A 111,434-nucleotide genomic window follows, 5' to 3' on the forward strand; every position below is an offset into this window, starting at 1 on the left:
CAAACTGGGGGAGAATCCGACCCATTTCCTCTCTGCCGTCCAGATCGGCATCACCAGCATAGGCCTGCTCAACGGTATCTACGGCGAATCCCTGCTGGCCCAGCCATTCGCGCTCTGGCTGCAGGAGTGGGGGTTCTCCCCCAAGAGCAGCAGCCTGATCTCCACCGTCGTCGTCGTGGTACTGGTGACCTATCTCTCCATCGTGGTGGGGGAACTGGTGCCCAAGCGTCTCGGTCAGCTCAGCGCCGAGCGCATCGCCTGCCTGGTGGCCCGCCCCATGCTGTGGCTGGCGACCCTGACCCGCCCCTTCGTCTGGCTGCTCTCCGCCTCCACCCATGCCAGCCTGCGCATACTGCGGGTCGATCAGAGCAACAGCAACAACGTCACCCAGGAGGAGATCCACGCCATGCTGGTGGAGGGCTCCGAGGCCGGCATCATCGAAGACCACGAACACACCATGCTGCGCAACGTGTTCCGCCTCGACGAACGCAGCCTGGCCTCTCTGATGGTCCCCCGCAGCGACATCCGCTACATCGACCTCTCCCTGCCGCTGGAGGTCAACCTGCAGCGTCTGGTGGAGTATCGCCACGGCTTCTTCCCGGTCTGTGACGGCAGCCTGTCGGATCTGGTGGGCATCCTCAACGTCAGCCGGGTGCTGCACGCCTACATCAAGGGGGACCCCATCGATCTGGCGGCCCTGACCCAGGACGGCAGCCTGCTGCCGGAGACCCTCAACGGCCTGGAACTGCTCAACCATTTCAGAACCCACTCGGAGCACATGGTGCTGGTGGTGGACGAATACGGGGAGCTGCAGGGGCTGGTGACCCAGCAGGATCTGCTGGAAACCCTGGCCGGTGACTTCCAGCAGGAGGGGGCCGAAGACAACTGGGCCTTCCAGCGCGCGGACGGCAGCTGGCTGCTGGATGGCCTCATCCCTCTGCCCGAATTGAAGGACTGTCTGGAGCTGGTTCGCCTGCCGGAAGAAGAAAAACATCACTATCACACCCTTGGAGGGCTTATCATGCTGCTCCTTGGCCGCCTGCCCCAGACCGGAGACATCGTCACCCTGGAGCAGTGGCAACTGGAAATCGTGGATATGGACGGCCTGCGCATCGACAAGGTGCTCGCCATGCCGCTGACCGACCAACCCAGCTAACCTGCGGAGTTTGCTTGTATGGAGCAGTTTTACCACCTGGCTCACGCCTTCATTAATCAGGATCTGGCGGCTCTGTCCGATCCCAAGATGGTCTTCATGGTCTATGTCGTCCTGCTGACCTTCCTGGTGCTGGAGAATGGCTTCATCCCGACCGCCTTCCTGCCAGGGGATACCCTGCTGATCCTGACCGGCGTGCTGATCTATCAGGGGGTACTGCCGCTCGCGGTGATCCCGCTGCTGATCCTGGCCACCTTCGTCGGTACCTGGCTCGGCTACATGCAGGGGCGCTTCCTCGGCCATACCCAGATGTACCACAGGCTGATGTCTCACCTGGAAGAGCGGCACAAGGAGAAGGTCTACTACCTGCTGAACAAGTACGGCATCATCACCCTGATCACCGCCCGCTACATCGCCTTCGTGCGCACCGCCTACCCCTACATCGTCGGGGCCAACGAGATCCCCCAGGGCCGCTTCCTGGTGGTGAACCTCATCAGCTCCATCATGTGGATCTGCCCTTTGGTGGGCCTGGGCTACTACCTGAGCCACACCAAGCTGGCCGCGCAGTACGAGTCCCAGTTCCTCAGCATCATCCTCTGCCTGCCGCTGGTGCTGCTGGTCGGCGGCCTGATTGCCCTGGTCTGGCGCTGGTGGAGCAAACGCAAGGCCACCGTCTCCAAGCCGTGAGGCACAGAAAAGGGGTCGCCAGAGGGCGGCCCTTTTTTATGGAAATAAATAACGAATTCCCCCCTCACGCTCTTGTAAAGCAGGGGCAAAAATGAGTGAATCTAGCGCCTTTTTTTCGCCGTGGATGGAGTCGTTGTATGGGGTGTCGGATTCGCGCAATCGCGCTGGTGTGTGGCCTGATGGGCATGCTGGGGCTGCCCGCAGCCATGGCGGCCCCCAACCCGGCCAAGCTGCAACTGAAATCGGGCAGCGCCCTGGTGATGGACGTCAATACGGGCAAGACCCTCTACCAGAAGAACCCCACCCAGGTGCGCCCCATCGCCTCCCTCACCAAGCTGATGACGGCCCTGGTGGTGCTGGATGCCAAGCAGAACCTGAGCCAAACCCTGACCGTGGATCAGAACGACAGGGACAACCTCAAGCACACCTACTCCCGGGTGCGCTTCGGCACCAAGGTGAGCCGTCGGGATGCCCTGCACCTGGCGCTGATGTCCTCCGAGAACCGCATGGCCTCGGCGCTGGCCCGCCACTACCCCGGTGGCCGCGCCGCCTTCGTGCGGGCCATGAACAACAAGGCCAGGCAGCTTGGCATGCGCAACACCCGCTACTATGACTCCACCGGCCTGTCGACCCGCAACGTCTCCACCGCCCAGGATCTGGCCAAACTCATCTCGGTGGCCTATCGCCAGCCGCTGATCCGCCAGTTCACCCAGAACGACAGCATGGAGATGCGCTTCTCCACCCCCTCCTACAGCCTGATGTTCAACAACACCAACCCCCTGGTGAAGAACCCGGACTGGGACGTGCGCCTCTCCAAGACCGGCTACACCGACGAGGCGGGCCGCTGCCTGCTGATGCGCGCCAAGCCGGATCGCCAGGAGCTGGCCATAGTGCTGCTCAACTCGGTGGGCAAGCGCACCCCCATCGGCGATGCCAACCGCATTCGCAAGTGGCTCAAGAGCTGAGCGGATGCTGGAACGTGAAAAAGGATGCCTCGGCATCCTTTTTTATTGCGCGGACCCCATCGTTCATCCAGACCCGCGCAGATGATGGGAGGGTCAAGATATGAAACACTCCATCCCCTGTCCCAACCTGCCTTGAGGCATAACAGACCCCCGCCAGCGCACGGGGAGGCGTGGCACACAGGCCTCCCCAGCCTGTCTGGGTGGCGACCAGGGGATGGGGACGGCATGGGGGGCGTGGGCAGTGAGAATGCGCTCAGCGCTGTGGTGGGCGTCTGAGGCGGTATGGGAAGCACCGGGACATCGTGACCAGACACCTGCGCAGCTCGCAGAGCGGAGGAAAATCGGGGCGAGCAGGCAAATAACTGCATGCCAAGGGGATAATTTTGGTACATAAAAAAACAGCCCCGACCTGAGTCGGAGCTGTCTATATGGTGCGCCCGAGAGGATTCGAACCTCTGACCACCTGGTTCGTAGCCAGGTACTCTATCCAGCTGAGCTACGGGCGCTCATCAACTTTTGACATTGCTTCTTAAAATGGTGCGCCCGAGAGGATTCGAACCTCTGACCACCTGGTTCGTAGCCAGGTACTCTATCCAGCTGAGCTACGGGCGCTCACAAACTTTTGACATTGCTTTATAAAATGGTGCGCCCGAGAGGATTCGAACCTCTGACCACCTGGTTCGTAGCCAGGTACTCTATCCAGCTGAGCTACGGGCGCTCATAAATCATTGACTTCACTTTAAATGGTGCGCCCGAGAGGATTCGAACCTCTGACCACCTGGTTCGTAGCCAGGTACTCTATCCAGCTGAGCTACGGGCGCCCTGATTTAAAGCGATAAAAAAAGCTTACTCAACAGTAAGCCTTTTATAGCGTACCGACGTGCTGAAGGTCGATACATGACTCATCGTGAGTCTAATATGGTGCGCCCGAGAGGATTCGAACCTCTGACCACCTGGTTCGTAGCCAGGTACTCTATCCAGCTGAGCTACGGGCGCAAATGGCGGAGAAGGGGGGATTCGAACCCCCGATGCGGGTATAAGCCGCATACTCCCTTAGCAGGGGAGCGCCTTCAGCCTCTCGGCCACCTCTCCGTTTGCGGGGCTGATAATACTTCACAGGGATTTTTAGTCAAACACTTTTTTGGAGAAAACAGAGCGTTCGCTCAGCATTTGGCCAAAGAGTGGAATATTCAAGCAATATGGGTACTTACCCACGACTTTCGCGCCCTGCGAGCCGTTTGCAAGGCCCGGAAAAACAAAAGGCGACACATGATATGTCGCCTTATAGCAGCTTGGGGATGCGGCTTAGAAGTTCGGTTGACCCGGCACTTTCTCGGCCTGTATCCGCATGTAGATCTCTTCGCGGTGCACTGAGACCTCTTTCGGTGCGTTCACACCGATACGTACCTGATTGCCTTTCACACCCAGTACGGTCACGGTCACTTCGTCACCGATCATCAGGGTTTCCCCTACTCGACGAGTCAAAATAAGCATTCGCTTGCTCCTGTATCCTGTTTTGTATTTATATCGATATGGCCATTATCTTACAAAGATACCGATATGGTAAATGGTTGAAACTAAATCAATCAGGGATTGTTGCCCAAGGGCTGCTCATGGGGCTCTTGATCCAACCCGAACGCGGCGTGCAACGAGCGCACCGCCAGCTCCAGGTACTTCTCGTCAATCACCACGGATATCTTGATTTCAGAGGTGGAGATCAGCTGCATGTTGATCCCCTCCTCGCCCAATACCTTGAACATGGTGCGCGCAACGCCCGGGTGATTCCACATGCCGACCCCGACGATGGAGACCTTGGCGATCTCCCCGTTGCCCTGTACGCAGGCGGCACCCAGTTCGGTGGCTGTCTGCTCCAGCAGGGCGCGGGCCCGGCGGTAGTCATCGCGATTCACCGTGAAGGTGAAGTCGGCGGTGCCATCCCCCAGGGTGTTCTGCACTATCATGTCGACATCTATGTTGGCATCGCTGATCGGATTCAGGATCTGCGCCGCCACCGTGGGTCTGTCCGGCACACCCAGAATGGTCAGGCTCGCCTCGTTGCGGTTGAACGCAATGCCGGAAACCAGGGGTGCTTCCATCCTCTCATCTCCATATGTGATTAAGGTTCCCTCTCCGTCGACGAAACTCGACAGCACCCGCAGCGGTACGCGGTACTTGCCCGCGAATTCCACCGAACGGATCTGCAGCACCTTGGCCCCCAGACTCGCCATCTCCAGCATCTCCTCGAAGGTGATGGTAGAGAGGCGTCTGGCCTTGGGCTCGATGCGCGGATCCGTGGTATAGACCCCATCCACATCGGTAAAGATCTGGCATTCATCGGCCTTGATGGCCGCCGCCACCGCCACCGCAGTGGTATCCGACCCACCCCGGCCCAGGGTGGTGATGGCATTGTGCTCATCACGCCCCTGGAAACCGGCGATCACCACCACCTTGCCCTCACCCAGTGCGGCCTGCACCTGCTCGGTATCGATGTGGGTGATGCGCGCCTTGCCATAGGCGGAATCGGTGTGAATGCGCACCTGATCACCGGTCATTGAGACCGCAGGGCAACCCCGTTGGTTCAATGCGATGGCCAGCAGCGCTATGGTGACCTGCTCACCGGTGGAGACCAGCACGTCCATCTCGCGCCGGTTGGCATCCGGATCCAGCTGCTGGGCCATGCCCAGCAACCGGTTGGTCTCACCCGACATGGCGGAGACGACCACCACCACATCATGTCCCTGGGCGCGGGTCAGGGCCACCCGTTCGGCGACAGCCGCTATTCGTTCCAGCGTGCCGACCGAGGTGCCGCCGTACTTCTGTACATAGAGTGCCACAGATCACCTCGCCCGTTTACAGGCGCTCTTCCAGCCAGGAGTGTACGGATTGCAGTGCCGCCGGCACGGCCTCGGGCTGGGTTCCCCCCGCCTGCGCCATGTCGGGACGACCACCGCCCTTGCCACCCACCTGCTGGGCCACCAGGTTGACCAGCTCGCCGGCCTTCACCTTGGCGGTCAGATCGTTGGTGACACCGGCGATCAGATTGACCTTGTCATCGCTGCTGGTCGCCAGCAGCACGACACCGGATTTCATCTTGTTCTTCAGCTCGTCCAGCATGCCGCGCAGAGACTTGGGATCCGCGCCGTCCAGGGCCGCAACCAGCACCTTCTGGCCGTTGATCTCGATCACCTGGCTCAGCAGGTCGCTGCCCGCCTGGGCCGCCAGCTTGGCCTTGAGCTGTTCCAGCTCGCGCTCCATCAGCTTGGCCTTGTCCATCAGCTGGCGTACCTTGTCGGCGATGGAGAACTGATCCCCCTTCACCAAGGCGGCCGCCTCTTCGATCTGCTCACCCAGCTGGTGCATGAAGTCGATGGCACCCTTGCCGGTCACCGCCTCGATGCGACGCACCCCGGCGGCGATGCCGCTCTCGGCGATGATCTTGAAGAAGCCGATATCACCGGTGCGCTTGGCGTGGGTACCGCCACACAGCTCGGTGGAGTAGTCCCCCATGCGCACCACGCGCACGTCGTCTTCGTACTTCTCGCCAAACAGCGCCATGGCGCCGGCGGACTTGGCCGCCTCCAGATCCATGACCTGGGTAGTGACGTCGTGGTTCGCTCGGATCTGGGCGTTGACCAGCTCCTCGATGCGGCGAATGGTCGCCATGGTCAGGCCTTCGAAGTGGGAGAAGTCGAAGCGCATACGCTCGGCCCCCACCAGAGAACCCTTCTGGGTCACATGATCCCCCAGCGCCTGGCGCAGGGCTGCGTGCAACAGGTGAGTGACCGAGTGGTTCAGGGCCACGGCCTGACGGCGCTCCCCATCGACCTCGGCTTCCACCTCGGCGCCCTTCTCCAGAGTGCCCAGTTCCAGATAACCCTTGTGAATGATGGCCTTGCCCGCCTTCTGGGTGTCGGTCACGGCGAAGATGCCGTCGTCCACCTTGAGCACACCGCTGTCACCCACCTGACCGCCGGACTCCGCGTAGAAGGGGGTCTCAGCCAGCACCACCACGGCTTCTTCGCCGGCGATCAGGCCATTCACCTCGACACCATCCTTGTAGATGCCAACGACAGTGGTTTTTTCGCTGAGTTGCTTGTAACCGGTAAATGGTGTCTCGAAGTCGAGTTTCAAGACATCGTTGTAGTTTACGCCGAAGCTGGAGGCCTCTTTGGCACGGGCGCGCTGCTTGGCCATCTCGACGTGGAACCCTTCCTCGTCGATGCCGATCTCGCGCTCGCGCACCACGTCTGCGGTCAGATCGGCCGGGAAGCCGTAGGTGTCGTACAGCTTGAAGACCACCTCACCCGGGATCACCTTGGCATCCCCCAGGTTGGCCAGCACGTCTTCCAGCAGCAGCAGACCACGGTCCAGGGTGCGGACGAACTGCTCTTCCTCGATGCGCAGCACGCGCTCCACCAGGGGCAGCTGGGCGATGAGCTCGGCCGCCACGTCCTTCATCTGCACCGCCAGTTCGGCGGCCAGCTTGTAGAAGAACACCTCGGTGGCGCCCAGCTTGCGACCGTGACGCACGGCGCGGCGAATGATGCGGCGCAGCACATAGCCACGGCCTTCGTTGGACGGCATGACGCCGTCAGCCACCAGGAAGGCGCAGGAGCGGATGTGGTCGGCGATGACGCGCAGGGATTGATTGCTCAGATCGCTGGTGCCGACGATCTCGGCGGCCTTCTTGATCAGCGCCTGGAAGATGTCGATCTCGTAGTTGGAGTGCACCCCCTGCAGGATGGCGGAGATGCGCTCAAGACCCATGCCGGTATCCACGGACGGGCGGGGCAGCGGCTCCATGGTGCCGTCGGCCTGACGGTTGAACTGCATGAAGACCACGTTCCAGATCTCGATGAAGCGATCGCCGTCCTCCTCCGGGGAGCCGGGAGGGCCACCCTGGATGTGATCGCCGTGGTCATAGAAGATCTCGGTGCAGGGGCCGCAGGGGCCGGTGTCACCCATCTGCCAGAAGTTATCGGAGGCAAAGGCCGCGCCCTTGTTGTCACCGATGCGCACGATGCGATCGGTGGGCACGCCGATCTCGTTGGCCCAGATGTTGAATGCTTCGTCGTCCGTCTCGTACACGGTCACCAGCAGGCGCTCTTTGGGCAGCTTGAGGGTACCGGTCAGGAATTCCCAGGCAAAACGGATGGCGTCCTGCTTGAAGTAGTCACCGAAGCTGAAGTTGCCCAGCATCTCGAAGAAGGTGTGGTGACGGGCGGTATAGCCCACGTTTTCCAGGTCATTGTGCTTGCCGCCGGCCCGTACGCAGCGCTGGGCCGTGGTGGCACGATGATAGGCACGCTTGTCTGCGCCAAGGAACACGTCCTTGAACTGGTTCATCCCTGCGTTGGTGAACAGCAGAGTTGGGTCGTTGTGGGGGACCAGGGAGCTGGAGGAGACAACCTGATGCCCCTGGGAGCGGAAATACTCGAGAAACGCGGCGCGTAACTCTGACGTGGACATATACATGGAAAATCCTGCTTGATTCGGATACGGACTTTTAATCGCAATAATGTAAGTTTTCTGCGGGGTAAAGTAAAACGTGCCGGCCCCTGATGGGTGAAAAAGCCCCGTTCGGGAAGGATGCTGACAGGCCCTCGTGAATGGCGGGGCGAGAAAGGGGAAAATCGGGGGCAAAAACCGCGGTCGCAGGCCACGACAGCCGCTGCAGGCGGCGACTCTATATGAATTACGAGCGCCCTGTGACGGCAAGGGCGCTGGGCAGATCACTCTGGCGATAGCTGGTGATAGAGAGACGGCCAAGGCATCAAGCCAGAGGCCGTCACTGACTCGCCCTCAGGGGCTACTCTTCCTGCCCCTGCATCTGGGCGATGGCATACCGGGCCTGCTCCTGATTGAAGCCCCGCCCCAGCAGGTATTTGAGCCACTTCATGCGCAACTTGAAGTCCGCGAGATCGGCCACCCTGGCGCGCCGCTGCAGCAGCTCGGCCGCCAGTTCGAACCAGTCAAGCTCGGGTTGCTCGAACGCCGCCTCTATCTGACCGTCATCCAGCCCCTTGCGGCGCAGGTCGAATCGGATCTTGATGGGGCCGTGCCCCTTGGCGGCACCGGCCCGCACCGCCATGGCACCGTAGCGTTCGTCATCGACCCAGTGATGGCCGCGACAGTAGTCGAGGACGGCCTCCACCACGGTCTCATCGAAGCCCTGCTTGCGCAGCCGGTTCGCCAGCTCGGACTCGGCGCTCTCCCGCCGCGCCAGACTGCGCATGGCAAAGGCGCGAGCCGCGGCAAACTGCTCCTCAAACGAGAGTTCGGGGAGTGGGGAATCTACGGGTTCTGACATGGATGCATCGACCATATATGAGAAGGCCGGGTATCAACCCGGCCTCTTTGTTACTCGTATTCTTGCTCGTTTTCAGGCTCGAACTCATCGGCCTCGACCACCTCGGCCTTGCCTTCCTGCGGGATGGCTCCCGACAGCAGCAGCTCGCGCAAACGGGCTTCCACTTCCGCCGCCATCGCCTTGTTCTCGGAGAACAGCTTCATCACGTTGGCCTTGCCCTGACCAATCTTCTCGCCGTTGTAGCTGTACCAGGCACCGGCCTTGTCGATCAGCTTGTGCTTGACGCCCAAGTCCACCAGCTCGCCTTCCTTGGAGATACCGGCCCCGTAGAAGATCTGGAACTCTGCCTGCTTGAAGGGAGGCGCCACCTTGTTCTTGACGACCTTGACACGGGTCTCGTTACCGACCACTTCGTCCCCTTCCTTGATGGCGCCGGTGCGACGGATGTCGAGGCGTACGGAGGCGTAGAACTTCAGGGCGTTACCACCCGTGGTGGTTTCCGGGCTGCCGAACATGACGCCGATCTTCATCCGGATCTGGTTGATGAAGATGCACAGGCAGTTCGCGTTCTTGATGTTGGCGGTCAGCTTGCGCAGGGCCTGGGACATCAGGCGGGCCTGCAGGCCGACGTGGGAATCCCCCATCTCGCCTTCGATTTCCGCCTTCGGAGTCAGGGCGGCCACGGAGTCGACGATGATGACGTCGACGGCGTTGGAGCGCACCAGCATGTCGCAGATCTCGAGAGCCTGCTCACCGGTGTCCGGCTGGGAGATCAGCAGATCATCGACGTTGACTCCGAGCTTGGCAGCATAGATGGGGTCCAGCGCGTGCTCCGCATCGACGAAGGCACAGGTCTTGCCCTTCTTCTGGGCCTCGGCGATCACCTGCAGGGTCAGGGTGGTCTTGCCGGAAGACTCCGGGCCGTAGATCTCGACGATACGGCCACAGGGCAGGCCGCCGATCCCCAGCGCCACGTCCAGGGAGAGGGAGCCGGTGGAGATGGCTTCGATGTCCATGGTCTTGCTGTCGCCCAGACGCATAATGGAACCCTTGCCGAACTGCTTCTCGATCTGCCCCAGCGCAGCCGCCAGTGCCTTCTGTTTGTTCTGATCCATGCCAATCTCCGCTGGGAATCGTGATAAAGAAATGAAGTTGGGCTAAGTATACTGTTTATGCATACAGTATCAAGCCCAAATTATCTGAGCAGGGCCAACAAACCGGAGAGAGCCTGTCTGACGGCCTGTTGCCGCACCTGCTGCCGGTCACCGTCGAAGCGGGCCAGCAGGGAGTGTTGGCGACCGCTCTTGTCCGCCCAGGCGAACCAGACGGTTCCGACCGGCTTGTCATCGCTGCCGCCCCCCGGGCCGGCGATGCCGCTGATGGCCACGCTGATGCCCGCATCGGAGCGTGCCAGGGCGCCCCTGGCCATCTCCAGCACCACGGCCTCGCTGACGGCACCGTGACGCAGCAGGCTGTCGATGCTGACCCCCAGCATCTGCTGCTTGGCCTCGTTGGTGTAGGTGACGAACCCCCGATCGAACCAACCCGAACTGCCGGCGATGTCGGTGATAGCGGTGGCCACGCCGCCGCCGGTACAGGACTCCGCCGTGGCGGCCAGCCAGCCCCGCGCGGTCAGCGCCTCTCCCAGCTCCCGGGATAGGCGGGCGATCTCTGCATCAAGCCCCATCATCATGCCCTCGTTGGCCCGTTCGGGCGAAATATGGGCCTCATTATGCAATTGCCCCCACCCGTGGACAACCCGCCAGGCCATCGCTGCGTCAGCCTAGTTCAGGTGCCCCCGTGGCCACTATCCGGATGAGCCTGGTGAACGCCTCGGCAAATGACCGGCGCTTAAGCTCCAGTACATGGGGGCTCTCTATAATCAACAGGCACCGCCTCGTTGGCGGTATCCATTTGATGAATACATGCCTATGAAAACATGGAGAAAGACAGATGAAGCATCAGTTTAAAGTTGCCATGGCCGCGCTGGCGATCTGTGTGAGCACCCAGACCTTCGCCGCCGAGAACGCCCCCGAGTTGCAGACCGAAACCACCCTGGCCCAGGAGCTGAACCTCTCCAGCGCCCAGGTTGAACAGATCAAGGGGCTGCGGGAGCAGGCGGCCAAGGAGCTGGGCTCGGTCAAGCTCGATGCCATCGGCCAGGACGTCATCGTCAACATGATCAAGAGCGGCAAGTGGGACGAGGCGGCGGCCAAGAAGCAGCTGCAGACCATCAGCAACGTCCAGGCCGAGGCTCGCTACTACCGTGCCCACTACCTGTTCGAGGTGAGCAAGGTGCTGACCGCCGAGCAGAAGGCCAAGCTGCACGAGATGCTGAGCGGCGGCGAGGCCATGTACTAAGGGCGGCTCTCCCCCGTTTCTCCCATCCCCGCATCCGTGCGGGGATCTTATTTCCTCCCCCACGACTCTCTCGGCCTGACGCCGGCCCAGGCCCACTCTGGTCAGCTGCTCCGGATGCACAAACCCGCGACGGGACGCCACTTTGCCCCCAAGACGGAGATTCCCCCTCACCATCCGCCCCCGAGCATGTAGAATGGCTGCCAGATTCAGACCCAAGATGGCAGACGCTTCCCTGCCAGAGCACCTTCTGGAATAGCACATGACAGCACAGCACCCAGTCAGCGGCGCCACCCTCAGCGCCCACACCCCCATGATGCAGCAGTACCTGACCCTCAAGGCCGAGAACCCGGAGATACTGCTGTTCTACCGGATGGGCGACTTCTACGAACTCTTCTACGACGATGCCCGCAAGGCCTCCCAGCTGCTCGACATCTCCCTGACCAAGCGCGGCCAGTCCGCCGGCAGCCCCATCCCCATGGCCGGGGTGCCCTATCACGCCATCGAGGGTTATCTGGCCAAGCTGGTGCAGCTCGGCGAGTCTGCCGCCATCTGCGAGCAGGTGGGGGACCCCGCTACCAGCAAGGGGCCGGTGGAGCGCAAGGTGGTACGCATCATCACCCCGGGCACCGTCTCCGACGAGGCGCTGCTCAGCGAACGTCAGGACAACCTGATCGCCGCCGTCTATCACGACGGCCGCCGCTTCGGCTACGGCACCCTGGACATCGGCTCCGGCCGCTTCTTCATCAACCAGTTCGACAAGGAAGAGACCCTGCTGGCGGAGCTGCAGCGCACCAACCCGGCGGAGCTGCTCTACCCGGAATCCTTCGAGTTCCTGCGCCACGTGGAGGGCCGCCGCGGCCTGCGCCGCCGTCCGGAGTGGGAGTTCGAACTGGGGACTGCCCGCAAGCTCTTGTGCCAGCAGTTTGGCACCCAGGATCTGGTGGGCTTCGGCGTCGAGCAGAGCGAGACCGCCCTGTGCGCCGCCGGCTGCCTGATGCAGTACGTGAAGGACACCCAGCGCACCGCCCTGCCCCACATCCGCGGCGTGCGCCTCGAGCAGCCGGATCACGCCGTCATCATGGATGCCGCCACCCGCCGCAACCTGGAGCTGACCCAGAACCTGGCGGGCGGTTACGACAATACCCTGGCCGAGGTGCTGGACAGGACCGCCACCCCCATGGGCAGCCGGCTGCTCAAGCGCTGGATCCACCAGCCGATCCGGGATCGGGTGATCCTCAAGGGGCGCCAGAGCACCATAGCCGAGCTCATCGAGCAGAACCTCTACGACGATCTGGGTGGCCTGCTGCGCCAGGTCGGCGACGTGGAGCGGGTGCTGGCGCGCCTCGCCCTGCGCAGTGCCCGTCCCCGCGATCTCACCCGGCTGCGCCAGGCCTTCGGCCAGCTGCCCGAGCTGCAACGGCTGCTTGCAGACAGCGAGCACGAGGCCGTGCAACAGCTCGCGGAGCGCGCCAGCACCTTCCCCGAGCTGCTGGACCTGCTGGAGCGAGCCGTGATGGAGGTGCCGCCTGTGCTGATCCGCGACGGTGGCGTCATCCGCGACGGCTTCAACCAGGAGCTGGACGAGCTGAGGGATCTTGCCAACGGCGCCACCGCGAGCCTCGCCCGCATCGAGGAGCGGGAGAAGGCGCTCACCGGCATCAATACCCTCAAGGTCGGCTACAACAAGGTGCACGGCTTCTACATCGAGGTGAGCCGCGCCAACAGCCACCTGGTGCCGGCCCACTACATCCGCCGCCAGACCCTCAAGAACAACGAGCGCTACATCATCGATGAGCTCAAGAAGTACGAGGACAAGGTGCTCACCGCCCAGGCCCAGGCGCTGGCACTGGAGAAGCGGCTCTACGAGGAGTTGCTCGACACCCTGCTGCCCCACCTCGGCGAGCTGCAGGAATCCGCCGCCGCCCTGGCGGAGCTGGACGTGCTGGCGAACCTCGCCGAACGGGCCGAGACCCTGGACTACCGCTGCCCCACCCTGATCGAGGAGGATCAGATCCTGATCGAGGCTGGTCGCCACCCCGTGGTGGAGCAGGTGATGACGGATCCCTTTATCGCCAACCCGATAAACCTGCAACGCAGTCGTCGCATGCTGATCATCACGGGCCCGAACATGGGGGGTAAGTCCACCTACATGCGCCAGACCGCCCTCATCGTGCTGCTGGCCCACATCGGTGCCTATGTGCCGGCGAGCAGCGCCCGCATCGGCCCCATCGATCGCATCTTCACCCGCATCGGCGCGTCGGACGACTTAGCCTCGGGGAGATCCACCTTTATGGTGGAGATGACCGAGACCGCCAACATCCTCAACAACGCCACCGCCCGCAGCCTGGTGCTGATGGACGAGATTGGCCGCGGCACCAGCACCTACGACGGGCTGTCGCTCGCCTGGGCCTGCGCCGAGCAGCTGGCGAGCAAAATAGGCGCCTACACCCTGTTCGCCACCCACTACTTCGAGCTGACCCAGCTGACGGCGCTCATGGAGGGATTGGCCAACGTCCATCTGGACGCCGTTGAACACGGGGATACCATCGCCTTCATGCATGCGGTGCAGGAGGGGGCGGCCAGCCGCTCCTACGGCCTGCAGGTGGCGGCCCTGGCGGGGGTGCCGAAAGCGGTGATCCATCAGGCGCGCCACAAGCTGGCGGAGCTGGAGAGCGCCACCCCGTCCCCCGCCGGCGAAGCGCGCCCGGCCCCCGTGACGCTGGCCCCCCAGCCCCACCCCGTGGTGGAGGAGCTGGCGGCGGTGCGTCCGGACGAGCTGAGCCCCCGCCAGGCGCTGGATCTGCTCTATCGCCTCAAGCAGTTGCTCTGACAGGCAGGCTGCGGAATGCAAAAAGGGGAACCTCGCGGTTCCCCTTTTTATTGCATCTCTTGCCACTTGCCCGTCAGGCCGGCCCTATCCGGTCAATCAGGCTCATGTGGGTGGAGCCGTCGTGACGCTTGAGGTTCTGCCTGTACTCGAACTGGCGCTGGCTCTCCTGCTTGAGCCCCAGCATCAGGGAGTAGCACATGGCCAGCATGATCAGGGAGAAGGGCAGCGCCGCTATGATGCTGGCCGCCTGCAGGGCCGCCAGCCCACCGGAGACCAGCAATATGGCCGCCACCAGTCCCTGACCCAGCCCCCAGATGGCGCGGTGCAACACGGGGGGATCCTGATCGCCGATGGAGAGCAGCGTCGTAATCACGAGCGTGCCCGAGTCGCTGGAAGTGATGAAGTAGGTGCAGATGAGCAGGGTCAGCACTCCCTTGGCGATCCAGCCGAAGGTCTCCCAGTGCAACAGCTCCACCGTCTTGTAGAGCGCCAGTGTCACGTCCTGGTTGACCGCCTCCACCACGCCACCACTGCCGAACAGCTCGAGGTTCATGGCGGTGCCGCCGAACACGGTGAGCCAGAGCATGCCGAGCAGGGAGGGCACCAGCAAGACGCCGAGCACGAACTCGCGGATGGTGCGGCCCTTGGAGATGCGGGCGATGAACATGCCGACAAAGGGCGCCCAGGCGATCCACCAGCCCCAGTAGAAGGCGGTCCAGCTCGACTGCCAGGCCGAGGTGCCGTTGGCCTCGGTGTTCGTCCAGAAGCTCAGCTTGACGATGTTCTGCAGGTAGTCGCCGATGTTCTGAACATAGGCGTTGAGCAGGTAGGTGGTCGGCCCCAGCGCCAGGAAGAGGGCAAGCACGAAGACGCTGAGCCAGATGTTGAGCTCGGAGAGGATCTTCACCCCGCGCCCCACCCCCGAGATGGCCGACAGGGTCGCGATCACGCTGATGACCCCGATGAGCCAGAGCTGGTTGGTCTGGGAGACCCCCATGCCGAACATCTGGTTGAGGCCCGTGTTCATCTGGGAGACCCCGAGCCCCAGGGAGGTTGCCACCCCGAATACTGTGCCGAACACCGCCAGCACGTCGGCCGCGTGGCCCCAGAAGCCGTAGATGCGCTCACCGAGGATGGGATAAAGCACGGAGCGGATGGCCAGCGGCAGCTTGCGGCGATAGCTGAAGAACGCGAGCGACAGGCCGACGATCACATAGATGGCCCAGGGATGCAGGCCCCAGTGGAAGAAGGTGAGCCGCATGGCGATCTGGGCCGCCTCCGGCGTCATCCCCTCGGTGATGAAGGGATTGCTCTGCAGGTGGTACATGGGCTCGGCGATGCTCCAGAACACCAGGCCTATGCCCATGCCGGCGCTGAACAACATGGAGAACCAGGCGAAGTAGCCAAATTCCGGTACCTGGTCGTCGTCGCCCAGTCGGATGCTGCCGAAGCGACTGAACATCAGGTAGACGGCGAAGAACAGGAACAGGGCGACCACCAGAATGTAGTACCACTTGAAGCCGGCGATGATGGTGTCCTTGGCACCGGTAAACCAGGTGCCCGCGGTATCGGGATCGAAGACGCCGAACAGCAGGAACAGGGTCACGACGGTCAGGGCCGTCATGGCCATGGTGGGATTGAGGCCTTTCAACAGCCCTTTGGTTGCTCTCATCTGGCCTCCTTAGTCGTGGTTGAAAAAGTCTTCGCCGACGTGATCGCCCGCCCCGCCGATGGCGCGGTAGACCAAGCGACCCGCCACCTGCTCGCGGTGATCCACCAGGCTGACGGACGGCTGGCCGTTCACCGCGTGGCGCTTGCCGAGGAAGATGGCCATGGGGACCCCCAGGCTGGAGACGCCGCTGGTGATCCAGAGCCGGTTGAAGTCGTAGGAGCCGCCGATGAATTCGAGCTGGGCCAGGCCGTTGTCGAGACCCGCCAGGTAGAAGTTCATGGCGCTCTCGTCGGGGAAGAGGTGTACCAGTACATAGGCGTAGCGCAGTTCGTTCACCAACTCCTTTAAGCTAAAAGCACCGGTGTTGCTGCAGGAGAGGGGTAATTCACCATCGTAGTGATGCACCTTGAGGTTGTTCGGGTCTTCGTCATAGGCGGGCTGGTAACGCACGAATGCCGAGGTATCTGGCAGTTCATAGCGAACTCTGACTACCCGTAGCTCGCTCACAAGGGACTTGATATCCAGGTCGTTCTGCATCATTTCGCTCCTCAAAGATCGGATTAAATTTCGAAAACAGCGGGACAACCTAACACAAAAATGATTAGAGCAGAAATCATTAGACCAAAAACCATATTGACCTTGTATGGAATTAGGCGGAAAATCTTGCGCCTCTCAACTACCAGGCCATGAGCCGGACTCCTGTGGAAAAACATGATGAAGTGCTGGTCGCCCTGCGCCAGATCATCCGTGCCATCGACATGCACTCCAAACGCTTGATCAAGGAAGCCGGGCTGACCTCACCGCAGCTCCTGCTGCTCAAGGGGATCGACGAACTGGGGCAGATCTCCATGCGCCAGCTGGCGGATCACACCAACATGAGCCAGGCCACCGCCACCACCATCATGGACCGGCTCGAGAGCCGCCAGCTGGTGCAACGGATCCGCAGCGAGACCGACAAGCGCAAGGTGCATGCGACGCTGACTGACGCAGGCCGTGCCCTGCTGGAGCAGGCGCCGACCCCGCTGCAAGAGAGCTTCATCCAACGCTTCCAGGCCCTGGAAATCTGGGAGCAGACCCTGCTGCTCTCCTCCCTGCAGCGGATCTCCTCCATGATGAATGCCGATGGCATAGACGCCGCCCCTGTGCTGAGCGTCCGGCCCCTCACCGAAGAGCGGGCCTGAGCCAGCAACGGACATAAAAAAAGCTCCCGAACGGGAGCTTTTTTATGGGCAAGAGCCGGGGCGTCGCCGCGAGGGCATCACTCTTCCAGGCTGATCCCGATGTTGGAGACACCGCCCTGGGCCGCAAACTCGCGGATAGCCAGGATGCGGTCGCTGTCGCGCTCGAAGGCCACGCGCTTGAGCAGCTCGACCTGAAACTCCAGCTCGGCCTCGATGTACTCGTGCTCGTAGAGCTCCTCATCGGTCAGATCGCGCTCTTCCAGCATCTCGATGAAACCGGCCACTGTCCCCACGGAGGCGTGGCTGGCATCCATGGCCTCTTCCCCTACCCGGCAGATCACCGAGTTGTAGGCACAGCCCAGTGCGACACAGGCATCCAGCGCCGGATAGGCGCCGTAGGATTCGAACTTGCTGGGCTCGGGAATGTAGACCTCGAACGCCTCCAGGATGGCCCCCAGATTGACCCGGGAACCCTTCACCGTGAGGTAGTTCCACATCTGATCCAGCGCGTGACGAAATGCCCTGGCATCGCCGAAACCGGACGCCTGGGTAAACAGCACATAGTTGGGATACATGCGCTCTGCCAGCGCCAGGGTGTAGACGGTCTGCTGCCAAGGCTGCAGCTCGGCCAGTCGCTTATAAAACTTGTCACCAAACACTGGAGTCTGATCCTTTGCAAAATGTGGGGCAGATTGTAGCCCACGAGGGGGCCGGCGAAAACGAAAAAGCGCCCTGGTCGGCTATCTTGCCCGATCAACTGGGGTAAGATGGGGACAGACACCCCTTCGCCGTGCCATAAACATGATAAGGAACAAGAGTATGAGCCAACGTACCCTGCTTCTGCTCAGCCAGGACAACGCCCACTACGAACGTCTGCTCAAGGCGGCTCACCTCCCCCATCTGCGCATTCTGCGGGCCGACAACCAGAGCGATGCCGAGAAGCTGATCGGCGAGGCTCACATCCTGATGGCCGAACCGGCTCGCGCCAAATCCTTGTTGCCCAAGGCCGGCAAGCTCGGCTGGTTGCAATCCACCTATGCCGGGGTCGACGTGCTGCTGGATGCCAGCTGCCGGCGCGACTACCTGCTCACCAATGTGCGCGGCATCTTCGGCCCCCTGATGAGCGAATATGTGTTTGGCCATCTCCTCAGCCTGACCCGCCAACTACCGCTCTATCGCGAACAGCAACAGCAACAGCTGTGGCAGAGCCACCCCTATCAGGGACTCAAGGGCAAGACACTGCTGCTGCTCGGCACCGGCAGCATAGGCCAGCACATCGCCCACACCGGCAAACACTTCGGCATGCGCGTGCTCGGCATCAGCCACAGCGGCCGTGAGCGGGCGGGCTTCGATCAGGTTTATCAGTTGCCGGCCCTGAACAAGATGCTGGCCCAGGCCGACGTCATCATCAGCGTGCTGCCGGCGACCCGGGAGACCCGCCACCTGTTCACCGCCGATCGTTTCAACCACTGCAAGCCGGGCGCCATCTTCTTCAACGTCGGCCGGGGCAATGCGGTACACGAGGGGGATCTGCTGGCGGCGCTGCAAAGTGGCAAGCTCGCCACCGCCGTGCTGGATGTGTTCGAGCAGGAGCCCCTGGCTCCCACCAGCCCCCTCTGGCATCAACCCAACCTCATCGTCACCCCCCACAACAGCGCCTACAGCTTCCCGGAGGATGTGGCCCAGATCTTCATCCGCAACTACATCCGCTTCATCGATGGCCAGCAGCTCGATGGCCGCATCGACTTCGACAAGGGTTACTGAAGCCCGCCAACGAAAAAGGCCCCGCCATGATGGCGGGGCCTTTTTCTATCAGGAAAAGAGAGAGGTCAACCCGCCTCCATCTCCTGGCGATAGCTCTTCACCTTGGCGAGGAACTGGCGTTTCTCCTTGCCACTCAGGGGCTCGGCCATCGGCAGCTTGACCGTCATGGGGTTCACCGGGCGGTTGTTGATCCGCACCTCGTAGTGCAGGTGGGCCCCCGTGGAGCGCCCGGTATTGCCGGAGAGCGCTATCTTGTCGCCCATCTTCACCTTCTGACCGGGCTTCACCAGCAACTTGCTCAGGTGCAGGTAGCGGGTCATCAGGGTGCGGCCATGCTTGATCACCACATAGGTGCCGGCCAGCGGGTGGCGGGTCGCCTTGAGCACGACGCCGTCGCCGGTCGCCATGACGGCGGTACCCACCGGCAGGGCGAAGTCGGTACCCTCGTGGGGACGAACCTGCCCCGTGATGGGGTGACGTCTGGCAGGGTTGAAGTTCGAGCTGATCCGGTAGCGGCTATGGGTCGGATAGCGGCGGAAACCGCGCTCCAGGCTGTTCGCCTGACCGTCATAGTAGTTGCCATCTTCCGACAGCCAGGCAGACACCGTCTTGCCCTGGCTGAACACCTCGACCCCCAGCAGCTGGGTGTTGCCCGTGCTCTTGCCCTCGACAGTCTCCTGGCGCACCAGCACCTTGAACTTGTCACCCTTCTGCAGATCTTTCGCGAAGTTCATCCGCCACTGGAACAGGTTGGCAATCTTCTGGATATGGTTCGCCGGGATGCCGGCGTTGCGGGCGCTGACGTAGAAGCTGCCGTTGATGACACCGTCATAACTCTTCTTCTGCCACTCCACCTTCTCGTTGAGCATGTTGGCACTGTAAGTGTCGTCGGTGCGCTCCAGCACCAGGGTCTGCTTGATGTTCAGGCGGATCTTGAGCTGCTGCAGTATGTTGTCCTGATCGATCAGCAACTCTATGGTCTGGCCGGGCTTGAGGCGGGCCAGATGATTCTTGGCATCCGCATCCAGCACCTTGTAGAGGGTGGTGGTGGAGAGCCCCAGATTGTTGAAGATGGCCGTCAGGTTTTCACCGTTGCGCACCCGGTAGTCCTGCCACTGGGGGGTCACATCCGCCGGGATGTCATCCTCCGGGGCAGCCGCCTCCACCAGTTCGTGGTCCGGGATGTCGTTAAAATCGGTGTTGTCTTCGTTGGTCGCGGTACCCGGGGTGGCGATGGGCAACTCGAGACGCAGTGGCCGCTCCAGGATGTCACCTGGTGCTGGCAATACGGCTACCGCCGACAGCGTCATGGCCGTGAGCAGTAACATGGCATAAAAATGCTTGCGGGGAACCGGGGGTTCCCAGTTGGCAGCCTGTGCTACCAAGGGACGGAGACGTTTCATCCGCTATCCTGTCATTAGATCTAAGGGTGGTAGTTGAGTGTCTGTCTTTATGATTTTTTATTATGAAAACCGAACATCTGGCATTTAGACCTAAATACTTACAAAAAGTTCATAGCTATATGCACGAACCTCACATTTTATGCATAACCTTCCTTCATGGGCAGAAATGATCGCCTCTTTTAGCCATTTTTTTCTATTTTTAAGAACCAAGTCCGGTTGTTCTGGCTCCTGAACGGCCAAATGTTGCAAGAACATTTCCATGGAGTGGATATGTCATTAGCAAGATTGTTAAATGTAATCATCCTGATCTTGTTCACCATTGGCGCCATCCTGCTGTTCATGCTGGAGATCACCACGGTGCGGCAATCCATCCTCGACCAGATGTCCGCCAATCTCGAGACGGCCATCACAGCCCTCGGCCTGGTGCTGCAAGGCACCCTGCTCAACGACGACAAGGTGCTGGCCGAAACCATAGTCAACGCCATGTTCGACGGCGGTTTCGTCAGCTCGGTCACCCTGCTGGATCCGGATGGCCAGCTGTTGTTCCAGAAGGCATTCCACACGGCGCAGCAGAACATCCCCGGCTGGCTGCCGAGCGTCATCTCCATGCCGCCGGTCAAGGTGGAGCAGGAACTCACCGACGGCTGGCGCATCCTCGGCACCCTCACCCTGGTGGGGCATGAGGGCTATGCCTACCAGCATCTGTGGAACGCCATCAGCCGTACCGGGTTGGCCCTGCTCGGTGGCCTGCTGGTGCTGACCCTCATCATTCACTGGGTATGTAACCAGCTGCTGCGCCCCCTCGAGCAGGTGAGTCTGCAACTGTTGCAGGTGCGCCAGCGCCAGTTCAGCGGCAACTTGCCCACCCCCTGGCTGCGAGAGCTGCGGGAGGTGGTTTCCTCCATCAACCAGCTGGTCTCTGAGCGCAAACGGGATCTGCTGCAACAGCGGCTCAAGATCACCCAGCTCGGCAAGCAGCACGAGGCCCAGGCCAACCAACCCCTGATGGGGCTGACGGAGACCGCGAGCGGCATGCACCTGCAGCACTTCGTCTCCACCCAGGGAGATATCCGGCTCTACAGCCGCCTGCTCCCCCAAACCCCGCCGAGTACGGACAGTTCACCGGACGAGATCCGGGCCCTGCTCAACGACTGGCTGGCCCACAAGGCGGAGGGGATACAGCTCCCCCTCAGCCTGCTCACCCACCCTGACTGGGGGCAATTTGCAGCAACGCTGACCAGCGGCAAGGGCAAGACTCTCGACTGGCGTTGGGATCAGCCGGCCTTCCCTCCCCTTGCCGAGGAGCGATTGTCGGCCCTGTCGGCTCAGGGGGTCGAGATGGCGTTCAGCAATGTCCCCATGAACAACGACAACCTGACCCGACTCGATCCCGTCAAACCGGTGTTCATCAGCTGCCAGCTCACCGAAGCGCCACTTTACTGGAATCTACTCTCCCAGTGCCTCCACGCTTCCGGCTACACCCTGTTGGCGGAAGCCAGCGAGGTGAGCGACATCAGCATCTTGCGTAGCTGGGGCATAGATGGCTATGCCAGCCAGGAGGCCGTATGAGACTCCCCTTGTTGTTGCTGCCCCTGCTCTGGGCCTCGGCCTCCCACGCCAGTACCATTCCCGTCGGCACCGGGGGTGAGCAGGGTATCTATTATCAGGTCATCAAGGAGTTCTGCCGACTGGCCAACAAGAGCGACCCCGACCTTCAATGCAAGCCGCAGGCCAGCTCTGGTTCCATCGAGAATCTGCGTCAGTTGCAGGCTGGGGAGATCCCCTATGCACTGGTGCAATCCGACTGGCTCTATCAGGCCAGCCATGGCAGCGGCCCCTTCGCCAAACAGCCCCAACCCGAATTGCGAGCACTATTCGCCACCCATGCCGAACCTTTCACCATAGTGGTGCGAGCCGATGGCGACATCACCAGTCTGGAGCAACTCAAGCTGGCCCCCATCGACATGGGTCTGAAGCATTCGGGTACCCGCCAGACGGCGTTGGCATTGTTCGCCGTGCTGGGTGCCACCGAGCAAGATCTCGATCTCAAAAGCGTGGCCAACCAGGCCGAGGCGCTGTGCAGCAAGCAGATAGACGCCTTCGGGCTGGTGATGGGCCACCCCAATCGCATCGTACTGGACACCTCGAAGCGCTGTGCCATCCGGTTCTTGCCAATCGAGGGAGAGGTCCGCGATCGCCTGTTACAGGGGGTGAAGTTCTATCAGCGCAGCCAGGTACCGGCCCGCATCTATACGGGCAACCTCAAGGCCACCCCTACCTTCGCCATCGCCGCGACCCTGGTGACCAATGCCAGCGCAGCCGATGCCGATGTCTATCGCTTGACCAAAGCCATGCTGAGCCAGCAGACCAGCTTCAACGAACAGACCTATGGCTACGCCAACCTGTTTCACAAGGCGCGCAACAAGGTCGGCCCGGTGCTGAGCATCGAGCAGCATCCGGGGGCGGCAAGGTACTTCGAGGAGCTGAAGGCGGCGGGCAAGCTATAGTTGACGACGGGGAGAGCGCAGATGCTCGCTGGAGAAGCGGCTCTGCATCGAGGTCCACTGGGTCAGACGATCGGCACTCCCCGCCAGGGTACCCTCACGCCGTGACTTCATCACCCAGATGCTCTTGGCATCGAAGCTGTAGACGGGCTGCAAGTCATTGCGCTTGCTGCCCGGCAGGATGCGGCCATTGATGTTGTCGAGCACCAGGGGATCGGACTTGGCGGTAGGGAAGTAAAGCGTCACCATGTGAAACTGGTTGTATCGAATGGCCTTCACATAGGCCAGCCGCAGCTTCTTCTCATCCACCCCGAGCTCCATCAGGGTGTAGTACTTGGAGATGCTGTAGTCCTCGCAATCCCCACCCCGGGCCCCGATGAATTCCAGCGGGTTGGCCCAGTAGTCCTCCTCTCCCCATAATCTGGGGTCATCGCTGTAGGTCAGGTTGTTGAAGTAGTTGTTGACCAGATCCAGTTTCTGCTGGTCCGTGGTGCCGGCCCTCGGGGTGAGCAGACGGGCAAACGCCTCCGCCCGCTGCAATGCTCGCGGGCCGTAGACCTCCTGCAACTTGGACTTGAGTTCAGGGCTGGCGATATAGCTGGAGAGCTGGGAAGCCTGCAATGGGACACTGGCCAGTGCCACCATGCAGGCGGGGACAATCCATTTCATACTGGACACTCCATGGCATGTGCTGGAGGTCAGTATAGTCAGCCCTGATGGTCACATCGGGCCCTTAGCGGCACTCGGCAAAGGCATCGGCCAATTGCTGCATGAATTGCGGATAGCCATCGGGTCCGAGCGGCACTTGTTCACCCACCTCATCCAGCAAGAGCACCTTGGCTCCGGTGTTGCGGGCGACGGACTCGATCACCGCAGGAGAAAACTGCGGCTCGGCATAGATGCAGCTTGCCTGCTTCTCTTCCAGCGCCTTGCGTATCTCCACCAGGGTCTTGGCACCGGGGCGGCGCTCCGGGCTCACGGTGAAGTGGCCCCTGGAGCTCATGCCGTAGTGGCGCTCCCAATAGCCATAGGCCTCGTGGAAGACGAAGTAGCCCTTCTGGTTGACCACCGTCATCTGCTCGGCGATGACCTTGTCCTTGGCATCGACCTTGTCTGTAAAGGCCTTCAGATTTGCACCGTAACGGGCAGCATTGGCCGGATCCTGGGTGCTCAGCGTGTCACTCAACGCCTTGGCGATCACCAACACCTGGGTCGGCCCCAGCCAGATGTGAGGATCGATACCCTCATGGTGATGTTCCTCGTGGCCGTCATGATCATGACCCTCGTGATCCTCATCGCCATGCTCCTCGTGCCCAGCCTGCTTGCGGTAGTCGAACAGCGGCATGCCCGGTACCTGAGTCAGGGTCAGCACGTGAGGATGCTGGGCCAGGGGCTTGGCCATGAAGCCTTCCAGCTCGGGGCCGACCCAGACCACCAGATCGGCCTCATTGATGCTGCGAATGTCGGAGGGACGCAGGGCGAAGTCGTGGGGAGAGGCGCCGGTCGGCAGCAGCACTTTGGGCTCGCTCATCCCGTCGGTGATGGCAGCCGCGATGAAGCCCAGAGGTTTGATGGTGGTCAGCACCTCGAGGGCACGAACAGGCAGGCTCACCGCCAGCAAGGCAGTGATCAGGGCAAGAATGCGCATAGGGGTCTCGTCAGGAAGTATGTGTGTGATAATATAACAGCCAATGCTGTTGTTATATTATAACTCTCACAGGCTGTAAACCCCGGAGCTGTCATGACCCAACTGGTGGAGCTAAAAGATGTCTGTCTCTCGTTTGACGGACGCTCAGTGCTCGACAAGGTCTCCTTTACCCTGAACAAAGGCAAAATCACTACTCTGGTCGGCCCCAACGGGGCGGGCAAGAGTACCCTGAGCAAGCTGGTGCTGGGCCTGCTCAGCCCGGACTCCGGCGAGATCCTGCGCCGCCGGGATCTGCGGGTCGGTTACGTGCCCCAGCGCCTCTACCTGGATCCCACCCTGCCGCTGACGGTGCGCCGCTTCCTGCAGCTCGGCAAGAATGGCCGCCTCTCCATCGAGGAGGCGCTCAATCGGGTCGGAGCCCAGGAGCTGCTGGACAACCGGATGCAGAAGCTCTCCGGCGGCGAGATGCAGCGGGTGTTGCTGGCCCGCGCCCTGCTGGTCAAACCCGAGCTGCTGGTGCTGGACGAGCCGGTGCAGGGGGTGGATATCAACGGCCAGATCGAGCTCTACGCCCTCATCAGTAAACTCGCCGCCGAGCTGCACTGCGCCGTGCTCATGGTCTCCCACGACCTGCACCTGGTGATGGCCAGCACTCACGAGGTGATCTGCCTCAATCGCCACGTCTGCTGTCACGGCGAGCCGGAGAGCGTGGCCCGCCACCCGGAGTTCGCCCGCCTGTTCGGGCGCCCGGAACAGGAGGTGCTGGCGGTTTACACCCACCATCACCACTGCGACGGCGAACATCATCATCATGAACCGCAGGCCCCGATCATCCGCCTGCCTTCTCGTAACAAATAGCCAAGCAATAGGACATTCCAGTGGACAGCTTTCTGTTATACGCCCTCGCGGCCGGCCTCGGTATCGCCCTGCTGGCCGGCCCTCTCGGCAGCTTCGTGGTGTGGCGCAAGATGGCCTATTTTGGCGACACCCTCTCCCACGCCTGCCTGTTCGGCATAGCGCTCGGCATACTGCTGCAGGTCGATCTCACCCTGGCGGTGGTGGTCTGCTGTCTCGCCATGGCCATGCTGCTGGTGATCATGAGCCGCAACCAGCAGGTGGCCACCGACACCCTGCTCGGCATCCTGGCCCACAGCGCCCTGTCGCTCGGTCTGGTGACCCTGAGCTTTATGGACAACGTGCGGGTGGATCTGATGGCCTACCTGTTCGGCGACCTGCTCTCGGTACAGCCCATGGACCTGCTCTGGATCTACGGCGGTGGCGCCCTGGTGCTGCTCACCCTGTGGCGACTCTGGGATCCCCTGCTCTCCATGACCATCTCCGAGGAGCTGGCACGGGTGGAAGGGGTGCGGGTCGACGTGCTGCGCTGCGTGCTCATGCTGCTGATCGGCCTGGTGATCGCCGTGGCCATGAAGTTCGTCGGGGCCCTTATCATCACCTCCCTGCTGATCATCCCCGCCGCCACCGCACGGCGCTTCAGCCAGACCCCGGAGCAGATGGCGGGCCTGGCGGCGATCATCGGCTGCCTGGCGGTGCTGGGAGGGCTCTCGCTCTCCTGGTATCAGGACACGCCTGCCGGTCCGTCCGTCGTCGTCTGTGCCACCAGCCTGTTTGTGCTGAGCCAGTTCAAGAAAGCCTGAATCTCGGGTGGCCTGCTCGTTGTTATCAGGCCACTTCAAATCTCGCCCCCTCGGTCGTGGTCTGTGCCACCAGCCTGTTTGTACTGAGTCAGTTCGGGCCTAGATAGCAAAGGGCCGGATAGGGGTAATCACCACCTCTATCCGGCCCTATAGCCACATTGCGAAACCATCCCACCTAAAGCAGTCGGCTCGAACCGTTTTTCTACAACTATGCAGTGTAACTCTCTCATCAAGCCGGGCTGATACTCTGCCTCGTCTCCATCATCAGCCACTGCCGCAAGCGGCTGATGGCGGGCTCGTGGGCCCGCGAGCGCTTGCAGGTGAAGTAGAACGCATCTCCCGTCACCAGCTGATGCACCGGCAGGGCCACCAGCTGGGGATCGTCCGGCCGCAGCATGTAGTCATTCACGAACGCCACCCCCTGATCCCAGGCCGCCGCCTCCATGGCCAGCAGCACGTGGCTGAAGTGGTGCATGCGCGCCTCCTCCGGGATCACCAGATCCCCCGCCTTGGCCCAGCGCTGCCAGTCCTCCCCCCGCGCCTTGTAGATGGACTGCACCGACAGGAGCGGCAACTGCCAGATGGCTGCCGGCCACTCCCCTTCCACCTGCTGCAGCAGGCGGCGGCTGCAGACCGGAAACAGTCGCTCCAGATAGATGAGATCGTGGCTGTAGCCACGGCCATGGGGGGAGACGGTAATGAAGCAGTCCGCCACCCGATCGGAGAGCTCGGGATCCTCCGCCACCATCTCCAGGCTGAGATCCAGCTCGGGATAGAGCTGGCGCAGACCCGCCAGGCGCGGGATCAGCCACTTCACCGCGAACGAGCTGTAGACCGCGAGCCGCAGCCGCATCTCGCCGCCGCCCCGCAGCTGCTCGCTGCTCTGGGCTATCTGGCCGAGGCCGGCGGCTATCCCCTCAAAGTAGCTCTCCCCCTGCTGGGTCAAGGAGAGCAGCCGGCCCTGGCGCAGCAGCAGCCGCTCACCGAGGAAGTCTTCCAGCAGCCGGATCTGGTGGCTGACCGCGCTCTGACTGACGTTCAGCTCCAGCGCGGCGCGAGAGAAGCTGAGCAGGCGGGCGACCACCTCGAAGTATTGAACGGCGCGCAAGGGGGGCAGCTTCATTATCTAAAAATCTCATGGATGGTCATTTTTTATCATTTTACTGGATAACGAGCGCCAGACTACCCTTGCCTCATCTGAAACGGGAGGCAGTATGAATGCAGTCGGGATCGGCATCCTCTATCTGGTGCTGGGCAACATGGTGGCGGTCTTCTCCGATGCCCTGGTCAAGGTGCTGGAGCCGGATCAGCCGGTGTTCCAGTTCGTCTTCTTTCGCCAGCTCTCCGCCGCCATCCTGCTGATGCCCTGGCTGCTCTGGTCCTGGCGCCGCAATCCGCCGGTGGCCATCAAGTGGCACCTGCTGCGGGCCCATATCTGGGCCATCGGCGTCTGCCTGATGGTGGTCGCCCTCACCCGCCTGCCCCTCGCCACCGCCAACGCCCTCTTCTACGCGGCGCCGCTCTTGATGGTGCCGCTCGCGGTCTGGTTGGCGGGGGAGGCGCTGTCGCGCCAGAAGGTGCTGACGGCCCTGGTGGGCTTCATCGGGGTGCTGATCGTGCTGCGGCCGACCGAGGTGAACTGGGCGGCGCTCGCGGCGCTCGGGGTGGCCCTCTCCATGGCGGTCAACAACCTGCTGATCAAGCGGATCCCGCTCAAGCAGCCCATCGCCCAGACCCTCTTCTTCACCAACGTGCTGAGCATGCCCATCATACTGGCCCTGGCCTGGTGGGAGGGGGGCGAGTGGCAGTGGCAGATGTGGTGGCCCGCCTTCGGTTCCTCGGCGCTGATCATGGTCTACGCCGGGCTCTGCGTGGTGGCCTATCGCAAGGCGGAGGCGAGCAAGATCGCCTCGGCGGAGTACACGGGTCTCTTGATGGCGGTCGCCATCGGGGTCTGGCTGTTCGACGAGCAGCCCGGTCTGCCGCTGCTGCTGGGCTGCCTGTGCATAGTGCTGCCCCTGGTCGCCATGGCACGCAACAAACCCAAACCGCTGGCCGAGCCCGCCACCTGAGTCCGATACCCGGAGGGTCACCCCAGCAGTGGGGCGACCCTCTGTCTCAGGTGCGGGATCACATCTTGCTCGAACCAGGGATTCTTCTTGAGCCAGAGGGTGTTGCGCGGTGAGGGATGGGGCAGTGGCAACCAGGCGGGGCCGTAGTCGGCCCAGTGTCTGACCGTCTCGGTGAGGGTCCCCTTGCCTACCTTGCCCAGATAATGATGCTGGGAATATTGGCCGATGAGCAGGGTCAGCTCGATATTGGGCAGCAGCATCAACACCTTGTCGTGCCAGGTGGGCGCGCACTCGGGACGGGGGGGCAGATCGCCGGACTTGCCCCGGCCGGGGTAGCAGAGCCCCATGGGCATAATGGCGATGCGGGACTCGTCGTAGAAGGTGGCCTTGTCCACCCCGAGCCAGTAGCGCAGCCGATCGCCGGACGGGTCGTCCCAGGGGATGCCGCTGGCATGGACACGGGTGCCCGGCGCTTGGCCGATGATAAGCAGGCGGGCAGACGCGGCTCCGCGGATCACCGGCCGCGGCCCGAGCGGCAAGTGGGCCTCGCACAGGCGGCAGGCCCGGATCTGTTCAAACAGGACGTCGAGTCGATTCATGGGGGCCATGGTAGCAGAGTTTTCATCCCGATCCCGCTTGTGAAACCGACGACGGATACCTATCATGCGCGCACATTTGTTTAATTTAATAAACGGAATTCGATGAAGAACTGGATAGGCCCAGGCAGTGCGGCCCTCTCCTTCGTGCTCTGGGGCATGCTGCCGCTCTATTACCAGTTCATGCCCGAGGTCAACATGTGGGAGCTGCTCTCCCACCGGGTGCTCTGGTCCGTCGTCCTGCTCGGCGGGCTCTTCCTGCTGCTCGGAGTACGGGTGCCCTGGGCGCGCCTTCGCACCGAGCCGCGTCAGCTCGGCCTCATTCTGCTGGCGGGCCCCATCATGTCCATCAGCTGGTGCATGTTCACCTGGTGCCTGACTACGGGCCAGGTGCTGGCCACCAGCCTTGCCTTCTTCATGACGCCCCTGTTCAACATCGTCTTCGCCGTCCTCTTCCTGAAAGAAAGACTGACCCCCCAGAAGCACCTGGCGGTCGCCCTGGCGCTGGCCGGCCTCGCCTACATGCTGTTCTCCTACGGCGAGCTGCCCTGGTTCTCCCTCATCATGGGGGCCAACTTCGCCTTCTACGGCCTCATCAAGAAGAAGGTGCGCTACGACGCCGGGGTCAGCCTCTATCTCGAGTCCCTGGTCCAGCTCCCCATCGCCCTGCTCGTCATCGGCCATCTCACCCTGCAGGGAAGCAGCCTGTTCGTGGCCGGCGACTGGAGCGAGCGCCTGCTCTTGATGGGTAGCGCCCCCGCCACCCTGCTACCGGTGGGGCTGTTCTGCTACGCGGTGGCCCGCACCCGCATGAGCACGGTCGGACTCTTGCAATATATCGAGCCGAGCCTCGCCTTCCTGCTCGCCATCTTCTGGTTCGGGGAGATCCCGGATCCGGTGAAATCCGTGGGCTTCGCCTTCGTCTGGGCGGGCCTCCTGGTCAGCCTGCTGCCCCTGCATAGATTCGGTCGCCGCCGGGTGCAGTGGAAAGAGTCATGACAGCCGCAGACAAGCCAGCCGCAAGCTGGTTTATCTATTTGGTGCGCACCGGGGCGGGTGCCCTCTACGCGGGTATCAGCACGGATCCGGACCGGCGCCTGCGCCAGCATCAGAGCGGCAAGGGGGCTCGCGCCCTGCGTGGCAAGGGCCCGCTGGCCCTGGTGTGGCGCCAACAAGTCGACGACAAGGGTCAGGCCCTGCGCCTCGAATATCGCCTCAAGCAGCAGAGCAAGGCCTTCAAGGAACGACTGGTACAAGACCCGACCCTGTGGGATGAGTGGCAGAGACCCTGGCTGACCTGCGCCCCCCAATCCGGCTCAGCCAACCCGGCGCCATAAAAAAGGCCACCGCGAAGGTGGCCGGAAACGTGCCAGGGAGGCCTAACGATAGGGATTGGAATGCCTGCGCCGGTTGCTGAGCAACCAGCACACCACCAGCAGCAACAGCAGCCAGGGCGCCAGCTTGATGATGAGGGCAAACATGCCGGCCAGGGCGCCAAACAGCACGAAGACCCCGCTCACCAGCAGCATGGCCAACACGGTGAATCCGGTCAGCGCCATGGTCACCAGCACCAGCATCAAGACGATAAATTCCAGCATGTTATGCTCCTCACGCATCTCACTTGCCGGCAGGAAGACCCAAGGTCAATCCAGCCAGCGCTTCAACTCACGGCGCGGCGGCATGATGAGCACCGCCAGCAGATAGGCCGCCAGGGCCAAGGGCGGCATCAGGATCAGGGCGAGCAGCGCCACCACCCGCACCGTCACCCTGGAGAGCCCGAGCCCGTTGGCAAGGCCGGCGCAGACGCCGGTCAGCTTGCGGTGGACCAGGTCTTTCGGCCAGGGGGTCATATTACACCTCCACTTTCTGGCCCTTCAGGCGAGCCAGTTCGCGTTCGATCTCGTCGTTGAGCTCCAGCTCGCGGAACTGGGCCTCGAGGGAGGGGTTCTGCCCCAGGGTCGCCGCCTCCAGCTGGGCTTCCAGCTGATCCACCCGGCCCTGAAAGCCGTCGAAGCGGGCCATCAGCTCGTGCATGCGCTGGTTGTCGACCTGGGCACGGGCCCGGATCCGGCTGTGGGCGGTCTGCTCGCGCAGGGTCAGCAGCTTCTGCTTCTCCCGCGCCTCGGTCAGCTTGGCCGCCAAGCGCTCGCTGTCGGCGGTCAACTGGGCCAACACCTCGGCCACTCTGGCCTTGTCCTGCTCCAGCTGTTCACATTTCTTGACCTCGGCCAGCTTCTCGGTGAGGGCGGCGCGGGCCAGATCCTCGCGACCCTTCTGGATGGCGAGCTCGGCCTTGGCGGACCACTCCTGGATCTGGTGGCGCAGCGCCTGTTGATGGCGCTCCAGCTGTTTCTGCTCGGCGATGACGCGGGCGGCCTGGGTTCTCATCTCGACCTGTACCTGCTCCATCTCCTCTATCATCAGGCGCAGCATCTTCTCCGGCTCTTCGCTCTTGTCGAGCAGGCTGTGCAGGTTGGCGTTGATCACGTCGGTCAGGCGGCTAAATACGCTCATGGTCTGGCTCCTTGTAGATGGGATGTCACTCTCTTCCCAAGACATTACAAGAGCCGTGCCAAGAAAATTTATCCTTTCTTTACAACTAGATGGGGGTTACAGGCGGGAATTCAACGAACAGATAATGGTGAAAAAAACCAATGAAGTGGTGATTTTTACCAATAAAAAAGGGAGCCTCGGCTCCCTCTTCATCGTCGTGTCATCAGGCGGCCTTGTGATGGCCGAGCCTGGCGTCCAGCTCCGCCAGCTTGGCCTCCATCCGGGCCCGGCAGTTGTCGGAGAGCTCGCGAATGCCGGCGGCGCCGTGCTCCTTGCTGCACAGGGGGGGCAGCATCTCCAGCAGCACCTCGCCGTTGTCCCAGCGGTTCAGATCCACCTGACCGAAGTAGCTGGAGCAAACGATGGGCACCACGGGCACCTCGGCCTGCACGGCGGTGTGGAAGGCACCGGCCTTGAACGGCAGCAGGCCGCGGCCCTGGGAGCGGGTCCCCTCCGGGAACATCCAGATGGAGGTGCCACGGCGCTTGATGCGATCCACCACCTGGCCTATGGTGCCGATGGCGCGGGAGCGGTTGGATCTGTCGATCAGGACGTTGCCGGAGAGCCAGAAGATGAGGCCGAAGAAGGGCAGCCACAGCAGGCTCTTCTTGCCCACCGCCACCACGCCGGGCACCACGGCGCCGGTCACGGTGAAGATGTCGAAGTTGCTCTGGTGATTGCAGACATAGACGGCAGGCCCGACCGACTTGATCTCGTCGGGGATGGTGACCCTGACCTTGAGCCCGATGAGCGGGCAGACCGCATGATACATGCGGGCGAACACGTAGACGTTGTTGGGGTGGCGCGGGCGCGCCAGACAGAGCAGCAGACCAAACACGAACCAGAAGACGAGCAGCAGGGTTAGCAGCAGCACACGGGCAAGTTTGAGCATCGAACACCTCGGAATTTAACTCGGCGCAGTATACTGGTCCCCCTTTTAGCGAACAAGCGTTCGCCAAACAGAACGGACCTCTCATGCGGGTCCCATTTACCGGGCCCGGCTTGCTCCCCTCGCCATTGGCCGTTAGGATGTGGCCATCTTGATGAACGGGGCTAGCATGATCCACCAACAACGCATGGCGAAACGACTCCTGCTGCTGGTTTGCCTGCTGGTGCTCAATTGTGCGGCCCAGCCCCTGGCCCGGCTGGCCATGCTCGATCATGCCCTCAGCTGCCAGGCACTGCCCCAGCTCGCCGATGCCGAGGATCAGGATAGCGTCACCAGCCCGCAGCCGAACAGCTGCCAGCTCAACGGCAAGTGGCTGAGTGCCGCCACCCTGCTCTGCGTCGAGCAGCTGTTCTTCGCCATCGCCCTGGTGATCGCCCTGTTGGCCCCGCTCTGGCGCCACACGCCCCCCTTGCCACCCCCGAGAGTCATCTCCCCGCCCGAGCGGCGCCTGCACCTTCGTCTCTGCGTCTGGCGAGAATGAGTTCGACTGCTAGCCATTAGCCGTCATTCATTTTTGCGAGAGACTATCGATGTCAAATTTCTTCAAGGCAACCCTGTTACTGGGCTGCTTGCTGTGGCAATCCTCAGGGTTGGCCAGCGACACGGGCTGGCTCACCAGCCCCCAGAACGATCACGCCAAGGTCAGGCTGCAAGCCGATCGAAGCGACCCAGCGCAGAGCCGCATCCTGCTCGACATAGCCCTGGAATCGGGCTGGAAGACCTACTGGCACAGCCCGGGGGAGGGGGGGATCGCGCCCCAGATCCTGTGGGATGAACCCGTCACGGACTTCCAGTGGCACTGGCCCACCCCGCGCCACTTCGAGGTGGCGGGGCTCAGCACCCAGGGCTACCAGCAGAGCGTCAGCTTCCCCCTCAGCCTGCGCCATCCGGCCGATGAGCCGCTCAGGGGCACGCTGCGCCTCTCCACCTGCAGCAACGTCTGCATCCTGACCGATTACCCCTTCGTCCTGGATGCGGACAAGTCGGCGCCGGCGGGTTTCGACTTCGCCTGGGCCAAGGCCATGAGCGCCCTGCCCCAGCCCCTGCCTGCCGATACCAGAGTGCGGGTCGGTTATGGGCGCAACCAGCTGCAACTGATGGCTGAGCTGGCCCCGGGGTCCGAGGCCTGGCAGTCCCCGGCCCTCTTCATCGATGCCCTGGAGGGAGCCGAATTCGGCAAGCCCGAACTGGAGGTACGGGGCAATACCCTGATCGCCCGGGTGCCAGCCAGCGATGGCTGGCAGGGGGATGCACCGGATCTGCGTGGCCAGACCCTGGGCCTGCTGCTCACCAGTGGCGAACAGGCCTGGCAGGCTGAAGCCCCCATCGGCGATCCCCTCCCCTTGCCGGAGCCGGGCGGTTTGCTGGGTCTGGCGCTGCTCGGCGGCCTCATCCTCAACCTGATGCCCTGCGTGCTGCCGGTGCTGGCCCTCAAGCTCGGCTCGGTGCTGCAACAGCAAAACCAGCAGCAGACCGAGGTGCGCAAGCAGTTCCTCGCCGCCAGTGCCGGTATTTTGGTCTCCTTCTGGCTGCTGGCGGCCATGAGCAGCCTGCTGCGTGCCACCCAGGGAGCCGTCGGCTGGGGCATCCAGTTCCAGAGCGCCGGTTTCATCGGCTTCATGGTGCTGGTGACGGCGCTGTTTTGCGCCAACCTGCTGGGTTTGTTCGAGATCCGCCTGCCGAGCGCCCTCAGCACCCGGCTCGCCACCAGCGGCGGCAATGGCCTCGGTGGGCACTTCCTGCAGGGCAGCTTCGCCACCCTGCTGGCGACCCCCTGCTCAGCCCCCTTCCTCGGCACCGCCGTCGCCTTCGCCCTGGCGGCGCCGCCTGGGGAGCTCTGGCTCATCTTCACGGCACTGGGACTCGGTATGAGCCTTCCCTGGCTGCTGGTGGCTGCCCTGCCACGGCTCGCCCTCTGGTTGCCGAAGCCGGGACGCTGGATGGGACACCTGCGCCTGCTGCTCGGCCTGATGATGCTGGGATCCAGCCTCTGGCTGCTGAGCCTGCTCGCCAATCACCTCGGCGCCATCACCACGGGCTGGCTGATGGTGGCCCTGCTGCTGGCCCTGTTGGCGGGCATCATCTGGCGTTATGGCGTGCGCGGCTTCACCCTGGCGCTCTCCCTCTCGGCCCTGGTGGGCGGCGCCCTGCTGCTGGGTGGCGCCTTCACCGCACAAGGAACCGGGGGTAGCGATCGGGTGGCCTGGCAACCCCTGTCCGAGCAGGCTATCACTCAGGCATTGGCCCAGAACAAGCGAGTCTTCGTGGATGTCACCGCCGACTGGTGCGTGACCTGCAAGGCCAACAAATACAACGTTTTGCTGCGCGATGAGGTGCAAACCGCCCTCTCGGCCCCGGATGTGGTGGCCCTGCGCGGAGACTGGAGTAAGCCGAGCGACACCATCTCCGCCTTCCTGCGCAAGCGGGGGGCGGCGGCCGTGCCCTTCAACCAGATCTACGGCCCCGGCCTGCCAGAGGGGGAAACCCTCTCACCGCTGCTGGACAAGGGCGATCTGCTCAACGTCTTGAACAAGGCCGGCCTCATCCAGCCCGCCTCCCACTTCTAAGGAGCATGCCATGAAACTGCCAACCCTGACCCTGATCGCCGCCCTCTCGGCCAGCCTGCTGGCCCCGGCCCTGCACGCCGCCCCCTTCACCCCCGAGCAGGAGGCCCGCATCAAGGAGCTCATCCGCGAGACCCTGGTACAAAACCCCAAGATCCTCGACGAGGCGGCCGAATCCTGGGAGAAGCAGAACGCCGCCTCCCAGGAGGCCCAGCTCGGCAACTTCATCAAGGGCAACCAGGACGTGCTGTTCAACAGCGCCACCAGCCCGCGCCTCGGCGCCAAGAATCCCAAGCTGACCCTGGTGCTGTTCACCGACTACAACTGCCCCTACTGCAAGCAGTTCGACCCCGAGGTGACCAGGCTGCTCAAGGCCTACCCGAACGATCTGGGGCTGGTGATCAAACTGCTGCCGTTCAAGGGGCAGACCTCCGCCAAGGCGGCCCAGTACAGCCTGACCCTGTGGCAGCAGGATCCGGCCCGCTTCCTCACCCTGCACGACAAGCTGATGAGCAAGCAGGGCATGCTGACCGAGGCGGATATCAACAAGGCGCTGGCGGCCACCGACAACGTGGCGCTCAAGCCCGATGCCAAGGCCACCGAGGAGCTGCGCAACAGCCTGCGCATCGGCACCTTGCTCGGCGTACAGGGCACCCCGGCGACGCTTATCGGCAATCAGCTGGTGCCGGGCGCCCTGCCCTATGAGCAGTTGGAGCAGCTGGTGAAAACCGAATTGGCGACGCTGAAATGAGAAAACTATTTATGGAGCTGCGCCCATACAGTCAGCGCATCGGCACCTTGCTCGGCGTACAGGGCACTCCGGCGACGCTTATCGGCAATCAGCTGGTGCCGGGCGCCCTGCCCTATGAGCAGTTGGAGCAGCTGGTGAAAACCGAATTGGCGACGCTGAAATGAGAAAACTATTTATGGAGCTGCGCCCATACAGTCAGCACATCGGCACCTTGCTCGGCGTACAGGGCACCCCGGCCACCCTGATCGGCAATCAGCTGGTGCCGGGCGCCCTGCCCTATGAGCAGCTGGTGAAAACAGAATTGGCGACGCTGAAATGAGAAAACTATTTATGGAGCTGCGCCCATACAGTCAGCACATCGGCACCTTGCTCGGCGTACAAGGCACTCCGGCGACCCTGATCGGCAACCAGCTGGTGCCGGGCGCCCTGCCCTATGAGCAGCTGGAGCAGCTGGTCAAAGCCGAGCTGGCCAAGCGGAGCTAAACCATGGCCGAAGATGTGATTGCGAAGGCGCCGCGCTGGCGACGCTGGGGCAAGGAGGCGCTCTGGCTGCTGCTGATGGCCCTGGTCGTCTCCACCCTGCTGGATCTCTGGCGCGGCCCCAGCCTGCCGGACGGGGCCATGGAGGCACCATTCACCCTGCAGGATGGTACCCGTACCAGCCTGGCCGAGCTGAGCCGGGACAAGCCGCTGCTGGTCTACTACTGGGCGAGCTGGTGCGCCGTCTGCCGCTTCACCAGCCCGACGGTGGAGCAGCTGTGGCAGGAGGGGGAGAACGTGCTGACGGTGGCGCTGCGCTCCGGTGACGCCACTCAGCTGCAACTGGGGATGGGCAAGAAGGGGTTGAGTTTCCCCACCCACAACGATGAGCAGGGCGATCTGGCCGCCAAGTGGCAGGTCGGCGTCACCCCGACCTTCCTCATCATCAAGGATGGGCAACTGGTAAGCAGCACCACGGGCTGGAGCAGCCGCTGGGGGCTCAAGCTGCGGCTGCTGTGGGAGCACTGGTAACGCCCCACAGAATCCATATCCCCCGCAATGCCAAGAGCCCGGTCACAAGACCGGGCTCTTTTTATCTGGCTGGGGGTGTTTTTCTGACCGCTAGGGTTGCTCGCGGCACATCAAGCTACTGCGCGGCCTCCATGGCCCGCTTTTCCAGGTTGGCCTTGATCTCGGCCCGCTCACTCTCGCCAATCACCCCGTCCCCGTTCTTGTCCAGGCGCTCGAAGATCTTCTCTTGGCGCGCCATGAACTGCGCCTTGGTGGTGTCACGTCTCGGCTTGAGCTGCGCCATCCGCTCCGGCAGCGGTTTGCCCGCCTGCTTCATCACCCCCTCGATCTTGGCGAGGGAGTCCTCCTTCTCGGCGACGGAGAGCACGCCGTCCCCGTTCTTGTCCTGCAGGGCGAAGCGCTGCTCGGCGCGCTCCATAAACTGGGCCTTGGTGATGTCCCCCATCATGGGGGTGGAGGGCAAGGCATCGGTGGCAAAGGTAAAGCCGCTGAAGAGCGCGAGGGCCAGAAGGCAAGGTTTGAACATGGCGATGATTCCTTATGCTGACCCGGCAGTCCGGGCCCTGAATGATGAGACTCCAACCGAGCGCCGGCCAGGCACCCGGTCCCGCAGTTGGGCAACGGGGCGACCAAAGAGTTCCGGCCACCCTCCCTTCTGCCAGTGTAGTCCCGCCGCCGAGTCCCATCCGATCATCACTTTTCGTGCAGGAGGGCCGCACGCTCGTGGCAGTGGTGACGGCTTTCCGTTAAAATGGCGAGTTTTTACCGTGCCTGGTTCCCCAAACCCCATCCGGCGCCAGCCTTGTGACTCTGATGATGCCAGTGATGCAGGATCTGCCATGAACAACTACTTTCGGGTGCTGGGCGTCAAGTCCAACGCCAGCGAAAACGACATCAAGAAAGCCTATCGACGGCTCTCGAACCAGTTCCACCCCGACAAGCTGATCGGGGCGAGTGAAGAAGAGAAAGAGCAGGCCGCTATCCGGCTGCATCAGGTTAAGAAGGCCTACGAGGTGCTTTCCGACCCCAAGGCGCGCGCCGCTTTTATCAAGGATTTCAACAACGTCATCGTGACCGATCCCGCTGCTGCCATGCAGGAGATGTGGGACCAATTCTACCCCTGAGGCTGATATGCAAAAAAAATGGGACCAGGCGCGGCTCAAGGCGCTGCAAAGCGATGCCGGCGAAAACATCGAATCCTACCGGGATCAGGATCAGCCCAAGGCGCTGGAACAGTTCACCGGCAAGATGAAGGCCCTGCTGCTGGCGGACATCAGCATGCTGGAGTTCATGCCCGAATACCTGCCGCTGGCCCTCTATGGCCGGGTGCAGTTTCCCCCCAAGGCCAAGCTGGAGTGGGCCAAGTGGCTCGCGAGCGGCGTCCAGCCCTCCTGGGACGAGTTCAAGGTGTCGGTGGCGTTCAACAACGCAGACCTGCCCCTGGTCAAGGCGGTGCGGGCCCAGAGCGAGGAGCAGCTCATCGAGGCGTGCGCCGTGGTCTATCTGCTGGACAACCCCATGCCCCGCGGTGGCCGTCATGCCGATGACGACTATGAGCTGCGGGACGAGGATGACGAGGACGGGGAAGATGCCGACGCCGACTACCATGGCGGATCCGGCGAGGAAGACGATCAGGACATGTACGACGAAGTACGTTTCTAATTGGGGCCAGCATTGGATAAGAGCATGAGCAACAGTCTGATAGAAATTACCGCCATCGAGATCAAAGAGCTGGCGGTGATCGAGCCGAAGCAGGCCAGCGAGAAGTTCGAACTGATCGCCAAGACGATGTCCGACGAGCAGTTGGCCGAAGTCATTGAAAATATTGATATCGTCACCCTGACCCAGATCAACGGCCAGCACGACATCTCCTTCCCGTCCATCATCTCCGAGCTGATGACCCCGGAGCGGATCCGCGACATCGTCTGCCAGCAGCCCCTCTACTGGGAGGAGGCGATCAAGAACAACGCCGACGAGCTGCAGCAGCACACCTTCGACTTCCTCAACTACCTGATCCGCACCCAGGACAGCGAGGCCAAGCAGCGGGAGATCCTCGAATGCGTGGCCGAGGATCCCGCCGGTCTCTTCTACCTCGCCATCCCCTTCATCGAGTTCTACCGGGGCGATCGCTACGAGGAGGACGAAGGCTATGGCGACGTGCTGCACGCAGAGGAAGAGGATCTCGAGGAGTCCCTGCGCTACAGCGAGCGCCAGCAGGCCGAGGGCACCCACGACTACTCCCTGGATGACCCGAGAAGCCTGTTGATGCTCATCCGCGAGCTGGCCCCCGAGGTGGAGAAGTCCATCAAGGCGTTGCTGCGCAATGAGCACTCCTCCTGGGATGGCATCATCAACAAGTTCGCCGCCGAGCTGGTGATGCAGGCCAAGGAGAAGAACAAGGTCGAGGAAGACGAGTACGGCGACGTCGACGACATGTTCAGCTTCCTGGATTGAGGTAGAGACCCATGCAACTCGTCATTCGCGAAGCCAACGAAGGCCCCTTCCTCAGCCAGGTGTTGCGCTTCGGTCGCGACAATGAACGCCTGAGCTCCCAACAGCTCGCCGCCATCAAGGGCAAGGCGGTGCTGATGAGCCTGAAATTCGCCGACAAGTACTACAACAAGTACAAGATGCACCTGCTGGAGCAGGCCGCCCACGACGTCATCGGCGTGGTCAGCCTGGGGCTGCAGGAGCTCTCTGGGCGAGATGCCGCCAAGGCACTGGCCCTGTTGCAGGCGCCGGAAGGGCCCATCAAGCCGTTCCAGAAGGGCTGGTCCATGCTCATTTCCGTCAGCCCCAAGCAGGCGGGCAACAGCCTCTATGGGGACGTGGACGCGCGCCTGCTGGACAAGATCTCGAGCCCGCCGGACGTGGAGGAGTGGCAAGGCTGGCAGGAGTATGAAAAGGCCCTGGCCGAGCACAACAAGACCCGGTTGATGGGTCTGCTGGACAGCCACTTCTTCGCCTATGACAACGACCACCCCACCATGGAAGACAAGCTGGCGGAGGCCCTGCTCTATCGCATCCTGTGCGGCGCCGGTTTGAAGGTGAAGCAGGATCTCAAGCGCCGCCTCGCACGGGATGTCGTGCTGCAAGATGCCTGGCTGGACAAGGATCATATCGCCGTCCAGCTCGAACAGCTGCTCGGCGAGCTGCCCGCCGACATGGCGACCGCCCTGCGCCAGGAGCTGAGCCCGGGCTTCGTGCCCAACCTGCTGCATACCCTGAGCTTCGTGCGCCAGTACCAACAGTTGCAGCAAGAGAACGCCTCGCCGGAGAAGCTCGACAACATGGAGATGCGCGCCGGTCTCAAGCACCCCTTGCTCGGCTGGCCCCTCTACCACGACTTCTGATCCCGTCCGTGGTCTGCCCCCTTATCCAACGCCCGGTTCGCCGGGCGTTCTGTTATCCGCGCCAGGGCCATGGCAAAGCGGCGCCATGATCCAGACAGTGATATTCGGATAGTTATGCACTCCGGCTAGTAAAACACCCGGATAGCGTACTCCCCTTTTCCCCGTATCCCTGACGGCAATAACACGACAAAGGTGACAGGGACCTCGTCGTCTTGAGCCAACGAGTGTCGAACAGCCATCAATAGAGCCGAACTGGCACCATCCTCACCTACCTGAGCGTTACCAATACGCAACAACAGGCAGAATAGATAGTCAGATTAAGTTAATAAAAATGAATTAATCGCACGCGATTAAATTTTTGGTATGGCTATTTGCCCGGACTGGTCGCTAAATGGCCGACCAGCCTTGCAACCCGCATGGACGCGCGACAGGCTGGCCGGCGACAGACCGGTACGCTCTCAGGATGAGGTGTGACTTTCCCTCTCACAGGAGACAAACCGTGAGCGCTTCGATTCCAGCTTCTCATCACGCCAGCGTCCCCCCGGGCTCGGGTGCCCTGTTCTTTATCCAGACCTTCGCCACCTTGGGCTTTGCCGTGCTCTATTCCACCCTGGTGCTCTACGCCACCAAGCGGCTCGGCTTCAGCGAATCCCAGGCCAACGCCATGATGGGGATCTTCGGCGCCTTCAACTACGGTCTGCACCTGTTTGGCGGTTACCTTGGCGGGCGCTACCTCAGCAACCGCAACCTGTTCGTCATGGGCATGGTGTTGCAGGTGATCGGCTGCTACCTCATCGCCGAGATGGGGGTCGATGGCCTCTACTGGGGGCTCGCCATGTTCCTCACCGGCAGCGGCCTCAACGTCACCTGCCTCAACATGATGCTGACCCAGCGCTTCGCCCCGGACGATCACCGCCGCGAGAGCGCCTTCCTCTGGAACTACGCCGGCATGAACCTGGGCTTCTTCATCGGCTTCTCGGTGGCGGGCTACTTCCAGCTGACCGAGGACTACCGCACCCTGTTCCTGTTCGCCACCCTGGGCAACGTGCTGGCCATCATAGCCACCCTCTGCTTCTGGCCCATCCTGGCGGATATCAATACCCCCCTGCGCCACATCAAGGGGCGCGGCTTCTACCTGCGCATGCTCGGCGGCCTCGCCATCCTGGCCCTGCTGGTGCCGGCCCTGCGCCTGCTGCTGACCCACGCCAGCTTCAGCGGCAGCTTCGTGCTGCTACTGGGAGCCATGGTGCTGGTGCTGCTCTGCGTGATGGCGGCGCGCCATCGGGATCCGGCCGAGCGCAGCCGCATGGTGGCCTACCTCATCCTGGCCCTCGGCTCCCTCATCTTCTGGTCCCTCTATCAGCTGGCGCCCATGGGGCTGATGCTGTTCTCCGAGCACAACATCGATCTCAATGTGTTCGGCTGGCAGGTAGCCCCCCAGTGGATCCAGAACATCAACACCCTGGTCATCGTCATCGGCGGCCCCCTGATGGCCCTGCTGTTCAAACGCCTGCGCGAGCAGGGCTGGCGCATCGACATCCCCTCCCAGTTTGCCGCCTCCCTGTTCTGCATGGGGCTGGGCATGCTGGTGCTGCCGGTGGGCATCCAGCTGGCGGGGGCGGACGGCCTGGTCGCCTTCAAGTGGATAGCCATCAGCTATGTGCTGCAGAGCCTGGGGGAGCTGCTTATCTCCCCCATCGGCTACGCCATGATAGGCAAGCTGGCCCCCGCCAGATTGCAGGGGCTGATGATGGGTTGCTGGATGATGGTGACCGGCGTCGCCTCCGTGCTGGCGGGCTATGTCTCCGCCGCCATGCCGCAAAACAGCGGCAGCACCCCGATCGCCACCAACCCGGGCTACGGCGCCGTGTTCAATGTGCTGGGTTGGGGCTCCCTGGCGGGCGGCCTGATCCTGCTGCTGCTGGTGCCTCGCCTGCGCCTGCTGATCGCCGCCAGGCTCACCCCCTCGGCCGTGCCCGTCACCGCCTGACGGGGACTGGCGTCGCCATCGGCGACTCTGCGCAACCACTGCGTCACGCAGAAGCCATAACACAGTCATGCAGAAGCCCCCGCAACCTTGGGTTGCGGGGGCTTCTTGTTTATCGCTCTCTCGCTTGCCTTGCTCTCGCAGTGGGATGAGATGGCACCCTGCCATTCAGGCGGCGTCGCCAAACTAGGTCACTCTGAGCCCGGCCCGAGCTTTCTCGCAAGGTGGTAGCGGCCAGCCACCGGCACTCAGCGGGTAATGGTCCACATGGCGCTCTCCAGACCGGTCTCGCGAAAATCGATCACCACGGGGTACTCGGCGCCGCAGCCGATCACGGTCCAGCGCTCCTGCCAGTAACGGCTACCGGGTTCACCCCTGGAGGGCTCCAGCACCACGGGCACAAAGCGCTCCGGCGCCTGACAGCCCTTGGTGGCGACCCAGGCCGCCACCCCCACCATGGCATCCTGGATCAGCTTCTGGTTGGCCAGGGTACCTTCCTGTACCGGCGCGACCGGCTCTGGCACCGCGGCCTGCGCGCACCAGATCCAGCCGCACAGCAAGAGTGAAGCATATCTTCTCATCGCATCTCCTGGGGTTGAGACCATCATTAATGGTTCGATTGGAGCTTTTATCATGCCCAAAAACCGCGCGAAACAGAAGCCGCCATGCTCGAGCGATCCCATCTGACCAGGATCTGGGCCCCTTTCTCGCTCTTTCATAAAAAAGGGAAAAGTGCTGGGAAGCAGGGGGAAGGATAAAGGGGGACATCACGGGCCCCGTGGGTACGCCACTACCCCCTAAGCGTCATAGGCCTGTTTTTTGTCAGGGTTATAATGACGCCTTTCCACCGGCAGCAGGGGCCAGCCATGAGCAGAAAACCCGACCGTATCACCGCGATGCAGCAGATCATCGACGCCGTGAAACAAGAATTCCCGCTCTACCAGCCGGACACATTCAAGTGCGGCCCGGACAACACCTGCATCGGCTGCCCCAAGAAGCTGATGGAGCTGGTGGATACGGATCTCTGCTACTGGCAATATCAGATAGCTCGTGGCATACCGCCGACCTTCGATGAACTCTACCGCTTCGGCAAGCTGTGCAAAAATATCCGCCGGGCCCTGGTGCGCAATGGCCGCATCCCCGCCTGATATTGCCCGAGTTCCACGCGCGCTCGATTAGGCTTAAGCCATAGCGCCAGAACCCTCTGGCAAGAAGAGAGCGAGCACCTGTTTACGACCTGTCACGAGAGGAAGTCAGCAAGGTGAAGAGCAGCGCCGGAACCGGAGTTTATACACATAAATGAGCTTTCTTGATGACAAACAAGCAAGCAGCACATGAGCCTTGATCACGACCTCGCAGTAAGATCATAAACAGGTTCTAAGGAGAAGCGCATGAGCCAGGAGAGGATCCAGAGCCAATACCGACTCGGCGGCCCCTTCGCCAGCCAGAGTGAGCTCAAACAGGCCATCGCCCAAGCCATAGAGGCTCACAAGCAGGACTTCTTCCCCCTGCTGGAGCGGCTGTCCGATGAGGGAAACCCCGGCGTCAACCTGAGCCAGGAGCACCCGCCCCGGGTGCTGGCTATCGAGCTCGAGCAAGGCGACACTCAGGGGCTGGCCCGCCTCGGCTACGAATCCAACTACTTCGAGGATTGCCTGATCGTCGACGTCTATGAGCGGCACCGGATCGAGGTGCCATTTAGCCTGAACGGTGATCTGCTGAGCTTCGATATCGAGCTGCCCATCGCCTGGAATTTCAATAAGTAAGGCTATTGGGGGAGCTGGTGCCTCGGGCCTCCAACTGCCCTGCGATCCATGCAACAAGGGCAGGAGCCCGGCCCCTGCCCTTTCCCATCCTTGACCCAGCTCGCCTCACTCGGGCGATCAGGTCAGGTAGTAACGCCACGCTCTGATCGGCTCCGAATAGCCCACTCTGGTGCAGAAGGGGGCCAACTCGCTGTTGGCCTGCTCCAGGCTGAGGGTCTGATGGTTGTCCTCCCGGCACCACTGCACGTACTCACCGCTGTTGCAGCTGTAGTGATCCCCGTGAAAGATTCCGTGTGCTTCGATCAGATCGATGGCTTCGCTGATCTCCATGATTGGCCTCCTGGCTTTGTGCTCTCCTCTTTAATCTTAGCGAGCGGGGGGATGGGCGAGGCGTAATAGGTCGCGCCGTTGGCACCGTGGCGATAGGAAAAGGGAGAGAAGAGGAATTGCCAGCAGGACAGTGGCAACCAGTGTTCCCGAACTACGGCGCTAAGCTAATATGAAGGGATAGCTATTCGAAGTTTAATTTTAGAGTTAGTGTTTTTCACGTAAACAAATCCTAGTTTCATCAAGATAAAATAATAGAGCAGTGGAGTGACAAATATGGCAATTAAAAAAGACCACATATCTTTTATTATCGGTATAGTTGCAATGTTATGCTTAGTATATGTATATTCGAATCAAACATGTGAGCCAAATCTGACACAGAGAGCTTTATTAAGGATGGCATTAAGCTTATCCTCGGCTTTAGTTGCAACAGGGATCACTGGCAGGATTATAATGAACGCCCCTCTTCTTGAAAAGATTAATATTAGAGCAGGTGGGGCAATAGCTATTTTTGCATTGGTTTTTTTAGTAGATCCATTAAAAATGCCTGATGAAAAAATAGATAAATCATTTTCTGAAAGGACATGTCAGGGGGAAACTCCTACAGGAAAAATAATTAAAGGAAACGAAATATTGCAAAAAAGAGATTTACCTGAAGACCTTATACCTTCTAAAGGTAACATATTACAATCGAAAGAAGCTTTTGGTAGACCTGTGAAATTTAATTTTTATTATCAATTTGGCCCACAGGCAGGCATAAGAGATTGGTCACAAGTGAGGCGTGGCGTATGGATTGAAATGTATCCCGACTCATCAATGTTCACAATATTAAGAGAGGTCGAACGTCAATCAGTGGACGGTTGTGATGGCACTATTGTTACACAGCAACATAGCCAACAGTTCAAAGTATTTATTCCTGATATAGGATGTGAAATGATGTGGTTACGATTCCAGTTAAACGATAATGAAGGATGGCAATGGCTGGGAAAGATGAATGCAATACAATAATAATCTTGTATGTTGGGGTGGGTTGGGCTTCGCGGCGCTCAGCACCAACCTACAAAAACACGTTACCGCTAGCAACGAATATATTCTCATTATTCACTCTAAATAAAGGGAGCGACCAATTCTCTCCCTTATTTATTACCCTTCCTGATTTTCCCCCGCTACCGTCTCACCGGCGGTGGATTCTATCTCTATTCTGTCCACCCGCTGCAAACCGCGGGGCAATTTGGCGCCGCGGCGCCCGCGCTCACCTCGGTAGTAGTCGAGGTCGGAGGGCTTGAGGGTGAGCTTGCGCTTGCCGGCGAACAGGGTCACCGACTGGCCCTGCGGGATCACCGCGGCCATCACCACGAACTCCTCCCGTGCCTTGACGCGCGCGGATGGTATGCTGATGAGCTTGTTGCCCTTGCCCTTGCCGAGCACCGGCAGGGTGTTCAAGGGGAACAGCAACATGCGGCCCTCGTTGGAGATGGCCATGCACAGATCCGTCTCGGGCGAGCCAATCTTCTGGGGCGCCATCACCAGGCCCCCTTCCGGCACGGTGAGCAGCGCCTTGCCGTTCTTGTTCTTGCCAATCAGATCGTCGTAGTTGCAGACGAAGCCATAACCGGCGTCGGAGCAGATCAGGTAAGGCTCACCCTCGTTGCCCATCACCAGATGACGCACCTCCTCGCCGGCGCCGAGCGCGAAGCGGCCGGTGAGGGGCTCACCCTGGCTGCGGGCGGAGGGCAGGGTATGGGCCTCCAGGGCATAGGTACGTCCCAGAGTCGAGAGGAACACAGCCTGCTGGTTGCTGCGACCGGGGGCGTGGGCGAGGTAGCTGTCCCCCGCCTTGTAGGAGAGCCCCTCCACGTCCACGTCGTGGCCCTTGGCGGCGCGCACCCAGCCCTTGTCGGAGAGAATGACGGTGACCGGCTCGCTCGGGGTCAGCTCTTTTTCGGTCAGCGCCACCGCGGTGGCGCGCTCCACCAGCGGGGTGCGGCGCTCGTCACCGTACTTCTCGGCATCCGCCAGCAGCTCTTTCTTGAGCAGGGTATTGAGGCGACGCTCGGAGCCCAGGATGAGTTCCAGCTTGTCGCGCTCCTCGGCCAGCTCTTCTTGCTCGGCGCGCAGCTTGAACTCTTCGAGCTTGGCCAGATGGCGCAGTTTCAGCTCGAGAATAGCTTCTGCCTGGGTCTCGCTGATGTTGAAGCGCTCCACCATCACCTTGCCCGGCTCATCCTCGGTGCGGATGATCTCGATCACCTCGTCGATGTTGAGGTAGGCGATCAGCAAGCCTTCGAGGATATGCAGGCGGGCCAGCACCTTGTCGAGGCGGAACTGCAGGCGGCGACGCACCGTCTCGCGGCGGAAGCTGATCCACTCGGAGAGGATCATCTTGAGATCTTTCACCTGGGGACGGTTATCGAGCCCCAGGATGTTGAGGTTGACTCTGTAGTTCTTCTCCAAGTCAGTAGTGGCAAACAGGTGGGCCATCAGCCCCTCCACGTCCACCCGGTTGGAGCGGGGCACTATCACCAGACGGGTCGGGTTCTCATGGTCCGACTCGTCCCGCAGATCCGTGACCATGGGCAGCTTCTTGGCCACCATCTGGGCGGCGATCTGCTCCATGATCTTGGCGCCGGACGCCTGATGGGGCAGCGCCGTGATGACGATGTCCCCATCCTCCTCGCTCCACACCGCCCGCTGCTTGATGGAGCCCTTGCCGGTCTCGTAGATTTTGCGGATATCGTCGCGGGGGGTGATGATCTCGGCGTTGGTCGGATAGTCCGGCCCTTGAATATGCTGCATCAACACATCCAGACCGGCGTTTGGGTTGTCCAGCAGCTCGGCGCAAGCATAAGCCACTTCCCGCGCGTTGTGGGGCGGGATATCCGTCGCCATGCCGACCGCGATACCGGTCACTCCGTTGAGCAATATGTGGGGCAGACGAGCCGGCAGCACCACGGGTTCTTTCATGGTGCCGTCGAAGTTCGGGGTCCACTCCACAGTCCCCTGGCCGAGCTCGGAGAGCAGCAGCTCGGAGAAGCGGGACAGCCGCGCCTCGGTATAACGCATGGCGGCGAAGGATTTGGGATCGTCCGGCGCCCCCCAGTTGCCCTGACCGTCCACCAGCGGGTAGCGGTAGGAGAAGGGCTGGGCCATCAGCACCATGGCCTCGTAGCAGGCGCTGTCGCCGTGGGGATGGTACTTACCCAGCACGTCACCCACGGTACGGGCGGACTTCTTGTGCTTGGAGAGCGCGGACAGCCCCAGCTCGCTCATGGCGTAGATGATGCGCCGCTGCACAGGTTTGAGGCCATCGCCGATGTGCGGCAAGGCCCGATCCATGATGACGTACATGGAGTAGTTCAAGTAAGCCTGTTCGGTAAAGGTGCGCATCGGCTGACGCTCTACCCCATCCAGACTGAGCTCGATAGAATCACTCATGTGATAGTTCTCTTCCGGTTCTGGAGCCGCCTGCTGGCGACTCCGGCTAAATGCTTACCGGCCCCGGCAGGGCCGGTCGACGGCTTAGATGATGGCTTGGTTACCCTTGCCGCCACGCGCGACAAGGGTGGCTAACCTAGATGATCGCCAGGTTACCCTTCTCCTCTAACCATTCACGGCGATCGGAGGCGCGCTTCTTGGCCAGCAGCATGTCCATCAGCGCCAGGGTCTCGTCCCCCTCCTCCCCTGCGTCGTCCATGGTGAGCTGCACCAGGCGGCGGGTGTTGGGGTCCATGGTGGTTTCCCGCAGTTGCTTGGGGTTCATCTCACCCAGCCCCTTGAATCGGGTCACCATCACCTTGCCCTTCTTCTTCTCGGCCTCGACCCGCTGCAACACGCCGTTCTTCTCATCCTCGTCCAGGGCATAGAAGACCTCCTTGCCGATGTCGATCCGATAGAGCGGCGGCATGGCCACATAGACGTGGCCCTGCTTGACCAAAGTTCTGAAATGCTTAACAAAGAGCGCGCAGAGCAGGGTGGCGATGTGCAGACCGTCCGAGTCCGCATCCGCGAGTATGCACACCTTGCCGTAGCGCAGGCCGGAGAGATCGTCCGAATCCGGATCCAGGCCTATGGCCACCGAGATGTCGTGCACCTCCTGGGAGGCGAGCACCTGACCGGCCTCCACCTCCCAAGTGTTCAGGATCTTGCCGCGCAGGGGCATGATGGCTTGGAATTCACGATCCCGCGCCTGCTTGGCGCTGCCGCCCGCGGAGTCACCCTCCACCAGGAACAGCTCCCCCTGCATGGGATCGGCGCAGCCGCAGTCGGTGAGCTTGCCGGGCAGGGCCGGACCTTGCGTTATCTTCTTGCGCACCACAGTCTTGGCGGCGCGCATCCGGCGCTGGGCGCTGGAGATGCAGAGCTCCGCCAGCTGCTCCGCCAGCTCGGTGTTGCTGTTTAAGTAAAGGCTGAAGGCATCCTTCACCACCCCGGAGACGAAGGCCGAGCTCTGGCGGGACGAGAGCCGCTCCTTGGTCTGACCGGCGAACTGGGGATCCTGCATCTTGATGGAGAGGATGTAGGCGCAGCGATCCCAGATGTCTTCCGGGGTGAGTTTGACCCCCCGCGGCAACAGGTTGCGGAACTCGCAGAACTCGCGCATGGCGTCCAGCAACCCCTGGCGCAGGCCGTTGACGTGGGTACCGCCGAGGGCGGTGGGGATCAGGTTCACATAGGATTCGGCGAGGCACTCGCCTCCCTCCGGCAACCAGCAGAGGGCCCAGTCCACCGCGGACTGCTCTGTGCTGAAGGTGCCGACGAAGGGCTGCTCCGGCAGGCAGGTGAACTGCTTGACCGCATCGATGAGGTAATCCTTGAGGCCATCCTCGTAGCACCACTCCAATTTGATGCCGGTGTTCTTGTCCAGGAACTTGATGGTGAGACCGGGGCAGAGCACGGCCTTGGCCTTGAGCAGGTGCTCGAGCTTGGAGACAGAGAAGCGAGGGGAGTCGAAATAGCTCGCCTGGGGCCAGAAGCGCACCCGGGTACCGGTGTTGCGGCGCCCGCAGGTGCCGGTGATGGTCAGCTCCTGCACCTTGTCACCGCGTTCGAAGGCGATGTCGTAGACCTGACCATCCCGGCGCACCGTCACCTCGACCCGATCGGACAGGGCGTTCACCACAGAGATACCCACCCCGTGCAGACCGCCGGAGAACTGGTAGTTCTTGTTGGAGAATTTGCCCCCCGCGTGCAGCTTGCAGAGGATGAGCTCGACCCCCGAGACTCCTTCCTCCGGGTGGATGTCGACCGGCATGCCACGGCCGTCATCGATCACCTCGAGGGACTGATCCTCGTGCAGGATCACCTCCAGATTGCGGGCATGACCTGCCAGCGCCTCATCGACGCTGTTATCTATGACCTCCTGGCCGAGGTGATTGGGCCGGGTGGTGTCCGTGTACATGCCGGGGCGGCGACGCACCGGTTCGAGGCCATTGAGGACCTCAATGGCATCCGCATTGTATTGAGTAGACATGGAGGGCCTTGCGAATTGACGTTTGGGGAGGATCTTACTCGCTGGGACGGCGTTGGACAAACCCGTCTGTGGCAAAGGGTGATCCAGAGGGGCCAAGCCGCCCCTCTGGGCCGGGATCAGCGGACGTCGGCCGAACCGGGTAGCGCCAATTGCAGCTGGGAGAGCGAGCATTGCAGCCGCCACACCAGCCCCGCCAGGGTCTGGGCCGCCGGCTCGGGGTTGGCGGCCAACCCCTGGCTGATCCGTCCCAGCTCGGCCAAAGTGCGACCGAGAGAGTCATGCTGCACCCCGCCTGCGGTCAGTATCCCCTTGAGGGAGCGGATGCAGCCGTCCCGCACCAGGTAGAGCGCCGGATCCTTGCCCCGCCACTGGCGCAGCTGCCAGACGATGTGGCTGCAGTTGAGCAGCACCACGCCCCAGCGCAGCCCCCAGAGCCGGGCGCTCTGATCCGTCCCCTGGCCGAGCTGGCCGATGAGGTGATAGACCCTGGACTCGAACTCGGGCTCGCTCTGATGGGGGCGGGGGGCCAGCTGATCCATGAAGTCGAGCCGCAGGCGGCGAATGAGGCGCCGACTCTTGCGACCGTCCGAGCTGGGTCTGAGGATCTGGAACGCCAGCCCGGCCACCATGACTCCCAACACCTTGGCGATGCTGTCGTTGACGAAGCCCTGATAGTCGTAGCTCGGCGGATTGGTGATGGCGAGGAAGGAGCCAGAAAGCACTATGAGCTGGCCCCAGAGCGCCGCCGAGACGGGCTTTTGCAGCTTGAACATCTGCATGGTCACCAGGGCCGGGAACAGCAGGGCGCAGAAGACCCAGAAGTCGTCGATCTGGATCATCAGGCCGAACTTGATGGCGAAGCAGGCGAGGCTCAGCAGCAGGATGGCGTTCTGCATGTTGCCTATCCCCTTCAGGGGCGCCGCCCCCGACGAGTAGAGCACGCAGCAGATGGAGAGCATGGTGAGCGCCGACGCCCCCGAGTCCCACTGGGTGTTGATCCAGAAGGCGCAGCCCAGCACCACGCTGGCGAAGGTGCGAAGGCCGTTGTAGGCCGCCTCCAGACTGTCGGTGTGGCTAGTAAGCGAGCTGTGGCGCGGCGGGGTTGGCCACTCCTGCCCCTCGTAGCGGGCCAGCCGGCTGAGCCAGCGTTGGCACTCCAGATAGGTCCAGCAGAAGGCCCTGAGCCGCCGCCAGAAGGTCTGCAGCCGATAGTCGTCGGAGCCCACAGCCAGGGGGGCCAGCAGGCGGGCGATGCGCACCTTGTCGCAAGCGGGATCGCTCAAGGCATTGAGCACCTCGGTGAGCAGGGGTTGCAGCCGTGCCTCCTGCCCCGGCAGGTTGTGCAGCATTCGGCGCTGGCCCGACAGCAGGCTGACCATGCGCAGCTGACGGTGCAGCAGGAAGTTGAGCAGCTTGTTGTGGCGCCTGAGCCTGTGGTGGCTCCAGACCGCCTGGATACGCAGCAGGTTCAAGGTGAGGATCTGGCCTATCACCCCCTCGTGGGCGGCGCGCACGTCGGCACTCGCCTCCCCCAGCCAGAGCAGGCGCGCGTGTTCCAGCAGCCGGGCCTGGCTACGGTGCAGGGAGGCGAGCAGTGTCTCCCCGTCCGAGGTACTCGGCAGGATCATCATCATCAGGCCGCCGCAGAGGATGCCGGTGATCACCTCGCTCACCCGGGCCTGGGCGATATCGAAGATGTGGCGGGGATCGTCCACGTTGACACAGGCGAAAGCGATGATGGCCGCGGTGTAACCCGCCAGGGCGAAGGCGTAGGAGACGTTGTTCTGGTAGTGGTTCGAGATGTAGGTACAGAGCCCGAGCCAGAGCGCGATGAGGAAGGTGAAGAGCCAGGGATCGGCGAGGCCGAGACCGGCCAGCATCACGGCGGCCATGGCACCGATGAGGCTGCCCACCACCCGTCCCAGGCTCTTGCTGATGACGCCGCCGACGGTGGGGAAGCTCACCACGGCGGCCGAGGTCATGGCCCAGTAGGGAGAGTCCAGTTGCAACACGAACGCCAGCCAGAGCGACAGGCACATGGCCAGACTGTTGCGCAGGGCATAGCGCCACTGGCCCCCGTTGGCCTGACCCCAGGGTGTGCGCCGCCAGAGGGATGCCCCCGCAGCCATCTTATTGACCTATGGTGATGGTGCAGGTGGTACCCGCGATGAGCGCCACCTCGGGCGGTACCTCCAGCAGGCGGATCCGCACCGGCACCCGCTGGGCCAACCGCACCCAGGGCACGTTCGGCTTGACGTCCAGCAGCAGGCTGTCGCTCCCCTCCAGACTCTGATCGTGAATGGCGCGCCCTATGCTCTCCACCTCCCCTTTCAGCACCTGCTCGCCGCTGTAGAGCACCATGGTGGCGGGTCTGCCCACCTGGATGTGGCCGAGCTTGGTCTCCTCGAAGTAGCCCTGCACGTAGAAGGAGTGGATGTCCACCAGGGCCACCAGGGGTACACCGGCACTGGCGTAGTTGCCGACCCGGGCCTGCAGGTTGGTGATGTAGCCGTCGCTCGAGGCCTTGACCGTCGTCTTGGTGAGCGACCATTTGGCCTGCTCCAGATTCGCCTCGGCTACCTGATAGGCCGCCTTCATGGCCTGGGCATTGAGCCGCGCCTCGTCCACCGCCTCGGCGGAAATGACGGTGCGGGAGAGATTCTGGCGACGGCTCGCCTCATGCTCCGCCTTGTCCAGATCCGATTTGGCCTTGGCGAGCGCCGCACTGGCGTTGTCCAGGGCGATGCGATAGGGCACGGGATCCAGGTTGAACAGCACCTCCCCTGCCTTCACCAGCTGGTTGTCCCGCACCGGGATGGCCACTATCTTGCCCGACACCTCGGGGGTGATGCTGACCAGCTCGGCCCGCACCTTGCCATCCCGGGTCCAGGGCCCCTGCATGTAGTAGTTCCACAGCCACCAGCCCGCCGCCAGCGCCAGGGCGCACACCAGCAGGGTGGAGAAGTATTTGAGGGTAGCCAGGGGTGATTTAGCCATGAAGCAGGATCCAGAAAGCGCCACTGACGGCGAGGATGAAGAGGGAGAGATCCATCAGCAAGGGGTGCCAGACATCCCCGCTGTAGAGCCAGTCCCGCAACAGATGGTGCACCGGCAGCCAGCCCAGCAGGCCGAGCAGCACCGCCTTGAACAGGGGCGGGAAGTAGAGCGTGGCGCCAAGGATGAGATCGGGCAGAGCAGAAGCGGTCGGCAATGGCATGCTCCCTATGGGCAGAGGAAGACCGGAAAGCCCGCCAGGGCGGGCCTGCCAAGGGTACCACAGCCACCTGGGGTGCTACAGAAGCAGATGAGCCCCTTTATGGTCAGACCAGACGATCCGCCGGGTGATTGATTCCGTCCCGCAAGGGCACCTCGCCGAGTTCGAACGGATTGACTCCCTCGAGGCAGGCGAGGTTGTAGCCGTACTCGGCCGGGTTGGAGCGGCGCTGATGATGGGTGTAGATGCCGCAGACGGAGCAGAAGTAGTGTCTGGCGGTACGGGTATTGAACTGGTAGCAGCGCAGCACCGCCTCCCCCTGCAGGATGCGGATGCCGGCGAGCGGCACGGAGGCAACTATGGCGCCCCGTCGCCGGCACAGAGAGCAGTCGCAGCGGCGCGGATCCACCACACCGTCCGGCAGGCTGAGCTCCAGCACCAGGGCCCCGCAGTGGCAGCTCGCCCTGTGTTTCTCCAAGATGGGAGTATTGCCGATCCGTTTGATCATCTGGCCTCCTTGCCAAGCGCTGGTTGTACGGTGTCAGTCGAACAAGGTGTCAGCTCGCCCCTGCTGCACATGTTCATGCAGGGTACGCAGCTGGCTCTCCACCACCCGATGACGAGAAAGTTCAGGCAATTTGTCTATAGGGAAGTAGGCGGCGCCCTGGGTCTCGTCGGTCTGGGTGAGCAGCTCGCCCCCCGTCGCCTCGCACAGGAAGAAGGCCTTGTGGGCATGGGGCAGCTGGGGGGGATGAGGATGCTTGTGCTTGTCGAACAGGGCCAGCAACTGCACGGCACAGCACTCAAGGCCCGTCTCCTCGACCAGTTCCCGCACTACCGCCTGCGAGGGTGAATCGCCGATGTCGCACCAACCCCCCGGCAGGGTCCAGCAGCCATCGCTGCGCTCCTGCACCAGCAGCAGCCTACCCGCGTCATCCAGGATCAGCGCCCGCACGTCCAGCTTGGGGGTGGGGTAGCCGCTATCCAGGGCAATCCAGTGGGCGATGGCCTCGGGATCCAGCTCGCTCTGGCTGGCGATAAGCGTGGCAGCCGCATTTCGCAGCGCCTCGAAGCGACCGATGTCGAAGGGGTCTTTGGAGTAGGTGAGCCCGGCCTGGGCCGTGGCCAGCACCTGTTCGAGGAAGGCGGCCAACGGCGGTTGCACGGCTAGAGCCCGAGGAAGCGGATGATCTGCGCGGGATAGCGCTCGAAGCCGACGAAGGCGTGGTCACCGCCGCACTCCAGGGAGAGGCGGGCGAAGCGGTACTCCTCCAGCGCCTTGCGATAGTCGAGCACCTCGTCCTCCTGCTGCTGCAGGATCCAGAGCCGCTCGGGGGCGCTCACCATCACCGCCAGCGCACGCAACTCCTCCATATGGGCGGGCAACAGCTCGTAGCGCTCGCCGGTATAGGGGTTGGTCTGGGGGCCCAGGTAGTCGCAGAGCAGCTCGTGAGGACGCACCGCCGGATTGATCAGCGCCGCGCGGCAGCCATGGAGCTCGCTCACTCTGGTCGCCATAAAGCCCCCCAGGGAGCTGCCCACGGCGCCGAGCCGCAGCCCGTCACCATGGCGAGCCTTGAGGGTTTCAATCTGCCGCTCGATGGCGGCCCAGGCCGCCGCCGGGGTATTGGGCTGGGCCGGGATGATGACTTCTATATCGGGTCTGTGCGCCGCCACCCAGGCCGCCATCTGCTGCGCCTTGGCGGATCCCGGCGACGAATTGAAGCCATGCAGGTAGAGCAGGACCGAGTTCATGCCGTCCCCCTCAGTAACCGGTGGCATTGGGGTCGGGCACGAACTGCCCCATGGGCAGGCGCCAGACCTGGCTGTCGAGCCGGCCATCCGGATACAGGGTCAGGTAACGCCAGCCCGGGCCGGACTCGTCCAGCGCGAAGCCGTCTGACAGGGGCTTGAACTGGATACAGGTGGAGGGGCTGGCGATGAGCCGCACCCCGCGGTGCATCTCGTCAAACTCCTGGTGGACGTGGCCAAACAAGATGGTCTTCTGCTGGGGGTGGCGGGCCAGCACGGCGAACAGCTCGTCGGCGTTCTTGAGGTTGTGCTGATCCAGCCAGGCACAGCCCACGGGCACCGCCTGATGGTGCAGGGCGATGAGGGCGTGGCGGTCGGGATGCTGACGCAATGCGCTGTCCAGGGCTGCCAGCTGGTGATCCCCGAGCAGGCCGTGGGGTTTGCCGCGCACCTGGGTGTCGAGCAGTATGATCTGCCAGTGATCCCCCACCAGTTGCTTGGCCTCGCTGATACCGGCGGCATGCAGGTACTCGGTCATCAGGGGGGCGTCGTCGTGGTTGCCGGGCAGCCAGTAGATGGGGCGGCCAAGGGGAGCCATCATGGAGGCGAAGCGCTGATAAGACTCGGGGCTGTGATCCTGGGAGAGATCCCCGGTCGCGAGCACCAGGTCGAACGGATGTGCATTGTCCCGCACCCGCGCCAGCACGGCGTCCAGACTCTCGGCGGTACGCACGGCCAGCAGCCGCCCTTCGGCGCTGGCGAAAAGATGGGTATCGGTAATCTGTAACAGACGCACGTTTCCGTCCGGCGCCTGAGGTAGCTCTGTTTCCAAAATCACGCTTCTTTTTATGAGTTCAACTAGAGGATGTTAATCAGGCTGGTGCCATGCTTGAGACAAAATTTTAGCCAGTCGGCTAGAAACAGATTTACCTGCTCTTTTTCATCCCTGTGGTGCATTTTTTGATTGGGATAATCATAACGTGGTTGCAACATCGAAATCTGTTGCGCGGCACACACTTCCGCCATGCGCACGTCATGATACAAACGAATCTCTATTCGAGCCTGCAAATAGCTCGGCAACTCGGGGTTGTGCTGGCTCAGGATCACCTGGCTGGTGAAGCGGCTCTCATCGCTGACGGTCAGCCTGAACTGCAGGCCGTTGCCCACCTGATAGCGGCGCTCGTCCCCCACCGATCCCCCCGGCGGCAACAGCTTCATCAGGGCCATGTAGTTCACCTCGCAGGTGCGCTGCAAGGACATCAGGTCGGGCACATGGCGCTTGGCCAGGAGTACGGACATCTCAGCGCCCTGCCAGCCAGCGGGCCCGCAGCTCGCCATGGTTGAGGGCCAACCATTGCAGGGCGATGACGGAGGCGGCGTTGTCGATGCGCCCCTCTTTCAGCCAGACGTAGGCCTGCTCGCGCCTCACCACGTGCACCCGGATGTCTTCCCCCTCTTCCGCCAGACCATGGATCCCGGCGGCCTGACTGGCATCCACCTCCCCCACATAGACCTCGATGCGCTCGGTGCTCCCGCCCGGGCTCACCAGGTAGCTGATGGCATGCTCGCAGCGACCCACCTCGAGGCCCGCCTCTTCCACCGCCTCCCGGCGCACCACGGCCTCCGGGGTCTCCCCTTCATCTATGATCCCGGCCACCAGCTCCAGCAGCCAGGGGGTGGCGCCGGTCTCCATGGCGCCGATGCGGAACTGCTCCACCAGCACTATCTGGTCGCGCACCGGATCATAGGGCAGCAGGGCGGCGGCATGGCCCCGCTCGAACAGCTCGCGGACTATGGGCTCATTCCAGCCACCGGCAAATAATCTGTGCTGCAGGCGGTAGACGTTAACCTTGAAGAACCCGTTGTATCCGGATGATTTTTCGATGATTTTCACATCACTACCCGAGTAGTGACTGGTTTGTGGCAAGGCTTGCTGCGACATACGACACTCCTGCCAGCTTGACTTGGCGAGGTTTGACCATAATATTCGGGAACATGAATGAACGTTCATTCACTCGTTCTCGCTGGCGATAGGGGATGGATTTTAGCAGCCACAGGGTATTTGGCTAGGCGCGCAGCCCAGAAAATCCCCCCTGAACATTGACATTACTGCTGCTGGAAAAGAGACAGTTCGCATTCAAATTTGCTTATAGTAGAGTGGTTAAGCTGAAATCAAGCTTGCTCGGTGACAATCTCCTCCCCCTCTTCATCCAGCGGACAGCTTTGGGTTGATACATAAGGTTAAAACTATCATATGAAAAGAACACTCTTGTCAGTCATGGTGATGCTGGGTGTGAGCACCGCTGCTCATGCCGAAAACCTGCTCGATATATACCAACAGGCCCAGGTCAAGGACACCCAGCTGCTGGAGTCCAAGGCGAGACGAGACCAAGCCTTCGAGAAGATCAACGAATCCCGCGCGGCCCTGCTGCCACAGATCAATCTGGGTGCCGGCCTGAACTATCTGCAGAACAAGAATGACACCATGACCAACACCGGCGCCACCGGTTCGGTCACCCTGGATCAATCCGTCTATCGCCGCAGCAACTGGGTCAACCTGGATCTCACCGAGAAGAGCGCCACCCAGTCCGACGTGGGCTACAACCTCGAAATTCAAAACCTGATGCTGCGCACCGCCCAGGCCTATTTCAACGTGTTGAAGGCCATGGATACCCTGGAATTCGTGCGGGCCAACAAGGTCGCGGTCGAGCGTCAGCTCGAGCAGACCCAGCAGCGCTTCGAAGTGGGCCTGACCGCCATCACAGACGTGCACGAGGCCGAGGCCGAGCGCGATCAGGCGCTGGCAGACGAGATCAATGCCGAGAACTCCCTGGACAACAGCTACGAGAGCCTGCGTGAGCTGACCGGGATCGATCACCGTCAGCTGGACGTGCTCAACACCGAGCGTTTCGCCCCGCAGAAGACGCCGTTCAACTCCGACAAGTGGCTGGAACTGGCCCTGGACAAGAACCTGGAACTGCACAGCGCCCGCATCGGCAAGGACATCGCCAAGGAGCAGATCGACCTGGCCAAGACAGGTCATGAGCCGACCCTGGATCTCGGCGCCGGCCTCAGCGCCGGTTACAACGACTACAAGGACGAGATCCGCAACCCGGACAGCAACAGCAATCAGGGCAACATAGGCCTGAACTTCAACCTGCCGCTCTACACCGGCGGTGCGACCACCTCCCAGGTCAAGCAGGCGCAGTTCAACTATGTGGCCGCCAGCGAGCAGCTGGAGCGCAGCTTCCGTTCGGTACAGAGCACTGTACGCTCCTCCTACAACAACGTGAACGCCAGCATCGGCTCGGTGCGCGCCTACGGCCAGTCCGTCATCTCCGCCGACAGCGCCCTGAAGGCGACCGAAGCCGGTTACGAGGTGGGTACCCGCACTATCGTCGACGTGCTGGACTCCACCCGCAAGCTGTACGAAGCCAAGCAGAAGCTCTCCGAGGCGCGCTACAACTACATCCTCAGCATCCTCTCTCTCAAGCAGGCCGCCGGCATCCTGGAGCAGAAGGATCTGGAAGACGTGAACCAGGGGCTGATGCCCGCCCCTCAGGTCACCAAGCAGTCCTGAGTCACACTGGCTCCATGAAAAAGGCGACTTCTGGGTCGCCTTTTTGTTGCCTGCTCGCCGCGCCATCATGGCCGCGATGGGCATCAAAAAACCCGGCCTTGGCCGGGTTTTTCATGAGGTGCGTATCCGCTTAGCCGCGCTCGCGAATGGTCTTGATGATGTCGCTGGTGGAGCAGCCATCCTCGAAGTTCAGCACGCGCACCTCGCCGCCGTTGGCGGTTACCTCGGCGTAACCGGCGATCTCCTCCGGCTTGTAGTCACCGCCCTTGACCAGCAGGTCCGGCAGGATCTCGGCGATCAGACGCTGGGGGGTGTCTTCCGAGAAGGGTACCACCCAGTCCACGGCGCCGAGGGCGGCCAGCACCGTCATGCGGCGCTCGGTCGGGTTGACCGGACGACCCGGGCCCTTCAGGCGACGCACGGATTCGTCGGTGTTGACCGCGACGATCAGCCGATCCCCGAGCTTGCCCGCATTGGCCAGGTAGGAGACGTGGCCGGCGTGCAGTATGTCGAAGCAGCCGTTGGTCATCACCACCTTCTCGCCCCGCAGACGGGCGGCCTGGACGGCCACCTTCAGCTGGGCCTCGGACATGACGCCGAAGCCGGTCTCCTGCTCGGTGTAGAGCGCGTTGGCGAGTTCAACCGGGCTGACGGTGGAGGTACCCAGCTTGCCGACGACGATGCCGGCGGCGGTATTGGCCAGGGCACAGGCCTCGTCCAGGCTCTTGCCGGCGGCCAGGGAGGTGGCCAGGGTGGAGATGACGGTATCGCCGGCACCGGTCACGTCATAGACCTCGTGGGCCTGGGCCGGCAGATGCAGCTCGGGCTGGCCTTCGCGGATCAGGGTCATGCCGTTCTCGGAGCGGGTCACCAGCAGGGCGGCCAGTTCGAAGCGCTTGACCAGCTCCAGCCCCTTGGCGACCAGCTCGTCCTCGCTCTTCACCTTGCCTACCACGGCTTCGAACTCGGACATGTTGGGGGTCAGCAGGGTGGCGCCGCGATACTTCTCGAAATCGGTTCCCTTGGGATCCACCAGCACGGGGATGCCGGCGGCGCGAGCGCGCTGGATCATGCCGGGCACGTCGTTCAGGGCGCCCTTGCCGTAGTCGGAGAGGATCATCACGTCCGCCTGGGGCAGGGCCCGCTCGACCTTGCCCATCAGCAGGGAGGCATCCACGTCGTGGAAGGCTTCCTCGAAGTCCAGACGCAGCAACTGCTGGTTGCGGGACAGCACCCGCAGCTTGGTGATGGTCGGATAGTCCGCCAGACGAACGAAATCACAGGCAACCTTGACCCCTGCCATCTGGCCGGCCAGGGCATCGGCCGGCTCATCCTGACCGGTCAGCCCCAGCAGGACGGCGTGGGCCCCGAGTGCGGCCGAGTTCAGGGCCACGTTGGCGGCGCCACCCGGGCGCTCCTCGATGTGTTCGACCTTGACCACGGGCACCGGTGCCTCGGGGGAGATCCGGCCGGTGGGGCCGTGCCAGTAGCGGTCCAACATGACATCGCCAACGACCAGGACGCGGGCTTTTTCAAACTCGGGCAGGGTGATCTTCATCTGTATCGGCTCTCAAAACCTGAAAAATTCAGTCCCGGATTTTATCACACTCTTTTCCCGGGCGTGAAAAAAGCGCTGTGGCCCCAGCCGTGGCGGCCCTCCCCCGTCTCCTGACCCCTCTGACCAGATGAGGCGATTCGCACCCGCCCCCCCTTTTCGGATAGAATCCTCAGATTGCGCGCCAAGTGATACTGCGGGGCATTCATCTGCCCTTGTCTCTCCCCGCTCCCCTTGGTACCCGGCTCATTTGTGATTGAGAACAAGAGACCCTTCATGGCCCAAGAACAAGCTCCCCGCCTCGAACCCCGTCTGTTCCATCCCCGCTACTGGGGTAGCTGGCTCGGCCTCTCCCTGCTCTGGCTGCTGGTGCTGCTGCCCTGGCGCAGCCAGATGTGGCTCGGCCGCCAGCTCGGCACCCTGGCTCGCAAGATATTGAAATCCCGCGTCAAGATTGCGCGCCGCAACCTGGAACTGGCTATGCCCGAGCTCAGCCGGGATCAGCGCGAGGCGCTGCTGGTGCAGAACTTCGAGAGCGTGGGCTGCGCCATCTTCGAGGTGGGAATCGCCTGGTTCTGGCCGGACTGGCGGATGCGCCGCCTGATGAAGGTGGAGGGGGAAGAGCACGTCATCGCCGCCATCGAGAAGGGCCAGGGCATGCTGCTGCTCTCCTGCCACTTCCTCACCCTTGAACTCAATGCCCGCTGCTTCGGCCTGGTGCGGCCCGGGGTCGGCGTCTACCGCCCCAACACCAACCCTGTGCTGGAGTATGCCCAGTATCACGGTCGCTGCGCCTCCAACAAATACCTGCTGGACAGGTTGGACGTGAAGGGGATGATCAAGGCCCTGCGCAACGGCGACGCCCTCTGGTACGCGCCGGATCACGACTATGGCGCCCACGCCAGCGTCTTCGTGCCCTACTTCGCGGTGGAACAGGCGGCCACCATCACGGGCACCGCCACCCTGGCCCGGGTGAAAAACACCGTCACTCTGCCCTGCTACAACATCCGCACCGCCACCGGCTATACCCTGCACATAGGGGCGCCGCTGGAGGACTACCCGAGCGGCGATGACGTGGCCGATGCCACCCGCGCCAACCGGGAAATCGAGGCCGCCGTGCGCCGTGCCCCCGAGCAGTACATGTGGCTGCACCGCCGCTTCAAGACCCGCCCCAACCCGGAGGATGCGGGTTTCTACTAAGCCTTCCCTCACGAAAAAGCCCTCGCACTGCGAGGGCTTTTTGTTATCGGCCTTGGCGATCAGCGAGTCAGGCGATAGATGGCGTAGCCAGGGTGCTTGGCATCATCCATCGGCAGGGTGGACTGATAGCTCAGATCCGCCCCCACCAGGGCTTTCGCCTCATCCCGCGGGGAGGAGTAGAGTCGCACATCCACCCCGGCGGGCAGGGCTTTCATGTGCCAGTTGTCGTTGGCCGCCGGGTTGAAGCCGTTGGGGTTGGCGGCGGATTGGGACTTCAAGTACTGGGCGATGATCTCCCGCGTCTCGAAGGGATCTTCGTGGACTATGTTGCTGCCGTCGATCCCCGGGAAGTGACCACCGCCGCTGGCGCGGTAGTTGTTGGTCACCACGTAGAACTTCTGGGCCGGGTCGATGGGCTGGCCGTTGAAGGTCAGGCCGCTGATGCGCTGGCCGTCGCTCACCTTGAGCCCTTCCTTGTTGTAGCGGGCGGGCTGGGTGATATCCACCTCGTAGCTGACCCCGTCGATGACGTCGAAGTTGTAGGTGGGGAAGTTCTCGTTCACCAGCCACTGCACCTCCGTCTTGGCGGCGTCGATCCGGTTGAACTGGCCGGCGCTCATCTCCAGCCACTCCTTGACGGTGGCGCCGTTCACCTCCACCACCTGCAGGGTGTTGGGGTAGATGTAGAGATCGGAGACGTTGCGCAGGGAGATGTTGCCCTGGGCCACATAGGTGAAGTCATTGATGCCGTTGCGACCGCCACGGAACGGCGCCGCCACCGAGAGGATCGGATAGGACTCCTTGAGCAGGCCGTCTTTTTGCAGCTGCTCGGCATGCTGGCGCTGGGCATCGCTCACCAGTTGCACCGAGGGGTCATCCTGCACCAGGGCGAAGAAGCTGTGGATGGGGGAGGTGATCTTGCCGAGGGGCTCGTCCAGCCAGAGGTTGGTGGCGTCGTGATCCGCCTGCACCAGGTCCACTACCTGCTGATCCACGGCGCTGCCTTCGCTCGAGTCGATCTTGCGCAGGCTGGCCTGGCTCTGCTTCACCCGCCACTTGCCATCCACCTGCTCCAGCTTGAGGTCGATGATGCCGAGGTGGTTGCCCCAGTAACCGGGCATGACGGTAGGGATGCCGCTCAGGGTGCCGGCCTGGTTGTCCACCTCCGACAGATCGGGGAAGTCACCGGGGAAGTTCTTGTGGGCGTGGCCCAGCATCAGGGCATCGATTCCCTTCACCTTGGCCAGATGCCAGGCGGAGTTCTCCATCATGGCCTCGTAGCTGTTGGCGTTGATGCCGGTGTGGGCGACCACCACCACCAGATCGGCCCCCTTGGCGCGCAGCTCGGGCACGTAGTGGTTGGCGGTCTCCACCATGTCGGCCACCACCACCTTGCCCTCCAGGTGGCGCTTGTCCCACTGCAGCACCTGGGGCGGGGTCAGGCCGAGGATGCCGACCTTGACGGTCTGCGGCTGGCCCTTGTCATCCACCACCTTGCGCTCCAGCAGTAGGTAGGGGGTGAACTTGTTGCCGCTCCAGTCTATCTGTCCCTTGGCGTCGCGCTTGAAGGCACCGGCCTCGAACACGTTGGCGTTCACATAGGGGAACTTGGCCCCCGCCAGCACCTTGCCGAGGTAATCCAGCCCGTAGTTGAACTCGTGGTTGCCGAGGTTGCCGGCGTCATAGCCGAGCTCGTTCATGGCCTTGAACACCGGGTGAGCCTGCTTGTCGAGGTAACCGGCGCCGGACTGCTCGAAAATGTAGTCCGCCAGCGGCGTGCCCTGAATGAGGTCGCCGTTGTCGAGCAGCAGGTTGTTGGGGTTCTCGGCGCGTGCGGCCCGGATCAGCAGGGCGGTGCGGGAGAGGCCGAATTTGCGATCCTCCTTGTTCTGGTAGTAGTCATAGCCCAGCACGTTGGAGTGGATGTCAGAGGTCTGGATGAGGCGCAGGGAGACGGCTCCCGGTTGCGCCTCGCTGTCGTTGTCACTGCTACAGGCAGACAACAGCACGATGGCTGCAATAGCACCCAGTTTCATAGTTTTATTCACTGTCTTTTCCCTTTTCTTATGAGTAACGCTTTACCAGCGCCGGGAATTTAACAGACGAATATGTCAGCACATGGAACCGGGACTCATTTTTATGAGGCCCGGCACAAAAATAGCGTCATGGGACGAGCAGGGCACCGATCGCCAGCTTGGCCGCCAGCCCCAGCATGATGATACCGACAACAATATCAATGGCTTGCTGCACCTTCCCCCGGGCGAGCCAGGGGGAGAGGGCCGCCGCGCCAAACGCCAGGCTGTAGAACCAGACCAGGGAGGCCAGCATGGCTCCGGCGGCGAAGGCGGGTCTCAGCTCCTCGGCAAACTGGCTGCCGAAGGAGCCGAGCAGCATCAGGGTATCCAGATAGACGTGGGGGTTGAGCAGGGTCACGCCCAGGGTCATGGCCAGCACGCTCTTGACCCCCATCAGCTGGGGAGAGTCCGCCATCCCCCCTCCTTGCCCGCGCCAGGCGCTGCGCAGGGAGCGCAGGCCGAACCAGCCGAGGAAGAGCACCCCGCCCCAGGTCAGCAGTGCCAGCCCGATGGGGCTGGCCGCCAGCAGGTTTGCACCGCCGAACACCCCTATCCCGATCAGCACGAGATCGCACAGGCAGCAGAGGGTGGCCGTCAGCAGGTGGTGGTTGCGATGGATGCCCCGGCTCAGCACGAAGGCATTCTGGGCACCGATGGGAATGATCATGGCGAGGCCGAGGGTAAAGCCTTGCAGGGTAGTGGCAAACATGGGGAAACGTTCCAATGGGGAGATGGACGGCACTATAGGGCCTGCCAAGTCATCAGAGAAATTCATTCATTTGCTGATGCATTAGCCATTCTGATAAGCCAGCGCCTTCCGCCATTCCCCTACCCCTGTCAATAGCAGGATCTGACAATTGTGGCCCCCCCTCCCCAACCCGAGAATCAGCAGGGTTATTGCGCCAGGCAGGACAAAATGGCGTCAAGACGGGACAAAACACAATCCGGCATCCCGCGACAACAAGGATTTCAGGACAGTGGTCTGGAGAGGTAAGGGTAGGCCCCATGAGAAGCCGAGCGACAGCTTGTTGTCGCTCAGCCCAGGATCATTGCAGCAGCGAGGGGTAGTTGGTGACCACGACCTGCTCCAGATTGGGCAGCAGGATGCCACTGCTCACCCCCTTGGCGATGGCCTGATAGCGGTTCATGGAGCCGGTCTTGCGGGTCACCTGATTGAGGTGGTAGTTCACGGTACGCTCCGTGATGCCGAGGATGCAGGCGATCTCGCTCGAGGTCTTGCCCTCGCTCGCCCAGAACAGGCACTCGGTCTCCCGGTCGGTCAGCGCCTCCCGATCCCCCTCATGCATGCTTTTGCGCACGATCCGAATCGCCGCCTCGAAGATGTAATTGGACATCCAGGAGAGGATGGGCGAGGACTCCAGCAGCAGATCGCTCGAGGCCCGCTCCGTGGTGATGAAGGAGAGAATGCCGTTCTCCCCCGCCGCCCCGTGCAAGGGGAAGGAGATGCCGTTGCGCAGGCCGAACTCCGCCGCCAGCCCCATCACGTCCATGCTGCCCTCTTGCAGGAAGCGCGCCTTCTCGTCCAGCCGGTTCCAGTAGATGGGCAAGGTCTGCCTACGTGCGAGCTGGATGATGGGATCACAGGCCAGCATGTTGTTGACCGTGTAGGCCTGTACCCAGGAGTCGGGGCACTGGTTGAACAACACCACCTTGGGCCTTTGCATGGACATGGGCAGGATGAGCGCAAAACGATAGTAGTCGTAGCCCATTCCCAGAGTGAAGCGGCCGATGAGCTCGGCCAGCCGATTGCCATCGGTCACCAATGTGAAATGTTCCAAATACTCAAGCAGTTGGTCGCGTGTCATTAGGCTAGCCCCCCCTGGCCAAGGCTTTGGATTATAGCGCCGAAACATGAAATGGAGAGACATGAATGCTTGTTTTCAAAGGAAAAATAAAAGAACACCCCAAATGGGAGGTCGAAAACGAGCTTTATCGCTTTCGCAAGCGAGTCTTCTCCGATCGGCTCGGCTGGGATGTGGAAGCCCACAAGGGGCTGGAGCGGGACAGTTTTGACAAACCGGACACCCACTGGGTACTGATCGAAGACGAGCAAGGGCTGTGCGGCTGCATCCGGCTGCTCAGTTGCGCCCAGGACTACATGCTGCCCAGCATCTTCCCCTGCGCCCTCGCTGGCGAGATGGCCCCCCGCGGCCCCGAGGTGTGGGAACTGACCCGGCTCGCCATCGATGCCAGCCGGGCTCCCCAGCTCGACAACGGCATCAGCGAGCTGACCTGCGTCATCTTCCGCGAGGTCTATGCCTTCGCCAGGGAGCAGGGGATCCGGGAACTGGTCGCCGTGGTCAGCCTGCCGGTGGAGCGCATCTTCCGCCGCCTCGGCCTCCCCATCGAGCGCCTCGGCCACCGCCAGGCGGTGGATCTGGGGGCGGTGCGCGGGGTCGGCATCCGCTTCCTGCTGGACGAGCGTTTCGAGCTCGCCGTCAACCGGCCGCTGCGGGGCCACTATGCCCGGGCCGGCGAGTTGCTCGGCACGCCCTGAGTCCATCCTTTCCAAACGAGAGCCGGGCAGTCATCCCCTCGCCCCATAAAAAAGTCCCGGGACAGGGCCCGGGACCAAAACTCTCGCTATGGCCCGTTTCCACCCCATGCAAAAACGGACCGAGTGAGTATCCAATGAATCTCATTCACCCGCTACTGTCACTTATCACAGTGACCGACCTCACCCCCTCCTGGCTTCCGGAATGCTGTCAGGACCCCCTTCGCCTTGTTGCCAACCCCAGGGTTCAGTAGCATATTTTCTGGAATCCAAACATTCATAAGGAATGCTGATGAAGGCACTGGACTACAAGCTGCTGCTGGCGCTGGACGCCGTGATGGAGGAGCAGAATTTCGAGCGGGCCGCCCAGCGCCTGCACCTCACCCAGTCCGCCATCTCCCAGCGCATCAAGCAGCTGGAGCAGCAGTTCGCCGAGCCGCTGATCATCCGCAGCCAGCCCCTGCGGGCCACCGAGCTCGGCCAGAAGTTGCTGGCCCACTATCGTCAGGTACGCCAGCTGGAGCTGGAGCTGGCCGGCGAGCTCTCCCCGGACGAGCCCCAGGCGCCGGTGCGGGTCAGCATCGCCATCAACGCCGACAGCCTGGCCACCTGGTTCCTGCCCGCCCTCGGCCCCCTGCTTGAGCAGCATCCCATCGAGCTGAACCTGCTGGTGGATGACGAGAGCCGCACCCTCGACAAGGTGCGCGAGGGCCAGGCGTTCGGCGCCGTCAGCCTGCAGCCCCAGCCGCTCGCCGGTTGCTGCGTCGACGAGCTCGGCGAGATGCGCTACCTGCTGACCGCGAGCCCCGCCTTCGTCGCCCGCCACTTCCCCCAGGGGCTCACGCCTGCGGCGCTCGCCAAGGCGCCGGCGGTGGCCTTCGATCAGCGGGACGACATGCACGTGAGCTTCATGGCCCGCCACTTCGATCTGAAACCCGGCGGCTACCCCTGCCACACGGTGCGCTCCTCCGAGGCCTTCGTCGCCATGGCCGAGCAGGGGCTGGCCTGCTGCCTCATCCCCGAGCTGCAGATCCGTCGCCAGCTGGCAGAGGGGAGCCTGCTCGATCTCTGCCCGGATCTGCACCTGGTGGAGCGGCTCTACTGGCATCGCTGGGTGCTGGAGCGGGGGCTGCACAAGCAGGTCTCCCAGCGCCTGATCCAGCAGGGTCGCCGGGCACTGCAACCCCGCTGAAGCGGCCATTCACCTTGGCTTTGGAGGGGTAAAAACGTATAGTGCTGGGCGATTCTTCATCGGTTTCCACCTCAGGTTCCTCACTTATGTTTCAAGACAATCCGCTGCTGGCCCAGCTCAAGCAACAAATCCGCGAGAACATCCCCAAGAAAGAGGGTGTGATCCGCGCCTCCGATCGGGGCTTCGGCTTCCTGGAGGTCGATGAGAAGACCAGCTATTTCGTGCCCCCTCCCTACATGAAGAAGGTGATGCATGGTGACCGGGTGAGCGCCCTGATCCGGACCGAGAAAGAGAAGGAAGTGGCCGAGCCGGACGCCCTGCTGGAGCAGGCTGTGACCCGCTTCGTCGGCCGCGTGAAGATGTTCCGCGACCGCCTCAACGTGGTGCCGGATCACCCCCTCATCAAGGACGCCATCAAGGCCCGCGCCAAGAAGGGTCTGGACGAGAAATCCTTCAAGGAAGGAGACTGGGTGGTCGCGACCCTCAAACGCCACGCCCTGGTGGACGGCAACTTCTCCGCCGAGATCACCCAGCTCATCGCCGACAAGGACGATCACAACGTGCCCTGGTGGGTGGTGCTGGCGCGCCACAACCTGGCCCAGATCGAGCCGGCCGATCTGCCGGAGTGGAAGGTGATCGAGGATGAGGAACTGCCCCGCACCGACCTGACCGCTACCCCCTTCTTCACCATAGACGGTGCCAAGACCAAGGACATGGATGACGCCCTGGCCATCCGCAAGCTGGACGACGGCTGGGAGCTGCTAGTCGCCATCGCCGACCCGACCGCCTATGTGGCCGAGGGCAGCGAGCTGGACCAGGAAGCCGCCAAGCGCGCCTTCACCGTCTACATGCCGGGTCGCAACGTGCCCATGATCCCGCGCACCCTCTCGGACGAGCTCTGCTCCCTGAAGGAGGGCGAGGAGCGCAACACCCTGTGCGCCCGCCTGCTCATCGCCGAGGATGGCCTGCTGCGGGAGGAGACCGAGTTCTTCGCCGCCCGCATCGTCTCCCACGCCCGCCTCTCCTATGACGACGTCTCCGACTGGGCCGAGCATGGCAAGGAGCTCAGCATAGACGCGGGCGTCCTGGCCCAGCTGCCGCTGATGAAGGCCATGACGGAGGCGCGCATCAAGTGGCGCACCGAACACGCCCTGGTATTCCCGGACCGTCCCGACTACGACTTCGAGCTGGGTGAGAACGGCGAGGTGCTGGCTATTCACGTGGAGCCTCGCCGCATCGCCAACCGCATGGTGGAGGAGTCGATGATCGCCGCCAACATCTGCGCCGGCCGCGTGCTCGGCAAACAGGTGGGCTACGGCATCTTCAACGTCCACACCGGCTTCGACGAGGAGTCCCTGGACGGCGCCATCGAGCTGCTCAAGACAGCCGAGGCCCCGTTCGAGAAGGAAGATATCGCCAGCCTGTCCGGCTTCTGCGCCCTGCGCCGCTGGATAGACAACCTGGATACCCGCTGGCTGGACGGCAAGATCCGCCGCTTCCAGAGCTATGCGCTCATGTCCTCCGAGCCGGGTGCCCACTACGGTCTGGGGCTGGATGCCTATGCCACCTGGACCTCACCGATCCGCAAATACGGCGACATGGTCAACCACCGCCTGCTCAAGGCCGTCATCGCCGGCAAGACCCCGGGCGAGCGCCCGAGCCTGGAGCTGACCGAGCACCTGACCGCCTGCCGCCGCCTGCACCGCATGGTGGAGCGCGACATCGGCGACTGGCTCTACGTCCGTTACCTGATGTCTGCCGCCGGCACCGATCAGGTGTTCAACGCCGAGATCATCGACGTGATGCGCGCCGGCCTCAAGCTGCGTCTGCGGGAGAATGGCGCCGTGGTGTTCATGCCCGCCCGCCACATCCTGGACAACAAGGACAGGCTGGAGTGCAACTGGGACAATGGCCGCGTCTACCTGGACAAGACAGAGGTGGTCTACGAACTCGGCCAAGTCATCGAGGTCAAGCTGACCGAGGCAGTGGAGGAGACCCGCTCCCTCATCGCCAAACCGGCGGTGGATCTGGTGCCGGGCCCGGCCCCTGTGGCGCCGGTCGCCGACGCCGAGACCCCGGCCGAACCGGCACCCAAGGCGGAATAAATCCCCAACCCTCAAAGGCCCGCCTCCGTGCGGGCCTTTTCTATGGGCGCGCCAGGGCATCCCCCATGCACGGCTTCACGCACCGCCCCTGACTCCCCAGACCGCAGTCCCCTGAGGCCCCGCTCGGGCAAGGCCTGCTCGGATAACGCCCTGAAAACCTGAAACTGGATTACAGATCGGGATGATTCATCGGTCAGTTAATGGAGATGGCGGATGATTCATCGTTGCTCCCCCCGGATCTCGCCCCGCCAACAAAGCTCCAATTGAATTCAAATTCACAATTCGTGATCACCATCACATTGACACCACCTCCCGCGAGACCAAAAAACGAGAGGTAAATCACGGTAAAACATCATTCGCAGCAGAAAAGAATGAAAAATAGCCAAAAAATAGTTCTGAATCGTGATTGAGATCACTCATCGGGGAGGGGGGGGAGAGAGGTATTTGAGAGGCACATCACAAGACGCCCCGTTTTCAGCCTAATTTGATCGCAAGCTGGTAGATTGAAGTTGCTTAGACGACCGGGATGGGGGTTCGGCAAAACCCACCACTCCGACTACCACTCTTAATCAAACAGGCTTAAAACGGGGTCCCGACATGTTATCACCGGATACCAAAGTCAAGATACAGAATTTTGGACGCTTCCTGTCCAATATGGTCATGCCCAACATAGGCGCCTTCATCGCCTGGGGCTTCATCACCGCCCTCTTCATCCCCACCGGCTGGCTGCCGAACGAGACGCTGGCCAAGCTGGTCGGTCCCATGATCACCTATCTGCTGCCGCTGCTCATCGGCTACACCGGCGGCAAGCTGATCGGGGGTGAGCGCGGGGCCGTGGTCGGCGCCATCACCACCATGGGGGTCATCGTCGGTACCGACATCCCCATGTTCATGGGTGCCATGATGGTCGGCCCGCTCGGTGGCTGGGCCATCAAGCGCTTCGACAAGGCGATGGAGGGGCGCGTCAAGAGCGGTTTCGAGATGCTGGTCAACAACTTCTCCGCCGGCATCATCGGCATGTTGTGCGCCATCCTCGCCTTCTTCGTGATCGGTCCCTTCGTCAAGGTGCTCTCCGGCGTCCTGGCCGGCGGTGTCGACTTCCTGGTCGCCCACAGCCTGCTGCCGCTGACCTCCATCTTCGTCGAACCGGCCAAGATCCTGTTCCTGAACAACGCCATCAACCACGGCATCTTCTCACCGCTCGGCATCCAGCAGGCCACCGAACAGGGCCGCTCCATCTTCTTCCTGATCGAAGCGAACCCGGGTCCGGGCCTCGGCGTGTTGCTGGCCTACATGGTGTTCGGCCGCGGCAATGCCAAGCAGTCCGCCGCCGGTGCCTCCATCATTCACTTCTTCGGTGGCATCCACGAGATCTACTTCCCCTACGTGCTGATGAACCCGCGCCTCATCCTGGCGGTGATCGCCGGCGGCATGACGGGGGTCTTCACCCTGACCCTGTTCAACGCGGGTCTGGTCTCCCCTGCCTCGCCGGGCTCCATCTTCGCCGTGCTGTTGATGACGCCCAAAGCCTCCCTGATCGGGGTGCTGCTCTCCATCATCGCCTCGACCACTGTCTCCTTCCTGGTCGCCGCCGTCTTCGTCCGCGCCCAGCAACCGGAAGCCGACGAAGCCGATGCCCTGGGTGAAGCGACCCGTAAGATGAAATCCATGAAGGGTACCAAGCCCGAGGCCGCCGCGGCCAAGAAGCCCGGTACCGAGCTGACGGCGGTACGCAACATCGTGGTCGCCTGCGATGCAGGCATGGGCTCCAGCGCCATGGGTGCCGGCATGCTGCGCAAGCGGGTAGAGGCCGCGGGTCTCGACATCAGCGTGACCAACCGCGCCATCAACAGCCTGGACGATCAGGTGGATCTGGTCATCACCCACAAGGATCTGACCGACCGGGCCCGTCGCCATGCGCCCCACGCCCAGCACATCTCCCTCTCCAACTTCCTCGACAACGCACTCTATCAGGAGCTGGTGCAGAACCTGAGCCTGGCCAGAGCCGCCAACGACGACGTGGCCAACCCGCACCTGCTGGTGGCGGCCAACGACGACAGCTACGAGCCGCAGGCGAGTGAAGTCTTCACCCTGAGTCTGCAGGATGTGCACCTCGGCCTTCAGGCCGACAACAAGGAGGCCGCCATCCTGGCCGCCGGCAAGCTGCTGGCCGAGCGTGGCTACGTGGCGCCGGACTATGTCAACGCCATGCTGGAGCGCGAGCAGCTGGTCTCCACCTATCTCGGTGAGTCCATCGCCGTGCCCCACGGCACCATAGCCGCCAAGGAGCACGTGAAGCGCACCGGCATCGTCATCTGCCAGTACCCAGCCGGCGTGCCCTTCGGCGAGTCCGCCGACGAGGTGGCACGGCTGGTGATCGGCATCGCCGCCCGCAACGACGAACACATTCAGGTAATAACCAAACTGACCAATGCACTGGATGAACCGGGTCTCATCGACCGGTTGGCCAGCACTCAGGATCCCCAGGAGTTCCTGGATCTGCTGGGTGCCGAACAGGCCGCATAAGTCTTCATCGTCTTTGGTTGTAGAGGTTAATATCATGAAAACATTGCATTTTGGTGCCGGTAACATAGGTCGCGGCTTCATCGGTAAACTGCTGGCCGACGCCAGCCACCAGGTCACCTTCGCCGACGTCAACGAGACCCTGATCGATCAGCTCAACCACCGCCAGGAGTACAAGGTGCTGGTGGTGGGCACGGATCAGAAGCTGGACGTGGTGCGCAACGTGGCCGCCGTCAGCTCAGCCGGGCAGGAGGTGATCGACCGCATCGTCACCGCGGATCTGGTGACCACGGCGGTGGGGCCAAACATCCTGGACAAGATTGCCAGCACCCTGGCCAAGGGGCTGCAGGCCCGCTTCGATGCCGGCAACCAGACCCCCCTCAACGTCATCGCCTGCGAGAACATGGTGCGTGGCACCAGCCATCTCAAGCAGGAGGTACTCAAGTACCTGCCGGTCGAGTATCATCCCCGGCTCGAGTCCTGCATCGGCTTCGTCGATTCGGCGGTGGATCGCATCGTTCCCCCGGCCGCGGCCAACGACGACCCGCTGGAGGTGACGGTGGAGAGCTTCAGCGAGTGGATCGTCGACCAGACCCAGTTCAAGGGCGAGCTGCCCAAGGTCGCGGGCATGGAGACGACCGACAACCTGATGGCCTTCGTCGAGCGCAAGCTGTTCACCCTCAACACCGGCCACATCGTCACCGCCTACCTCGGCAAGCTGAGGGGTTACCAGACGGTGCGGGAAGCCATCGAGGATCCGCTCATTCGCAGCAAGGTGCGCCGCGCCATGGAGGAGAGCGGTGCCGTGCTGGTGCAGCGTTACGGCTTCGATCCGCGGCTCCATGCCGCCTATATCGAGAAGATCCTGGCCCGCTTCGCGAACCCCTATCTGGTGGACGAGATCGACCGGGTCGGCCGCCAACCGCTGCGCAAGCTGGCGGCGGGGGACAGGCTGGTGAAGCCCCTGCTCGGCACCCTGGAGTACGGCCTGCCGAGCGATCATCTGCAGGAGGGCATAGCGGCGGCGCTGCATTATCGCAATGCCGATGATCCTCAGGCGGTGGAGCTGCAGGCCATGCTGGCGGAGCTGGGCCCGGCCCGGACGCTGGCAACAGTGACCGGTCTGGACGCAGACAGCGAGATCGTTGCCGCCATCGTCGCTCGCTATCAGGCCCTGTGAGGACCCACAGGCGGCATCCTGGCCTACCCATCGCGGGTGGCCAAGATGCCCCCAAGTTAAAAACCGGGAGAGAGCCTGGCTCTCTCCCAGTCAGCTGGACCCCAAGTACCTATGACCACACACCAGGAAGATGAAGTACTGGAGCGACTGAACGAGCAGGATGGCCCCCGCGGCTTCTTCCTCGAGGTCGTGACCATCCTGGAAGAGGCGGTCGACTCCCTGATGCGGCGCGCGTTCCGCCAGGAGGAGTATGCCGTCAAATACGCCATCGAACCCCTGCTCAACCAGAGCGGCCCCCTCGGCCAGCTGGAGGTGCGCCTCAAGCTCATCTTCGCCCTCGGCCTCATCTCCCTCGAGCACTATCAGGACATCGAGGCCTACATGAAGATCCGCGATTTCCTGGTGCGCGATCCCAAGGATTACCGCTTCAGCGACAAACCCGTTCGCGACCTGCTCGATCGCCTCCATGGCATCAACCAGGCGAGCATGATGCCGCAGGATCCCCCGGCCAACGAGGAAGACTGGCCCCTCTACCAGATGCAGCTGAACCGGCTCGATCAGATGGTGCGCTCGGCCCTGGTGCTGGCGGTGACCGATTGCGTCACCGAGCTTCACAAGGAGAGCCCCATCTAGTCGCCCCCCCGGCCATGGCTTCCCCACAGACCGATTGGAACATGGGCCCCTCCCCCCTGTTCCAATCGGATGTTTTTTTAACTCCCTTCCCCGCTACACTACTCCCAACCCCATCACCTGCCCGAGGTTGGCATGATCGCACTCTCCCTGGCGGGGATCGCCCTGATCTCCCTGTTGGCCCAGTGGCTGGCCTGGTCCCTGCGGGTACCGGCCATCCTCTTCCTGCTGCTGAGCGGCCTGCTGCTCGGCCCCGTGACAGGGGTGCTCGACCCGGATGCCCTGCTCGGGGATCTGTTGTTCCCCCTGGTCTCCCTGTCGGTGGCCATCATACTGTTCGAGGGGGCGCTGACCCTGCACCTGGCCGAACTCAAGGGGATCGGCAAGGTGGTGCGCAACCTCTGCTCCATCGGCATGCTGGCCAGCTTCGCGGTGATAGGGGGAGCCAGCTACTTCCTGCTGGGGCTGGACTGGCGGGTTGCCATGGTACTCGGCGCCGTGCTGGTGGTGACAGGGCCTACCGTGGTCGCCCCCATGCTCAACGTGATCCGGCCGGTGCGTGAGGTGGATAAGATATTGCGCTGGGAGGGGATAGTCATCGATCCCATCGGCGCCCTGTTTGCGGTGCTGGTGTTCGAGGCGGTGCGCCTCGGCAGCCAGAGCGACGTGCTCGGCCACACCCTGCTGGCGCTGGCCAAGACGGTGGGGGTCGGTACTCTGATCGGGGTGGCCGCCGGCTGGCTCACCACCCTGCTCATCCGCAAGGACTGGCTGCCGGTCAGCCTGCACAAGTTCGGCGTGCTGGCGCTGGTGCTGGTCACCTTCACCCTGTCTGACTGGCTCAGCCACGAATCCGGCCTGCTGGCGGTCACCGTCTTCGGCATCTGGCTCGCCAATCAGGAGGGGCTGGATCTGGAGGAGGTGCTGGAGTTCAAGGAGGATCTCGCCGTCATCCTCATCTCCTCCCTGTTCATTCTGCTGGCGGCCAGGCTCGATCTGGCCCAGCTGTGGCAACTCGGCCCCATGGTGCTGCTCCTGCTGTGCGTGGTGCAGTTTGTGGCCCGCCCGCTCTGCATCCTAGTGTCGACCCTGGGGTCGGAACTTCCCTGGCGCGCCCGCACCCTGCTCGGCTGGATCGCCCCTCGCGGTATAGTGGCGGCGGCGGTGAGCGCCTCCTTCGCCATCAGCCTGCACGAGGCGGGCATTGCGGATGCCGACAAGCTGGTGCCCCTGGTATTCGCCGTCATCATCTTTACCGTGGTGCTGCAGAGCCTCACCTCGGCCCCCCTGGCCAGCCTGCTCGGCATGCGTCAAAGCGCCCCCAATGTCTGGCTGCTGATCGGGGCCAACTCGGTGGCCCGCGCCATCGCCAAGGCGCTGGCGGATCAGGGGATCCCGGTACAGCTGTCCGATCCCGCCTGGGAGCACTGCAAGCTGGCGCGCATGAGCAACCTGCCCTGCTACTTCGGCAATCCGCAGTCGGAACAGGCCGAGCTGCACCTGCCCCTCACCAGCATCAGCACAGTGCTGGCCCTCTCCCCCAACCGCCACAACAATGCCCTCGGCGTGCTGCACTTCGCCCATCTCTACGGGGAGGATAAGGTCTATTCCCTGCGATCCAGCGAGCAGCACGGCAAGGCGAACCGGGAGAGCGCCACCTTCCGCGCCCGTCAGAACCTGTTCGGGGCCGAGATGAACTTCGCCCGCCTGAGCGGCCTGCTGAGCCGGGGCGGCCAGATCAAGGCGACCCGGCTGCGGGAGGCCTTCAACTGGCGCCAGTATCAGGAGGCCAATCCCAGTGCCATCCCGCTGTTCCTGCTCGACGCCAAGGGGCAGCCCCGGGTGGTTACCGGCCCCATCCAGCCTCAGGCCGGCGAGCTGGTGATCGCCCTGCAACCGCCCCGGGAGGTACCCGGCCAGGATGTGGGCAAGGAGCCCGAGCAATAAGGATCAACGGAGCGACGCCAAGACAGGATCTCGTGCCGCACCGGCAACTAGACTGAAGGTGAGTGTCATCAGTCATAGGAGGATGTCATGACGGTCACCGAATTGCGGGCATTGCATCAGCAGCAGCGGTTCAAGGAGGCGGAGATCCTGCACGACGTGGTATCACCCGGCTGGATCGTGGAGTTTCGCGGTCAGGATGGTCGCCTGTACGAGATGACGGACACTCTGGGGTGTCCGGTGAGCTTCTCCTCCGCCGAGGAGGCCCGCGACCATATCCACCGGGTGGCCGATTGCCCGGTGCAGGTCGAGCACCTCTACCACTTCTTCGAACGCTGAGTCAGCTTGCCCATGAAAAAAGCTCCCGAGGGAGCTTTTTTCATTCTGGCTGCAGCGGCACGGCTTCCCTCTCCTCCAGCTTCCTGACCGGTTTTTGCAGGATCAGGTTCGCCGGATAGGTGACCATGTCACCGTTGTCGTCCCGCACCCGCACATAGAAGAGACCGATTTCGGTGATGACCCCTGTCACCGAGTCATCCTTGTCGAGGATGCGGATCCGGTCGCCAATCTTGTAGGGGAAGGCGAAGAAGATGGTGATGCTGGCGGTGATGTTGGAAAGGATCGACCACTGAGCCACCATGGCGACGCCGAGCACGGCGAAGAAGGAGGAGGCGAGCACCACCAGGCGGGAGAAGTCGAGCCCCCAGACCCCGGCCAGGATCAGCAGGGTCGCACACCCCAGCAGGAAGTGGAACACATGCTCCACGTAGAGCACCCGGTTCTCGCTCACCTGCTTGGTCTTGGCCAGGGCCAGCAGACTCTTGTGGATAAGCCCGCGAATGAGGGTATGGCCCAGCAACAGCAGCAGGGTCACGCCAAAAGATTCCCATGTCGTCATCTGCGCTCCTTACCACCAGCGTCTGTGTTTGAGCCAAACTGCCAGCATGACGGCCAGCACCAGCAAGACTCCGCTGAAGACCCAGAAGGCCACCGGGCTCTCAGCCCCCGGCATGCCACCCAGGTTGATGCCGAACAGGCCGGTCAGGAAGGTGGCCGGCAGGAACAGCAGCGCCATCACCGACATCTGGTAGGCGCGACGATTGGTCGCCTCCGCCATCAGGTTGTTGATCTCGTCCGCCAGCACGGCGGTGCGGGCCACCCCGGCATCCAGGTCGTCCAGCCAGCGCCGCAGACGATCGGCGATGTCCAGCAGGCGGCGCCTGTCGTCCTCATCCAGCCAGCTGATCTTCTCGTTGGCGAGGCGGGCCACCAGATCCCGCTGGGGGGAGAGATAACGGCGGATCATGATGAGCTGCTTGCGGATCCGGGCCAGACGGCCGTTGGGGGGCAGATCCCGCAGCAGCACCTGCTCTTCCAGCTCCAGGATCTGATCGTGCAGCTCCTCCACGAACTCCCCGGCTCGGTCGGTCAGGGCATCGCAGATCTCCACCAACCAGTCGGCCGGCGAGTCGGCACCGCCTCCCAGCTTCAGCTGCTCGAACACGTCCCGCTCCGACAACAGGGGGCGGCGGCGACTGCTGAGAATGAGGTCCGGCGTGATGTAGATGCGCAGAGCCACCATCTCCTCTGGCCTGTGATCCTTGTTGTGATTGATGCCCCGCAGGATCAGCAGCACCGTCTCCCCCATGCGTACCAGCTTGGGGCGATTGCTCTGGCCGAGCAGGGACTCGCGGACCACCTCGTTGATGAGCGGGGTCTGCAACAGCCAGCGGGCCGCTTCCGGATTGCCATAGTCCAGGTGCAACCAGCTGGGCTCTGCGCCGGGTATCTCGCTCCCCGCCGGCAAGGGCAACATGCCCCCCTTGCCATCCAGGGTCAGACCATAAATCACATCACTGGGCACCCGATCCATCCACTCATCCTTCTCGCATCGATTCATCGGGCCAGCTTACACTAAAGCCCGGCCCGGCTCAGCCCCGGGCACTCCTCTGCGGTCAAGCGTGCTAAGATATGCCCCCGCGTTAACACTGGAAACCATGCCATGCCCATCTGGGTCGATGCCGATGCCTGCCCTCTCCCGGTCAAGGAGATCCTCTACCGTGCCGCCCACCGCACCCAGGTCGTCACTACCCTGGTGGCCAACCAGAGCCTGCGCGTGCCGCCCTCTCCCTTCATCAAGACACAGCAGGTGGAGAAGGGCTTTGATGTGGCGGATCATGTGATAGCGCAGCAGGTCAGGCCCGGCGATCTCGTCATCACCGGCGACATCCCGCTGGCGTCCTGGGTTATCGACGCCGGTGGCGAGGCGCTCAATCCTCGCGGCGAGATCTATACCCGCGAGACCATACAGGCCAGGCTCGGCATGCGTAACTTCATGGAGGAGCTGCGCTCGGCCGGCGTCCAGACTGGCGGCCCAGCCCCCTTCAACGCCTCTGACAAACAGCGTTTCGCCAACGCCCTGGACAGGTGGCTGCTCAAGGGCAAACTGGCCTGATCCTCCGCAGCTCCTGCCTCCCCTCATGGGCCTTGCCCTCAGGCCCATGACGTCTTTCAGCTATCCCTCGTCAGATGTCGGCCTGCCTGCAGGCCGCCACACTCCACTAGCGCCCTCCATGGTGCAAACCAACTCACTCAATACCCAATCGACTCGTACTTGATCCTCTGGCAAGCCTGCTCGTCAATATAACCAGTTATCTATAGTTTGTTACAAAACCATATTTTTAATTATATCAATAATCATTGAAATACCCCTCACCCTGACCTAGACATATTAGCAACCCACAAGTAACAAATTTATCCATAGCAAGATCAAGACATTCAGACCTGAGTATCCACACCCATGAAAATAACGAGGTTTCATCTCATAGAAAGCATCAAAGTCCAGATTTAAAACCAAATAAATCAGTAGATTGACGAAACATGTCGCTCAACAAAAACAGAGGTAAATATCTCTGCGGGATTCGCTGTCCCTTCATCAGGGTGGATCCCCTCTTACCTTAGGCACAGAGATTAAAGGGGAATATCCATGAACAAGCCAATGACAGTATTTCTCTCGCTGTTTCTTACCTTCTTCTTATTCAGCTGTGGAGGTGGTGGAGGAGGGGGGGACACCAAACCCACGAACCCTTCCGCCAAGACGCTAACCAAGATCGATATCTCTGCCGATACGGCAGGCAATCAGGCACGTGCAGAGGCCAACCCCAGCACCCCCCTCGGTCTTAGCACCCAGTATCTGGCCATCGCCACCTACAGCGACAACAGCACCGCCAATATCACGGATGTCGCCAGCTGGAACAGCGCCGATACTAGCATCGCCATCATAGATGAGAAGGGGCTGGCCAAGACCCTCAAGATCAGCAGCACAGGCATCACCGCCAGCTATCAGGGGGTGACCAGCAACACCTCTACCCTGACCATCACGGATGCCATCGCCACCAAGATCTCCATCATTCCTCCGACCACGGCACTGGTCAAAGGACTGTCGCTGCAACTGCAGGCCATCGCCACCCTCTCCGATGACACCACCCAGGATGTGTCGACCCAGGCCCACTGGCAGAGCAGCAACCCAGCAGTGCTGAGCGTCGACAGCAAGGGCAAGATCACCGCAAACGACCCCGGTGATGCCACAGTCACGGCGACCGTACAGGGGGTCACCGGTCAAACCACCGTCTCGGCTGTCAACCTGGCCATCAGCCAGATCCAGATCATCCCGGCATCCGTACAGCTGGCCAAAGGCACCACCACCCAGCTGACCGCCATTGCAACCTTCACCGACCAGAGCACTCAGGATATCTCCACCCAAGCGGCCTGGCTCAGCGGCAACAACGCCATCGCCACCGTCGACAACACGGGTCTGGTGACCGGCGTCGCGGCAGGCACAGTGACACTCTCGGCAACGCTGCTGGGTGTCACTGCCACTACCAGCCTCCAGGTCAACAACGCCAGCCCTACCGCCCTGCAAGTCATTCCTGCCGTCTCGACCATTGCCCTCGGCACCAGGAGTCAGCTGCAGGCCATCGCTACCTTCAGCGACGGATCCACTCAGGATGTATCGGCTCAGGCGCTGTGGAGCAGCGACAACCCCGTCATCGCCAGTGTAGACAGTCAGGGACAGGTCTCGGGTAACGGCATAGGCCAGGCCAGCATCACCGCCACCCTGGGCTCCGTCAGCCGCAGTGTCAGTCTGACCATCACCAATGCCATCGCCACCGCACTGCAAGTCACGCCGCCTAATGCCTCTCTGCCCGTAGGGGGCAAGCTGCAATTCCAGGCGGTCGCCACCTTCAGCGACAACTCCACGCAGGATGTGACCAACCAGGTCAATTGGAATAGTACGGATATCAGCGTTGCAACCATAGACCTTGGCGGCGAGGCAACCGCAGTCAATACAGGGGGATCAAACATCTCGGCCCTCTTCCATGGCGTGTCCAGCAATACGGTATTGCTGGTGGTCACCAATGCCACAGTCAGCAGCGTTCAGGTCGTCCTCAACGGTGGCAACGGCACCCTGGCCAAGGGCAGTTCGGTTCAGTTCAAGGCCCAGGCCGTGCTGAGCGATGGCAGTACCCTGGATGTCTCCAACCAGGCAGCCTGGGTCAGCAGCGATCCGACCAAGGTCACCATAGACACCCAGGGTCTGGCGACCGGGGTGGCGGTAGGTACCAGTACCATCACTGCCAGCGTCAACGGTGTGACCAGTGCCGGCACTGTGCTGACGGTGACCAACGCCACCGTCAGCCAGATCCAGATCACCCCGCCCACCCTGACCCTGGCCAAGGGCACCAAGGGCAAGCTGACGGCGATCGCCACCTACAGCGATAACACGACCCAGGACATCTCCAATCTGGTGGACTGGAACAGCTCGGATATCGGAGTAGCCACCGTCAACCTGTCCGGTGAAGTCACTGCGGTCACCATTGGCAGTGCAACCCTGACCGGTAGCGTGGGCAGCGTCACCAGCAACCCTGTCAGCCTGAGCGTTACCAATCCCAGCGTGAACCAGATCGACTTGTCGGCGACGGCATCGACCCTGGCGGCCGGTACCAAGACCCAGCTGACTGCCGTTGCCAGCTACTCCGATGGTAGCAGCCAGAACATCACGGGTCTGGTCTCCTGGAGCAGCAGCGACAGCAACGTTGCCACCGTCGACACCAGTGGTGAGGTCACCGCAGTGGCTCCCGGAACGGCCACCATCACCGGCAGCTTCGGCGGGCAGACCAGCACCCTGACCATCACGGTCACGGCGGCGACCGTGAGCGCCATCCAGATCAGCACCCCCCTGGCCTCCCTGGCACTGGGCACCAATGGTCAACTGAAGGCACTGGCAACCTACTCCGACAATACGGTGGTAGATGTCACCAGCCAGGCCAGTTGGAGCAGCAGTTCGCCCACCCTGGTGAGCGTGGATGCCAACGGCCAGATCAAGGCGCTGGCCGTGGGCTCTGCCATCATCAGCGGCAGTCTGGGTGGCACTACCTCCACCATCAGCATCGCGGCAACGGCAGCGACTGTGACCGGGCTCAGCATAGACACCATCCCCAATCTGGCGAGCGGTAACCAGGTTCAGTTGAAGGCGACCGCGACCTTCAGCGACCTGACCACCCAGAATGTCAGCGCCCTTGCCCACTGGCAGAGTGATAACACTGGCGTGGTGACCGTCTCCGGCACCGGGGTCGCACACGGGGTGGCAGCGGGCAACGCCAACATCAGCGCCAGCTTCCTGACCGGGGCTGACAGCAAGCCGATTACTGTCACGGCGGCAACCCTCAGCAGTCTGGCGGCCAGTTGCACCACGCAGGTTCAGTTAGGGCTGCTCGGACTCCCGGTCGCCAACATAGTGACCCGCAAGGCCGTTGCAACCTTCTCTGACGCCAGCACGCTGGATGTCAGCAATACCGTCACCTGGAGCAAGAATGGCGTAGTTATCGGGGTTACCCTCAACAACGTCGAGATACTGCTGTTGACTCAGCAGGTGACTTACCAGGCCACCCTCAATGGCGTGACCAGCAACGCCATCACCTGCCCTTGATAGAAGGCACAGTCTTCATCACCACCCTGATGAGGACAGTGCAGCAAGCAGAGAGGCCGCCAACATTGGCGGCCTCTTCACTTCTCTGCTCCCTCATCAACGGCGGGGCTAGCACTACAAAAAACAAACCCCTGCCTGGGCAGGGGCTTGTCAGCACGATCAAGGCGACGATCAGATCATCACACCGGCGATCACCGCGGAGAGCAGGCTCACCAGGGTGGAGCCGTATACCAGCTTCAGGCCAAAGCGGGAAACCATGTTGCCCTTCTCTTCGTTCAGTGCCTTCACCGCACCGGCGATGATGCCGATGGAGCTGAAGTTGGCGAACGACACCATGAAGATGGAGAGGATGCCGACGGTGCGCGGAGAGAGCTCGGCGGCGATCTTGCCCAGATCCATCATGGCCACGAATTCGTTGGTGACCAGCTTGGTCGCCATGATGGAACCGGCCTGCAGGGCCTCGCCACTCGGGATGCCCAGGATCCAGGCGATGGGGTAGAAGATGTAGCCCATGACGTGCTGGAAGTTGACACCAAAGGCCATCTCAAACAGGTAGTTCACCAGGGCGATCAGGGCGATGAAGCCGACCAGCATGGCCGCGACGATCACCGCCACGGAGAAACCGGCCATGATGTATTCCCCCAGCATCTCGAAGAAGTTCTCCTTCTTCGGGCTGTGGTGTTCGTCACCTTCCGCCAGGGTCTTGGCATCGGTCACGGTATTGTCGGGCTCGTAGGGGTTGATCAGGGACAAGACCACGAAGGTGCTGAACATGTTGAGCACCAGGGCAGCTACCACGTAACGCGGCTCGATGAGCTGCATGTAGGCACCGACGATGGACATGGAGACGGTGGACATGGCGGTCGCCGCCAGGGTGTACATCTGTTTCTCGTTGAGGTGCGGCAAGATGTTCTTGAGGGCGATGAAGTTCTCGGACTGACCGACGATCATGGAGCTGATGGCGTTGAAGGATTCCAGCTTGCCCATGCCGTTGATCTTGGCCAGCACTGTGCCGATGCCACGGATCACCAGAGGCAGCAGGCGAATGTACTGCAAGATACCGATCAGCACCGAGATGAAGACGATGGGCATCAGCACCATCAGGAAGAAGGAGAAGGCCCCCTCGTTCATCAGGCCGCCGAACACGAAGTCGGTCCCCTGCTTGGCGAATTCCATCAGCTTGGTGAAGCCGGCGGCGAAGCCACCCACCACCGCCAGACCCACTTCGGAGTTCAGCATGAACCAGGCCAGCGCCAGTTCCACCACCAACAGCTGGCCGATGAAGCGCAGCTTGATCTGTTTCCAGTTGCGGCGGTTAGCCAGCAACGACAGCGCGAGGACCATGACCAGCCCGAGCACAAAGTGAACGTATTCCATACCAGTAGCACCTGAGTGAGTTGTAATTTTTGACCGGCGCCATCATAGAGAATTGCATATTTAAAAATCAGATGGCCATCACAATCTGCGGTAAAAATATGCACACAAAATAATACAAACGTTTTTAAATTAATTAATCAAAAAAAACGAGATACCCACTAAGGAGAAATATTAAATACACCAACAAAAACAATGCATTATATTTTTCATCATTAATTTTTGCTTATATTGACCTGTTTATCTGCGTGCAAGTGTTGTTCAGCACAAGCCTTTATTCATGGGGTTATCGTGGCCTTTATTTAATCGCCACCATTGAAAAACGTTTATCTTTCTTGCGCATAATTAGTCGTGGTCAGGACCCCGACCCTTGCCCGTCGTCGAGCGACACCTCCCTCACTCATCCGAAGCCGGCTCGTCGCCATGGCGTTCAAAAATCCGCCACAATCCATCACAGCGAGCACGACTTCTGGTACAATGCGCGCCCTTAAGCGCACCGCGCTCCCGGTTTTCTTTGAAATAGAGTCTTTTTGTGAACAACAGCGAATTTAGCAGTCTGAACCTCTCCCCCGCCCTGCTGGAGAACCTCGCCAGCCTGGGTTATCTGCAGATGACCCCGATCCAGGCCCAGAGTCTGCCCCTGGTACTCGAAGGCAAGGACCTGATCGCCAAGGCTAAGACCGGCAGCGGCAAGACAGCCGCCTTCGGCCTCGGCCTGCTCTCCCGCCTCAACGTCAACCGTGTCGACGTGCAGGCCCTGGTGCTCTGCCCGACCCGTGAGCTGGCGGATCAGGTAGCCACCGAGATCCGTCGCCTGGCGCGCACCCTGCCCAACGTCAAGCTGGTGACCCTGTGTGGCGGCACCCCGACCGCCCCCCAGTCCGCCACCCTGAGCTTCGGTGCCCACATCGCCGTCGGCACCCCTGGCCGCATCCTCAAGCACCTGGAACAGGGTACCCTCGAGCTCTCCAGCCTGGAGACACTGGTGCTGGACGAGGCGGATCGCATGCTGGACATGGGCTTTGGCGAAGACATCAACAGAGTCATCAGCCATGCCCCTGAGCGCCGCCAGACCCTGCTGTTCTCCGCCACCTACCCGGAGGGAATAGCCCAGATGAGCCGCGGCGTGCAGCGCAACCCGGTGGAGGTGAGCGTGGAGTCCCTGCACGAGGGCAACGCCATCGAGCAGAAGCTGTATGAAGTGCCCGCCGGCCAGCGTCTAGACGCTCTCACCTGGCTGCTCAGCCACTATCAGCCGAGCTCCTGCGTGGTGTTCTGCAACACCAAGCGCGCCTGCAACGACGTGGCCGATCACCTGGCCGCCAAGGGCTTCTCGGCGCTGGCGCTGAACGGCGATCTGGAGCAGCGGGAGCGGGATCAGGTGCTGGTGCGCTTCGCCAACGGCAGCGCCACCATACTGGTGGCCACCGATGTGGCGGCCCGCGGGCTGGACATCAAGGAGCTGGGCGCCGTCATCAACTATGAGCTGACCTACGACCCCGAAGTGCACGTGCACCGCATCGGTCGTACCGGCCGCGCCGGCCAGCAGGGTCTGGCCCTGAGTCTCTATCAGCCGAACGAGGCCCAGCGCGTCAACTTCATCGAGGAGTACCAGCAGGCACCCATCCCCCAAGGGGACCTGAGCGAGATCGGTCGCGAGATCAAGCCGACCATGCCCCAGATGGTGACCCTCTCCATCGACGCGGGTCGCAAGAGCAAGGTCCGCGCCGGTGACATCCTGGGCGCCCTGACCGGGGAAGGCGGCATTGCCGGCAGCGAGGTCGGCAAGATCCAGATCTCCGAGCAATACTCCTACGTGGCGGTCAAGCGCCAGGTGGCGAGCGCCGCCCTCAAGCGGCTGCAGGAAGGCAAGATCAAGGGCCGCAGCTACCGTGCCCGCAAGCTGGGTTAAGGCTCCCGCCATTAGCCAGACGCAGGCGCCGATGTGGCGCCTGTTTTATTTATCCATGCCATGACAGCAAGACGATGATATGACCCAACAGACCCGACCCGAAGTGAGTTGCCAGAACTGTGAGGCCTGCTGCTGCCGCCTCGAGGTGATGCTGTTCACCGATACCGGCGTGCCGGATCGCTATGTAGAGGAGCGGGAGGGAGAGGTGCCCGTGATGCACCGGCTGGAGGATGGCTGGTGCGCGGCCCTGGATCGCAACACCATGATGTGTCGCATCTACGAGGTGCGCCCCCTCATCTGCCGGGAGTTCGAGATGGGGGAACCCGATTGCATCGACGAACGGGACAAGTGGTTTATCACCCTGAACTGACCACCACTCGGGTAGGCATGCCCGGCTCCCTACACAGAAGATGCCTGCTTTTCAGAAAGAGGACTGCCGTCCAGTGCGGCCAGCTGCCCCCTGACCCAGTCGATGGCCTCCTCTTCGCTCTCGCAGAAATGCACCCCTTGAAATGGCAGGCCGGCGAAGACCCTGCTCGCCAGATACTGTTTGAAGCCCCCTTCCATCACCACCGCCAGAAAGGCGCAGCCGTTGGCGATGCACCAGTCGAACTGGCTGCGGAATCGGGCAAGCACCTCGGGCCCGGCGGCCTCAAACTCGGTCGCTATCTCGACGATGCCCCAGGGGGCCTGACTCAGGCCGGCGATCCGCCGACTGAATTCGGCCTCGTAGGCCATGGCACCCGCCAGGTTGAACGCGCCAATCGGACGACAGAGCAGCACCCGTTCCCGCTGCTGCAACTCGAATTGACCGTGCGGTTGCAAATACACAACAACTTCCTCCTGGATTTTCCGGTGCACCATTCACCCCTCAATATGCCACAGACGAGTAATGGAGTAATCAGCCAGCACCGTACTCAATACAACAATAATGATTTAAATCAGTCAATTAGCATCAAACCACTCAACCCTGCCAAGCGGGAAAACGTCAATCCCTGACCGGCCAACCGTGTTTTATTGCAGTTAACAAAACGTTGCTGCTATCATCCGCGCCAGCAAACCTTCCACCAACTGCAACCTTTACCCCGACCGCAAGGATCAGAGATGAAAAACCACGACGCGAATCATTACCAGCGGATCTGGCGCTGGCACTTCTATGCGGGGCTCTTCGTCGCGCCCTTCCTGATCCTGCTCTCCCTCACCGGCATGGTGTATCTGTTCAAGCCCCAGCTCGACAATCTCATGTATCCGGAGCTGATGAAGGTCGAGCCGTCAGCTCAGGCTCTGAGTGCAGACCAGCTGCTGGCCAAGGCGGTGATCGCCATGCCGGATGCCAGCCTGCGCAAATACTTTCCCCCGATAGCCCCGGATGCGAGTGCCCAGATAGTGGTCGATCGCCAGGGCAGCGAACTGACCCTCTTCATGGATCCCGCCAGCGGCGCCCTGCTCGGCACCATGGACAACAAGTGGAATCTGCAGGCGGTGGCGCGGGCCCTGCACGCCGAGCTGATGATAGGCACCACGGGGGACAGGTTGATCGAGCTGGCCGCTGGCTGGGGCATAGTGCTGCTCATCAGCGGCCTCTACCTGTGGTGGCCGCGCAAGGGGCCCGGCGTCGGCGGCATCCTCTGGCCCAGGGCGGGTCAGAAGGGGCGACTCTGGTGGCGGGACCTGCACGCGGTGGTCGGCTTCTGGGGCGCCGGCTTCCTGCTGTTGCTGCTCTTGAGCGGCATGACCTGGACAGGTTTCTGGGGGGATCAGTTCGCCAACCTCTGGAATCGCTTCCCGGCCGCCATGTGGAACGAGGTGCCCAAGTCCGCACCGCTTGCCCGCAGCCTCAACCATGCCCATGAGCAGACGGTACCCTGGGCCATGGAGAGCACCCCCATGCCGAGCTCCCAACCCGCCACCGAGGGTCACGATCACAGCGCCATGGGTCACGGTAGCCACGAGGGCATGGTGATGGCCAGCCACCGCATCCCGCTGCAGCAGGTGGTCGACATCGCCAGCGAGCGCAAGGTCACCCCGGGTTACAGCATCACGCCGCCCTCGGGGGAGACCGGTGTCTACACCATAGCGATCTTTGCCGACGATCCGCGCAACGACGCCACCCTGCACATCGATCAATACAGCGGCAAGGTGCTGGCGGATGTTCGCTGGCAGGATTATGGCCCGGTCGCCAAGGTGGTGGAGACAGGCGTCATGCTGCACATGGGCAAGATGTACGGCTGGCTCCATCAGCTCGTCATGTTCCTCATCTGCCTCATGGTGTTGCTGAGCGCCCTGAGCGGGCTCTGGATCTGGTGGAACCGCCGCCCACAGGGTCGCCTCGCGGCCCCGCCCCTGCCCGCCAAACTGCCCCCCATGCGTGGCGCCATCGCCGTGCTGGTGCTGCTCGGTATCGCCTTCCCTCTGGTGGGGGCCTCCATGGTGATCATCTGGCTGCTGGACACCCTGATCTTCTCCCGCCGTCCGGCGGGGACGATCCAGGCTGGCTGATCCTTCGGGCAGCATACTCATCAGCCAAGCGGATGAAGAAAGGGCTCCCATCGGGAGCCCTTATCGTTTCATCCCGTCCTGGTATTCGGTCTCAACTATTCGGCCTCAACCAGGCGGACGATCTTGCTGGCCTTCTCGAAGTGGTCGAGTTCATGGGTCTGGATCCACCAGGTCGCCGCCTCCATCAAGAGCACGGGATCCTCATTCTTGTTCGCAAAGAAGGCGTAGAAGGAGACGCCCACCCCCTCCCCCTTCTGGGCGATCTTCTTCTGGCAGACCCGGATCATCTTCTCTCTCAGCGATGCACGCATGGGTGGACACTCCTCACTCCTGGGTCTGCAGAAAACCGGCGCGCAACTTGTCGACTGGCAGGTAGCGGCCGATGATCACCAGCCGGGACTTCGGCACCTCATCCCCCCAGGGAGAGCCGTAGTCGAAGCCCACCACCCTGTGTATCCCCTGCACGATGAGGCGACGCGGTTCGCCGGCGATGGCCAGCACTCCCTTGTAACGCAGCATGTCGTTGCCGTGCCGATCGACGCAGGACTCCATAAAGGCGCCGATCTTTTTCAAATCCAGCTCGCCCCCCTCGAACAACTGGGCCGAGATGGCGTCGTGCCAGGAGCGGGGCCGGGCCGAGAGCGGCGAGAAGGCCTCGAAACCCTGACCACTGCCCCGCACTATGCGCAGGCCCGAGCTCAGACCGAGCTCGTCGCTCAGGGTGAAGGCGTCCAGATCCAGCCAGAGCGCGGCCGGGCACTCCCCTTGTACTATGTCGAGGATCTCTGCCCTGGGATTAATCCCGTGGATGCGGGCGATGGCAGCCTCCCGCGCCGCCTCGTCCACCCGGTCCGTCTTGGTGAGCAGGATGCGATCCGCGAAGCCGAGCTGGGCCGCCGCCACCGGATGCTCGTCCAGCTGGCGACCGATGTGCTCGCAATCCGCCAGGGTCACCACGGCATCGAGGCGCAGCGCGTCCCTCAGCCCCTCTTCCACGAAGAAGGTCTGGATGATGGGGGCGGGATCGGCGAGCCCTGTGGTCTCGACGATCAGTCGCTCGAAATTCAGCGCCCCCGCCGCCCGCCGGGCCAGCAGATCGGCCAGGGCCGCACCGAACTCGCCGCGCACGCTGCAACAGACGCAGCCATTGCTGAGCTCCACCACGCTGACCCCGGCCCCCCCCTCCAGCAGGGCGCCGTCGATATTGGCGGCGCCGAACTCGTTCTCGAGTATGGCCACCGAGGCATCCGCGTGGTGGCGTAGATAGTGGTTGAGCAGGGTGGTCTTGCCGGCGCCGAGAAAACCGGTCAGCAGGGTGACCGCTACAGCCTGGGTCATGGTGGGAGTCCTGTGGTAAGGGAATAAGTAGCAGTGCCCGCTATCGCTCACTGGCACAGAGAAAATCTATCAGTAAAGGGTGACCGCCACAGCCTGCATCAGGGTGAGAGTCCCGTGATGGGAAGTCGTAAAACCTTAGCAGCAGCGCCCGCCATTCTTGCCGCCGTAGCGGGCATCCTGGCGTTCGCGGAAGAACTCGTCATAGCTCATGGGGGTCTGCTCCGGATGGGTCAGCCGCATGTGCTGCACATAGTTGTCGTAATCGGGCACCCCCACCATGAGTCTGGCGGTCTGCCCCAGGTATTTGCCCGCCTTGGCCAGGGTATCGAACATGCTTGCTCCTTGTTCGCGAGAAGGGCCGGCACCCCGGGGTGCCGGCCTGTCGAGTTACTTGAGGCTGGGGGCCAGATCGCCGTCGTCGTCAGACTCGGATTGGGCCGCCCCCTTGCCCGCCGGCATCGGCTGGTAGTGAGTCTCGTTGGCAGTCGGCTGCGGGTTCTTCAGGGCCTTCATGGCCGTCTTCAGGGAGAAGAAGGCGAGGATCACCACCACCGCCATGAAGAACAGGGTCAGCCCCGCATCCAGCCGGTTGTTGAACACCAGCTGGGCCAGCTGGGACTCGGTGTACTGGGCTGGGATGGTGCCGCTGTCGATCATGGCCTGGAACTTGTTGGCGATGGCCAGGAAGCCGAGCTTGGGATTGTCGCTGAAGGTCTTCTCCCAACCCGCCGACAGGGTGCAGATCAGCAGCCAGCTAGTGGGCAGCAGGGCCACCCAGGCGTAGGCCTGGCGCTTCATCTTCACCAGCACCACGGCGCACAGCATCAGCGCCATCCCCGCCAGCATCTGGTTGGCGATGCCAAATAGCGGCCACAGGGTGTTGATGCCACCGAGGGGATCCACCACCCCCTGATGCAGGAAGTAACCCCAGGCCAGCACGCACAGGGCGGTGGCCAGCAGGTTGGCCGGCAGGGAGTCGGTACGTTTCAGGGACGGGGAGATGACCCCCATCAGATCCTGCAGCATGAAGCGCGCGGCCCGGGTGCCCGCATCCACCGCGGTGAGGATGAACAGCGCCTCGAACAGGATGGCAAAGTGGTACCAGAAGGCGACGTTCATCAGGCCGCCGAGGGCACCGTGCAGTATGTAGGCCATGCCCACCGCCAGGGTCGGGGCGCCGCCGGCACGGGAGATGATGCTCTGCTCGCCCACTTCGCTGGCGATGCGGGTCAGGGTATCCGGGGTGATCTGGAAGCCCCAGCCGCTCACCACGGCGGCGGCGGAGGCCACCACGTCGGCGGTCCCAGCCGGTGCCAGCACCGCCATGGGGCTGTTCATGGCGAAGTAGACGCCCGGATCGATGACGCAGGCGGAGACCAGGGCCATGATGGCGACGAAGGACTCCATCAGCATGCCGCCGTAACCGATAAAGCAGGCCTGGTTCTCGTTGGCCAGCATCTTGGGGGTGGTACCGGAGGAGATGAGCGCGTGGAAGCCGGAGACGGCACCACAGGCGATGGTGATGAACAGGAAGGGGAAGAGATCCCCGGCCCAGACCGGACCTGTGCCGTCCACGAACTGGGTCAGTGCCGGCATCTGCAGGGTCGGCTGGGTCACCAGTATGCCGATGGCGAGGCCGACTATGGTGCCTATCTTGAGGAAGGTGGAGAGGTAGTCCCGCGGTGCCAGCAGCAGCCAGACCGGCAAGACGGAGGCGACGAAGCCATAGCCCACCAGCATCCAGGTCAGCTGCACCCCATCGAAGTCGAAGTAGGGCGCCCAGGTCTCGCTCTCGGCCACCCAGCCGCCGGAGACGATGGCGAAGATGAGGCACACCAGGCCGATGATGGAGACCTCACCGATGCGACCCGGCCTCAGGTAACGGGTGTAGATCCCCATGAAGATGGCGAGCGGTATGGTGAAGGCCACCGTGTAGGTGCCCCAGGGGCTGTGGGCGAGCGCCTTGACCACTATCATCGCCAGCACCGCCAGGATGATCACCATGATCATGAAGGTGGCCACCAGGGCGATGACCCCGGCCGTCGGCCCCATCTCCGACTTGATCAGCTCGCCGAGGGAACGACCGTCCCGACGGGTGGAGACGAACAGCACCATGAAGTCCTGCACCGCCCCCGCCAGCACCACCCCGGCCAGCAGCCAGAGCATGCCGGGCAGATAGCCCATCTGGGCCGCCAGCACCGGGCCCACCAGGGGGCCGGCGCCCGCGATGGCAGCGAAGTGGTGCCCGAACAGCACCTTCTTGTCGGTCGGCACATAGTCCAGACCGTCGTTGTGACGCACCGCCGGGGTCATGCGAGTGCTGTCCACCGCCAGTACTCGCTTGGCGATGAAGAGGCCGTAGTAGCGATAGGCGATCAGATAGACGCACACCGCTGCCACCACTATCCAGAGCGCGTTGATCTGTTCACCACGGTTGAGGGCGATATAGCCGAGGGAGCAGGCACCGGCCAGCGCCAGCAACCCCCATCCCAGATGTTTCCCTAACTTGTCCATTCAGTGCTCCCTCCATGGATTTTTTACACAAGCAGCCAGATACGGTTACATCTCTATAGCAATCGAGTGGGTGCCACAATCGGGCTCCGTCACAACTCCTGAGCCTGCCGCGGGAATTTCTCAATATTGCCGACCGGATCACGGCGAAGGGGATGAAGGCTGCACGGATGAGACTGAATGGATTGATAAAAACGGCAAGGCGCCCACAAAAAAGGCCCCTCGCGGGGCCTCTTGTCGATCCTCACTCAGGAGAGGGCCAGCCCGATGGAGAGTAACAGGCTGTAGAGGAAGGCACTGATGGCGGTCTTCTTGAGGGCGCCGGTCAACACCTCCCCATCGAAGCTCAGTCGCAGGGTGCGGGCGGCATCGGTGAGGGGCTTCAAGGCGGGCAGGAAGATCCAGGGCCAGAGGCCGGCCTGCTGCGTCAGCAGGAAGGCGACGGTGGCCAGCAGCGCCGCCCCGAGCAGAGCCCAGTGGTAGGCGATGGCGCGGTTGCGACCGAGGCGCACCGCCAGAGTGATCTTGCCGCTGGCGGCGTCCGTCTCTATGTCCCGCACGTTGTTGATGTTGAGCACGGCGGTCGCCAGCAGGCCGCAGGCGGTGGCGGGCAACAGCAGATCCCACTGCAGGGTGTGGGTGAAGAGGTAGTAGGAACCGAGCACCCCCAGCAGGCCGAAGAACAGGAAGACGGAGATGTCGCCGAAACCGCGATAGCCGTAGGGGGTCTTGCCCACCGTGTAGGTGATGGCCGCGATGATGGCGGCCCCCCCCAGCAGGACGAACAGCAGTATCTGCTGCCAGGCCTCGCCGAAGGCACAGGCCAGCAGGGCGAGGCCGCTGACGATAGCCGCCAGCGCCGTCAGCCCCATGGCGATGCACATCTGCTTGCGGGTGATGAGGCCGGAGACCACGGCACGCTGGGGACCGATGCGCTCGCCGTTGTCGGCACCGGAGACCGCATCCCCATAGTCGTTGGCCAGGTTGGAGAGGATCTGCAGCAGGATGGCGGTCAACAGGGAGAGGCCCATGATGGCGCCATCGAAGGCACCCCGGCTGGCGGCCAGCCCCGACCCCAGCAAGATGGAGGAACAGGCGAGGGGCAGTGTTCGCAAACGCGCCGCCAACAGCCAAACAGAGAAGGTATTTGTCATATTGTGATGGCCAAACAATCAGATATTGATCGTGTTAAGGGTTATCGAACCGGATTTCGGTATACTTGGGCTCCGTGGGGGTTTTGGGCTCCCTCGGGCAATTTACATGGAAGAATGGGCAGATAATATATAGGAAATCATCGCCCTTTGGCATCAACCTGCGCCATCCTCCCCCCGGAGCGATCGCCACTATCCGGCTCAGACAAGACATCCATGTTGGCTCAGACCCATATCAAGCAACAGCTGGACGCCCTGCGTCACGGCACTGTCAGCGGCTTCGTGCGGTTGCGCGTGGCGGTCGAGGTACAATCCTTCCTGGGCTGGCTGGCGGCGCAGACCCTCTATCCCCGCATCTACTGGCAGGCCCGCGGCCCCAGGAGCCCGGAGTATGTGGCCCTCGGCTGCATCCACGAGCTGACCCGCCCCCAGGACATCCGCCGGGTCTGCGACAGCATCGACGGCGGCAGCGATGACAGCCCCCGCTACTACGGCGGTCTGGCGTTCGATCCCGCTCAGCCCGGCTGGCCCGGGTTCGGCCCCTGCCGCTTCGTGTTGCCGCGCATCGAGCTGGTGCGCCGGGGGGAAAGTGTCAGCCTCTGCCTGAACCTCTGGTTGCCGACACGGGATGAGGCCGACGCATTCGATGCCGAGCTGCGGGCCGCCGGATCGGCCCTCGATGCCCTGCTGCCGGAAGCTCCCCTGCCCACCCTTGGCAAACGGGCCTGGCAGCGGCAGGATTGCCCCTCACCGGCCCTGTGGCAACAGCTGGTCGAGACTGTCACCAGCCCGGCCTCCCAGGCCCATACCCCCAAGGTGGTGCTCTCCCGTGAGAGCAGTCTGGCGCAGATTGACACCAGCCAGTCCCCCCTCTCCCCCTGGTCCCTGCTGGCCCAGTGGGCAGCCCAGGCCCAGGAGTGCTTCCACTTCGGCTTCCAGTTCAGCCCGGAGCAGAGCTTCATCTCCTGCTCCCCCGAGCGCCTCTATCGCCGGGAAGGTCGCCACCTCTTCACCGAGGCGTTGGCGGGCACCATTCGCCGCTCCGGGGATGCCGCCACCGATGAGCGACTGGCGGCGGAACTCCTGGCCGACAGCAAGAACCGGCTGGAGAACCGGCTGGTTCATGCAGACATCCTCAGCCGGCTCGCCCCCCTCACCAGCAATGCCAGCCTGACCGAGCCGCGCATTCTCAAGCTGCGGCTCTTGCAGCACCTCAAGTGCGACATCGAGGCCGAGCTCGGCCCCGGGGTGTGTGACTGGCAGTTGCTGGACGCCCTGCATCCCACCCCTGCGGTGGGAGGTGCGCCGCGCGAGTCGGCGCTCGCCTTTATCCGCGAGCACGAGCCTTACGAACGGGGCTGGTACGCCGGGGCCTGCGGCATGCTGAGCCGGGAGACCTCGGAGTTCGCCGTCGCCATCCGCAGCGCCCTGGTGCAGGAGCAGAGCCTCCGCCTGTTTGCCGGCGCCGGCATAGTGGCGGGATCCGAGCCCGCCGCCGAGTGGGCCGAGCTCGACAACAAGATAGCCAACGTGCTCTCCCTGCTGGGATAGCCTTTCTCATCGATTCCTCACTGCGAGAGCCCTATGTCTGCCAGCCAAGTGTCTGAGCACCGAGTGTTTGCCAGCCAGCACGCCACCTTCAACCACGTCTGGTCTTCCCTCCTGCTGGAGGAGCTCTATCGTCTCGGCGTGCGGGACATCACCCTGGCCTCCGGCTCCCGCTCGGCCCCCCTCACCATGGCCGCCGCCGCCCACCCGGGCTTTCGCCGCCACCTGCATTTCGACGAGCGGGGTCTCGGCTTCATGGCGCTCGGGCTTGCCAAGGGCACGGGCCGACCGGTCGCCATCATCATGACCTCGGGCACGGCGGTGGCGAACCTCTGGCCCGCGGTGGCCGAGGCCCAGCTGACCGGGGTGCCCCTCATCATTCTCTCGGCCGACCGCCCCCCCGAGCTCATCGACAATGGGGCCAACCAGGCCATCAATCAGCAGGGGATCTTCGGCCACTACCCCGTCTATCAGCTCAATCTGCCGAGCCCGACCCAGACCATTCCCGCCGCCTTCGTGCTGAGTTCGGTGGATCAGGCGCTGGCCCAGCAGGCGCGCACTCCCGGCCCCGTGCACTTCAACTGCATGTACCCCGAGCCCCTCTACCCGGGCGACCACTATCAGGAGTTCGGCGACTACCTGGCGCCCCTCGGCGACTGGCTCCGCTCGGGCGAGCCCTGGAGCCCCTGGCAGCTGGGGGAGCAAGCCTGCCTAGTCCAGAGCGACTGGGCCGAGCTGAGAGGCAAGCGCGGCGTCATCGTCGCGGGCCGCATCCAGGATCCCGAGCAAGGCAAGGCGGTGGCCGAGTTGGCGGAGCGTCTCGGCTGGCCGCTGCTGGCGGATCTGCAAAGCCAGATCCGCTTCGATGAACGTAACCTCATCCACATGGATCTCGCCCTGCAAAACAGCTGCTTCGTGAGCGAGCTGGCCCGTGCCGAGGTGCTGCTGCAATTCGGCGCCCGCCTCGTCTCCAAGCGCCTCGGCCAGTTCATCAAACAACACCCCTGGCAGGATTACTGGCTGGTGGATCCACAGCCGGCGCGCCTGGATCCTGACTACCGGCTGCGCCGCCGCCTGCTGTGCGAGCCCACCGCCTTCGTCGCCGCCCATCCCGTTCAGGAGACCGATGTGCAGCAACCCTGGCACAGACTGCGGGAACGCCAGCAAGGGGCCAGCCAGCAGATCCGCGCCGCCGGCGATCGCTTCTCCGAACTCGGAGTCTGCCACCGCCTGAACCGGCTCATCGAAGGCCAGCTGTTCGTGGGCAACAGCATGCCGGCCCGGCTGATGGACATGCTCGGCGAGACCGGCAAGGGGCCGAGCCGGGTGATGACCAATCGCGGTGCTTCCGGCATCGACGGCCTCATCGCCACGGCCTATGGTTTCGCCCAATCGCGCGAGGAGCCTACCACCCTGCTGCTCGGGGACTTGAGCGCCCTGCACGATCTCAACAGCCTGGCCCTGCTCGGCAAGGGGAGCCAGCCCCTGGTGGTGATCCTGCTCAACAACGACGGCGGCAGCATCTTCCGCATGCTGCCGGTGCCCACCGGCGATCGGCTGCTGGAGACCTACTACTGCCTGCCCCACGGCCTGCACTTCGAGCACGCCGCCGCCATGTTCGGCCTACAGTACCGGGCGCCGACCACCCTGGCCGAGTTCGAGCAAAATTACGCGCAGGCCCTGGAAAAGGGCGTAACTCTGATTGAAATCAAGGTGCCGAGCCAGGAAGTGGCCGAGGATCTGAAGGCTCTGGGAAATGTGATTCGTGGTCACTGACATCCAGTCTTTCAGTGACGGCGAAGTGACCGAGGATCCAAAAACAGTGGGAAATGCGACACGTGACTTCTAATCCAGACAATCGCGCAGTGCCGCTGGTACTGCTGCACGGTCTGCTCGGCGATGGTCGGGACTGGCAGGGGGTGATCGACGCCCTGCCCGGGATCGAATGCCACGCCCTGGATCTGCCCGGTCACGGCCGCAACCGCTCACATCGGGTCAGCGGCTTCGACGAGGCCAACGCCTGGCTCTGTGGCGAGCTCGCGGCACGCGGCATCAGCCGCTACCGGCTGGCGGGCTACTCCCTTGGTGGGCGGCTGGCGCTCTATCACGCCAGCCAGGCCCCCGAAGGGCTGCAGGCCCTGCTGCTGGAGAACTGCCACCCCGGTCTGCCCGCCGCCGAGCGAGCCGCCCGCATCGCCCACGACGAGATCTGGGCCCGCCGCTTCGAGGACGACCCCCTGGCCGAGGTGTTGGCGGACTGGTATCGCCAGCCGGTGTTCGCGGATCTCGACGAGGATGGACGGACACGGCAGATCGCCAGACGTCTCGGCAATGATGGCCGGGCCGTGGCCGCCATGCTGCGGGCCACCTCGCTGGGCAAGCAGCCGGATCTCGCCCCCTGGCTCAGGGCCGCCGCGCGGACCGCCCCCCCCTTGCCGGTGACCTGGATCTCCGGCAGCCGGGATCAAAAATTCCACAGCCTGGCTTGCCAGCTGGTGGAGCAGGGTTGCAATATCAATCACTTGGCGCTGGATGGCGGCCATAATCTGCACGCCGACCAACCCGAACGCTTCGCCGCCTGCCTGCGTGACTGGCACGGCAGCACCTGAGCCGGCCGCCCCGTCCGGCCATGAACCATCCCGGCCTGCCCCCGCGGGCCGACCAACAACAAGAGAGTGCACATGATTGAAGCAATGACGGAAGCGGAACTCTACGCTCCTATCGAATGGCAGGACTGTTCTGCCGGTTACGAGGACATCCTCTATCACAAGTCCCAGGATGGCATTGCCAAGATCACCATCAACCGTCCCCAGGTGCGCAACGCCTTCCGTCCCCGCACCGTCAAGGAGATGCTGCAGGCCCTGGCCGATGCACGCTACGACGATCGGGTCGGCACCATCATACTCACCGGTTTCGGCGAGAAGGCGTTCTGCGCCGGTGGCGACCAGAAGATCCGTGGCGACTACGGTGGATACCGGGATGACGAAGGCACCCACCACCTCAACGTGCTGGACTTCCAGCGCGACATCCGCACCTGCCCCAAGCCCGTGGTGGCCATGGTGGCGGGCTACGCGGTCGGTGGCGGCCACGTGCTGCACATGATGTGCGACCTGACCATAGCGGCGGACAACGCCCAGTTCGGTCAGACCGGCCCCAAGGTCGGCTCCTTCGACGGCGGCTGGGGTGCCTCCTACATGGCCCGCATCGTCGGCCAGAAGAAGGCCCGCGAGATCTGGTTCCTGTGCCGCATGTACGATGCCCAGCAAGCCCTCGACATGGGTCTGGTCAATACCGTCGTGCCCCTGGCCGAGCTGGAGCGCGAGACCGTGCGCTGGTGCCGCGAGATGCTGCAGAACAGCCCCATGGCCCTGCGCTGCCTGAAGGCGGCCCTGAACGCCGACTGCGACGGCCAGGCCGGCTTGCAGGAGCTGGCTGGCAATGCCACCATGCTGTTCTACATGACCGAAGAGGGTCAGGAAGGGCGCAACGCGTTCAACGAGAAACGCCGTCCCGACTTCTCCAAATACAAGCGGAACCCCTGATGACACTCGCCCTCTATCGCTACCATCTGCCTTTTACCCAGCCTCTGACCTTTCACGGCAAGGTGGAGGCGGCGCGCGAGGGCTTGCTGGTGCGCATCAACGACGGCTGGGGGGAGATAGCCCCCCTGCCCGGTTTCTCCAGGGAGACCCTGGCCGAGGCACAGACCGAGGCCATCGCCTGCCTGACGCAGCTGGCGAGGGGCGAAACCATGGCCCCCCGCCTGCCCTCGGTGCAATTTGGCCTAGACTGCGCCCGGCGCCAGTGGCCCGCGCAGACCGCCAGCTTGCCCGAGCCCTATCCCCTCATTCAAGGCTCCCCCCAGGAGCTGCTCAAGAACTGGAAGCTGTGGCTGCACGAGACCCCCCTCAAGGCCAAGCTGAAGGTGGCCCGCTACCCCATGCGAGATGAACTCGCGCTGATCCGCCTGCTGCTGGACAGACGCCCCAATCTCAAGCTGGTGCTGGATGCGAATCAGGGCTGGACCCGCGAGGAGGCCTGGGCCTTCTGCGGCCATCTGGACGCGAACCGGATCGAATACCTGGAAGATCCCTGTGCCCGCTTCGACGACATCGCCTTCGTGGCCGCCCGCACCAACATGCCGGTGGCCCTGGACGAGCTGCTGAGCCAAGGGGAAGCCTGGCAACCCATCCCCCAGCTCAAGGCCTTGGTACTCAAGCCCATGTTGCTGGGCAGCCTCGCCAACAGCGAGGCCCTGGTGGCCAAGGCCCGGGATCTGAGGCTCAAGGTGATCGTCTCCTCCTGCTTCGAGTCCGGCGTCGGCCTCGGCCAGCTCGCCCGCCTCGCAGGCGAATGGGCGCCGGATCAGGCGCCGGGCCTGGACACCCGCCGCTGGCTGACCGGGGATCTGCTGGACAAGCAGGGCCAGCCCGATCTGGCACAGCTCAAGCCCCTGTTCCACCGTGATTGAGGCCCAATCACCCGTTATCGGTCAAGCCACCGAGTCCTGCCCGGTCCGCCACTGGGCCCTGATGGCACCAGAGCGGATCGCCATCCACGCCCCCACGCCGCAGGGACGTCCCCTCGGCTACCGGCAGCTGGATCTGAGGCTAAACGCCCTCTGCCGGCAGCTGGAGTCTGCGGGCCTGCAGGCCGGAGACAGGCTGGCCGCCGTGGTACGCGGGGCCGAGGCAGACGTGCTGCTGGCCTGGGCCTGCATTCGCAGCCAGATCATCTTCTGTCCCCTCAACCCCGCCTTCCCCCTGCCAAAACAGGCCGAGCTGGCCACCCAACTCGCCGTCGCCGCCTTCTGGTCCGCGACCGCGATCCCGGACGGTTCCTGGCAAGGGCTGAGGCTGGATTTCGGGGCCGAGCTGGACGAGGGTCAGCGCCCCCTGCCTCTGACCCCCGAACAGCCGAGCAACATGATCCTCACCTCGGGATCGAGCGGTACCCCCAAGGCCGTGGTGCACCGCCTCGCCAACCATCTGGCATCCGCCAGGGGCTCAGGCGCCCTCATTCCCCTGGATGAGGCGTGCGGCTGGCTGCTCTCGTTGCCGCTGTTTCACGTCGGCGGCTACGCCATCCTGTTCAGGGTCTTCCTGGCGGGGGCGGCCCTGGTGCTGGACGATCGCAGCCGGCCCCTCAAGGATCGGCTGGAGCAGCAGCCCATCACCCACCTCTCCCTGGTGCCGACTCAGCTCTGGCGCCTGCTGGCCCAGGGCTTCGACCCAACCCGCACCCGTCTGCGGGAGCTGCTGCTCGGCGGCGCCGCCATCCCGGAGCCCCTGGTGAGCCGACTCCGCGCCCTGGGCCTCACCCCCAAGGTGAGCTACGGGTTGTCGGAGATGGGCAGCCAGGTCTGCACCGGCCAGCCCGCCGGCACCGGCGTGGTGGGCCGCCCCCTGCCCGGACGGGAGGTCTGCATCCAACAGGGGGAGATCTGCGTGCGCGGTGCCACCCTGTTCGCCGGCTACTTCAAGGCGGGCGGGCTGGAGCGGCCGCTTGACGCCGAGGGCTGGTTCCACACCCGGGACAAGGGCCATCTCACCCCGGACGGGGTGCTGGTGGTGGAGGGGCGGCTCGACAACCTCTTCATCTCGGGGGGGGAGAACATCCAGCCGGAGACCATAGAGCAGCGGCTGGTGGATCACCCCGCCGTGGCCCAGGCGCTGGTGGTCCCCATCCCGGACGAGCAGTGGGGCCAGCGCCCCGCCGCCTTTGTCGACTGGCACGGGGAGGCCCTTCCTCCTGCCGAACTGGCGGCCTGGATCAGGCAGTCACTGCCCGGCTTCATGGTGCCGGATCGCTGGCTGCCCTGGCCGGATCTCGGCGGCAACCTCAAACCCTCCCGCACCCGGCTCGCCACCCTGGCCGCTGCATCCTGACCGCCCTGGTCGGGCGCGCCTTCCCCGACCCCGGTACGAGCCTCTCTCTGATGCTTACCCCCATATAGGGCTAAGCCCTTGCTATCAAGGTGGCCCCTAATGGGGCTGACTTTGCCATCTTGCATGTGAAAGGGATCATTGCCCCAGCCCAACTGGCCAATTGATATTCTTTTGGAGCCCACTACCCTCTCCGATCCCCCACACCCATTCATCCACCAAAGGGATCACCATGAACCACCTGGGTACCCGGCTGCTGTTGTTGGCAGCCCCAAGCCTGCTCGCCACTTCGGCGCTGGCCAACTACAGCGCCGACTGGCGGCACTACCAACTGAACGGCGAATCGAGCCGCCAGCTCGGAGACAGGATCACCGAAGTCACCTATGAGCTGGGCGCCCGCGACGCCAGCGCCCCCTATCAGCAACTGAGGGTCTATCGCCGCTTCGACTGGCAGGCAGCCGATCTCGCCCCCCTGGCCGAACAGCAGTGCGGTGAGCCCAGGGTACGGGTCGAGCAGGGCTGGCAGATCCGCTATCTCAGCTGCGAAGAGGTCGTGCCGATGGGCAAGGCGGTGCCGGCCAGCAGCTATGACTTCGGCTATGGCCTGAAACAGGGACGCTGGGAGCCCCTGGCGGGCACGCCGACTGCCCCGCGTCCGGATCACCTGCCCCTGGCGGAGCGGATCGTTCTGGGGCACAGCGAGCGGGAGCTGGATCGCTGCGAGCTCAATGCCGAGGGGCGCTGCGCCGAGTCATCCTGGCAGTATCAGCCGCAGAACTGGCAACAGCTGAGCGTGCTGGAGGAGACCCCCAACGAGCGGGATGGTCGGCTCGAGCAGATCTTCTTCCGCCTACAACCCGTGGCGGGCAGTCAGGCCGCCAGCCAGGTGCGTGAGCTGCATGTCTGGCGCCAGTACAGCTGGCTGCTGGACGAGGCGAAGACCCAGCAGGAGTGCGACGAGCCCCAGACCCGCCAGGAGGGGGACAAGACCATCAGTTACCGGGTCTGCCGCCAGACCCTGCCCGCCGGCAGCGAGGTGCAGGTGGTCCTGAAAGACACCGGTTATCAGTACCCGGTCGGGGGGAGCGAGTGGCAGGCCCTGCCGGAGACGGCCGAGTGGCAGGAGAGCCGGACCCTCAATCGTCCCATCATACTGGCCAGCAAGGAGGAGCAGCTCGATTGCCGCCGTGCCGATGGCCGGGCCTGCTCCGAGCCGGATCTGCCGGGCACCGAGCTGCTGGACGCCGAAGCGGCCAGGATAGTGCAGGATGCCAGCGGCCAGCCCGCCCCGGTGTGGCAGGAGAACTACGGCCACGACGACACCAAGCTGCTGGCGGTCTCCCGCGGTATCCAGAGCCTGCTGGCGGCCAATCAGCCGGCCCATCCGGCCATGAAGCTGCTGCTGGAGTACGTGCGCGCCCACAACTATCACAACTACGGCAAGCACAAGGAGGATGGCCCCGCCGCCGCCGAGGCATTGGCCGAGGCGCTGACCGCCCTCGGGGCCCATCCCCTGCTCTATCCCGAGCAGGCGAGCGATGAGGTGGGGGCCGTCATCGGTGCCTGGAGCATCGCCCTGCACGGCCAGTTCAGGAGCCCGGCGGTGCAGAGCCGGTTCGGCACCCTGCTCGGCCAGTTCAACCAGATGCTGGCCTACAGCACCCGCCACGCCGGCGAGATCAACGGCCGCCACCCCTGGGCGACCGGCCTGTTCGATCTGCTGAACTTCATCGACTTCGCCAGCGACTACGCCACCCCCTTCGCCGCCGACTTCCGCCAGCAGGACGATGAACTGCGCAAGCAGTTGCACGCCATCGGCATGAGCGAGCTAGCCCTGTGGCAAGGACGGGACGGCGCCGATCTCTTCCTGCTCAACAACGTGCTGGACGCCTACACCCGCCTCTACCGGGTTGCCCGCTACACCCGCCCGGACGAGGCAGAAGCCTATCGCAAGCAGCTGGATGACTCCGTCATCGCCCAGATCCGTCACCACGGCCTGATCCCGGGGGGCAGCCAGAGCCCGGCTCTGCTGGAGGACATGTCCCTGACCCTCTCCACCTACTACCTGACCTACACGGATCGCACCAGCGAGGCCTGCATCAGCGGTGACTTCGCCGGCCTGTGCACCCCCATCCGGGTGGAGGACGTGCTGCCGTTCGAACACACCTGCTCCCCCACCCTGCGCCTGCGGGCCCAGGATCTGACCATGGGTCAGGCGGAGGGGATCTGCCGTGAGCTCGGCGCCGAGGAGCAGCAGTTCCACCAGCAGATGCAGACCGGTGGCCAGCCGGTGGCGGACGATCTCAACGAGGCCCTGGAGCTGGTGATCTTCGACTCATCCGCCGACTGGAAACGCTACGGCAGCGCCCTGTTCGGCGGCGTATCCACCGACAACGGCGGCATCTACATCGAGGGGGATCCGGCGCGCCCGGGCAACCAGGCCCGTTTCTTCGCCTATGAGGCGGAGTGGAAACGCCCCGCCTTCCAGGTGTGGAACCTGCGTCACGAGTACGTCCACTACCTGGACGGCCGCTTCAACCAGTACGGCAGCTTCGGTCACTACCCCCTCAACCGCACCACCTGGTGGTCGGAAGGGCTGGCTGAGTTCATCGCCCATGGCCAGTGCTTCGCCCGCGGCCTGGACAACGTCGCCGCCCGCCCGGCGGGCGAGCGCCCCAGCCTCGCCGAGATCCTGCACCTGGATTACGACAAGGGGGGCGAGATGGTCTACTCCTGGTCCTATACGGTGCACCGCTTCCTGAACGAGACCGGCCGCGGTGCCAGCTGGCTGGCCATGGCCCAGGCCCTGCGCAACCCGGATCAGGCTCAGGCGATGGGGGCCTTCGAGGGCGAGCTGGACAACCTGATCGCCAGCGACAGCGAGGCCTATCAGGACTGGCTGGCAGGTGAACTGCTGCCCTGGTGGGAGGCCAACAAGGACTCCGAGGCCTGCCAGGGCAACGACTCAGCCCACTGAGTCTTCTCCTTGCCACCACAGGGGCGGCCATGCCGCCCCTGAATTTTCCCGCCAAGCCCCCTTCCTGCCAGCGACAGTCTCTGCCCGAGTGACATCCTTCGGGGCCATCAAGCCTGACGCCGGCAGCCAACTTGTAATAGAATGGCTCCCTGTCATCCCTTACTTCAGACCCGAATCGCACCGCGCATGAAGAAGTTTGCCAAGATCCTGCTCGCCTGCCTCTGCCTGCTGCTGGCCGCCGCCGCCGCGCTGCTGGGCTACAGCGAGTGGACCGTCTCGGACGCCCGTCACTACACCTATGACGACGTCGACGCCGTGCCCTACAACAGGGTCGCCGTGGTGCTCGGCACCTCCAAATACCTGATCGGGGGCAGCCCGAACCACTACTTCAAATACAGGATCAAGGCCGCCGCCGAGCTCTACAACAACGGCAAGGTAGACTACATCCTGGTATCCGGCGACAACGCCACCGTGCAGTACAACGAGCCGCGCCAGATGCGGCGGGCCCTGATCCAGGCCGGCATTCCCGCCAGCGCCATCTACAGCGACTACGCAGGTTTTCGCACCCTGGACTCCGTGGTGCGGGCCAAGGAGGTGTTCGGCCAGTCCCGCTTCACCGTGGTCTCCCAGGCCTTCCACAACGAGCGCGCCATCTTCATCGCCCGCCACTTCGGCATAGATGCGGTCGGCTTCAACGCCCTGGACCCCAGCGCCTATCAGGGGATCCGCACCCGGGTACGGGAGGTGTTCGCCCGCCTGATGGGGCTGCTCGATCTCTATGTGCTGGACAAGGGCCCCAAGTTCCTCGGCGAGCCCATCGTCATCGGCGGCCCCATCCCCTGCCAGGCCCTGAGTACCCTGGGCGCCAGCCAGCCCTGCCTGCCCATTCCCGCGGCCAAGACACCGGCCACGCCCGCGAAGCCATCGCAACCCGTGCCCAGCGCGGCGGTAGCGACCTCGGCCAGTGCGGCGGTCAGCACCCTGACCCCGGCAGCCTCCGCCAGCAGTGCGGCTGCCCCCACCAGTGCCGACACGGCGACCGACTGAGTTCGGCGACGAAACATCAAAAAGAGACCCGCCAGCTGGCGGGTCTCTTTTTTCATCTGTAGTGATCTGCGCCTATGCCAGCGCCTGCTGGTAGCGACGTGCCACTTCGGCCCAATCCACGACGTTGTAGAAGGCGGCGATGTAGTCGGGACGCTTGTTCTGATACTTGAGGTAGTAGGCGTGCTCCCACACATCCAGCCCCAAGATGGGGGTGTTGCCCTGCATCAATGGGCTGTCCTGGTTCGCGCTGCTCTCCACCTGCAGCTTGCCGGCCTTGTCCACCACCAGCCAGGCCCAGCCGCTGCCAAAGCGGCTCAGGGCCGCCTGGGTGAAGGCCTGCTTGAAGGCATCCAGCCCCCCCAGATCCCGCTCTATGGCAGCCGCCAGGGCACCGTTCGGCACACCGCCACCCTGCGGGCTCATCACCAGCCAGAACAGGCTGTGATTGGCGTGACCGCCGCCGTGGTTGCGCACCGCCCCCTGTATCTTGGCCGGCAGGCTGTCGAAACGGGCCAGCAACTCCTCCACCGGCAAGGCGGCGAGTTCGGGGGCCCCTTCCAGGGCGACGTTCAGGTTGGTGATGTAGGTCTGATGATGACGACTGTGGTGGATCTCCATGGTCAGGGCATCGATATGGGGCTCGAGGGCATCGTAGGCGTAGGCAAGGGCGGGCAGGGTATGGCTCATGTTCGTCTCTCTTATCGGGTTAATGCAGTCGGGAGGCCGGCTCGGTCTGGCACAGGCATTGGCCGAGGCAGCGTTGAATGCCGTCGTGGCTACCGTGCCTGCGCACGAAGGCGAGCAGCTCGGTACGGGTGTTGTGGCTATGGCGCCGGGCGGAGGTGCGCAGGGACTGGGAGCAGGCCGGTGACTGGCTGGTGGCCAGCAGGCAGTCGTGAATATGGCACAAGAGATCCGCGGCCCTGTCCGGCAACGTCATGGCGATCAGCAGATCCGCCATGTTGTGATGGGCCACCACCAGGGCCGCCACCGCCTCGTCGGCATCCGGCCAGAAGGAGAACTGCTGGCGGGCCAGCCAGAGCGCCTGCTGGTAGCAGTCGAGGGCCTTGGCATGTTCTCCCGCATCGAAATGGCGGTTGCCGCACAGGGTCTGCCGCTTCCAGTGCGCCATGCTGTTGTCCGCGTCACTCGCGCCGACCCATCCCTTCACCCAGCTTGCTGTCATGCCTTGAACACCGAAATGATAATAATTATTATTTAACTTATTTAAGGGGGGAACACAAGGGATAGATTTGCCACTTCCTTCTGCCCATATGGGTAGTGTTTTACCGAGATGGCCGGTTTAGTGACCGCACCCACAGATACATTCGAGTTCAGCGACCATGCTGATGGGCACTGGCATGAGGCCGGTGGCTGCCAAGGGCAGTCTGTCGACACAAGGATGATGCAGATGAAAAAATGGCTTCTGGCGCTGCTCTGCGCCCTGCCCCTGCTGGCCCAGGGGGCCGGCTACACCCAGACCCGTTACCCCATAGTGCTGGTGCACGGGTTGTTCGGCTTCGACAAGTTGCTCGGGGTCGATTACTTCTACGGTATTCCCCAGGCGCTGAGCCGGGACGGCGCCAGAGTCTACGTGGCCCAGGTCTCCGCCACCCAGAGTTCCGAGCTGCGCGGTGAGCAGCTGCTCAAGCAGGTGCAGCAGGTACTCGCCATCACGGGGGCGGAGAAGGTGAACCTCATCGGTCACTCCCACGGCGGCCCCACCATCCGCTACGTGGCCTCGGTCGCCCCCGAGCTGGTCGCCTCCGCCACCAGCGTGGGGGGCGTCAACCAGGGTTCAGAGATAGCGGATCTGGTGCGCACCAGCGTCAAACCCGGCTCGGCGGCCGAGCAGCTGGCGGTGGCGGCGGCCTCGGCCCTGTCCGGGGTCATCTCCTTGCTCTCTGGGGGCAGCAGCCTACCCCAGGATCCCCTCAAGGCCCTCGACGCCCTCACCAGCGCCGGGGCCCAGCGCTTCAACCAACGCTATCCGGAGGGACTGCCCGGCCAGTATTGCGGCGAGGGGCCGCTGCGGGCCGCCAACGGGGTCTACTACTTCTCCTGGAGCGGGCGCGGCAACATGACCAACATCCTGGATCCCGTGGATCCCGCCCTGGCGCTGACCGGCACCTTCTTCAAGGAGCCCAACGACGGCCTGGTGGGGGTGTGCAGCAGCCACCTCGGCAAGGTCATCGGCACCGGCTACCGGATGAACCACCTGGACGAGGTGAACCAGTCCTTCGGCATCCACCATCTGTTCGAGACGGATCCCCTCACCCTCTATCGCCAGCACGCCAACCGCCTGCAGGGGTTGGGGCTATGAAGCGGGGGACGCTGATGCTGGGAGTGCTCGGCCCCGCCCTGCTGCTGGCAGGGCTGGCCCTGTGGCCTAAACCTGAGCCCAGCCTCTCGGCCGCCCCCGAGCGCGGAGCCCTGCGCCACCAGCTGGCCCAGCGCATCGAGCAGGGAGAGACGGGCGAGGGGGACGCGCTGATGCGCCGCTATCAGGGCTTCCTCGCGGCAGAGGGCAGCCTGACGGTGCCGGCGGATCCCGGCCTCGCCAGCCTGCAGCTGTTGTTCGACGAGCGCGAGCAGTTGCGCCAACAGAGTTTCACCCCAGCCGAGCAGGATCAGCTGTTTGCCGAAGACCGGCTGATGGAGCAATGGACCCTGCGCCGCAAGGCGCTGGCGGAGGCGAGCGATGCCGACAAGCCTGGGCTGGCCACAGAGCTCGAGCTCTGGCTGGCGGAGCAGCCCCAGTGGTTCAGGGAGGCCGACGCCAACGGCCGTCTGCTGGGGGATCTGCAGCAGCTGGAGCGGCTCTCCGAAACGGAGCGGGCGGCCCTGTTGCAGGAGCGGCTCGGGCAGGAGGCCACGGATCGCCTGCATCAGCTGGATCAGAGCCGACAGGCATTCGATCGGCAGTTGGCGGGTTATCTAGGAGAGCTGACCCCCCTTTCCCTCGACGAGAGGCTGGGACAGCAGCAGGAGATACTGGCCAAATGGTTCCAGCCAGAGCAATGGAAAAGGGTGGAGGCACTGACCAGGATAAAGCTCGGCGAAACCCCATAGACAGGCACGGCACGCTGCCTGTGACCAGAAAACCGCGGCGGATATGAACGACAAGGGGGCCCAGGCCCCCTTGTCATTTGTCGGCCGCCTTATTGCGGCTTGTTGGCGGCGGGCATGGGCTGCCAGGTGAGGCGGGTCACCTGGGTGCCCTGCAGCTCGCAGGTGAAGCAGAGATCCTGCCACCCCTTCTCCTGGCGCAGGGAGACCTCCCCCTTCACCCCCGCGTCGCTCACCTTGATCTTCGCAGGCTCGACTTCCACCTTGTCGCCCTTGGCCAGGGCCATCAGCTTGCCGCTGCACAGCCACTGGGCCAGCTCGGCCCCCTTCAGCTTGACGCCGCCCTTGGCGGCCTTCTGCTCAGCCTGGCTCGGCACGAACAGCTGGCTCAGCTCGGTGGCCCGCTTGGTGAGCCACTCCTGACGCTGCTGCATGCTCATCTTGCTGACGAACTCCGCCGGTTGGCCCTTCTCATCCAGCCACTGGGTCAGGGAGCCCCCGTCGTCGAAGGCGAACTGGGCGGCGGGTTCCTTCACCCCGAACAGCTTGCCGCCCTTGAAGTAGTAGCGGCTCTCCCCCTCTAGCTGGCCCAGCTCGTTCATGATGGGCACGGCGATGATGACGGGCTGGCCGTCGATCCAGGCCTTGATGTCCACGCCGTCGTGGCTGAACAGCCGGGTATCGAGGGCACTCTCGGCCCCCTTCTCCATCAGGGTGAACTGTTCGGCCAGGGTGGCCGCGAGTGCAGGCAGGGAGCAGAGTCCCAGCGTGAGAGCGATCAGGGTATTGCGCATAAGTGTCCTGTGATGGCCAGGGGCCTTGGGTTAACGCTCTATCAACCAGGCCTTGAGCCCCTCTCTGTGCCGCTCGTCGAGCGGCCGGGACTGGCGGGTCTGGTAGTTGAAATGGATCAGGGTCGTCTCGCCGGTGACGGCCAGCTCCCCCTCTTGCCAGGCTTCCTGCCACAGGGTGAACGAGCTGGTGCCGATGCGGCGCACCCCTGTCTTGATGGTCACCGGCTGGCCGTAGAACAGCTCCCGTTTGAACTGCACCTCGTAGCCCGCGATGATCAGATGCCAGTCGCGCACATCCAGCTCGGGAGAGAAGAGGCGGAACAGGGGATCCCTGGCCGACTCGAACCAGACCGCCGGCACTGTGTTGTTGATGTGGCCGAGGGCATCTGTCTCTTGAAAACGGGGTTGGATCTGCATTTCCAGCATGACTATTCGACTCCTTGTCGTTGGACCGGGCACAGGCTAGCGCGCCCGGGGTTGTGACTCAAGCCTGCCGGTGCCCCGCTGGGATCAGGCTCCCTTTTCTTCCCCCTTCGCCCCCTGCTCGGGTTTCAACCAGGCGCTGCGAAAATCGAACCAGCCGAGGGCCGTCATGCGCACCCCGTGCACCCCGACCCGGCTCTCCAGCTCCAGCCAGTGGTGAAACAGGGGCACGAACCAGTGGTGGCGCTGCACCTCGGCCAGCAGGGCGCGGGGGCCGGGCTCCACACCGCTGGCACGCCACTGCGTCAGACCCTGCCACAGGCCCTGCTGGCCCGCCCACACCCGGCGCAGCAGAGGGGTGCCCTGCAGCCAGGCGTAGGGGGCGAAGGCCTGCTCGTGCTCCAGATTCAGGGTGCCGAGCCAGAGATCCACGTCCTCATCCACCCCGCTCACCCAGCGGTCGTAGTCCAAAGTGCGCACCTCCAGCGCTATGCCCTGCTCGGCCAGCAGGCTGGCCATGGCGCGACCACATTCGTTGAACTCCAGGTGCTGGTTGAAGCAGGCCAGCACCAGCCGGGTCGGCAACTCGGCCGGTTCTGGGCCGGGATCGGCCTGGGCCTCCCGCCAGTGGGGCAGGAGGCCCAGGGCGCTGGTCCAGCCCCGCTGCAGCTCGGGGGCGACCCGTGCCATCAGGGCTATGGGGTTGAGCAGATTGGCCAGCCACTGGCGCAGGGCCGGATCCTGCAGGGGGGCGGATCTGTCGTCCTGCAGCAGGAAGTAGCAGCCGGATTCCAGCTCGGATTCGCCCCGCATGGTGCCGAGCTCCGGGCTGTCGCTGCCCAGCTGAAGATGGCTCTCCAGCCGCTCCGCCAGCTCCGGCAGCATCCAGATGTCGATCTCGTCCAGCAGGGCGCGCAGGCCGAAGTAGTCGTCAAATGCACTCAGGCACAGGTGCAGGGGGTCGTTCTCTGTCACCCGGTAGGGGCCCGTGCCCACGGGCTGCAGGGGGAATCCAGGCTCCCCCTTGAGCTCCCTCGGCAGCACGGCCGCCACGGGTTCCGCCAGCAGATGGGGCAGCCAGGGATCCGGGCTGTCCAGATGCAGGTCCAGGGTGCGGGGCCAGGGGCTCTCCAGCCGGGTGAGATGGGCGAACAGGGGGCGATCCCGCAGGGCCTGCAGGCTGTCGATCACGTCCTCCATCCCCAGCTCGCGACCGTGGTGAAAGCGCACCGCCGGCCTCAGGTAGAAGCGCCAGTGGCAGGGGGAGAGGTACTCCCAGTGATGGGCCAGGTCCCCCTCGATTTCCCCATTTTCCTCATTTCGCCGGGTCAGACCGTTGAAGATCTGGCGGCTCAGATGCACCTCGGAGCGGCGCAACGGCGCCGTGGGCAGCAGATGGGGCAGCGGCCTGTAGTAGGGCACCCGCAGGATCTGGCGCCCGGCCCGGGTGGCCTGGCCGAGCTGCTCGATGAGCAGCGGGCGGAGCAGATCCAGCCTCTCCTCCGCCACCCGCACCGCCTGGGCCAGCAGCCCCTGCTGCAGCAGCTCCCGCAGCCGGCGCCGGATCAGCCCCTCCTGATTGTCGAGCAGGGTCAGCCGGGAGCGACGCCCCCGCCCCGCCTCGGCGGACCAGCTGAGCCAGCCCTGCTCCTGCATGCGTCTCAGCAAGAGGCGGGCGTTGCGCGGGGTGCAGCACAAGAGCTCGGCCACCTCGGCGAGGCTTATCTCCCGCTCGTCGACCCCGAGCTGCTGGGCGAGTCGTTGAAACTGCTGGTAGAGGCGAGTGCTGGGCATAAAAGAGGAAATCCATTGCAATGAAGTCGTCAGTTTTCACTTCCTCATTTTAGCCCAATACTGATGCCGAACATGAGTACAACCTCACAGGAGCACCATCATGAGCCAGGCATCTTCCCCCAAACCGAACCGGATCCAGCAAACCCTGCGCCGCTACTTCCAGCGGATCCTGCCGCGCCCACTGCCGCTGATCGAGGATCCCATGAGCCAGCTCAACCGCCTGATGCAGTGGGACATGACCCAGATAGACGATAAAGAGTACCGCCGCCGCCTCTGAGGCGGCCCGGGATCGGGGCCGGATCACATCGCCAGCAGAAGCAATAGCTTTGCCGGATCTGCCTGTTTACAACCGGGCAGAGGCTGTTAGATTGGACGTCTATCCATCTATAACAACGGCAACGTGAAACATCCAACAAGGAGTGTGTGATGAAAGATGCGACCCTGGCCCTGCACCACGGCTTTTCCAGCGACCCCACCACCAAGGCGGTGGCCGTGCCCATCTACCAGACGGTGGCCTACGAGTTCGACAGCGCCCAGCACGGGGCGGATCTGTTCAACCTGGCGGTGCCCGGCAACATCTACACCCGCATCATGAACCCCACCAACGACGTGTTGGAACAGCGCCTCGCCGCCCTGGAGGGGGGGATCGCCGGACTGGTGGTGTCGGCGGGCTCCGCCGCCATCACCTACGCTATCCAGGCGCTGACCGCAGCCGGGGACAACATAGTCTCCACCCCCCAGCTCTACGGTGGCACCTACACCTTGTTCGCCCACATGCTGCCGAGCTTCGGGGTCGAGGTGCGCTTCGCGAAAGATGACAGCGCCGAGGCCATCGCCGCCCTCATCGACGACAAGACCAAGGCTGTCTACTGCGAGAGCATCGGCAACCCGGCGGGCAACATCGTCGATCTGGCGGCCTTCGCCAGGGTGGCCCACGCCCGTGGCGTGCCCCTCATCGTCGACAACACGGTCGCCACCCCTGTGCTGTGCAAGCCCATAGAGCACGGTGCCGACATCGTCGTGCACAGCCTCACCAAGTACGTGGGGGGCCACGGCAACTCCCTCGGCGGCGTCATCGTCGACTCGGGCAAGTTCCCCTGGGCGGAGCACGCCGAGCGCTTCCCCCAGCTCACCCGGCCAGAACCCTCCTACCATGGAGTGGTCTATACCGAGGCCTTCGGCCCGGCGGCCTTCATCGGCCGGGTGCGCACGGTGCCGCTGCGCAACACAGGCGCGGCGCTGGCTCCTATGAACGCCTTCCTGCTGCTGCAGGGGCTGGAGACCCTGAGCCTGCGCATGGAGCGCCACGTGGACAACGCCCTGCGGGTCGCCCATCACCTCAAACATCATCCCAAGGTGGCCTGGGTCAGCTATGCGGGCCTGCCGGGCCACCCTCACTACCCGCTGGCCGAGCAGTACATGAAGGGTCGCCCCTCGGCCATCCTCTCCTTTGGCCTGAAGGAAGGGTACGAGGCCGGGGTGCGCTTCTACGACGCCCTCAAGATCTTCAAGCGGCTGGTCAACATCGGCGATGCCAAGTCCCTGGCCTGCCACCCCGCCTCCACCACCCACCGCCAGCTCGGCGAGGAGGAGCAGGCCAAGGCCGGGGTGAAACCCGAGATGATCCGGCTGTCGGTGGGGATCGAGGCCATCGAGGACATCCTGGCGGATCTGGATCAGGCCCTGGAGGCCTGAGGCCAGTTTCCCCCAACCGTTACCCAGCAAAACGCCCCGAACTCGGGGCGTTTTCTATTGGGCAGGAGCGACAGCTCCGGCGGCGGCTCTCGGGAGCCCCAGCCCCTCAGCAGGCGTGGGAGAGGATCCTCGCCACCTTGTCGGGATCGATATCCAGGTGCTCCCCCAGCGCCGTCAGGCCGAAGTGCCTTGTCGATGAGCAGACCTCAGCAGGCGTGGGAGAGGATCCTGGCTACCTTGTCGGGATCGATATCCTGGTGCTCCCCGAGGGCGGTCAGGCCGAAGCGTTTGAGGTTGGAGCAGATGCCCGGGATGCAGCGCGCGTCCAGCCCATAGTCGGCGAGCCGGGTGCCCACCCCCATCTGCTGGAAGAACTGCTCGGTGCGGATGATCGCCTCCTCGATGCGCAGCGCCTTGTCCTCCCGGCT

General features: G+C 63.0%; 107 protein-coding genes and 6 tRNA genes (2 of these 113 only partly in view). 56 read left to right on the forward strand and 57 right to left on the reverse strand.

Annotated features, from left to right (window positions below; all coding sequences use genetic code 11):
* The 3 genes from ACT5M9_RS09255 to pbpG form a co-directional block, all read left to right on the forward strand.
* A protein-coding gene (locus tag ACT5M9_RS09255; RefSeq protein ID WP_457981894.1) for a hemolysin family protein crosses the window boundary here: on the forward strand, positions 1-1,156 show its 3' portion. 137 nt of this gene lie to the left of the window's left edge; only the last 1,156 of its 1,293 coding nucleotides appear in the window; its start codon lies beyond the left edge, outside the window; it ends in the stop codon at positions 1,154-1,156.
* 18 nt (positions 1,157-1,174) lie between these two features.
* A complete protein-coding gene (locus tag ACT5M9_RS09260) occupies positions 1,175-1,840 on the forward strand; it encodes a DedA family protein (RefSeq protein WP_438551540.1) in 666 nt (221 codons plus the stop codon).
* A gap of 137 nt (positions 1,841-1,977) precedes the next feature.
* Entirely contained in the window at positions 1,978-2,805 is an 828-nt protein-coding gene (pbpG, locus tag ACT5M9_RS09265) for a D-alanyl-D-alanine endopeptidase (RefSeq protein WP_457981893.1), read from the forward strand.
* Positions 2,806-3,234: 429 nt separating this feature from the next.
* On the opposite strand, the gene ACT5M9_RS09270 is transcribed toward pbpG, so the two are convergent.
* From ACT5M9_RS09270 to pncC, 12 genes are all read right to left on the reverse strand, one after another.
* Positions 3,235-3,311, reverse strand: a tRNA-Arg gene (locus ACT5M9_RS09270).
* Between the two features lie 29 nt (positions 3,312-3,340).
* A tRNA-Arg gene (locus ACT5M9_RS09275) sits at positions 3,341-3,417 on the reverse strand.
* A 29-nt stretch (positions 3,418-3,446) separates the two neighbouring features.
* A tRNA-Arg gene (locus ACT5M9_RS09280) sits at positions 3,447-3,523 on the reverse strand.
* 26 nt (positions 3,524-3,549) lie between these two features.
* Positions 3,550-3,626, reverse strand: a tRNA-Arg gene (locus ACT5M9_RS09285).
* Positions 3,627-3,724: 98 nt separating this feature from the next.
* A tRNA-Arg gene (locus ACT5M9_RS09290) sits at positions 3,725-3,801 on the reverse strand.
* Positions 3,802-3,804: 3 nt separating this feature from the next.
* Positions 3,805-3,897 (reverse strand) — tRNA-Ser (locus ACT5M9_RS09295).
* 213 nt (positions 3,898-4,110) lie between these two features.
* Positions 4,111-4,299, reverse strand: a complete 189-nt coding sequence (gene csrA / locus ACT5M9_RS09300) for a carbon storage regulator CsrA (RefSeq protein ID WP_005315760.1) — start codon at positions 4,297-4,299, stop codon at positions 4,111-4,113.
* Positions 4,300-4,391: 92 nt separating this feature from the next.
* Entirely contained in the window at positions 4,392-5,639 is a 1,248-nt protein-coding gene (locus ACT5M9_RS09305) for an aspartate kinase (protein WP_438551542.1), read from the reverse strand.
* A 16-nt stretch (positions 5,640-5,655) separates the two neighbouring features.
* Positions 5,656-8,280 (reverse strand): alanine--tRNA ligase, encoded by a 2,625-nt coding sequence (gene alaS / locus ACT5M9_RS09310; RefSeq protein WP_457981892.1) that lies wholly within the window; start codon positions 8,278-8,280, stop codon positions 5,656-5,658.
* Positions 8,281-8,614: 334 nt separating this feature from the next.
* Complete coding sequence (locus ACT5M9_RS09315; protein WP_457981891.1) at positions 8,615-9,130, reverse strand: regulatory protein RecX; 516 nt, start codon at positions 9,128-9,130, stop codon at positions 8,615-8,617.
* A gap of 35 nt (positions 9,131-9,165) precedes the next feature.
* Entirely contained in the window at positions 9,166-10,230 is a 1,065-nt protein-coding gene (gene recA / locus ACT5M9_RS09320; RefSeq protein ID WP_457981890.1) for a recombinase RecA, read from the reverse strand.
* 80 nt (positions 10,231-10,310) lie between these two features.
* Positions 10,311-10,802, reverse strand: coding sequence for a nicotinamide-nucleotide amidase (gene pncC, locus ACT5M9_RS09325; protein ID WP_457982041.1), 492 nt, complete (start codon positions 10,800-10,802; stop codon positions 10,311-10,313).
* A gap of 266 nt (positions 10,803-11,068) precedes the next feature.
* Between pncC and ACT5M9_RS09330 the strand changes: the two genes are divergently transcribed.
* Together ACT5M9_RS09330 and mutS are read left to right on the forward strand one after the other, a co-directional pair.
* Positions 11,069-11,476, forward strand: a complete 408-nt coding sequence (locus ACT5M9_RS09330; RefSeq protein WP_457981889.1) for a Spy/CpxP family protein refolding chaperone — start codon at positions 11,069-11,071, stop codon at positions 11,474-11,476.
* A 259-nt stretch (positions 11,477-11,735) separates the two neighbouring features.
* Positions 11,736-14,306, forward strand: coding sequence for a DNA mismatch repair protein MutS (gene mutS / locus ACT5M9_RS09335; RefSeq protein WP_457981888.1), 2,571 nt, complete (start codon positions 11,736-11,738; stop codon positions 14,304-14,306).
* Positions 14,307-14,379: 73 nt separating this feature from the next.
* On the opposite strand, the gene ACT5M9_RS09340 is transcribed toward mutS, so the two are convergent.
* Together ACT5M9_RS09340 and ACT5M9_RS09345 are read right to left on the reverse strand one after the other, a co-directional pair.
* A complete protein-coding gene (locus ACT5M9_RS09340) occupies positions 14,380-15,978 on the reverse strand; it encodes a BCCT family transporter (protein ID WP_438551548.1) in 1,599 nt (532 codons plus the stop codon).
* 9 nt (positions 15,979-15,987) lie between these two features.
* Positions 15,988-16,515, reverse strand: a complete 528-nt coding sequence (locus ACT5M9_RS09345; RefSeq protein ID WP_438551769.1) for a hypothetical protein — start codon at positions 16,513-16,515, stop codon at positions 15,988-15,990.
* A gap of 164 nt (positions 16,516-16,679) precedes the next feature.
* Between ACT5M9_RS09345 and ACT5M9_RS09350 the strand changes: the two genes are divergently transcribed.
* A complete protein-coding gene (locus tag ACT5M9_RS09350) occupies positions 16,680-17,159 on the forward strand; it encodes a MarR family winged helix-turn-helix transcriptional regulator (protein ID WP_438551549.1) in 480 nt (159 codons plus the stop codon).
* Positions 17,160-17,236: 77 nt separating this feature from the next.
* Here the strand turns inward: ACT5M9_RS09350 and ACT5M9_RS09355 are convergent, their stop codons facing one another.
* Positions 17,237-17,818 (reverse strand): YjaG family protein, encoded by a 582-nt coding sequence (locus ACT5M9_RS09355; RefSeq protein WP_438551550.1) that lies wholly within the window; start codon positions 17,816-17,818, stop codon positions 17,237-17,239.
* Between the two features lie 160 nt (positions 17,819-17,978).
* Here ACT5M9_RS09355 and ACT5M9_RS09360 point away from each other — a divergent pair, with 160 nt between their 5' ends.
* Positions 17,979-18,923 (forward strand): D-2-hydroxyacid dehydrogenase, encoded by a 945-nt coding sequence (locus ACT5M9_RS09360; RefSeq protein WP_457981887.1) that lies wholly within the window; start codon positions 17,979-17,981, stop codon positions 18,921-18,923.
* A gap of 65 nt (positions 18,924-18,988) precedes the next feature.
* Here ACT5M9_RS09360 and mepM read toward each other — a convergent pair whose 3' ends face one another.
* Positions 18,989-20,326 carry a murein DD-endopeptidase MepM gene (gene mepM, locus ACT5M9_RS09365; RefSeq protein ID WP_438551552.1) on the reverse strand — a complete coding sequence of 446 codons (1,338 nt, stop codon included), beginning with the start codon at positions 20,324-20,326 and terminating at the stop codon, positions 18,989-18,991.
* A gap of 270 nt (positions 20,327-20,596) precedes the next feature.
* On the opposite strand from mepM, the gene ACT5M9_RS09370 reads away from it, so the two are divergent.
* A complete protein-coding gene (locus tag ACT5M9_RS09370) occupies positions 20,597-21,895 on the forward strand; it encodes a LapD/MoxY N-terminal periplasmic domain-containing protein (protein WP_457981886.1) in 1,299 nt (432 codons plus the stop codon).
* Positions 21,892-22,833 carry a TAXI family TRAP transporter solute-binding subunit gene (locus tag ACT5M9_RS09375; RefSeq protein WP_457981885.1) on the forward strand — a complete coding sequence of 314 codons (942 nt, stop codon included), beginning with the start codon at positions 21,892-21,894 and terminating at the stop codon, positions 22,831-22,833. Before ACT5M9_RS09370 ends, ACT5M9_RS09375 begins: the two co-directional genes overlap by 4 nt.
* Here ACT5M9_RS09375 and ACT5M9_RS09380 read toward each other — a convergent pair.
* A complete protein-coding gene (locus ACT5M9_RS09380) occupies positions 22,828-23,499 on the reverse strand; it encodes a transglutaminase-like cysteine peptidase (protein ID WP_438551555.1) in 672 nt (223 codons plus the stop codon). The two genes, ACT5M9_RS09375 and ACT5M9_RS09380, sit on opposite strands and share 6 nt — an antisense overlap.
* Before the next feature lie 64 nt (positions 23,500-23,563).
* Positions 23,564-24,478: a zinc ABC transporter substrate-binding protein ZnuA gene (znuA, locus tag ACT5M9_RS09385; protein WP_457981884.1), complete on the reverse strand. Its 915-nt coding sequence runs from the start codon at positions 24,476-24,478 to the stop codon at positions 23,564-23,566.
* A gap of 93 nt (positions 24,479-24,571) precedes the next feature.
* On the opposite strand from znuA, the gene znuC reads away from it, so the two are divergent.
* Both znuC and znuB read left to right on the forward strand, forming a co-directional pair.
* Positions 24,572-25,336 (forward strand): zinc ABC transporter ATP-binding protein ZnuC, encoded by a 765-nt coding sequence (gene znuC / locus ACT5M9_RS09390; protein WP_438551557.1) that lies wholly within the window; start codon positions 24,572-24,574, stop codon positions 25,334-25,336.
* 20 nt (positions 25,337-25,356) lie between these two features.
* A complete protein-coding gene (znuB, locus tag ACT5M9_RS09395) occupies positions 25,357-26,136 on the forward strand; it encodes a zinc ABC transporter permease subunit ZnuB (protein ID WP_457981883.1) in 780 nt (259 codons plus the stop codon).
* A 229-nt stretch (positions 26,137-26,365) separates the two neighbouring features.
* Here the strand turns inward: znuB and ACT5M9_RS09400 are convergent, their stop codons facing one another.
* Entirely contained in the window at positions 26,366-27,259 is an 894-nt protein-coding gene (locus ACT5M9_RS09400) for a LysR substrate-binding domain-containing protein (RefSeq protein ID WP_457981882.1), read from the reverse strand.
* Positions 27,260-27,350: 91 nt separating this feature from the next.
* Between ACT5M9_RS09400 and ACT5M9_RS09405 the strand changes: the two genes are divergently transcribed.
* Positions 27,351-28,208, forward strand: coding sequence for a DMT family transporter (locus tag ACT5M9_RS09405; protein WP_457981881.1), 858 nt, complete (start codon positions 27,351-27,353; stop codon positions 28,206-28,208).
* Between the two features lie 17 nt (positions 28,209-28,225).
* On the opposite strand, the gene ACT5M9_RS09410 is transcribed toward ACT5M9_RS09405, so the two are convergent.
* Complete coding sequence (locus ACT5M9_RS09410) at positions 28,226-28,807, reverse strand: uracil-DNA glycosylase family protein (protein ID WP_457982040.1); 582 nt, start codon at positions 28,805-28,807, stop codon at positions 28,226-28,228.
* A 102-nt stretch (positions 28,808-28,909) separates the two neighbouring features.
* On the opposite strand from ACT5M9_RS09410, the gene rarD reads away from it, so the two are divergent.
* Both rarD and ACT5M9_RS09420 read left to right on the forward strand, forming a co-directional pair.
* On the forward strand, positions 28,910-29,803 hold the full coding sequence (gene rarD / locus ACT5M9_RS09415) for an EamA family transporter RarD (protein WP_457981880.1): 894 nt from the start codon (positions 28,910-28,912) through the stop codon (positions 29,801-29,803).
* The gene (locus tag ACT5M9_RS09420; protein WP_457981879.1) at positions 29,800-30,141 is read left to right on the forward strand and encodes a GIY-YIG nuclease family protein; all 342 of its coding nucleotides are present in this window, start codon (positions 29,800-29,802) and stop codon (positions 30,139-30,141) included. Before rarD ends, ACT5M9_RS09420 begins: the two co-directional genes overlap by 4 nt.
* A gap of 42 nt (positions 30,142-30,183) precedes the next feature.
* Here the strand turns inward: ACT5M9_RS09420 and pspG are convergent, their stop codons facing one another.
* The 4 genes from pspG to ACT5M9_RS09440 all read right to left on the reverse strand — a co-directional run bounded on the left by pspG (position 30,184) and on the right by ACT5M9_RS09440 (position 32,249).
* Complete coding sequence (gene pspG / locus ACT5M9_RS09425; RefSeq protein WP_100858648.1) at positions 30,184-30,402, reverse strand: envelope stress response protein PspG; 219 nt, start codon at positions 30,400-30,402, stop codon at positions 30,184-30,186.
* 45 nt (positions 30,403-30,447) lie between these two features.
* Entirely contained in the window at positions 30,448-30,654 is a 207-nt protein-coding gene (locus ACT5M9_RS09430) for a PspC domain-containing protein (protein WP_457981878.1), read from the reverse strand.
* A 1-nt stretch (position 30,655) separates the two neighbouring features.
* A complete protein-coding gene (pspA, locus tag ACT5M9_RS09435) occupies positions 30,656-31,318 on the reverse strand; it encodes a phage shock protein PspA (RefSeq protein ID WP_457981877.1) in 663 nt (220 codons plus the stop codon).
* Between the two features lie 202 nt (positions 31,319-31,520).
* A complete protein-coding gene (locus ACT5M9_RS09440) occupies positions 31,521-32,249 on the reverse strand; it encodes a 1-acylglycerol-3-phosphate O-acyltransferase (protein WP_457981876.1) in 729 nt (242 codons plus the stop codon).
* A 166-nt stretch (positions 32,250-32,415) separates the two neighbouring features.
* On the opposite strand from ACT5M9_RS09440, the gene ACT5M9_RS09445 reads away from it, so the two are divergent.
* Genes ACT5M9_RS09445 through ACT5M9_RS09475 form a run of 7 tightly spaced genes read left to right on the forward strand, consistent with a single transcriptional unit; the run spans position 32,416 to position 36,632 of the window.
* Positions 32,416-32,787 (forward strand): hypothetical protein, encoded by a 372-nt coding sequence (locus tag ACT5M9_RS09445; protein ID WP_438551564.1) that lies wholly within the window; start codon positions 32,416-32,418, stop codon positions 32,785-32,787.
* A gap of 49 nt (positions 32,788-32,836) precedes the next feature.
* Positions 32,837-34,873 carry a protein-disulfide reductase DsbD family protein gene (locus ACT5M9_RS09450; protein ID WP_457981875.1) on the forward strand — a complete coding sequence of 679 codons (2,037 nt, stop codon included), beginning with the start codon at positions 32,837-32,839 and terminating at the stop codon, positions 34,871-34,873.
* Positions 34,874-34,883: 10 nt separating this feature from the next.
* A complete protein-coding gene (locus ACT5M9_RS09455) occupies positions 34,884-35,621 on the forward strand; it encodes a DsbA family protein (RefSeq protein ID WP_457981874.1) in 738 nt (245 codons plus the stop codon).
* Between the two features lie 11 nt (positions 35,622-35,632).
* A complete protein-coding gene (locus ACT5M9_RS09460; RefSeq protein ID WP_457981873.1) occupies positions 35,633-35,785 on the forward strand; it encodes a thioredoxin domain-containing protein in 153 nt (50 codons plus the stop codon).
* Positions 35,786-35,796: 11 nt separating this feature from the next.
* On the forward strand, positions 35,797-35,940 hold the full coding sequence (locus ACT5M9_RS09465; protein ID WP_457981872.1) for a copper resistance protein: 144 nt from the start codon (positions 35,797-35,799) through the stop codon (positions 35,938-35,940).
* An 11-nt stretch (positions 35,941-35,951) separates the two neighbouring features.
* Positions 35,952-36,104: a copper resistance protein gene (locus tag ACT5M9_RS09470; RefSeq protein WP_520395667.1), complete on the forward strand. Its 153-nt coding sequence runs from the start codon at positions 35,952-35,954 to the stop codon at positions 36,102-36,104.
* Between the two features lie 3 nt (positions 36,105-36,107).
* Entirely contained in the window at positions 36,108-36,632 is a 525-nt protein-coding gene (locus ACT5M9_RS09475; protein WP_457981871.1) for a protein disulfide oxidoreductase, read from the forward strand.
* A 115-nt stretch (positions 36,633-36,747) separates the two neighbouring features.
* Here ACT5M9_RS09475 and ACT5M9_RS09480 read toward each other — a convergent pair whose 3' ends face one another.
* A complete protein-coding gene (locus tag ACT5M9_RS09480) occupies positions 36,748-37,158 on the reverse strand; it encodes an EF-hand domain-containing protein (RefSeq protein ID WP_457981870.1) in 411 nt (136 codons plus the stop codon).
* 313 nt (positions 37,159-37,471) lie between these two features.
* On the opposite strand from ACT5M9_RS09480, the gene atcJ reads away from it, so the two are divergent.
* The 5 genes from atcJ to ACT5M9_RS09505 all read left to right on the forward strand — a co-directional run bounded on the left by atcJ (position 37,472) and on the right by ACT5M9_RS09505 (position 41,975).
* The gene (gene atcJ, locus ACT5M9_RS09485) at positions 37,472-37,756 is read left to right on the forward strand and encodes a cold adaptation protein ActJcold adaptation protein ActJ (protein ID WP_349919844.1); all 285 of its coding nucleotides are present in this window, start codon (positions 37,472-37,474) and stop codon (positions 37,754-37,756) included.
* Positions 37,757-37,763: 7 nt separating this feature from the next.
* Positions 37,764-38,294 (forward strand): cold adaptation protein AtcA, encoded by a 531-nt coding sequence (gene atcA / locus ACT5M9_RS09490; protein WP_457981869.1) that lies wholly within the window; start codon positions 37,764-37,766, stop codon positions 38,292-38,294.
* 24 nt (positions 38,295-38,318) lie between these two features.
* Positions 38,319-39,086, forward strand: a complete 768-nt coding sequence (gene atcB, locus ACT5M9_RS09495) for a cold adaptation protein AtcB (RefSeq protein WP_438551570.1) — start codon at positions 38,319-38,321, stop codon at positions 39,084-39,086.
* Between the two features lie 11 nt (positions 39,087-39,097).
* Positions 39,098-39,985 (forward strand): cold adaptation protein AtcC, encoded by an 888-nt coding sequence (atcC, locus tag ACT5M9_RS09500; protein WP_457981868.1) that lies wholly within the window; start codon positions 39,098-39,100, stop codon positions 39,983-39,985.
* A gap of 499 nt (positions 39,986-40,484) precedes the next feature.
* Complete coding sequence (locus ACT5M9_RS09505) at positions 40,485-41,975, forward strand: peptide MFS transporter (RefSeq protein ID WP_457981867.1); 1,491 nt, start codon at positions 40,485-40,487, stop codon at positions 41,973-41,975.
* A 245-nt stretch (positions 41,976-42,220) separates the two neighbouring features.
* On the opposite strand, the gene ACT5M9_RS09510 is transcribed toward ACT5M9_RS09505, so the two are convergent.
* A complete protein-coding gene (locus ACT5M9_RS09510; protein ID WP_457981866.1) occupies positions 42,221-42,553 on the reverse strand; it encodes a hypothetical protein in 333 nt (110 codons plus the stop codon).
* 315 nt (positions 42,554-42,868) lie between these two features.
* Between ACT5M9_RS09510 and ACT5M9_RS09515 the strand changes: the two genes are divergently transcribed.
* Positions 42,869-43,120 carry a hypothetical protein gene (locus ACT5M9_RS09515; RefSeq protein ID WP_457982039.1) on the forward strand — a complete coding sequence of 84 codons (252 nt, stop codon included), beginning with the start codon at positions 42,869-42,871 and terminating at the stop codon, positions 43,118-43,120.
* 243 nt (positions 43,121-43,363) lie between these two features.
* The gene (locus ACT5M9_RS09520) at positions 43,364-43,738 is read left to right on the forward strand and encodes a hypothetical protein (protein ID WP_457981865.1); all 375 of its coding nucleotides are present in this window, start codon (positions 43,364-43,366) and stop codon (positions 43,736-43,738) included.
* A gap of 117 nt (positions 43,739-43,855) precedes the next feature.
* Here the strand turns inward: ACT5M9_RS09520 and ACT5M9_RS09525 are convergent, their stop codons facing one another.
* Positions 43,856-44,068 (reverse strand): hypothetical protein, encoded by a 213-nt coding sequence (locus ACT5M9_RS09525; RefSeq protein WP_457981864.1) that lies wholly within the window; start codon positions 44,066-44,068, stop codon positions 43,856-43,858.
* Between the two features lie 273 nt (positions 44,069-44,341).
* On the opposite strand from ACT5M9_RS09525, the gene ACT5M9_RS09530 reads away from it, so the two are divergent.
* Positions 44,342-45,073 (forward strand): hypothetical protein, encoded by a 732-nt coding sequence (locus ACT5M9_RS09530; RefSeq protein WP_457981863.1) that lies wholly within the window; start codon positions 44,342-44,344, stop codon positions 45,071-45,073.
* 135 nt (positions 45,074-45,208) lie between these two features.
* Here the strand turns inward: ACT5M9_RS09530 and parC are convergent, their stop codons facing one another.
* From parC to nudF, 11 genes are all read right to left on the reverse strand, one after another.
* Complete coding sequence (gene parC, locus ACT5M9_RS09535) at positions 45,209-47,500, reverse strand: DNA topoisomerase IV subunit A (protein ID WP_457981862.1); 2,292 nt, start codon at positions 47,498-47,500, stop codon at positions 45,209-45,211.
* Between the two features lie 136 nt (positions 47,501-47,636).
* Positions 47,637-49,535 (reverse strand): DNA topoisomerase IV subunit B, encoded by a 1,899-nt coding sequence (parE, locus tag ACT5M9_RS09540; RefSeq protein WP_457981861.1) that lies wholly within the window; start codon positions 49,533-49,535, stop codon positions 47,637-47,639.
* Between the two features lie 116 nt (positions 49,536-49,651).
* Complete coding sequence (locus tag ACT5M9_RS09545; RefSeq protein ID WP_457981860.1) at positions 49,652-51,664, reverse strand: FUSC family protein; 2,013 nt, start codon at positions 51,662-51,664, stop codon at positions 49,652-49,654.
* A 1-nt stretch (position 51,665) separates the two neighbouring features.
* Complete coding sequence (locus ACT5M9_RS09550; RefSeq protein ID WP_457981859.1) at positions 51,666-52,532, reverse strand: efflux RND transporter periplasmic adaptor subunit; 867 nt, start codon at positions 52,530-52,532, stop codon at positions 51,666-51,668.
* Entirely contained in the window at positions 52,525-52,752 is a 228-nt protein-coding gene (locus tag ACT5M9_RS09555) for a DUF1656 domain-containing protein (RefSeq protein ID WP_100858669.1), read from the reverse strand. Before ACT5M9_RS09555 ends, ACT5M9_RS09550 begins: the two co-directional genes overlap by 8 nt.
* Positions 52,753-52,855: 103 nt before the next feature.
* A complete protein-coding gene (locus ACT5M9_RS09560) occupies positions 52,856-53,257 on the reverse strand; it encodes a GFA family protein (protein WP_457981858.1) in 402 nt (133 codons plus the stop codon).
* Positions 53,258-53,290: 33 nt separating this feature from the next.
* Positions 53,291-53,914 carry an NUDIX hydrolase gene (locus ACT5M9_RS09565; protein WP_457981857.1) on the reverse strand — a complete coding sequence of 208 codons (624 nt, stop codon included), beginning with the start codon at positions 53,912-53,914 and terminating at the stop codon, positions 53,291-53,293.
* A gap of 2 nt (positions 53,915-53,916) precedes the next feature.
* The gene (locus tag ACT5M9_RS09570) at positions 53,917-54,504 is read right to left on the reverse strand and encodes a YqiA/YcfP family alpha/beta fold hydrolase (protein WP_457981856.1); all 588 of its coding nucleotides are present in this window, start codon (positions 54,502-54,504) and stop codon (positions 53,917-53,919) included.
* Between the two features lie 10 nt (positions 54,505-54,514).
* Positions 54,515-55,333, reverse strand: a complete 819-nt coding sequence (gene cpdA, locus ACT5M9_RS09575) for a 3',5'-cyclic-AMP phosphodiesterase (protein ID WP_457981855.1) — start codon at positions 55,331-55,333, stop codon at positions 54,515-54,517.
* Between the two features lie 26 nt (positions 55,334-55,359).
* On the reverse strand, positions 55,360-55,800 hold the full coding sequence (locus tag ACT5M9_RS09580; RefSeq protein ID WP_457981854.1) for a DUF1249 domain-containing protein: 441 nt from the start codon (positions 55,798-55,800) through the stop codon (positions 55,360-55,362).
* 1 nt (position 55,801) lies between these two features.
* The gene (nudF, locus tag ACT5M9_RS09585; protein ID WP_457981853.1) at positions 55,802-56,443 is read right to left on the reverse strand and encodes an ADP-ribose diphosphatase; all 642 of its coding nucleotides are present in this window, start codon (positions 56,441-56,443) and stop codon (positions 55,802-55,804) included.
* 312 nt (positions 56,444-56,755) lie between these two features.
* On the opposite strand from nudF, the gene tolC reads away from it, so the two are divergent.
* Positions 56,756-58,081: an outer membrane channel protein TolC gene (tolC, locus tag ACT5M9_RS09590; protein WP_457981852.1), complete on the forward strand. Its 1,326-nt coding sequence runs from the start codon at positions 56,756-56,758 to the stop codon at positions 58,079-58,081.
* Between the two features lie 130 nt (positions 58,082-58,211).
* Here tolC and hldE read toward each other — a convergent pair whose 3' ends face one another.
* Positions 58,212-59,639 carry a bifunctional D-glycero-beta-D-manno-heptose-7-phosphate kinase/D-glycero-beta-D-manno-heptose 1-phosphate adenylyltransferase HldE gene (gene hldE / locus ACT5M9_RS09595; RefSeq protein ID WP_457981851.1) on the reverse strand — a complete coding sequence of 476 codons (1,428 nt, stop codon included), beginning with the start codon at positions 59,637-59,639 and terminating at the stop codon, positions 58,212-58,214.
* Between the two features lie 273 nt (positions 59,640-59,912).
* On the opposite strand from hldE, the gene lpxL reads away from it, so the two are divergent.
* Positions 59,913-60,836, forward strand: coding sequence for an LpxL/LpxP family Kdo(2)-lipid IV(A) lauroyl/palmitoleoyl acyltransferase (gene lpxL, locus ACT5M9_RS09600; RefSeq protein ID WP_457981850.1), 924 nt, complete (start codon positions 59,913-59,915; stop codon positions 60,834-60,836).
* Positions 60,837-60,895: 59 nt separating this feature from the next.
* On the opposite strand, the gene ACT5M9_RS09605 is transcribed toward lpxL, so the two are convergent.
* The 3 genes from ACT5M9_RS09605 to ACT5M9_RS09615 all read right to left on the reverse strand — a co-directional run bounded on the left by ACT5M9_RS09605 (position 60,896) and on the right by ACT5M9_RS09615 (position 64,737).
* A complete protein-coding gene (locus tag ACT5M9_RS09605; protein ID WP_457981849.1) occupies positions 60,896-62,872 on the reverse strand; it encodes a bifunctional 2',3'-cyclic-nucleotide 2'-phosphodiesterase/3'-nucleotidase in 1,977 nt (658 codons plus the stop codon).
* A 127-nt stretch (positions 62,873-62,999) separates the two neighbouring features.
* Complete coding sequence (gene lysE, locus ACT5M9_RS09610) at positions 63,000-63,620, reverse strand: L-lysine exporter (RefSeq protein ID WP_457981848.1); 621 nt, start codon at positions 63,618-63,620, stop codon at positions 63,000-63,002.
* 337 nt (positions 63,621-63,957) lie between these two features.
* Positions 63,958-64,737 (reverse strand): LuxR family transcriptional regulator, encoded by a 780-nt coding sequence (locus ACT5M9_RS09615; RefSeq protein ID WP_438551593.1) that lies wholly within the window; start codon positions 64,735-64,737, stop codon positions 63,958-63,960.
* A gap of 65 nt (positions 64,738-64,802) precedes the next feature.
* Here ACT5M9_RS09615 and ACT5M9_RS09620 point away from each other — a divergent pair, with 65 nt between their 5' ends.
* From ACT5M9_RS09620 to ACT5M9_RS09655, 8 genes are all read left to right on the forward strand, one after another.
* Entirely contained in the window at positions 64,803-65,429 is a 627-nt protein-coding gene (locus ACT5M9_RS09620; protein ID WP_438551594.1) for an acyl-homoserine-lactone synthase, read from the forward strand.
* Between the two features lie 289 nt (positions 65,430-65,718).
* Positions 65,719-66,618 carry a LysR family transcriptional regulator ArgP gene (locus ACT5M9_RS09625; protein WP_457981847.1) on the forward strand — a complete coding sequence of 300 codons (900 nt, stop codon included), beginning with the start codon at positions 65,719-65,721 and terminating at the stop codon, positions 66,616-66,618.
* 86 nt (positions 66,619-66,704) lie between these two features.
* Positions 66,705-68,723, forward strand: coding sequence for an exoribonuclease II (locus ACT5M9_RS09630; protein ID WP_457981846.1), 2,019 nt, complete (start codon positions 66,705-66,707; stop codon positions 68,721-68,723).
* 597 nt (positions 68,724-69,320) lie between these two features.
* Complete coding sequence (locus ACT5M9_RS09635) at positions 69,321-71,249, forward strand: PTS mannitol transporter subunit IICBA (RefSeq protein ID WP_457981845.1); 1,929 nt, start codon at positions 69,321-69,323, stop codon at positions 71,247-71,249.
* Positions 71,250-71,283: 34 nt separating this feature from the next.
* The gene (locus ACT5M9_RS09640; RefSeq protein WP_457981844.1) at positions 71,284-72,426 is read left to right on the forward strand and encodes a mannitol-1-phosphate 5-dehydrogenase; all 1,143 of its coding nucleotides are present in this window, start codon (positions 71,284-71,286) and stop codon (positions 72,424-72,426) included.
* Between the two features lie 111 nt (positions 72,427-72,537).
* Entirely contained in the window at positions 72,538-73,059 is a 522-nt protein-coding gene (locus ACT5M9_RS09645; protein WP_457981843.1) for an MltR family transcriptional regulator, read from the forward strand.
* Between the two features lie 132 nt (positions 73,060-73,191).
* A complete protein-coding gene (locus ACT5M9_RS09650) occupies positions 73,192-75,003 on the forward strand; it encodes a cation:proton antiporter (protein WP_457981842.1) in 1,812 nt (603 codons plus the stop codon).
* 87 nt (positions 75,004-75,090) lie between these two features.
* Positions 75,091-75,339: a hypothetical protein gene (locus ACT5M9_RS09655; protein WP_438551601.1), complete on the forward strand. Its 249-nt coding sequence runs from the start codon at positions 75,091-75,093 to the stop codon at positions 75,337-75,339.
* Between the two features lie 40 nt (positions 75,340-75,379).
* Here the strand turns inward: ACT5M9_RS09655 and ACT5M9_RS09660 are convergent, their stop codons facing one another.
* A complete protein-coding gene (locus ACT5M9_RS09660) occupies positions 75,380-75,898 on the reverse strand; it encodes a mechanosensitive ion channel domain-containing protein (RefSeq protein WP_438551602.1) in 519 nt (172 codons plus the stop codon).
* Between the two features lie 9 nt (positions 75,899-75,907).
* Positions 75,908-76,900, reverse strand: coding sequence for a zinc transporter ZntB (gene zntB, locus ACT5M9_RS09665; protein ID WP_457981841.1), 993 nt, complete (start codon positions 76,898-76,900; stop codon positions 75,908-75,910).
* Positions 76,901-77,002: 102 nt separating this feature from the next.
* On the opposite strand from zntB, the gene ACT5M9_RS09670 reads away from it, so the two are divergent.
* Positions 77,003-77,455, forward strand: a complete 453-nt coding sequence (locus ACT5M9_RS09670) for a YaiI/YqxD family protein (protein ID WP_457981840.1) — start codon at positions 77,003-77,005, stop codon at positions 77,453-77,455.
* 543 nt (positions 77,456-77,998) lie between these two features.
* Positions 77,999-80,989, forward strand: coding sequence for an Ig-like domain-containing protein (locus tag ACT5M9_RS09675; protein ID WP_520395668.1), 2,991 nt, complete (start codon positions 77,999-78,001; stop codon positions 80,987-80,989).
* Between the two features lie 171 nt (positions 80,990-81,160).
* On the opposite strand, the gene ACT5M9_RS09680 is transcribed toward ACT5M9_RS09675, so the two are convergent.
* Positions 81,161-82,366, reverse strand: coding sequence for a NupC/NupG family nucleoside CNT transporter (locus ACT5M9_RS09680; protein WP_438551606.1), 1,206 nt, complete (start codon positions 82,364-82,366; stop codon positions 81,161-81,163).
* A gap of 529 nt (positions 82,367-82,895) precedes the next feature.
* Here ACT5M9_RS09680 and dbpA point away from each other — a divergent pair.
* Entirely contained in the window at positions 82,896-84,275 is a 1,380-nt protein-coding gene (gene dbpA, locus ACT5M9_RS09685; protein WP_457981838.1) for an ATP-dependent RNA helicase DbpA, read from the forward strand.
* Between the two features lie 79 nt (positions 84,276-84,354).
* Positions 84,355-84,645 carry a YkgJ family cysteine cluster protein gene (locus ACT5M9_RS09690; RefSeq protein ID WP_438551608.1) on the forward strand — a complete coding sequence of 97 codons (291 nt, stop codon included), beginning with the start codon at positions 84,355-84,357 and terminating at the stop codon, positions 84,643-84,645.
* Between the two features lie 29 nt (positions 84,646-84,674).
* On the opposite strand, the gene ACT5M9_RS09695 is transcribed toward ACT5M9_RS09690, so the two are convergent.
* Positions 84,675-85,106 carry a hypothetical protein gene (locus ACT5M9_RS09695; protein WP_457981837.1) on the reverse strand — a complete coding sequence of 144 codons (432 nt, stop codon included), beginning with the start codon at positions 85,104-85,106 and terminating at the stop codon, positions 84,675-84,677.
* 273 nt (positions 85,107-85,379) lie between these two features.
* Between ACT5M9_RS09695 and ACT5M9_RS09700 the strand changes: the two genes are divergently transcribed.
* Positions 85,380-86,774, forward strand: coding sequence for a PepSY-associated TM helix domain-containing protein (locus ACT5M9_RS09700; RefSeq protein ID WP_457981836.1), 1,395 nt, complete (start codon positions 85,380-85,382; stop codon positions 86,772-86,774).
* A 95-nt stretch (positions 86,775-86,869) separates the two neighbouring features.
* Here the strand turns inward: ACT5M9_RS09700 and ACT5M9_RS09705 are convergent, their stop codons facing one another.
* The 5 genes from ACT5M9_RS09705 to ACT5M9_RS09725 all read right to left on the reverse strand — a co-directional run bounded on the left by ACT5M9_RS09705 (position 86,870) and on the right by ACT5M9_RS09725 (position 91,777).
* A complete protein-coding gene (locus ACT5M9_RS09705) occupies positions 86,870-87,085 on the reverse strand; it encodes a DUF6500 family protein (RefSeq protein WP_457981835.1) in 216 nt (71 codons plus the stop codon).
* Positions 87,086-87,098: 13 nt separating this feature from the next.
* Positions 87,099-88,112 (reverse strand): CobW family GTP-binding protein, encoded by a 1,014-nt coding sequence (locus ACT5M9_RS09710; protein ID WP_457981834.1) that lies wholly within the window; start codon positions 88,110-88,112, stop codon positions 87,099-87,101.
* Positions 88,113-88,247: 135 nt separating this feature from the next.
* Positions 88,248-88,445, reverse strand: coding sequence for a YbdD/YjiX family protein (locus ACT5M9_RS09715; protein ID WP_457981833.1), 198 nt, complete (start codon positions 88,443-88,445; stop codon positions 88,248-88,250).
* A 54-nt stretch (positions 88,446-88,499) separates the two neighbouring features.
* The gene (cstA, locus tag ACT5M9_RS09720; protein ID WP_457981832.1) at positions 88,500-90,626 is read right to left on the reverse strand and encodes a pyruvate/proton symporter CstA; all 2,127 of its coding nucleotides are present in this window, start codon (positions 90,624-90,626) and stop codon (positions 88,500-88,502) included.
* Between the two features lie 245 nt (positions 90,627-90,871).
* On the reverse strand, positions 90,872-91,777 hold the full coding sequence (locus ACT5M9_RS09725; protein WP_438551614.1) for a 1,4-dihydroxy-2-naphthoate polyprenyltransferase: 906 nt from the start codon (positions 91,775-91,777) through the stop codon (positions 90,872-90,874).
* Positions 91,778-91,990: 213 nt separating this feature from the next.
* Here ACT5M9_RS09725 and ACT5M9_RS09730 point away from each other — a divergent pair, with 213 nt between their 5' ends.
* The 8 genes from ACT5M9_RS09730 to ACT5M9_RS09765 all read left to right on the forward strand — a co-directional run bounded on the left by ACT5M9_RS09730 (position 91,991) and on the right by ACT5M9_RS09765 (position 103,231).
* Positions 91,991-93,325, forward strand: coding sequence for an isochorismate synthase (locus ACT5M9_RS09730; protein WP_457981831.1), 1,335 nt, complete (start codon positions 91,991-91,993; stop codon positions 93,323-93,325).
* 63 nt (positions 93,326-93,388) lie between these two features.
* Positions 93,389-95,098, forward strand: coding sequence for a 2-succinyl-5-enolpyruvyl-6-hydroxy-3-cyclohexene-1-carboxylic-acid synthase (gene menD, locus ACT5M9_RS09735; RefSeq protein ID WP_457982037.1), 1,710 nt, complete (start codon positions 93,389-93,391; stop codon positions 95,096-95,098).
* Positions 95,099-95,151: 53 nt separating this feature from the next.
* Entirely contained in the window at positions 95,152-95,931 is a 780-nt protein-coding gene (gene menH, locus ACT5M9_RS09740) for a 2-succinyl-6-hydroxy-2,4-cyclohexadiene-1-carboxylate synthase (RefSeq protein ID WP_457981830.1), read from the forward strand.
* A gap of 72 nt (positions 95,932-96,003) precedes the next feature.
* Positions 96,004-96,864 carry a 1,4-dihydroxy-2-naphthoyl-CoA synthase gene (gene menB / locus ACT5M9_RS09745; RefSeq protein WP_438551617.1) on the forward strand — a complete coding sequence of 287 codons (861 nt, stop codon included), beginning with the start codon at positions 96,004-96,006 and terminating at the stop codon, positions 96,862-96,864.
* On the forward strand, positions 96,864-97,793 hold the full coding sequence (menC, locus tag ACT5M9_RS09750; RefSeq protein ID WP_457981829.1) for an o-succinylbenzoate synthase: 930 nt from the start codon (positions 96,864-96,866) through the stop codon (positions 97,791-97,793). Before menB ends, menC begins: the two co-directional genes overlap by 1 nt.
* On the forward strand, positions 97,786-99,210 hold the full coding sequence (locus tag ACT5M9_RS09755; protein WP_457981828.1) for an AMP-binding protein: 1,425 nt from the start codon (positions 97,786-97,788) through the stop codon (positions 99,208-99,210). The genes menC and ACT5M9_RS09755 overlap by 8 nt, the downstream gene beginning before the upstream one ends.
* Before the next feature lie 229 nt (positions 99,211-99,439).
* On the forward strand, positions 99,440-102,184 hold the full coding sequence (locus ACT5M9_RS09760) for a collagenase (RefSeq protein ID WP_457981827.1): 2,745 nt from the start codon (positions 99,440-99,442) through the stop codon (positions 102,182-102,184).
* A gap of 141 nt (positions 102,185-102,325) precedes the next feature.
* Positions 102,326-103,231: a SanA/YdcF family protein gene (locus ACT5M9_RS09765; protein ID WP_457981826.1), complete on the forward strand. Its 906-nt coding sequence runs from the start codon at positions 102,326-102,328 to the stop codon at positions 103,229-103,231.
* Positions 103,232-103,303: 72 nt separating this feature from the next.
* Here the strand turns inward: ACT5M9_RS09765 and ACT5M9_RS09770 are convergent, their stop codons facing one another.
* Positions 103,304-103,918 (reverse strand): superoxide dismutase, encoded by a 615-nt coding sequence (locus ACT5M9_RS09770; RefSeq protein ID WP_457981825.1) that lies wholly within the window; start codon positions 103,916-103,918, stop codon positions 103,304-103,306.
* Between the two features lie 19 nt (positions 103,919-103,937).
* Positions 103,938-104,363 carry a DUF2753 family protein gene (locus tag ACT5M9_RS09775; protein ID WP_457982036.1) on the reverse strand — a complete coding sequence of 142 codons (426 nt, stop codon included), beginning with the start codon at positions 104,361-104,363 and terminating at the stop codon, positions 103,938-103,940.
* 279 nt (positions 104,364-104,642) lie between these two features.
* On the opposite strand from ACT5M9_RS09775, the gene ACT5M9_RS09780 reads away from it, so the two are divergent.
* Together ACT5M9_RS09780 and ACT5M9_RS09785 are read left to right on the forward strand one after the other, a co-directional pair.
* Positions 104,643-105,554, forward strand: coding sequence for a lipase family alpha/beta hydrolase (locus ACT5M9_RS09780; RefSeq protein ID WP_457981824.1), 912 nt, complete (start codon positions 104,643-104,645; stop codon positions 105,552-105,554).
* On the forward strand, positions 105,551-106,303 hold the full coding sequence (locus ACT5M9_RS09785; protein ID WP_457981823.1) for a lipase secretion chaperone: 753 nt from the start codon (positions 105,551-105,553) through the stop codon (positions 106,301-106,303). Before ACT5M9_RS09780 ends, ACT5M9_RS09785 begins: the two co-directional genes overlap by 4 nt.
* An 89-nt stretch (positions 106,304-106,392) precedes the next feature.
* Here ACT5M9_RS09785 and ACT5M9_RS09790 read toward each other — a convergent pair whose 3' ends face one another.
* The 3 genes from ACT5M9_RS09790 to sgrR form a co-directional block, all read right to left on the reverse strand.
* Positions 106,393-107,094 (reverse strand): hypothetical protein, encoded by a 702-nt coding sequence (locus ACT5M9_RS09790; protein WP_457981822.1) that lies wholly within the window; start codon positions 107,092-107,094, stop codon positions 106,393-106,395.
* Between the two features lie 30 nt (positions 107,095-107,124).
* Positions 107,125-107,520 (reverse strand): acyl-CoA thioesterase, encoded by a 396-nt coding sequence (locus tag ACT5M9_RS09795; RefSeq protein ID WP_438551626.1) that lies wholly within the window; start codon positions 107,518-107,520, stop codon positions 107,125-107,127.
* A gap of 84 nt (positions 107,521-107,604) precedes the next feature.
* Positions 107,605-109,311 (reverse strand): HTH-type transcriptional regulator SgrR, encoded by a 1,707-nt coding sequence (sgrR, locus tag ACT5M9_RS09800; RefSeq protein ID WP_457981821.1) that lies wholly within the window; start codon positions 109,309-109,311, stop codon positions 107,605-107,607.
* Between the two features lie 100 nt (positions 109,312-109,411).
* Here sgrR and ACT5M9_RS09805 point away from each other — a divergent pair, with 100 nt between their 5' ends.
* Both ACT5M9_RS09805 and ACT5M9_RS09810 read left to right on the forward strand, forming a co-directional pair.
* Complete coding sequence (locus ACT5M9_RS09805; protein ID WP_457981820.1) at positions 109,412-109,588, forward strand: hypothetical protein; 177 nt, start codon at positions 109,412-109,414, stop codon at positions 109,586-109,588.
* 149 nt (positions 109,589-109,737) lie between these two features.
* Positions 109,738-111,006: an O-acetylhomoserine aminocarboxypropyltransferase/cysteine synthase family protein gene (locus ACT5M9_RS09810; RefSeq protein WP_457981819.1), complete on the forward strand. Its 1,269-nt coding sequence runs from the start codon at positions 109,738-109,740 to the stop codon at positions 111,004-111,006.
* 206 nt (positions 111,007-111,212) lie between these two features.
* Here the strand turns inward: ACT5M9_RS09810 and ACT5M9_RS09815 are convergent, their stop codons facing one another.
* On the reverse strand, positions 111,213-111,434 hold the final stretch of the coding sequence (locus ACT5M9_RS09815; RefSeq protein WP_457981818.1) for an iron-containing alcohol dehydrogenase. 954 nt of this gene lie beyond the right edge of the window; only the last 222 of its 1,176 coding nucleotides appear in the window; its start codon lies off the right edge, out of view; the stop codon is at positions 111,213-111,215.

The sequence above is a fragment of the Aeromonas sp. AE23HZ002T15 genome (assembly GCF_054165525.2).

Excerpts from the sequence above, each read along its gene's own strand:
- ACT5M9_RS09260 (WP_438551540.1), top strand. The coding sequence starts at position 1,175 with ATGGAGCAGTTTTACCACCTGGCTCACGCCTTCATTAATCAGGATCTG.
- pbpG (WP_457981893.1), top strand. The coding sequence starts at position 1,978 with ATGGGGTGTCGGATTCGCGCAATCGCGCTGGTGTGTGGCCTGATGGGC.
- csrA (WP_005315760.1), bottom strand. The coding sequence starts at position 4,299 with ATGCTTATTTTGACTCGTCGAGTAGGGGAAACCCTGATGATCGGTGAC.
- alaS (WP_457981892.1), bottom strand. The coding sequence starts at position 8,280 with ATGTATATGTCCACGTCAGAGTTACGCGCCGCGTTTCTCGAGTATTTC.
- ACT5M9_RS09315 (WP_457981891.1), bottom strand. The coding sequence starts at position 9,130 with ATGGTCGATGCATCCATGTCAGAACCCGTAGATTCCCCACTCCCCGAA.
- recA (WP_457981890.1), bottom strand. The coding sequence starts at position 10,230 with ATGGATCAGAACAAACAGAAGGCACTGGCGGCTGCGCTGGGGCAGATC.
- pncC (WP_457982041.1), bottom strand. The coding sequence starts at position 10,802 with ATGGGGCTTGATGCAGAGATCGCCCGCCTATCCCGGGAGCTGGGAGAG.
- ACT5M9_RS09330 (WP_457981889.1), top strand. The coding sequence starts at position 11,069 with ATGAAGCATCAGTTTAAAGTTGCCATGGCCGCGCTGGCGATCTGTGTG.
- mutS (WP_457981888.1), top strand. The coding sequence starts at position 11,736 with ATGACAGCACAGCACCCAGTCAGCGGCGCCACCCTCAGCGCCCACACC.
- ACT5M9_RS09340 (WP_438551548.1), bottom strand. The coding sequence starts at position 15,978 with ATGAGAGCAACCAAAGGGCTGTTGAAAGGCCTCAATCCCACCATGGCC.
- ACT5M9_RS09345 (WP_438551769.1), bottom strand. The coding sequence starts at position 16,515 with ATGCAGAACGACCTGGATATCAAGTCCCTTGTGAGCGAGCTACGGGTA.
- ACT5M9_RS09360 (WP_457981887.1), top strand. The coding sequence starts at position 17,979 with ATGAGCCAACGTACCCTGCTTCTGCTCAGCCAGGACAACGCCCACTAC.
- mepM (WP_438551552.1), bottom strand. The coding sequence starts at position 20,326 with ATGAAACGTCTCCGTCCCTTGGTAGCACAGGCTGCCAACTGGGAACCC.
- ACT5M9_RS09370 (WP_457981886.1), top strand. The coding sequence starts at position 20,597 with ATGTCATTAGCAAGATTGTTAAATGTAATCATCCTGATCTTGTTCACC.
- ACT5M9_RS09375 (WP_457981885.1), top strand. The coding sequence starts at position 21,892 with ATGAGACTCCCCTTGTTGTTGCTGCCCCTGCTCTGGGCCTCGGCCTCC.
- ACT5M9_RS09380 (WP_438551555.1), bottom strand. The coding sequence starts at position 23,499 with ATGAAATGGATTGTCCCCGCCTGCATGGTGGCACTGGCCAGTGTCCCA.
- znuA (WP_457981884.1), bottom strand. The coding sequence starts at position 24,478 with ATGCGCATTCTTGCCCTGATCACTGCCTTGCTGGCGGTGAGCCTGCCT.
- znuC (WP_438551557.1), top strand. The coding sequence starts at position 24,572 with ATGACCCAACTGGTGGAGCTAAAAGATGTCTGTCTCTCGTTTGACGGA.
- ACT5M9_RS09400 (WP_457981882.1), bottom strand. The coding sequence starts at position 27,259 with ATGAAGCTGCCCCCCTTGCGCGCCGTTCAATACTTCGAGGTGGTCGCC.
- ACT5M9_RS09405 (WP_457981881.1), top strand. The coding sequence starts at position 27,351 with ATGAATGCAGTCGGGATCGGCATCCTCTATCTGGTGCTGGGCAACATG.
- ACT5M9_RS09410 (WP_457982040.1), bottom strand. The coding sequence starts at position 28,807 with ATGAATCGACTCGACGTCCTGTTTGAACAGATCCGGGCCTGCCGCCTG.
- rarD (WP_457981880.1), top strand. The coding sequence starts at position 28,910 with ATGAAGAACTGGATAGGCCCAGGCAGTGCGGCCCTCTCCTTCGTGCTC.
- ACT5M9_RS09420 (WP_457981879.1), top strand. The coding sequence starts at position 29,800 with ATGACAGCCGCAGACAAGCCAGCCGCAAGCTGGTTTATCTATTTGGTG.
- pspG (WP_100858648.1), bottom strand. The coding sequence starts at position 30,402 with ATGCTGGAATTTATCGTCTTGATGCTGGTGCTGGTGACCATGGCGCTG.
- ACT5M9_RS09430 (WP_457981878.1), bottom strand. The coding sequence starts at position 30,654 with ATGACCCCCTGGCCGAAAGACCTGGTCCACCGCAAGCTGACCGGCGTC.
- pspA (WP_457981877.1), bottom strand. The coding sequence starts at position 31,318 with ATGAGCGTATTTAGCCGCCTGACCGACGTGATCAACGCCAACCTGCAC.
- ACT5M9_RS09440 (WP_457981876.1), bottom strand. The coding sequence starts at position 32,249 with ATGCTCAAACTTGCCCGTGTGCTGCTGCTAACCCTGCTGCTCGTCTTC.
- ACT5M9_RS09445 (WP_438551564.1), top strand. The coding sequence starts at position 32,416 with ATGATCCACCAACAACGCATGGCGAAACGACTCCTGCTGCTGGTTTGC.
- ACT5M9_RS09450 (WP_457981875.1), top strand. The coding sequence starts at position 32,837 with ATGTCAAATTTCTTCAAGGCAACCCTGTTACTGGGCTGCTTGCTGTGG.
- ACT5M9_RS09455 (WP_457981874.1), top strand. The coding sequence starts at position 34,884 with ATGAAACTGCCAACCCTGACCCTGATCGCCGCCCTCTCGGCCAGCCTG.
- ACT5M9_RS09460 (WP_457981873.1), top strand. The coding sequence starts at position 35,633 with ATGGAGCTGCGCCCATACAGTCAGCGCATCGGCACCTTGCTCGGCGTA.
- ACT5M9_RS09465 (WP_457981872.1), top strand. The coding sequence starts at position 35,797 with ATGGAGCTGCGCCCATACAGTCAGCACATCGGCACCTTGCTCGGCGTA.
- ACT5M9_RS09470 (WP_520395667.1), top strand. The coding sequence starts at position 35,952 with ATGGAGCTGCGCCCATACAGTCAGCACATCGGCACCTTGCTCGGCGTA.
- ACT5M9_RS09475 (WP_457981871.1), top strand. The coding sequence starts at position 36,108 with ATGGCCGAAGATGTGATTGCGAAGGCGCCGCGCTGGCGACGCTGGGGC.
- ACT5M9_RS09480 (WP_457981870.1), bottom strand. The coding sequence starts at position 37,158 with ATGTTCAAACCTTGCCTTCTGGCCCTCGCGCTCTTCAGCGGCTTTACC.
- atcJ (WP_349919844.1), top strand. The coding sequence starts at position 37,472 with ATGAACAACTACTTTCGGGTGCTGGGCGTCAAGTCCAACGCCAGCGAA.
- atcA (WP_457981869.1), top strand. The coding sequence starts at position 37,764 with ATGCAAAAAAAATGGGACCAGGCGCGGCTCAAGGCGCTGCAAAGCGAT.
- atcB (WP_438551570.1), top strand. The coding sequence starts at position 38,319 with ATGAGCAACAGTCTGATAGAAATTACCGCCATCGAGATCAAAGAGCTG.
- atcC (WP_457981868.1), top strand. The coding sequence starts at position 39,098 with ATGCAACTCGTCATTCGCGAAGCCAACGAAGGCCCCTTCCTCAGCCAG.
- ACT5M9_RS09510 (WP_457981866.1), bottom strand. The coding sequence starts at position 42,553 with ATGAGAAGATATGCTTCACTCTTGCTGTGCGGCTGGATCTGGTGCGCG.
- ACT5M9_RS09515 (WP_457982039.1), top strand. The coding sequence starts at position 42,869 with ATGCAGCAGATCATCGACGCCGTGAAACAAGAATTCCCGCTCTACCAG.
- ACT5M9_RS09520 (WP_457981865.1), top strand. The coding sequence starts at position 43,364 with ATGAGCCAGGAGAGGATCCAGAGCCAATACCGACTCGGCGGCCCCTTC.
- ACT5M9_RS09525 (WP_457981864.1), bottom strand. The coding sequence starts at position 44,068 with ATGGAGATCAGCGAAGCCATCGATCTGATCGAAGCACACGGAATCTTT.
- ACT5M9_RS09530 (WP_457981863.1), top strand. The coding sequence starts at position 44,342 with ATGGCAATTAAAAAAGACCACATATCTTTTATTATCGGTATAGTTGCA.
- parC (WP_457981862.1), bottom strand. The coding sequence starts at position 47,500 with ATGAGTGATTCTATCGAGCTCAGTCTGGATGGGGTAGAGCGTCAGCCG.
- parE (WP_457981861.1), bottom strand. The coding sequence starts at position 49,535 with ATGTCTACTCAATACAATGCGGATGCCATTGAGGTCCTCAATGGCCTC.
- ACT5M9_RS09545 (WP_457981860.1), bottom strand. The coding sequence starts at position 51,664 with ATGGCTGCGGGGGCATCCCTCTGGCGGCGCACACCCTGGGGTCAGGCC.
- ACT5M9_RS09550 (WP_457981859.1), bottom strand. The coding sequence starts at position 52,532 with ATGGCTAAATCACCCCTGGCTACCCTCAAATACTTCTCCACCCTGCTG.
- ACT5M9_RS09555 (WP_100858669.1), bottom strand. The coding sequence starts at position 52,752 with ATGCCATTGCCGACCGCTTCTGCTCTGCCCGATCTCATCCTTGGCGCC.
- ACT5M9_RS09560 (WP_457981858.1), bottom strand. The coding sequence starts at position 53,257 with ATGATCAAACGGATCGGCAATACTCCCATCTTGGAGAAACACAGGGCG.
- ACT5M9_RS09570 (WP_457981856.1), bottom strand. The coding sequence starts at position 54,504 with ATGAACTCGGTCCTGCTCTACCTGCATGGCTTCAATTCGTCGCCGGGA.
- ACT5M9_RS09580 (WP_457981854.1), bottom strand. The coding sequence starts at position 55,800 with ATGTCCGTACTCCTGGCCAAGCGCCATGTGCCCGACCTGATGTCCTTG.
- nudF (WP_457981853.1), bottom strand. The coding sequence starts at position 56,443 with ATGTCGCAGCAAGCCTTGCCACAAACCAGTCACTACTCGGGTAGTGAT.
- tolC (WP_457981852.1), top strand. The coding sequence starts at position 56,756 with ATGAAAAGAACACTCTTGTCAGTCATGGTGATGCTGGGTGTGAGCACC.
- hldE (WP_457981851.1), bottom strand. The coding sequence starts at position 59,639 with ATGAAGATCACCCTGCCCGAGTTTGAAAAAGCCCGCGTCCTGGTCGTT.
- lpxL (WP_457981850.1), top strand. The coding sequence starts at position 59,913 with ATGGCCCAAGAACAAGCTCCCCGCCTCGAACCCCGTCTGTTCCATCCC.
- ACT5M9_RS09605 (WP_457981849.1), bottom strand. The coding sequence starts at position 62,872 with ATGAAACTGGGTGCTATTGCAGCCATCGTGCTGTTGTCTGCCTGTAGC.
- lysE (WP_457981848.1), bottom strand. The coding sequence starts at position 63,620 with ATGTTTGCCACTACCCTGCAAGGCTTTACCCTCGGCCTCGCCATGATC.
- ACT5M9_RS09615 (WP_438551593.1), bottom strand. The coding sequence starts at position 64,737 with ATGACACGCGACCAACTGCTTGAGTATTTGGAACATTTCACATTGGTG.
- ACT5M9_RS09620 (WP_438551594.1), top strand. The coding sequence starts at position 64,803 with ATGCTTGTTTTCAAAGGAAAAATAAAAGAACACCCCAAATGGGAGGTC.
- ACT5M9_RS09625 (WP_457981847.1), top strand. The coding sequence starts at position 65,719 with ATGAAGGCACTGGACTACAAGCTGCTGCTGGCGCTGGACGCCGTGATG.
- ACT5M9_RS09630 (WP_457981846.1), top strand. The coding sequence starts at position 66,705 with ATGTTTCAAGACAATCCGCTGCTGGCCCAGCTCAAGCAACAAATCCGC.
- ACT5M9_RS09635 (WP_457981845.1), top strand. The coding sequence starts at position 69,321 with ATGTTATCACCGGATACCAAAGTCAAGATACAGAATTTTGGACGCTTC.
- ACT5M9_RS09640 (WP_457981844.1), top strand. The coding sequence starts at position 71,284 with ATGAAAACATTGCATTTTGGTGCCGGTAACATAGGTCGCGGCTTCATC.
- ACT5M9_RS09645 (WP_457981843.1), top strand. The coding sequence starts at position 72,538 with ATGACCACACACCAGGAAGATGAAGTACTGGAGCGACTGAACGAGCAG.
- ACT5M9_RS09650 (WP_457981842.1), top strand. The coding sequence starts at position 73,192 with ATGATCGCACTCTCCCTGGCGGGGATCGCCCTGATCTCCCTGTTGGCC.
- ACT5M9_RS09655 (WP_438551601.1), top strand. The coding sequence starts at position 75,091 with ATGACGGTCACCGAATTGCGGGCATTGCATCAGCAGCAGCGGTTCAAG.
- ACT5M9_RS09660 (WP_438551602.1), bottom strand. The coding sequence starts at position 75,898 with ATGACGACATGGGAATCTTTTGGCGTGACCCTGCTGCTGTTGCTGGGC.
- zntB (WP_457981841.1), bottom strand. The coding sequence starts at position 76,900 with ATGAATCGATGCGAGAAGGATGAGTGGATGGATCGGGTGCCCAGTGAT.
- ACT5M9_RS09670 (WP_457981840.1), top strand. The coding sequence starts at position 77,003 with ATGCCCATCTGGGTCGATGCCGATGCCTGCCCTCTCCCGGTCAAGGAG.
- ACT5M9_RS09675 (WP_520395668.1), top strand. The coding sequence starts at position 77,999 with ATGACAGTATTTCTCTCGCTGTTTCTTACCTTCTTCTTATTCAGCTGT.
- ACT5M9_RS09680 (WP_438551606.1), bottom strand. The coding sequence starts at position 82,366 with ATGGAATACGTTCACTTTGTGCTCGGGCTGGTCATGGTCCTCGCGCTG.
- ACT5M9_RS09690 (WP_438551608.1), top strand. The coding sequence starts at position 84,355 with ATGACCCAACAGACCCGACCCGAAGTGAGTTGCCAGAACTGTGAGGCC.
- ACT5M9_RS09700 (WP_457981836.1), top strand. The coding sequence starts at position 85,380 with ATGAAAAACCACGACGCGAATCATTACCAGCGGATCTGGCGCTGGCAC.
- ACT5M9_RS09705 (WP_457981835.1), bottom strand. The coding sequence starts at position 87,085 with ATGCGTGCATCGCTGAGAGAGAAGATGATCCGGGTCTGCCAGAAGAAG.
- ACT5M9_RS09710 (WP_457981834.1), bottom strand. The coding sequence starts at position 88,112 with ATGACCCAGGCTGTAGCGGTCACCCTGCTGACCGGTTTTCTCGGCGCC.
- ACT5M9_RS09715 (WP_457981833.1), bottom strand. The coding sequence starts at position 88,445 with ATGTTCGATACCCTGGCCAAGGCGGGCAAATACCTGGGGCAGACCGCC.
- cstA (WP_457981832.1), bottom strand. The coding sequence starts at position 90,626 with ATGGACAAGTTAGGGAAACATCTGGGATGGGGGTTGCTGGCGCTGGCC.
- ACT5M9_RS09725 (WP_438551614.1), bottom strand. The coding sequence starts at position 91,777 with ATGACAAATACCTTCTCTGTTTGGCTGTTGGCGGCGCGTTTGCGAACA.
- ACT5M9_RS09730 (WP_457981831.1), top strand. The coding sequence starts at position 91,991 with ATGTTGGCTCAGACCCATATCAAGCAACAGCTGGACGCCCTGCGTCAC.
- menH (WP_457981830.1), top strand. The coding sequence starts at position 95,152 with ATGCGACACGTGACTTCTAATCCAGACAATCGCGCAGTGCCGCTGGTA.
- menB (WP_438551617.1), top strand. The coding sequence starts at position 96,004 with ATGATTGAAGCAATGACGGAAGCGGAACTCTACGCTCCTATCGAATGG.
- menC (WP_457981829.1), top strand. The coding sequence starts at position 96,864 with ATGACACTCGCCCTCTATCGCTACCATCTGCCTTTTACCCAGCCTCTG.
- ACT5M9_RS09760 (WP_457981827.1), top strand. The coding sequence starts at position 99,440 with ATGAACCACCTGGGTACCCGGCTGCTGTTGTTGGCAGCCCCAAGCCTG.
- ACT5M9_RS09765 (WP_457981826.1), top strand. The coding sequence starts at position 102,326 with ATGGCTCCCTGTCATCCCTTACTTCAGACCCGAATCGCACCGCGCATG.
- ACT5M9_RS09770 (WP_457981825.1), bottom strand. The coding sequence starts at position 103,918 with ATGAGCCATACCCTGCCCGCCCTTGCCTACGCCTACGATGCCCTCGAG.
- ACT5M9_RS09775 (WP_457982036.1), bottom strand. The coding sequence starts at position 104,363 with ATGGCGCACTGGAAGCGGCAGACCCTGTGCGGCAACCGCCATTTCGAT.
- ACT5M9_RS09780 (WP_457981824.1), top strand. The coding sequence starts at position 104,643 with ATGAAAAAATGGCTTCTGGCGCTGCTCTGCGCCCTGCCCCTGCTGGCC.
- ACT5M9_RS09785 (WP_457981823.1), top strand. The coding sequence starts at position 105,551 with ATGAAGCGGGGGACGCTGATGCTGGGAGTGCTCGGCCCCGCCCTGCTG.
- ACT5M9_RS09790 (WP_457981822.1), bottom strand. The coding sequence starts at position 107,094 with ATGCGCAATACCCTGATCGCTCTCACGCTGGGACTCTGCTCCCTGCCT.
- ACT5M9_RS09795 (WP_438551626.1), bottom strand. The coding sequence starts at position 107,520 with ATGCTGGAAATGCAGATCCAACCCCGTTTTCAAGAGACAGATGCCCTC.
- sgrR (WP_457981821.1), bottom strand. The coding sequence starts at position 109,311 with ATGCCCAGCACTCGCCTCTACCAGCAGTTTCAACGACTCGCCCAGCAG.
- ACT5M9_RS09805 (WP_457981820.1), top strand. The coding sequence starts at position 109,412 with ATGAGCCAGGCATCTTCCCCCAAACCGAACCGGATCCAGCAAACCCTG.
- ACT5M9_RS09810 (WP_457981819.1), top strand. The coding sequence starts at position 109,738 with ATGAAAGATGCGACCCTGGCCCTGCACCACGGCTTTTCCAGCGACCCC.